The 115,343-nt window shown below is 42.1% G+C and carries 86 protein-coding genes (2 of these 86 running past the window's edge); 56 read left to right on the top strand and 30 right to left on the bottom strand.

Annotation, left to right across the window (positions count from 1 at the left end; all coding sequences use genetic code 11):
* The 3 genes in view from NEE14_RS10470 to dxs are tightly spaced (at most 36 nt apart) and all read right to left on the bottom strand, a layout consistent with a single transcriptional unit that may run on beyond the window.
* On the bottom strand, positions 1-16 hold the start of the coding sequence (locus NEE14_RS10470) for a TrkH family potassium uptake protein (RefSeq protein WP_251967904.1). It extends 1,439 nt beyond the left edge of the window; the window shows 16 of its 1,455 coding nt (coding positions 1-16); it begins with the start codon at positions 14-16; its stop codon lies beyond the left edge, outside the window.
* Between the two features lie 18 nt (positions 17-34).
* Complete coding sequence (trkA, locus tag NEE14_RS10465) at positions 35-1,372, bottom strand: Trk system potassium transporter TrkA (RefSeq protein WP_251967905.1); 1,338 nt, start codon at positions 1,370-1,372, stop codon at positions 35-37.
* Between the two features lie 36 nt (positions 1,373-1,408).
* The gene (gene dxs / locus NEE14_RS10460; RefSeq protein ID WP_251967906.1) at positions 1,409-3,319 is read right to left on the bottom strand and encodes a 1-deoxy-D-xylulose-5-phosphate synthase; all 1,911 of its coding nucleotides are present in this window, start codon (positions 3,317-3,319) and stop codon (positions 1,409-1,411) included.
* A 627-nt stretch (positions 3,320-3,946) separates the two neighbouring features.
* On the opposite strand from dxs, the gene NEE14_RS10455 reads away from it, so the two are divergent.
* The 3 genes from NEE14_RS10455 to NEE14_RS10445 are packed head-to-tail and all read left to right on the top strand — an operon-like array spanning position 3,947 to position 5,727.
* Entirely contained in the window at positions 3,947-4,675 is a 729-nt protein-coding gene (locus NEE14_RS10455) for a hypothetical protein (protein WP_251967907.1), read from the top strand.
* Positions 4,676-4,688: 13 nt separating this feature from the next.
* Complete coding sequence (locus NEE14_RS10450; RefSeq protein WP_243323796.1) at positions 4,689-5,048, top strand: hypothetical protein; 360 nt, start codon at positions 4,689-4,691, stop codon at positions 5,046-5,048.
* A 1-nt stretch (position 5,049) separates the two neighbouring features.
* A complete protein-coding gene (locus tag NEE14_RS10445; protein WP_251967908.1) occupies positions 5,050-5,727 on the top strand; it encodes a hypothetical protein in 678 nt (225 codons plus the stop codon).
* Between the two features lie 96 nt (positions 5,728-5,823).
* On the opposite strand, the gene NEE14_RS10440 is transcribed toward NEE14_RS10445, so the two are convergent.
* The 4 genes from NEE14_RS10440 to NEE14_RS10425 all read right to left on the bottom strand — a co-directional run bounded on the left by NEE14_RS10440 (position 5,824) and on the right by NEE14_RS10425 (position 10,648).
* A complete protein-coding gene (locus NEE14_RS10440; protein WP_251967909.1) occupies positions 5,824-6,759 on the bottom strand; it encodes a FecR family protein in 936 nt (311 codons plus the stop codon).
* On the bottom strand, positions 6,756-7,280 hold the full coding sequence (locus NEE14_RS10435) for a sigma-70 family RNA polymerase sigma factor (RefSeq protein ID WP_251967910.1): 525 nt from the start codon (positions 7,278-7,280) through the stop codon (positions 6,756-6,758). The genes NEE14_RS10440 and NEE14_RS10435 overlap by 4 nt, the downstream gene beginning before the upstream one ends.
* Before the next feature lie 112 nt (positions 7,281-7,392).
* Positions 7,393-9,978 carry an outer membrane beta-barrel protein gene (locus NEE14_RS10430; RefSeq protein ID WP_251967911.1) on the bottom strand — a complete coding sequence of 862 codons (2,586 nt, stop codon included), beginning with the start codon at positions 9,976-9,978 and terminating at the stop codon, positions 7,393-7,395.
* Positions 9,979-10,279: 301 nt separating this feature from the next.
* Complete coding sequence (locus NEE14_RS10425) at positions 10,280-10,648, bottom strand: YraN family protein (protein ID WP_251967912.1); 369 nt, start codon at positions 10,646-10,648, stop codon at positions 10,280-10,282.
* Between the two features lie 66 nt (positions 10,649-10,714).
* Between NEE14_RS10425 and NEE14_RS10420 the strand changes: the two genes are divergently transcribed.
* The gene (locus NEE14_RS10420) at positions 10,715-10,942 is read left to right on the top strand and encodes a hypothetical protein (protein ID WP_251967913.1); all 228 of its coding nucleotides are present in this window, start codon (positions 10,715-10,717) and stop codon (positions 10,940-10,942) included.
* Positions 10,939-11,385, top strand: a complete 447-nt coding sequence (locus NEE14_RS10415; protein WP_251967914.1) for a nucleoside deaminase — start codon at positions 10,939-10,941, stop codon at positions 11,383-11,385. Before NEE14_RS10420 ends, NEE14_RS10415 begins: the two co-directional genes overlap by 4 nt.
* Before the next feature lie 112 nt (positions 11,386-11,497).
* On the opposite strand, the gene NEE14_RS10410 is transcribed toward NEE14_RS10415, so the two are convergent.
* The 13 genes from NEE14_RS10410 to NEE14_RS10350 all read right to left on the bottom strand — a co-directional run bounded on the left by NEE14_RS10410 (position 11,498) and on the right by NEE14_RS10350 (position 26,181).
* Positions 11,498-12,664 (bottom strand): redoxin domain-containing protein, encoded by a 1,167-nt coding sequence (locus tag NEE14_RS10410; protein ID WP_251967915.1) that lies wholly within the window; start codon positions 12,662-12,664, stop codon positions 11,498-11,500.
* Positions 12,665-12,696: 32 nt separating this feature from the next.
* A complete protein-coding gene (locus NEE14_RS10405; RefSeq protein ID WP_251967916.1) occupies positions 12,697-13,008 on the bottom strand; it encodes a DUF4834 family protein in 312 nt (103 codons plus the stop codon).
* Positions 13,009-13,064: 56 nt separating this feature from the next.
* On the bottom strand, positions 13,065-13,769 hold the full coding sequence (gene pssA / locus NEE14_RS10400) for a CDP-diacylglycerol--serine O-phosphatidyltransferase (RefSeq protein ID WP_251967917.1): 705 nt from the start codon (positions 13,767-13,769) through the stop codon (positions 13,065-13,067).
* A 4-nt stretch (positions 13,770-13,773) separates the two neighbouring features.
* Entirely contained in the window at positions 13,774-14,445 is a 672-nt protein-coding gene (locus tag NEE14_RS10395; protein ID WP_251967918.1) for a phosphatidylserine decarboxylase family protein, read from the bottom strand.
* A 70-nt stretch (positions 14,446-14,515) separates the two neighbouring features.
* The gene (locus NEE14_RS10390; RefSeq protein WP_251967919.1) at positions 14,516-17,734 is read right to left on the bottom strand and encodes a UvrD-helicase domain-containing protein; all 3,219 of its coding nucleotides are present in this window, start codon (positions 17,732-17,734) and stop codon (positions 14,516-14,518) included.
* Between the two features lie 28 nt (positions 17,735-17,762).
* Positions 17,763-18,110 (bottom strand): translation initiation factor, encoded by a 348-nt coding sequence (locus NEE14_RS10385; RefSeq protein ID WP_251967920.1) that lies wholly within the window; start codon positions 18,108-18,110, stop codon positions 17,763-17,765.
* A 77-nt stretch (positions 18,111-18,187) separates the two neighbouring features.
* Entirely contained in the window at positions 18,188-18,670 is a 483-nt protein-coding gene (ispF, locus tag NEE14_RS10380) for a 2-C-methyl-D-erythritol 2,4-cyclodiphosphate synthase (RefSeq protein ID WP_251967921.1), read from the bottom strand.
* 9 nt (positions 18,671-18,679) lie between these two features.
* Positions 18,680-19,873, bottom strand: a complete 1,194-nt coding sequence (gene porV / locus NEE14_RS10375; RefSeq protein ID WP_251967922.1) for a type IX secretion system outer membrane channel protein PorV — start codon at positions 19,871-19,873, stop codon at positions 18,680-18,682.
* Positions 19,874-19,929: 56 nt separating this feature from the next.
* Positions 19,930-23,319: a type IX secretion system sortase PorU gene (gene porU, locus NEE14_RS10370; RefSeq protein WP_251967923.1), complete on the bottom strand. Its 3,390-nt coding sequence runs from the start codon at positions 23,317-23,319 to the stop codon at positions 19,930-19,932.
* Between the two features lie 88 nt (positions 23,320-23,407).
* Positions 23,408-24,022 (bottom strand): fumarylacetoacetate hydrolase family protein, encoded by a 615-nt coding sequence (locus NEE14_RS10365; protein ID WP_251967924.1) that lies wholly within the window; start codon positions 24,020-24,022, stop codon positions 23,408-23,410.
* A 1-nt stretch (position 24,023) separates the two neighbouring features.
* Entirely contained in the window at positions 24,024-24,674 is a 651-nt protein-coding gene (locus tag NEE14_RS10360) for a redox-sensing transcriptional repressor Rex (protein ID WP_251967935.1), read from the bottom strand.
* 194 nt (positions 24,675-24,868) lie between these two features.
* A complete protein-coding gene (gene udk / locus NEE14_RS10355) occupies positions 24,869-25,492 on the bottom strand; it encodes a uridine kinase (protein ID WP_251967925.1) in 624 nt (207 codons plus the stop codon).
* A gap of 377 nt (positions 25,493-25,869) precedes the next feature.
* On the bottom strand, positions 25,870-26,181 hold the full coding sequence (locus tag NEE14_RS10350) for a T9SS type A sorting domain-containing protein (protein WP_251967926.1): 312 nt from the start codon (positions 26,179-26,181) through the stop codon (positions 25,870-25,872).
* A gap of 121 nt (positions 26,182-26,302) precedes the next feature.
* On the opposite strand from NEE14_RS10350, the gene NEE14_RS10345 reads away from it, so the two are divergent.
* Together NEE14_RS10345 and NEE14_RS10340 are read left to right on the top strand one after the other, a co-directional pair.
* A complete protein-coding gene (locus tag NEE14_RS10345; RefSeq protein WP_251967927.1) occupies positions 26,303-27,289 on the top strand; it encodes a GSCFA domain-containing protein in 987 nt (328 codons plus the stop codon).
* A gap of 3 nt (positions 27,290-27,292) precedes the next feature.
* On the top strand, positions 27,293-29,764 hold the full coding sequence (locus NEE14_RS10340) for a bifunctional UDP-N-acetylmuramoyl-tripeptide:D-alanyl-D-alanine ligase/alanine racemase (RefSeq protein WP_251967928.1): 2,472 nt from the start codon (positions 27,293-27,295) through the stop codon (positions 29,762-29,764).
* A gap of 99 nt (positions 29,765-29,863) precedes the next feature.
* On the opposite strand, the gene NEE14_RS10335 is transcribed toward NEE14_RS10340, so the two are convergent.
* The 3 genes from NEE14_RS10335 to dgt form a co-directional block, all read right to left on the bottom strand.
* On the bottom strand, positions 29,864-30,595 hold the full coding sequence (locus tag NEE14_RS10335; protein ID WP_251967929.1) for a response regulator transcription factor: 732 nt from the start codon (positions 30,593-30,595) through the stop codon (positions 29,864-29,866).
* Positions 30,596-30,597: 2 nt separating this feature from the next.
* A complete protein-coding gene (locus NEE14_RS10330; RefSeq protein ID WP_251967930.1) occupies positions 30,598-32,103 on the bottom strand; it encodes a sensor histidine kinase in 1,506 nt (501 codons plus the stop codon).
* A gap of 247 nt (positions 32,104-32,350) precedes the next feature.
* Positions 32,351-33,676 carry a dGTP triphosphohydrolase gene (dgt, locus tag NEE14_RS10325; protein WP_251967931.1) on the bottom strand — a complete coding sequence of 442 codons (1,326 nt, stop codon included), beginning with the start codon at positions 33,674-33,676 and terminating at the stop codon, positions 32,351-32,353.
* 85 nt (positions 33,677-33,761) lie between these two features.
* Between dgt and NEE14_RS10320 the strand changes: the two genes are divergently transcribed.
* Positions 33,762-36,401, top strand: coding sequence for a glycoside hydrolase family 2 protein (locus NEE14_RS10320; RefSeq protein ID WP_251967932.1), 2,640 nt, complete (start codon positions 33,762-33,764; stop codon positions 36,399-36,401).
* A gap of 21 nt (positions 36,402-36,422) precedes the next feature.
* A complete protein-coding gene (locus NEE14_RS10315; protein ID WP_251967933.1) occupies positions 36,423-37,178 on the top strand; it encodes an exodeoxyribonuclease III in 756 nt (251 codons plus the stop codon).
* A gap of 503 nt (positions 37,179-37,681) precedes the next feature.
* On the opposite strand, the gene NEE14_RS10310 is transcribed toward NEE14_RS10315, so the two are convergent.
* Complete coding sequence (locus tag NEE14_RS10310) at positions 37,682-38,662, bottom strand: IS982-like element IS1187 family transposase (RefSeq protein ID WP_032536584.1); 981 nt, start codon at positions 38,660-38,662, stop codon at positions 37,682-37,684.
* 88 nt (positions 38,663-38,750) lie between these two features.
* Here NEE14_RS10310 and NEE14_RS10305 point away from each other — a divergent pair, with 88 nt between their 5' ends.
* From NEE14_RS10305 to NEE14_RS10220, 18 genes are all read left to right on the top strand, one after another.
* A complete protein-coding gene (locus NEE14_RS10305; RefSeq protein ID WP_317259013.1) occupies positions 38,751-39,557 on the top strand; it encodes a carboxypeptidase-like regulatory domain-containing protein in 807 nt (268 codons plus the stop codon).
* Between the two features lie 21 nt (positions 39,558-39,578).
* Positions 39,579-41,969, top strand: a complete 2,391-nt coding sequence (locus NEE14_RS10300; RefSeq protein WP_317259012.1) for a SusC/RagA family TonB-linked outer membrane protein — start codon at positions 39,579-39,581, stop codon at positions 41,967-41,969.
* A gap of 20 nt (positions 41,970-41,989) precedes the next feature.
* Positions 41,990-43,690 (top strand): RagB/SusD family nutrient uptake outer membrane protein, encoded by a 1,701-nt coding sequence (locus NEE14_RS10295; protein ID WP_251967613.1) that lies wholly within the window; start codon positions 41,990-41,992, stop codon positions 43,688-43,690.
* Positions 43,691-43,911: 221 nt separating this feature from the next.
* Entirely contained in the window at positions 43,912-44,664 is a 753-nt protein-coding gene (locus NEE14_RS10290; RefSeq protein WP_251967617.1) for a biotin--[acetyl-CoA-carboxylase] ligase, read from the top strand.
* A 230-nt stretch (positions 44,665-44,894) separates the two neighbouring features.
* Positions 44,895-45,812, top strand: coding sequence for a 16S rRNA (cytosine(1402)-N(4))-methyltransferase RsmH (gene rsmH, locus NEE14_RS10285; protein WP_251967612.1), 918 nt, complete (start codon positions 44,895-44,897; stop codon positions 45,810-45,812).
* 10 nt (positions 45,813-45,822) lie between these two features.
* Positions 45,823-46,185, top strand: coding sequence for an FtsL-like putative cell division protein (locus tag NEE14_RS10280; protein ID WP_251967611.1), 363 nt, complete (start codon positions 45,823-45,825; stop codon positions 46,183-46,185).
* 1 nt (position 46,186) lies between these two features.
* Positions 46,187-48,355, top strand: coding sequence for a penicillin-binding protein (locus NEE14_RS10275; RefSeq protein WP_251967610.1), 2,169 nt, complete (start codon positions 46,187-46,189; stop codon positions 48,353-48,355).
* A gap of 2 nt (positions 48,356-48,357) precedes the next feature.
* Entirely contained in the window at positions 48,358-49,818 is a 1,461-nt protein-coding gene (locus NEE14_RS10270; RefSeq protein ID WP_251967609.1) for a UDP-N-acetylmuramoyl-L-alanyl-D-glutamate--2,6-diaminopimelate ligase, read from the top strand.
* Between the two features lie 6 nt (positions 49,819-49,824).
* A complete protein-coding gene (gene mraY, locus NEE14_RS10265; protein ID WP_251967608.1) occupies positions 49,825-51,084 on the top strand; it encodes a phospho-N-acetylmuramoyl-pentapeptide-transferase in 1,260 nt (419 codons plus the stop codon).
* Between the two features lie 2 nt (positions 51,085-51,086).
* Positions 51,087-52,424, top strand: a complete 1,338-nt coding sequence (gene murD / locus NEE14_RS10260; RefSeq protein ID WP_251967607.1) for a UDP-N-acetylmuramoyl-L-alanine--D-glutamate ligase — start codon at positions 51,087-51,089, stop codon at positions 52,422-52,424.
* Between the two features lie 24 nt (positions 52,425-52,448).
* Positions 52,449-53,741: an FtsW/RodA/SpoVE family cell cycle protein gene (locus NEE14_RS10255; RefSeq protein WP_251967606.1), complete on the top strand. Its 1,293-nt coding sequence runs from the start codon at positions 52,449-52,451 to the stop codon at positions 53,739-53,741.
* Between the two features lie 19 nt (positions 53,742-53,760).
* On the top strand, positions 53,761-54,870 hold the full coding sequence (gene murG, locus NEE14_RS10250; RefSeq protein WP_251967605.1) for an undecaprenyldiphospho-muramoylpentapeptide beta-N-acetylglucosaminyltransferase: 1,110 nt from the start codon (positions 53,761-53,763) through the stop codon (positions 54,868-54,870).
* A gap of 30 nt (positions 54,871-54,900) precedes the next feature.
* Positions 54,901-56,283 carry a UDP-N-acetylmuramate--L-alanine ligase gene (gene murC / locus NEE14_RS10245; RefSeq protein WP_251967604.1) on the top strand — a complete coding sequence of 461 codons (1,383 nt, stop codon included), beginning with the start codon at positions 54,901-54,903 and terminating at the stop codon, positions 56,281-56,283.
* Positions 56,280-57,008, top strand: a complete 729-nt coding sequence (locus NEE14_RS10240; protein WP_251967603.1) for a cell division protein FtsQ/DivIB — start codon at positions 56,280-56,282, stop codon at positions 57,006-57,008. Before murC ends, NEE14_RS10240 begins: the two co-directional genes overlap by 4 nt.
* Positions 57,009-57,015: 7 nt before the next feature.
* Positions 57,016-58,458 carry a cell division protein FtsA gene (gene ftsA / locus NEE14_RS10235; protein WP_251967602.1) on the top strand — a complete coding sequence of 481 codons (1,443 nt, stop codon included), beginning with the start codon at positions 57,016-57,018 and terminating at the stop codon, positions 58,456-58,458.
* Between the two features lie 15 nt (positions 58,459-58,473).
* Entirely contained in the window at positions 58,474-59,829 is a 1,356-nt protein-coding gene (gene ftsZ, locus NEE14_RS10230; RefSeq protein ID WP_251967601.1) for a cell division protein FtsZ, read from the top strand.
* Positions 59,830-59,837: 8 nt separating this feature from the next.
* The gene (locus NEE14_RS10225; protein WP_251967600.1) at positions 59,838-60,287 is read left to right on the top strand and encodes a GatB/YqeY domain-containing protein; all 450 of its coding nucleotides are present in this window, start codon (positions 59,838-59,840) and stop codon (positions 60,285-60,287) included.
* A gap of 108 nt (positions 60,288-60,395) precedes the next feature.
* The gene (locus NEE14_RS10220; protein WP_251967599.1) at positions 60,396-61,799 is read left to right on the top strand and encodes a carbon starvation CstA family protein; all 1,404 of its coding nucleotides are present in this window, start codon (positions 60,396-60,398) and stop codon (positions 61,797-61,799) included.
* A gap of 110 nt (positions 61,800-61,909) precedes the next feature.
* Here NEE14_RS10220 and NEE14_RS10215 read toward each other — a convergent pair whose 3' ends face one another.
* The 4 genes from NEE14_RS10215 to NEE14_RS10200 all read right to left on the bottom strand — a co-directional run bounded on the left by NEE14_RS10215 (position 61,910) and on the right by NEE14_RS10200 (position 65,637).
* On the bottom strand, positions 61,910-62,797 hold the full coding sequence (locus tag NEE14_RS10215) for an endonuclease/exonuclease/phosphatase family protein (RefSeq protein WP_422394650.1): 888 nt from the start codon (positions 62,795-62,797) through the stop codon (positions 61,910-61,912).
* 284 nt (positions 62,798-63,081) lie between these two features.
* Complete coding sequence (locus tag NEE14_RS10210) at positions 63,082-63,690, bottom strand: L-threonylcarbamoyladenylate synthase (RefSeq protein WP_251967598.1); 609 nt, start codon at positions 63,688-63,690, stop codon at positions 63,082-63,084.
* Between the two features lie 76 nt (positions 63,691-63,766).
* A complete protein-coding gene (locus tag NEE14_RS10205; RefSeq protein WP_243326663.1) occupies positions 63,767-64,624 on the bottom strand; it encodes an enoyl-ACP reductase FabI in 858 nt (285 codons plus the stop codon).
* 80 nt (positions 64,625-64,704) lie between these two features.
* Positions 64,705-65,637, bottom strand: coding sequence for an AraC family transcriptional regulator (locus tag NEE14_RS10200; protein ID WP_251967597.1), 933 nt, complete (start codon positions 65,635-65,637; stop codon positions 64,705-64,707).
* A 207-nt stretch (positions 65,638-65,844) separates the two neighbouring features.
* Between NEE14_RS10200 and NEE14_RS10195 the strand changes: the two genes are divergently transcribed.
* The 21 genes from NEE14_RS10195 to NEE14_RS10095 all read left to right on the top strand — a co-directional run bounded on the left by NEE14_RS10195 (position 65,845) and on the right by NEE14_RS10095 (position 102,158).
* Positions 65,845-67,269, top strand: a complete 1,425-nt coding sequence (locus tag NEE14_RS10195) for an L-fucose/L-arabinose isomerase family protein (RefSeq protein WP_251967596.1) — start codon at positions 65,845-65,847, stop codon at positions 67,267-67,269.
* 19 nt (positions 67,270-67,288) lie between these two features.
* Positions 67,289-70,291 carry a glycosyl hydrolase gene (locus tag NEE14_RS10190; RefSeq protein ID WP_251967595.1) on the top strand — a complete coding sequence of 1,001 codons (3,003 nt, stop codon included), beginning with the start codon at positions 67,289-67,291 and terminating at the stop codon, positions 70,289-70,291.
* A gap of 409 nt (positions 70,292-70,700) precedes the next feature.
* Positions 70,701-73,442 carry a family 78 glycoside hydrolase catalytic domain gene (locus NEE14_RS10185; protein WP_338578720.1) on the top strand — a complete coding sequence of 914 codons (2,742 nt, stop codon included), beginning with the start codon at positions 70,701-70,703 and terminating at the stop codon, positions 73,440-73,442.
* 27 nt (positions 73,443-73,469) lie between these two features.
* Complete coding sequence (locus NEE14_RS10180; RefSeq protein WP_251967593.1) at positions 73,470-76,568, top strand: glycosyl hydrolase; 3,099 nt, start codon at positions 73,470-73,472, stop codon at positions 76,566-76,568.
* 53 nt (positions 76,569-76,621) lie between these two features.
* The gene (locus tag NEE14_RS10175) at positions 76,622-79,279 is read left to right on the top strand and encodes an alpha-L-rhamnosidase (RefSeq protein WP_251967592.1); all 2,658 of its coding nucleotides are present in this window, start codon (positions 76,622-76,624) and stop codon (positions 79,277-79,279) included.
* 2 nt (positions 79,280-79,281) lie between these two features.
* Positions 79,282-81,942, top strand: a complete 2,661-nt coding sequence (locus NEE14_RS10170) for a family 78 glycoside hydrolase catalytic domain (protein ID WP_251967591.1) — start codon at positions 79,282-79,284, stop codon at positions 81,940-81,942.
* A gap of 282 nt (positions 81,943-82,224) precedes the next feature.
* Entirely contained in the window at positions 82,225-82,935 is a 711-nt protein-coding gene (pyrH, locus tag NEE14_RS10165; protein ID WP_251967590.1) for a UMP kinase, read from the top strand.
* 25 nt (positions 82,936-82,960) lie between these two features.
* The gene (locus tag NEE14_RS10160) at positions 82,961-84,136 is read left to right on the top strand and encodes an MFS transporter (RefSeq protein WP_251967589.1); all 1,176 of its coding nucleotides are present in this window, start codon (positions 82,961-82,963) and stop codon (positions 84,134-84,136) included.
* 247 nt (positions 84,137-84,383) lie between these two features.
* On the top strand, positions 84,384-84,947 hold the full coding sequence (frr, locus tag NEE14_RS10155; protein WP_251967588.1) for a ribosome recycling factor: 564 nt from the start codon (positions 84,384-84,386) through the stop codon (positions 84,945-84,947).
* A complete protein-coding gene (gene rsgA / locus NEE14_RS10150; RefSeq protein ID WP_251967587.1) occupies positions 84,947-85,879 on the top strand; it encodes a ribosome small subunit-dependent GTPase A in 933 nt (310 codons plus the stop codon). The genes frr and rsgA overlap by 1 nt, the downstream gene beginning before the upstream one ends.
* A 130-nt stretch (positions 85,880-86,009) precedes the next feature.
* On the top strand, positions 86,010-87,044 hold the full coding sequence (locus NEE14_RS10145) for a family 43 glycosylhydrolase (protein ID WP_251967586.1): 1,035 nt from the start codon (positions 86,010-86,012) through the stop codon (positions 87,042-87,044).
* A 444-nt stretch (positions 87,045-87,488) separates the two neighbouring features.
* Positions 87,489-88,031, top strand: coding sequence for an RNA polymerase sigma-70 factor (locus NEE14_RS10140; protein ID WP_251967585.1), 543 nt, complete (start codon positions 87,489-87,491; stop codon positions 88,029-88,031).
* Positions 88,032-88,106: 75 nt separating this feature from the next.
* A complete protein-coding gene (locus tag NEE14_RS10135; protein ID WP_251967584.1) occupies positions 88,107-89,840 on the top strand; it encodes a DUF6057 family protein in 1,734 nt (577 codons plus the stop codon).
* Positions 89,841-89,851: 11 nt separating this feature from the next.
* Complete coding sequence (locus NEE14_RS10130) at positions 89,852-91,306, top strand: TolB family protein (protein ID WP_338578719.1); 1,455 nt, start codon at positions 89,852-89,854, stop codon at positions 91,304-91,306.
* Between the two features lie 13 nt (positions 91,307-91,319).
* The gene (locus tag NEE14_RS10125; RefSeq protein WP_251967582.1) at positions 91,320-91,754 is read left to right on the top strand and encodes a hypothetical protein; all 435 of its coding nucleotides are present in this window, start codon (positions 91,320-91,322) and stop codon (positions 91,752-91,754) included.
* Positions 91,755-92,318 carry a FecR domain-containing protein gene (locus tag NEE14_RS10120; protein ID WP_317259014.1) on the top strand — a complete coding sequence of 188 codons (564 nt, stop codon included), beginning with the start codon at positions 91,755-91,757 and terminating at the stop codon, positions 92,316-92,318.
* Positions 92,319-92,568: 250 nt separating this feature from the next.
* Positions 92,569-96,012, top strand: a complete 3,444-nt coding sequence (locus tag NEE14_RS10115) for a TonB-dependent receptor (RefSeq protein ID WP_251967580.1) — start codon at positions 92,569-92,571, stop codon at positions 96,010-96,012.
* Between the two features lie 5 nt (positions 96,013-96,017).
* Entirely contained in the window at positions 96,018-97,862 is a 1,845-nt protein-coding gene (locus NEE14_RS10110) for a RagB/SusD family nutrient uptake outer membrane protein (protein ID WP_251967579.1), read from the top strand.
* 21 nt (positions 97,863-97,883) lie between these two features.
* Entirely contained in the window at positions 97,884-98,558 is a 675-nt protein-coding gene (locus tag NEE14_RS10105) for a DUF3823 domain-containing protein (protein ID WP_251967578.1), read from the top strand.
* A 354-nt stretch (positions 98,559-98,912) separates the two neighbouring features.
* Complete coding sequence (locus tag NEE14_RS10100; protein ID WP_251967615.1) at positions 98,913-100,904, top strand: hypothetical protein; 1,992 nt, start codon at positions 98,913-98,915, stop codon at positions 100,902-100,904.
* 72 nt (positions 100,905-100,976) lie between these two features.
* Positions 100,977-102,158: a glycoside hydrolase family 130 protein gene (locus NEE14_RS10095; RefSeq protein WP_422394649.1), complete on the top strand. Its 1,182-nt coding sequence runs from the start codon at positions 100,977-100,979 to the stop codon at positions 102,156-102,158.
* Between the two features lie 362 nt (positions 102,159-102,520).
* Here NEE14_RS10095 and NEE14_RS10090 read toward each other — a convergent pair whose 3' ends face one another.
* Positions 102,521-103,306, bottom strand: coding sequence for a hypothetical protein (locus NEE14_RS10090; RefSeq protein ID WP_251967576.1), 786 nt, complete (start codon positions 103,304-103,306; stop codon positions 102,521-102,523).
* A 323-nt stretch (positions 103,307-103,629) separates the two neighbouring features.
* On the opposite strand from NEE14_RS10090, the gene NEE14_RS10085 reads away from it, so the two are divergent.
* From NEE14_RS10085 to NEE14_RS10050, 8 genes are all read left to right on the top strand, one after another.
* A complete protein-coding gene (locus tag NEE14_RS10085; RefSeq protein ID WP_251967575.1) occupies positions 103,630-105,615 on the top strand; it encodes a glycoside hydrolase family 97 protein in 1,986 nt (661 codons plus the stop codon).
* A 161-nt stretch (positions 105,616-105,776) separates the two neighbouring features.
* Positions 105,777-106,358, top strand: coding sequence for a helix-turn-helix domain-containing protein (locus NEE14_RS10080; RefSeq protein WP_251967574.1), 582 nt, complete (start codon positions 105,777-105,779; stop codon positions 106,356-106,358).
* 12 nt (positions 106,359-106,370) lie between these two features.
* The gene (locus tag NEE14_RS10075; protein WP_251967573.1) at positions 106,371-108,023 is read left to right on the top strand and encodes an AMP-binding protein; all 1,653 of its coding nucleotides are present in this window, start codon (positions 106,371-106,373) and stop codon (positions 108,021-108,023) included.
* A gap of 184 nt (positions 108,024-108,207) precedes the next feature.
* Positions 108,208-109,170: a glycosyltransferase gene (locus NEE14_RS10070; protein ID WP_251967572.1), complete on the top strand. Its 963-nt coding sequence runs from the start codon at positions 108,208-108,210 to the stop codon at positions 109,168-109,170.
* 55 nt (positions 109,171-109,225) lie between these two features.
* Positions 109,226-111,241, top strand: a complete 2,016-nt coding sequence (locus tag NEE14_RS10065) for a fructose-1,6-bisphosphatase (protein WP_251967571.1) — start codon at positions 109,226-109,228, stop codon at positions 111,239-111,241.
* 106 nt (positions 111,242-111,347) lie between these two features.
* A complete protein-coding gene (locus tag NEE14_RS10060; protein WP_251967570.1) occupies positions 111,348-111,917 on the top strand; it encodes a DUF4251 domain-containing protein in 570 nt (189 codons plus the stop codon).
* A 133-nt stretch (positions 111,918-112,050) separates the two neighbouring features.
* On the top strand, positions 112,051-112,434 hold the full coding sequence (locus NEE14_RS10055; protein WP_251967569.1) for a co-chaperone GroES: 384 nt from the start codon (positions 112,051-112,053) through the stop codon (positions 112,432-112,434).
* Between the two features lie 94 nt (positions 112,435-112,528).
* Positions 112,529-114,820 carry a bifunctional dihydroorotate dehydrogenase B NAD binding subunit/NADPH-dependent glutamate synthase gene (locus NEE14_RS10050; RefSeq protein WP_251967568.1) on the top strand — a complete coding sequence of 764 codons (2,292 nt, stop codon included), beginning with the start codon at positions 112,529-112,531 and terminating at the stop codon, positions 114,818-114,820.
* 135 nt (positions 114,821-114,955) lie between these two features.
* On the opposite strand, the gene NEE14_RS10045 is transcribed toward NEE14_RS10050, so the two are convergent.
* Positions 114,956-115,343, bottom strand: the 3' end of a protein-coding gene (locus tag NEE14_RS10045) for an AraC family transcriptional regulator (protein ID WP_251967567.1). The gene runs 527 nt beyond the window's last position; 388 of the gene's 915 nt are visible here — the last part of the coding sequence; its start codon lies off the right edge, out of view — the gene reads right to left on this strand; it ends in the stop codon at positions 114,956-114,958.

Raw genomic sequence — 115,343 nt, 5'->3', positions numbered from 1 at the left:
AACGTACATTCAACATAAGCGATGTCTTTTACGATCAGTTGAAGTAATCTTCCAGTTTGCGCATAGCTGTATCCAGACAGAAGACAACCACATGGTCGTAGGCTTGAATCTGGGTATCACCATCAATCATCATTGGTTTACCGTTTCGGATCAGTCCTCCTAACGTCATGTCACGAGGCAAACGTAAGTCGCGTACCGCTTTTTTCGTGATCTTGGAATCCGGCCGGGCAACCAGTTCGGCTACGTCGGCATTGGCAAAGGTCAGACATTTTACATTTGAAACGTCGGCATCCAGCAGAAATTGGTAAATATGACTGGCTGCGATCAGTTTCTTGTTGATGACCGAGCCAATATCCATGCTTTCTGCCAGAGGAATATAGTCGATATTCTCAATCTTGGCTACAGTCCGGTAAACACCGAACCGTTTGGCTGCCAGGCAGGCTAATATGTTCGTGCTTGAGTTTTCTGTCAGAGCGATGAAGGCTTGTGCGTCCTGAATGCCTTCGTGCATCAACAGATCCATATCGCGGCCGTCACCATTAATGATTAATACGTTGCCCGGCACCGCCTCAGCGATACGGTAACTCTTTTCCTTGTTCGTCTCAATTACTTTTACCCGGATATTATTCGGCAAGTACTGACAGGCACGTAAGGCGATACGGCTGCCACCCATGATGATCACCTTCTTGACTTCCGGATTCTTTTTCCCGGCCAGCAGGCGTACATCTTCTATATAGTTTCTGGTTGTTGTAAAGAAAAGGAGATCGCCCGATTCGATATGATCATTACCACGAGGAATGATAGTTTCATTCTTTCGCTTGATGGCTACGATGTGATAGAACTTCTGTTCCATCAGCAATTCCGAAAGCATTTTATTGACTATTTGAGCATTGTCACGGACTTTCACGCCAATTAGAATCAGGGCTCCGCCGAAAAGTTCCCAATATTGACGGGCCCACGGGCGCTTGACTGCCGTGACGATTTCGCGGGCAGCCAACATTTCCGGGTAGATCATCGAAGTAATTCCCAGCTTCTCAAAGAGCTCTTTGTTTTTGGGCTGTAAATACTCATAGTTGTTGATGCGGGCAAATGTCTTATGAGCTCCCAGGCTATGTGCCAGGATACAGGCGGCAATGTTGGTCGTTTCTTCCGGTGTGACACTCACAAACAAATCGGTCTTTCGGATACCTGCTTCCTCCAGATCTTTCAGGGAAGTAGGATTACCTACAACGGGAAGAATTTCCATTGTCGAACTCATCGTGCTGAGGCGTTCCTCTTTAGGATCCATCAGCACAATATCATGATTTTCCTGAGATAACATTTTCGCCAGGTGAGTTCCTACCTCACCGGCTCCTGCTATAACGATTTTCATACTTCATTTTGTTCTTAGTGTTCAAGGGTTGTTTTCTCATTGGTCGGATACGGTGCACATTTGCCGGATGACACCGGCAATGCTGTCTGCGTCCATGCCACATAGTTTATACAGTTCCGGTATGGAACCATGTTCAATAAAGCGATCCGGAACACCGATCCGTTTCACTTGGGGAGTATAGCCGTGATCTGCCATAAATTCCAGAACGGCACTGCCTAAACCTCCGGTGATGACTCCGTTCTCAATGGTAACCACGCGGCTGAACTTTTTCCCTACTTCATGCAGCAACTCTTCGTCGAGTGGCTTTAAATAAATCATATCATAATGAGCTACCGAAATACCTTCCTGTTCAACTTGGTTGATCGCCTTGATGGCTTCATTACCGATCGGGCCTATCGTCAGGACGGCAATGTCATGGCCATCGCGTAATTTCCTGCCTTTCCCGATGGGAAGGATTTGCATTTCATTCCGCCAGTCGCTTTTCTCTCCTTTACCACGTGGATAGCGGATTACAAACGGTCCGTCAGGAATCATATAGCCAGTATACATCAGGTTTCGTAAATCCCATTCATTCAGGGGTGACGAAATAACCAGATTTGGAATCGGACGCAAATAGGCCAGATCGAACACACCATGATGTGTTGCTCCGTCTTCTCCCACCAGTCCGGCACGGTCCAGGCAAAGAATCAGATGTAACTTCTGAAGAGCCACATCGTGAATGACCATGTCGTAAGCCCGCTGCATGAAAGAGGAATAGACGTTACAGAAAGGAATCATCCCTTCTTTTGCCAGTCCGGCGGAGAAAGTCACGGCATGTCCTTCGGCAATACCGACATCAAAGGCCCGGTCTGGAAATTCCTTCATCATATATGTCATGGAACAACCCGTTGGCATGGCCGGTGTGATGCCTACAATACGTTTGTCCTTTTCAGCCAGTTCTACCAGCGTGTGCCCGAAGACATCCTGATAGAGCTGAGGCTCATTCAGCTTGTGTACAATGATACGCTCTCCTGTTTCCTTGTTGAAACGGCCCGGAGCGTGCCATTCGGTAGCTGACTCCTCAGCCGGCTTGAAACCTTTTCCCTTCTTCGTCTTGATATGAAGGAGTTTCGGTCCCTGCATATCCTTGATGTCGTTCAGCAGTTTGACCAGATAACCTACGTCGTGTCCATCCACCGGACCGAAGTAGCGGATGCTGAAACCTTCGAACAGATTGTGCTGCTGGGTTAGCAGGGCTTTCAGACTATTATTGAAACGGAGAATATTATCCCGCCGGTCGTCGTCGATCAGTTTGATCTTCTTTAGGCCCCGATAAACATCATAACGCATCTTGTTGTATGCTTGGCTGGTGGTAATATCCACCAGATATTGGCTCAGTCCACCCACACTGTGGTCGATGGCCATATTATTATCGTTGAGGATAATCAAGAGGTTGTTGGGATTGACCGACGCATTATTCAATCCTTCGAAAGCAAGGCCGCCCGTCATGGCTCCATCGCCAATCACGGCAATCACATGCCGGTCTTCGTGTTTCAGGGCAGAAGCCACCGCCATACCCATGGCCGCCGAGATGGAATTGGATGCATGTCCGGCAATGAACGCGTCATATTCGCTTTCTGCCGGATTAGGAAATCCACTGATCCCACCGAATTTACGTAATGTATGAAATGCTTCCCGCCTTCCGGTCAGGATTTTATGTCCGTAAGCCTGATGACCTACGTCCCAGACAATCCGATCATACGGCGCATTAAATACGTAGTGCAAGGCGACAGTCAGTTCTACGGTTCCCAGGCTGGCTCCCAGATGTCCCGGGTTCTCCGACAAAACATCGATGATATATTGACGCAATTCAGCACAGACTTCCGGCAGCTGTTCTTCGGAAAGCTGGTGCAAATCGGCCGGATAATTGATCCGGTTCAAAAGATGTTCCCCCATATTGTCAGCCATATGTTTTTTATTTTTTGACAAAAATAGAGAATAAAGCGCAGATATCACAATATAGGAAAGATATTTCAACCGGAATTTACAGGTTTCTGCCTCCGGATATTTATCTTTTGCCAGCAGAGCAGGTCGTTTGGGCAGAGATTGAGAGGAACAGAATCAAGCTTTGCAGGCAGCAGATCAGGGTTTCTCTACCTGCAAAGTTTGCTGATGGAAGGTGATGCGTACCTTATCAGGTATTATAACTTGATAAATAAAAAGATGGAGTAAAACTAAGAAATCTGAATACGAAAAGATAATTGGCAGCGATATTTCGGTAAAATCAGTTAAAAAGATTACCTTTGTCACGTATTGAATGAATTAACGTAGAAGCGTTTCGATATTATCCCACTTTGGAATCTGGACAATTCTAATCAACAGGGATGATAGACAAGATAGTTTCTACGTCTGTGTTTGCATAGGTCTATCCTTAAAGGGTGGATTATATACTTACATTAGGCGTGGAGCTATTGTCTTATTATCTGTTGATAGGCTGTCCAGAGCCTCAAAGTGGTAATAAGCGATGGTCTCCGCGCTTTTCTTTTTTGTTTTAGAATCCGAACGATGGAGACACGGGCGGAATAATATTTGCATATGAGATCTTTATTTCTGTTTCTGTTTCTTGTGTATAGTACTTTTTCTAAGGCACAAGTTAATCGCTATGATACTCCGGCGCAGACCATTTATGGTAATATGTATGTTTCTCCAAATTATGATGCTCTATTGCAGTTGGGAGCTTTGGCTAAACAAAAGAAAATAAAAATACGAGAATTAATTCAAAAATCACTAAGTACATATAATTCTTATCCTCGTTATCCTAATAAAATAAAAGAGGGTTGGCATCAGGCTATATGGTTGTGTCAAAAAGAGGATTTATTAGTTGAGGTTAAGGCTTATGTAAATAACAATAATGAAATCGCAGCAGTAGATTTTGGAACTCAGTCTATTTCTGATATAGAGATAAAAATAGTGAATGGGAGGGCACAGACGGGAGATTATTATTTTTATTTTTTCGAGGATATATGGCAGTATAATAAAGATTATGAAACAAAACAAGCTCAGGAAGTTGAAAGACAAAGGGCTAATATAAACACTAATTTAAGTGCTATAGGTTTTGCTAAAATAAAATCAGATTATTTTAAAATGTTAGATATTTTAGTCTTGAGGTCAATGCCAAATCCTAATTCTTTTATCCTGTATAGACTCCAGAAATCAGATTTGACTGAACGAATCCAAGTTATTGAAGATGGGGAATTTTACGTGAAGGTAAATTTAAAAGGACATATCGGATACATATCTCGTACATTTTTAACAACAATCTAAATATAAAGTTCCTATGAAAATGAAACATTTTGCTTGTTTATTCTTACTGTTAAATTTTTTAGTTAGTGGAATTTTTGTGGCTAATGCCCAATCTGTAAATTCTTCTGTTCGGTATCAGAAAGGATATGTAAAGAAAGATGGAACCTATGTCCAAGGACATTATAAGACTAATTCCAATAAGACAAATCACGATAATTTCTCTACTAAACCGAATCGAAATCCATATACGAAGGAGAAAGGACTGAGAGCAAAGGATTATTCACGAGAGGCCTATAAATATGGAAAAGGAAAAACTATTCAAACAGGTCCGAAAGGAGGACAATATTATATAAATAATAAGGGGAGGAAAGTTTATGTGCCAAAAAGAAAGTAGTATGACGATAAAAGGACGACTATCTATATTATTAGTTTGTTTATTATCATGTTTGAACTTGTATTCGCAAAGTTCGGAGGATAGAGCTTATGGAGCTTATCAACAACTAGAAGATTTGACATATGATGCCATAGCTTCATTTTGTCAACATCCGAATGTTCATAAGAATACCTTGGTTGCATTTGAAACTTTAGAAAAAATAAGAAAACCTGTTAGTGACATATGTTCCATGTTTGCTCCTGATGACGCTATGGATTTATATACAAAGTATGAAAATCTTAATTTTCAAATAGATTGTTTTAGAGAATTATTAAAAGTAATCTGTGGTTATAATTCAGCAGGACTAAAAGATGATCAAATGTTTTTTGTGGTTGATTGTTTAAAAGGTATGGGCTGGACAGAGAAGGTGTTGGGCGTAGAGTGTGATAATGCCTATTTTGTAGAATATCAATATCAAGGGTTTAAAATGTTGTTCATAAAAAACACATTGCCGGCTAAGCAATATGATTATACTCCTGGACCCAGTAATTTGATAGAAGTTGATTTTACCTATGATCATTTAGGGTTAGGAGGTTCCTATAATGTTGGAGCTGGTAAATATAGAATGATTCAATATAAAGATGATGTAAAATCTGATTATTATAAAGTGATCAAGGCAACTTCTCGATTGGTGAATTGAAAATGTCTAAGTATTCAAATACCGCCTATAAATGAGAGTTTCATCACTATCGAAATTCCCATTTAGAGGTCTAAATTTGACTTTGCAGGCAGCAGATTAGGGTTTCTCTACCTGCAAAGTTTGATGATGGAAAGTGATGCGGGCTACACCCAGATCGTTCAGTGCGGTGACGACTTCGTTAAGAGAAGCCGTGCGAGGAAAACGGAAATGGATGCGACGCTCCAAGAAAGACTCTGATTGCGCTGTGATACTGACGTTGTACCACGTGCCGATATGTTTCATCACTTCTCCCAGTGGCATATTATCGTAATCGAAGAGGCCTTCGGTCCAACTGCCGGCTTGTTTCAGGTTTACGCTGGTGATATTCAAGTGGCGGTTGTCTTGCAATACTGCCTGTTGCCCCGGATGAATGTCGAGTTGTTCCTGCTGATGGCCGATTCGTACATGGCCTTCGTACAAGATGACCCGAGCACGACTGCCAGGATAGGCGTTCACATCGAAGACGGTTCCCAGTACTTCGGTACGCATTTCACCTGATATTACCCAGAAAGGATGATTGGCATCGTGTGCAACTTCAAAGCGAGCTTCGCCGGACAAGCGGACTTCGCGTGGAGCATCCAAGGCAAACGAACGAGGATATGCCAGACGAGAGTTGGCTCCCAAGACAATCCGTGTTCCGTCGGAAAGCCGGACTTCGGCTGTTTGTTCCGGTGGTGTGGAAAGAACGATGGAATCACCCGCTTCGACGGTTGTCGTTTCGGAAGGTACATCCAAGGCCGCATAGAGTTCGATGGGGCGCTCGTTCGTCCGTTCCCCAACGAAAGGAAGGCCTAAGACGAGGAGACAGACCACGGCTGCCGCCACGCTGGCCCATATATATCGGTTGTTCTGACGTTGCCGGTGTTGTTGCCGGAATTGCTGCCATACCTTTTCGGTTTCTTCGGCCGAAGGTTGCTCGCCTGCCGCCTCACCCAATACCTGAAGCAGACGCAGGTCTTCATCGCTATACATGTTCTTTTCTTCGTCGTTCATCGTTCATCTCCTTTCTTCCCCAAGGCTTCACGTAAGGCACGCAAGGCTTTGGAGATATGTTTCTTGACTGTATCCGGACTGATGCCCAGCCTTTCGGCGGCTGCCCGGTAAGTATTTTGCTCGAAATAGCAGAGGCGTACAATCGTCCGCGTGGGTTCACCTAAAGCTTCTACAACTGCTTCGGCTTGACGAAGCAGACGTTCGTGTTCCCAATACCGGGCTTGCAGATCGAATACCGTTGCTTCGCGGATGGCTTCCACATGATTGGTTACTACTTGCCTGTGCTTGAGCCGGTTAAGAGCCAGATGCCGGACCGTAGTAAAAAGCCATGAGGCACGTTGTGCTTCAGCCAATGTGTCCCACCGTTGCCAGGCTTGTTCCATGGCTTCGCCCACCACATCCCTTGCTTCTTCCGGATCGCCCAAAAGCTGCGTGGCATGCCGTACCAAAGGCGGGTATTGCTGACGGAACAAACCCTCGAAAGCGGTTGTCTTATCGTCGGTCTTCTTTTTCCAAATCATTCACATTCGTTTTCTGTCCGGCGGCAAAGGTAGCGTTTTTTAGTTGACGAGTTGACAAGGTAACGAGTTAACAAGGTTTTCTCAAGTAACCAAGTCCTTGTCAACTTGTAACCTATAATCGGCTCTTCTCGCTTTGTCCGGCTCCTGAACCTTTGTACTTGCTCTTAGTCGCATTGAATTTATAGCTGACACGTACTCCGATGCGTTGGCTGTCCATGTAACCGTCGGCATACGTGTTTGTTCGGTCTCCATAGATATGTTCGAAACGAGTACGTTTGGCCGTGCGGAACAGGTCATATCCTGCTAATGATATTTGTAAACTTTGGTCCGGCAGGAATGTTTTGGAGATGCGGAGATCCACTCTTCCTTGCCGGTTGAAGATGGCGTAACTCTGCCTAGCTTGTGTATTGATACTTCCAGTCAGGTTGATATACCAGCCTTGAGGCAGCAAGAAGTTATTGTCGAGTCGGAAACTAAACTGAGGCTCGTTCCAATACTGCTCGATTCCTAACGAACGTGCATCCGAGTGAAACCAGAAAACATCAGCACTGATGTTGGGTTGCCAACAACCGATTTTAGGACTGGCGTAGATTCCTCCACCATATGCATAGGTATGTGGAATACTTGCTTTTGTATGAAGAGAAACGCCCGGATGGGTTTCATCATGGTAAGGCTTGAGGTATGAGGTGTACATATCCAACGTATGATCATAAAATAGGGAGATATTGATCCATTTCCAGCCGCCATCTAAGGAAAGGTTCCGATGTATTTGCGGAACCAGATGCGGATTACCGTTGCTGTATTGATACTTGTTGATATAAGAAATGGCACTTGATAGCATAGTATAATCCGGATTGATTTTGTTTAGCTTGAAGCCTAAACCGGCATTCCAGTCGCCTTTTCGATAGGAAACAGAAATCACCGGCAAGACATGATGATAGTCCGGACTTTGTGAGGGCTGAAAGATACCTGCTTCGTAATAATGCGTCTTTTGGTATTCATACCGTAATCCGGCTTGCAGACTGAATGTTCCTAATTCCAAGGAATAATCAGCAAAGGCAGAAGCAATGGTTTGCTGGATATGGTCGTCGGCATCGGCCGAGAAGCCGTCTTGCTCAAAACGGTCGCGGCGGTCGGTCCAGGTTTCTTCTGTTCCAAAGGAGAGATTTCCTTTCCATACGGATGTGGTGGCGATCAGCTTGGCGGCAACCAGACGATTCTTGATCCGGTTGGTCGAAGTGGCATCTGTTTCACCATTGTTGAGGACAATCTGTTCGTTTCGGTTTCTCCCTTGGTAGAAATCGGCATTGAAGTCGATATCCCATTTCCCGAAAGTCCCGGTATAATAAGCATTGACCGCATGTTCCAATCCTTTCTTTCCGGTATTACGGGCATCCGATTCCAGTTGGTCAACCAATACGCCGTCCCGATACATATCGGTGGAACTGATAGAGGTGTTCTGATATTCGCCGATGTTCTGTTCCGGTGCATATCGTACTCCTAGAGACTGATTCTCGTTCAGTTCGTAATTCAATCCGATTTCCCCGTTGAAGTAGTTATTGCGTCCGGTCGTTTTTTGATCCGAATGGCTTTCCCAAAGAGAAGATGTCTGCATTTGGGTGATAGTTTGGTTGGTACTATACGAATTAGATTCCTGAAAATAAGTCTTGGCAAAGATGTCCAGTCCGCCGGTTCGGTAATTCAAAGTGATGCCTTCGTTTCCTTTTCCTGCATGGCCTTGGTTATAATCCGCATAAAAGCTACCGCTGAGTCCTTGTCCGCGCTGACGGATGGTGCGGATTCGGATAACCGCCTTGACATCTGACGCATACCGGGCGCCGGGAGTGGTAATGATTTCTGCCGAAAGGATTTCATTGGCTTGTAAACGTGAAAGCTCAGAGGTGTCACGCACCTTTCGTCCGTTGATATAAATCTCAGGCGTACCTCGTCCGATGACCGAATAATTCCCGTCTGATCCCGTCACGAAAGGCAGATGTGCGATCATATCTGCTGCTGAACCCATCAATGAAAGCGGTGTGCCGGTGATATGTGTCAGATAAGCTCCGTTCTTCCTTTCTACCAGTGGGCGGGTTGCCGTTACGGTGACTTCTTTCAGTTGGTTCTCTTGCGGCTGCATCTGCAGATAATTCTCTGCCAAGCAAGTAACCGTTTGGGACTGATAACCTACATACGTTACCCGCAATAAATAATGATCGGCGTACGGATCGGGTAGGAGAAATGTTCCGTCGTCTTCCGTAACGCAACCGTTTACAAAGGTAGAATCTCCGGCATGTAAGACCAGTACATTGGCATACGGAATAGGTTGCCCTTGTTCGTTGACAACCTTTCCCTGGATATATTCTACTTTCTTGTTTTTATCCATCCGTTGTACAACGAAATAATCCTGCCGTTCCAGGCAGATAAACGGCTTGTCTTTCAATACGAACCGGATAGCTTCCGCCAATGGCTGCTTTTGGATACGGACCGTTACCCGGTAAGCTTCTACTTCATCATTGACGAACAAGATATTCTTTCCTCCTTCACGTTCCAGCTGGCGTAAGGCTGTTGACAATGGAACTTCGTTCAGTTCCAGGTCAATCAGTCGTTTTTCCTGTGCCTGCAGGAACGGAATCCAGGATAAAAAGAGTGCGATGCAAAGGATACTCCGTACCCAGCTGTGTATTTCAAGTTGTTTCATTCTTTTTCGTGTTTGTTGTTCTACATAAGTTAGGTCGTGCATGCTTGACTTTTTATCTATATGACAACCGAAACAGGCAATCGGGTACGGTTCTATGAAATTATTTTTTATTTGCTGTCCGATATTTTGGGGGAGAAATATAAAAAATCCGTTAGAAAGTAGCTTTAGCACAGTTGTCGAAAAGCTTTTTCATATCTGTCAAAAAGCTTTACCACATATATGATAAAGCTTTACCACAGCTGTCAAACAATTAATTTACTACGGGATTTTAGGATAAACATGCCTTGTTCCCGAAATAAGTTCAGTGTATTGGGGCATAAAAGGCATCTTCGATATGCTCTTGGACCGAGTAGCGTCCGTTTTCTTTCTGCATTGTAATAATATCGAAGCGAACGGGAAGACGATAATTGAAATACCGGATATAAGCATCTGTAGCCGCAACGATGCGTCTGATTTTCTTGCGGTCGACAGCTTCTTCGGGAGGCAAAAGGCAACCGACGGAACGGGTCTTAACTTCTACTACAATTAATTCTCCGTCGTAAACAGCCACAAGGTCCAGTTCGTAGTGATGAAAATGCCAGTTGGTATGTAGAATCTGATATCCTAGCTTTTCCAGATAGGCACGAGCTTCCGATTCGCCTTCTTTTCCTGTATTATTTCTTTCTGCCATAATCGGTTTTTCGCAAATATACAGATTATTCTTTTGTATTTCCACGAAGCCTTGTACTTTTGCAGCATGAAACGGACAAAGAAATATTCAGTGGCACAGCCGAATCACCCCAGGATTCATAAGATTACGTTTATGCTCAATGATGATGAGTATAAAACCGTGCTGCGTTATCTTGATAAATACCAGATAGAAAATAAATCACGGTGGTATCGGGAGACAATTTTGTCTCATATTTTACGTACACTGGAAGAAGATTATCCGACATTGTTTAATGAAAATGAAATGAGAAGATGATCAATCCTTATGATGATACCTATTTTATGAAGCAGGCACTTCAGGAAGCGCAGGCAGCTGCCGAGGAAGGAGAGATTCCGGTAGGTGCCGTCATTACTTGCCAGGGAAAAATCATAGCTCGGGCACACAATCAGACAGAGCGCTTGAATGATGTTACGGCACATGCCGAAATGCTAGCCATTACAGCAGCCACCAATGTGTTGGGAGCAAAATATCTGACGGGTTGCACCTTATATGTGACTGTCGAACCTTGTATTATGTGTGCTGGAGCAATCGGCTGGTCGCAATTGTCGACGATAGTATATGGAGCATCGGATGAGAAACGCGGATATAGCCGGTTTGCACCGCAGGCTTTTCATCCAAAAGCTGTTGTCAAGAAAGGTATTCTGGAAGAAGAATGCGCGGAAGAAATGAGGCGTTTCTTCCAAGGGAAAAGGAAGTAAGTCTTTCTCCGAATAGCCGGCGTATTTTCAAGAGAAGCCGGCGTAAATTGACAAACATACGCCGGCTTCTCCTCGATTGCTTATTATCGTTTTCTAGAGTTCTTTTTTTATCCTATTTTTTCATTAAAGCATCCAGGTGCTTGTAAAACTCAGGATCTTCTCCTACAACCGTTTTTACGATATTGCCCTCTTTATCCAAAATGATCTTGGTTGGGAATCCTTCTATTCCGTAAAGCAAAGTTACATCCGGATTACCTTCGTTGCGGACATGAATCCACGGTAAGGCATGTTTCTCAACGGCTGCTTTCCATTTCTCTTCTGTATCATTGCAGTCAATTCCTACGATTTCCAGCTGACCCTTATATTTCTCATAAACTTGCTTCAGATCCGGAATACCTTTGATGCACCATCCGCACCAACTTCCCCAGAAGTCCAGGATGACATATTTGCCTTTCAGGGAAGAAAGAGTGAAGTCCTTTCCATGAATATCTTTCAGCGTGAATTCGGGAGCAGGAGCACCTTCTTTAATCTTTTCTTGTGCTTTCCGACGTTCTTCCTGTTTTTCGTACGCTTGTTTGATTGATTGATACATGGGTGCCATCACGCCGTTGCGTACTGGTTCGGCAATCAAGTCAAGTAATTCCTTTAATTCATCATCTTTCAGAGCTCCATGTGTCAGTAAATAAACAGACACATCCTGATCAGCATGATCTTTTATAAAACGGATATAAGTATCCTTGATATCTTTTTGTCCTTTTTCAATTTGGGCTGCAACCTTTTGAATTTCTTCTTGAGAAGCACCTTCCTGCGTTTTCTCGCGATATGCAGAATACAAGGAATCCATCTTTTGAACGATCGGTTCCATTTTAGTATTCAACTCATTCAAAGATTCATAGAAAGGTGCGCCGCCTAATTTATATTTATGCAATGAGCCTTCAATCGTTACAGATTTTCCCGGTAATAAAACGAGAGGAATTACTTCCATAGACACCGAAGGTCTGCTTCCATCCGGATTGGATTTAGAGGAAGGAAATTCTCCAATTTGAACATATCTTAAATCTGTACTATTTCCCAAGTTCAATGAAAACTTTCCGTTTACTAATGGAACGGTATCTGTGTATAATTTCGGACGTTCGGTACTTGCCAGATTCATAACGAACGAATGAACAATTAATGTGTCACTTCCAACTCCTGATAATGAACCGGAAATCTCACCCGGTTGATGAGATGAACAGGCTGCCAATAAGCAACAAGCTATGAAAGAAAACAACTTTTTCATGCTATTATGATTATGTATAGTTCTATTTATTGTTATTTGACTTCTTCATAATCCACATATTCTCCTTCATCCCGTCCGTAGACTTTCCGGTGTCTTCGATAACGAGGCGGATCATTGTCTACTTCTTCAGCATTTACGTATGAATCGGAAGACGATGTGTTTTGAGATCGAGAACTATACGTTTGGTTTTGAGATTGCGAGGTTGTTCTTCGTTGGTAAGTTTGTTGTCTTTGGTTTCCGCCATCTCCAAATAAGAATCTTTTCAGTCCGCGCAGTAAGGAAAAGCCCAATAAGAAAACGAGCAGAAAGAAAAGAAACACTATAAAAAATAAGAATTTAAACATAAACACTATATAGAATTAAGTACACAAACAGAAAACAAATACTCACGAACAGAGGTTTACTTATTCCTGTTAAAAAGAGACAAGATAAAATAAAGGACAATTGCTCCTGTCACTCCTAAGTATCCCCATAGCGTGATAAATAAAATAGCGGCCAGGAGCAGGATGTATCTGTATTCGTTCCCTTTCCAGGCAACAGACTTAACCTTCATGGAGAACATCGGAATTTCGGAAATTAGCAGATAAGAGGTTAAACAGGCCAGAATAATTCCTCCGTAGAGCAGCCAGGAAGCGTATGTTGGCAGCCAGGCTTGTACAGAATAGGCGAGTGAACCCCAGAATAGAGCATGCGCCGGAACGGGCAATCCGATGAAAGAAGAAGTCTGCCGGTCATCGATATTGAATTTCGCCAGCCGTAAGCCTGAGAATACAGGAATTACAAAGGCAAACAGCGGAAGTAATACGGCCCAATTCCCTTGTAATTGTAACTGCATTGCTGCTTGGGAAAAAAGAGCGTAGACAATCATTCCCGGAGCTACGCCAAAGCTTACCACATCCGAGAGAGAATCCAGTTCTTTACCCATCGGTGAATAGGCTTTCAGCAGACGGGCCGCAAAACCGTCCATAAAGTCGAATATAGCTGCCGATACAATCCATAAGAATGCCGTGTGCAGATCGGCATTGGCAGCAGCTACAACAGACATACACCCTGAAAATAAATTCAGGCAAGTAATCGTATTGGGAATGTGTTTGATTAGACTCATTTCTTTAGGTGTTTGATTTACCCAAACGCGCAATAGGCGTTTGGTTTCCCGTTACTTTCTGGTCCATTTCTACCAGGACTTCTGTTCCAACAGGCAAATATACGTCAACTCGTGAACCGAACTTGATAAAACCCATTTGTTCATCTACGTGACATTTGTCGCCTGGTTTGGCATATGTAACAATTCGACGGGCCAACGCTCCTGCAATTTGCCGTGCCATGACTTCTACTCCACTACGTGTTGTAATGACAACGGCAGACCGTTCATTTTCTGTACTGCTTTTAGGTAGATAAGCCGCCATGAAACGTCCGTTATTATGCGAAACATATTTAACCGTTCCGTTTACAGGGAACCAGTTGGCATGTACATTGAAGACAGACATGAAGACGGAAATCTGCAGGCATTTGCGATGCAGAACTTCATTCTCCATCACTTCTTCGATGGCGACGATTGTGCCGTCGGCCGGAGCAATTACCAGCCCTTCGGAGTCGTAGGGGAAACGCCGGAAAGGACTTCGGAAGAAATTTAATATCAGCAGAAAGAAAACAGTAGTTACGAAAGCAACGACATAGAAAAGACCGCCCTTGCCAACCGTATGGTACAAGGTAAGATTTACAATAAAGAATATTGTAAATAACGTAAGTAATAAACCGGTTCCTTCTCTGTGTACCTTCATTTTTCTAACTGAATCTATTTTTGTTATGGAATGCAAAAGTATTTATTTATTTGGAATATCCCAAATAAAATCACGCTTTCACCGGCTCAATGCGGGATAATGTGATGTACCATAAGTATCCGGAAACATTTTTATATCCCATTTGCCGGATCAGACGAATGTAATTACGCATTTGGGTTTGGTGATTCCGGCTGATTTTCCCTCCGAACTTGTAATCAAGGATGATAACTTCCTCCGGATAGATCATAACCCGGTCAGGACGTTTGGCTTCACCTTTTCCGAACAGAATGTCGACTTCATTTAATATTTTTGCTTGTCCGTCGTACCAGCGTTGCACTTCCGGTTGTTTAATATAGGCCTGCAGTTGTGCATTGAGCTGCTTTTCTTCTTCCCGGCTGATCACACCTTGTTCCTGATATCGGTGGACAGCGGCCGGAATATCGTCTGCTACGCGTACAATGCTCAGTACTTCGTGCATCAATGTGCCTTGTTTGCGTTGCGGGTTATCGAAGAAATAATTCTGTCCGCGCAGGCGCAGATGCAGGCGGTTGTCTGCTGAAATAGAATGCAGTTTCCTTAAAGGAAATTCCTGGATCTTCATATCTGCATTCTTTTGTTCAGGTTTCCACCAGGTCCCTTGTTCAAACAGGTTGTTTGCCCAGTCAAAAGATGCGGCAAGTGGAACAAGCGCTTCTCCTTCTGCTGTATCAGGAATGGACTGTTGTAAGCAGCTCCATAATAAATCGGCTATGCATCCTATCTTCTCCAGCGAACCGTCGTCTTTTACCTTCTTTGGGCGGGGCGAGAAGACAATCAGTTCTTCCTTTGAACGGGTGAATGCTACATACAAGGTATTCAGGTTATCAATGAAAGCATGCAATTTCTCCTGAAAGTAATCCCGGGCAAAGATTGTGGATCCAAGGGATGAGCTGTAGCGTACAGGAACAAGATGCAACTGGTTGAACGGTGCTTTCTCCGGATGACACCAGAGAACGACCGGCTTAGAAGGTTTATGATCAATCTCCCAATTGGCGAACGGAAGAATAACAGCCCGGAAACCCAATCCTTTGGATTTATGTACCGTCAGGATTCGGATGGCATTCTGTCCGTCGGGCGTAGCAATTGTTTTACGGATACCCGATTCGTCCCACCAGTTCAGAAAGTGTCCTAAGTCGGTGTTTTCCTTCTGTACATAGTCTGTTATCAGATCGAGGAAGGCAAGGACAAAAACCTGCTCTTTTTCGCTGATATAAGGACTGAACAACCGATATAACCCTTCCGCCATTTCGTATAAAGGCAAGGTGGAAAGACGTTTCATCTCCGCTTTCTCTGCAGGCGTAAAATCGGTGCGTTGCCAGTCTGACGTCAGAATCCGATAGGAGAACAGAAGCATTTGTGTCCAGGTCTGGTTTTCCGGACTTTTCAGGTGATGCAGAATCGTAATGAAGAAACGTACCGCTACTGAGCTATTCACATACAGCGCTTCGTCGGAAATGATATCATAGTTGAATCCGTCGTCAGGATGTTCTTCTTTGTATTGCAACAGATAATTGGCAACTTGTGCGCCTTCTCCGTTTGTACGTACCAGGATGGCAATGTCTTTCAAGGCATAACCATTGGTTTGCAGCTGCTGCAAGACGGCAGGCAACCGGTTGAGAGCGTTCTCTTTCCAGTCGGAATCTTCTTCTTCTGATACAAATTCAATACGGACATGTCCGTCTTTATCCTGGAAAGGAAGAGGAACCCGTTGAAAACTCCGTTGATATGCCGCCATAATGCGGGTCGAGAAAGCTGCTTGTGCTTCGGCATTCAATGACGATTGGCTCAAGTCTTCATTATAAACGGTCTGTAACAGGTAAGGAGCAGCCGTAAAGAGCGCATTGTTGAATTCGACGATATGGCGACAGCTGCGCCAATTGTCTTTCAACGTCTCTTCTTGTATTTCATCAGCAGAGAAATCACGGGCTACTTGTTCATCCAGCAGCTTCCAGTCGGAGTTACGGAAACGGTAAATACTCTGTTTAACGTCTCCGACAATCAGGTTCGGGCGGTTATGAGCTAAACTTTCTTCAATCAGCGGACGAAAATTTGCCCATTGCATACCGCTGGTATCCTGGAATTCATCAATCATGTAATGGTCGATGTGAGTTCCTGTCTTTTCATAGATGAAAGGTGCGTTGCTTCCTGCAATAACTCGGTTAAGAAGTTCTGTCGTGTCAGCGATCAGCATGACATTCTTCTCTTCCCGATATTCGGCAATCTTATTGGAAATATCAGTAAGAATGCCTAACGTATAATAATAGCGCGTGATTTCACGGGCTGTATTGTAGTCCGTCAGCTGTTCAAAACGGGTAATGGCTTTCTTGACATAGTCGTTTAACCCATTCTCAAAGGCTGCTCCAATGATGGCTTTCTGTCCTGCATCCATTTTCTTGGTAAAACAGGCTTCCAGGTTATCGGCGAATTTGCAGAATGTAGGCGTAGGCGGCTTTTTCTCGCCAGCTGCCCAACGGGAGAAATAAAGCATTTGTGAACGGTTTCCTCCACTGAAGTCGGTCGGTGAAAGACCGAACTGGCTCATGATCGCTAATCCTTTTTCTCCGATTTCCTGTATTTCCTTTTCTACTGAACGGATGATGCCATAAAGTGCATTCTTGTAGGTCTCAAGCGCATTCTTATCACTGATGTCGTGGGCGACTTCTTCACTGAAAGCTTTGTAACTTTCCTTAAATACTTCACGTCCCAGTGCAGTAATGTCTTTCCGTAAGTCCCATTCTCCGCCTTCTTCTATCTTTTCTTCCCCAAAACGGAGCAACCAGCCCAACAGTTCCTTGTTTTGAGGTTGGTCTAACTCGCTTAATAAGCGGTCGATGGCTTCAGTTAGTACTAATTCCTGATCCATTTCGATTCCATAACCGCCTTGCAGTCCGATCTCACGGGTAAAAGCCCGCATGGTCTGTTGGAAGAAACGGTCGATCGTACTGATATTAAATGCTGAATAATCATGCAGAATGGCGATCAGAATCTTCCGGGCTTGATGGCGGACTTCCTTTTCTGTCAGTGAGTAAGCAGAGACCAATAGAGGTATATAATCTGACTTTTCTCCAGAGGCCAGATGGTATAATTCTTCTACGATACGACTTTTCATTTCATCGGTGGCCTTATTCGTAAAAGTCACGGCCAAAATACGGCGGTACGCTCCCGGCTGGCTGAAGAGTAACAATAAATATTCGCCAGTCAGCTGATGAGTTTTTCCGGCTCCAGCAGATGCACGATAGATCGTCAGCATGGTAGAAATGTTTAGGGATGAAATATCTTCAGCGGATTACTTTTACTTGTGTATATCCTTCTTTCCGCAGGATTTCGTCTACTTTTCCCCGGAAATCTCCTTGGATGATAATTTCGCCGTCTTTGGCTGAACCGCCTACTCCGCATTTTACTTTAAGAAGTTTTCCTAAAGCTTCGAGATCGGAGGTCGTTCCGCAGAAGCCGGTGATGAGTGTTACTACTTTCCCGCCTCGGTTTCGTTTGTCGAGGCTTACGCGTAACTTCTGTTTTTCTTTAGGCAGAGTTTCTTCTTCCGGTTCCTCGTTTGTCTCATATTGAAAGTCCGGGTTCGTCGAATACATCACTCCCAGACGGCTTTTCCAATCGTTATTTTTCATGTTGAATTTCTTTTCTGGCGTAAAGCTACAAAAAGCCGGCCTATTTTAATGAAAAAACGGTATGTTTTTGGGAATAGTTACGCCAAACGCTGGATTAGGACGGTTGCATAAGCAGCCATGCCTTCTTGCCGCCCTGTGAAACCCAGTTTCTCTGTGGTTGTCGCCTTGATGGAAATATCGTCTTCATCCACTTCCAGTACAGAAGCCAAAACACGCTTCATCTCTGGAATATGCGGATTCAATTTCGGTCGTTCGGCTGCTACGGTCGCATCTATATTTCCTAATTCATAGCCTGCATTTCGAAGCAATGCCATTGTCTTGCGAAGAAGAATCTTACTGTCGATATTTTCGTATTCATGAGCTGTGTCAGGAAAGTGATAGCCGATATCACGCATATTGGCTGCACCAAGCAGGGCATCACAAATGGCATGAATTAATACATCTGCGTCGCTATGTCCCAATAAGCCTTCCGTATGTTCAATCTTGATGCCGCCCAACCATAAATCGCGTCCCGGCACCAGCTTATGTACGTCGTATCCAAATCCTACTCTGATCTTCATGTTTGTCTCTTATTTGAATAAGTTCTTGATTCCGTCCATATCGAATGACAGAGAGAAACGCAGGGTCTGATCCAACGGGTTGCTTGGCACGGTGCTGACCAGATAAGCTGCATCCAACTGGAATACACTCATACGGAAGCCGGCTCCGAATGAGAAATACTGTCGATTACCCATATTCTCATTCTCATAGTAATATCCGCCACGTACGAAGAACTGTTGATTATAACTGTATTCAATACCGATAGATGCCATGATTTCCTGTAATTCTCCTTTAAATCCTAACGGAGAATCACCAAATGATTTAAACATACCGGTGATAGACGACATGGAGTTGTATTCTTCTACCCGGTTGTTATAATCTTGTTCGTCTTCCTGTGTAGTACCTGTCCGCTGCGGTTCACTTGGAACCAGGTATTTACTCAAGTCTACATAAGCTCCGATCTGGTTATAATCGTCAATCGGGTATAATAGACCTGTACCGATCGATAATTTGGTTGGCAGGAACTGGTTGGTTCCGCCACCGTCATAGGATATTTTGGTACCGATGTTGGATACATTGAATCCGAAGCTCCACAACGCTTCTGCCTGGCCCATGATGACATAGCGTTCCAGATATCCGGCAATATCTGCTGAGAAGGCATTGCCCGGAACCATTTCCGCTGTCGGGTCAGCTCCTTGATCGGAACGGATATAGCGTAAGGCAACTGCCATAGAAAAGGCTTCCGATAACTTACGGCTATAGCTGACGTCTAAAGCCATTTCGTAAGGATTCAGAGTCATCAGTGTGGCACCACTGTTCTCGTCATTGTTTTGTACTTCACCAAAAGAGAAATAACGTAGAGAAGCTCCGATTGCCTGGCGGTCATCGCTACCTAATTTATAATAACCGGACAGATTTACTAAAGCCACGTCGTTGACCAACTTACGCAACCAAGGTGTATAGGAAAGTGAAACGCCGGCCTGGCTGTAGTTGAATACGTATTTGGCCGGATTCCAATATTGTGAATTCACATCGGGAAGCGTTGCCACACCATTGTCACCCATACCGCCACCACGTGCGTCTGGAGCAATAGACAAGGATGGAACAGCCGTATTGATTGGGGCAAATTGTGCCTTAACATTTTCCTGTGCGTACAGTTTGGTTGCCGAGATAAATAAAAGTGCGACAAGACTCCAAAGCTTCAAACTACGATTTTTTATCATCTTTATTTCAATATAATCTTATTACGAATCACTTATATAACTACTCTTTTCTCCTTTTATTGTGCAAGGATAATCATTTTATTCGCTCCCGTTGCCGTTTGGGAATTACCAGACCGCAAAGAAGCCCGGTAAATATATACGCCCGGACGCAGACGGGCATTGCCGTTGCCCATCATATTCCATTCCAATTGATAATCTTTAAAGGCTTCTGACGAACCTGTTTCTTCGTGGCTCCAGCGCAAACGGCCTGCCATGTCATATACTTCTATTTTGACTGTCAGCTGTGATTCCGGGAAATTGTGCTTCAGGTGGAAAGTCACCTGTTCACGTGCCGGAACCGGTGTCGCATAGACGGAAATCAGATTCGGCTTCATGTCTTTTACCACCTCAAAAGTGAATGTCTGTGTCGTTGAATTATTCAGAACATCCCATACTTTGAATTCGGCGGTATGCAGGCCAGCCTCCAGTTGCGGAATCGAGAAGATCACTTGCCCGGCACCGTCGTTGCCAACCAGCTGATAATAATCATTCAGGTTATAGCTCTTTGATGTCTGATTGTCGATAATCAGCATCATGTCGTGACCAATGCTGCTGCCTGTAATGTTGATACCGCTTTTGTCCCAAAGCGAAGCCACAAACAGCGGAGTGGAATTGACTTGTCCTCCGTCTACAAAGGTTGTATCGTTCAGATACAGATAACGGATCTCGGGACCTTCTGTATCGTCACCGCCCGTATCGGATGTGCCACCCACGCGGAAATCCATGAAAGAACCTTGTGCCTCGATAGAATCCTGGTTGTTCAGGGCATAGAAGTTCATTTTACCGAAGTCGTTAGAGTAGGCGATGTCTTTCGGAACCGTAAAGGTAAAAGAAAATTCCCCGTTACGAACCGTATCATTTCCTATATATAACGTATTGGGATAATCTTCATACTGGAATTTTGTTCCGGTACTGAAATTATCCAGCGTTGTGATTGTCGATTTGCTGTCGAAGATAGTTGATTGCAACGGCCCTGTAAACCCACTATCTTTGGTTCCGTCCGGTTTCCGCACTTCGCCTTTGATGGTAACTCGTTCCAATGCTTTGATTGTAATATCTTCGGACGAATCTAGCTGCTTTCCATTGATTTCTGTTACAGCAATACTATAATCGGGGAAAGTCAGCGTCAATGCAGGGTCTCCAATCAAGGTGAAGTTTAATTTGTTGGAATCAGTTTCCATACTTTGCTTGGCTTTCATCATCACTTCGCCCAACGTGTAACGCCGGTTGCCTTCTCGAGAGAACAGATTACGGATAATAGCCTGGTTAATGACCGCATTGTCTTGTGAAAAGACGGCACGCGTGGTGGTAAATAAGGCGATACCTCCACTTTTCTCGTTGAGGAATACGGATTCGCCTGCCGAAGTAGCCAGGGCATCAAAGCGGGTAAAGTCGCAAGTCGCTGTAATCCATAAAGGCAAATACGGATAAGTGGCCTGCTGAATATATGATTGCGTCATTACAGCTTCGTCACTCCAGCTCGTCGTATTGCCATGTCCTGTATAATTCAGTACCATCAGTCCGTTTTTCAGCTGCTTCTGTAAAGCCGTTTCTACATCCGGATAGGACGCATTTCCGCCTGTACGGTCTTTCGTATACGCGTCGAAGTAAAGCTTGTTGATGCGGAACTCCGGATGATTTTCTTCTACAATTTTTGCGAGTGCATCAGCCTGCTTCATATGTGCATTCTTGTCAGGATCGGCATTACTTCCGTCATCAGCTACAAATGTAATGTTGTTCTTCCAATTACCCGGAAGTGTATTATCCATGTAGGAAATGATTTTGTCGACCGCTGCTTTGGCTTCATCGTTCGTGCGGATAGGAAAGCGGCCGATTCCCACACAAAGTTTGGCCGAAGCTAATGAAGCGCCACTGCCGTCTTCTAGGAAACCAAAATAATCGTCGGTTGTATAAGAATAGATGTCAATTGAGTTCTGCGACTGGTAGGTGAGGAGCATATTGGCCAATAGCGAACTGTTCTGCTGCCATTCGCGAGTCAGTCCGCGATTATCATAACAGCCGTCGCCGAACAACAGCAGGTATTTCAGCTTCTCCGGGTTCCGGTCGTAAAACATTTTCATTAGGCGGCGGTAAGCTGTTGCATCTGGTGTTCCACTTGAAAACTCGTTGTAGATAGGTTCCGGGTTGATAACTTCAACCGTCAGCCCGTTGCGCTGGCGATGTGCTTCTGCCAATCGTTGAGCCTGTGCTGTAAAAGCCGGAGGAACGATGATCACCATGTTCGGAGTTTCCAGTCCGTGCAAGTTTTGTGTGGAAACTTCGCCTATGATTTCCGGTGTATCGGTCAGTTTATTCTTGTCGAATGCAATATATTCCTGTAATTGACTGGAAGCAGCCGCCGTGAAAGAAAGGTTTGTTCCTTCCAGCGTGGTCTGCATCCGTTTCGGATTCGTCACATCGGTTACGTTCAGTACGACAGTCGACTCGGAAGCATCAGCCAACTCAAAGCGGGACACATTGTTGATGGCGTCTACGCTGCGGAAGGCGGTCTCTGTTCCGTAAAGTTTCAAGGCACGTTTCATCTGGAAACGAATATAATCCAGATATACATTCTGGTCGCCCGTTTTTCCGTAGGTGACTTCCATCTTGACCGACTCGCTTTTCTCGCCTTTCCACGTCACATTCCCTGATGCCGCTACGGCTTTGGTGTAACTGGCATTCGAGGTAGGAGCGGAAATGGAAAGAGAAAGGACGGCATTGCCGACGGTAAGCGTTACAGGTGTCCGGCTGGTGGTACGGGCAATGAAACGCATCGTCACTTCGGCGTCGTCGGAGGTGATCCCGGGAACAGAGAAGGTGAAATTACGGGTTGTCGTCGAAATGAACGATTCCCCGAACAATTCGCGTCCGGATTCATTGACGGCCACTTCGTCTTTTTCCCATACCTGGTAATCATCGAAGGTGGAAATCTGTCTGACGGCTCCTTCTACCGAGGCTTGTTCCGGCATGTCATGTGTCTCTGTCGCGTCGGTTACAAAATAATACCCGGCGGTAGCGTAAGGATTGTTAGTATGAACGAACAGCTTTTTATTCTCTTGTGTATTTACCGTTTCATAATCCCATTTGACGGTTCCTCTTGCATAAAAATAAAGCGTTGAGCCGTCTCGCCATACCGGAACGGCAGGCAAGTCGTCGTGATAGGCCGAGTCTGAGAATTTCTCGTCGAGTATCCAGCCTCCATATCCGTAAATGGAAACTTTCGACGGATCAGAAAAGCCCATCTTGCTCAGGTCTGAGGCCGTCAGTTTGTACACTCCGTTCTTTGTCACTTTGATTTTTACCCAGTGACCTGAAGAAAGAACCGACTGTGATGTATAGTTCCCGACAGCCCAAGCCGACGAAAATGACAAAAGAACAGCTATAAAGAAAGACAAAAATCGTTTCATACTACATACTTCCAAAAAATTGACAATTGAAAATGACGAATAATCAGTTGTTAATTTTTACTTGTTAATGGTTGCTTGTATGAGCCTATCAACGTACATGGAAGTCCAGTAGTTTCCGTTCGCCTAAATATCCTTCCAGGTGATCGCCAATGCTGACCGGACCGACGCCGACGGGCGTTCCGGTATAAATCAGATCGCCGATTTTCAACGTAAAGAAACGGCTGACATAGGCAATGATCTTGTCTACTGGAAAGAGCATATCTGCTGTATTTCCCTGTTGTACCGTCTTTCCGTTAATGTCCAGATGAAACGATAGCTGATTAATGTTACCAGCTTCTTCCAGTGGAATGAAAGTGCCGATTGCCGCAGAGTTGTCGAATGCTTTGCTGATTTCCCACGGCAGACCTTGTTCGCGCAAGCGCCGTTGCAGGTCTCTGGCCGTAAAGTCGATGCCAACTGTTACTTCGCTGTAATAGCGGTGAGCAAAGCGTTCAGCAATATTCTTTCCCAACCGGTCAATCTTCACTACCAGCTCCGTCTCATAATGAATCTCCGACGAGAAATCCGGAATGAAAAAAGGCTTTCCGTCTTTCAATAACGAAGAATCAGACTTCATAAAGATGGTAGGCTCTGTTAATTCTAACGTATGATGCAGCTCTTTATTGTGGGCCGCATAGTTCATTCCAACGGCAATTATTTTCATTTTAGTGATTTATTGAGTTCAAACGATTAAACATCACGGCCAGATGGGCGTACATGGAGGTATTTTGTATGACGATATTTTCGGGTACTCGGATGCGGAACGGTGTAAAATTCCATAATCCCTTGATGCCTCCGGCTATGATCTGGTCGGCTACTTCCTGGGCTCTGTCGACGGGTACGGTAATTACTCCGATGGTAGCACCCAGCTGTTCACGCATTTCCGGAAACCGGTCAATATGATAAACCGGAATACCGTTGATCATTTGTCCTTCAAGTTCGGGGCGGACGTCAAAGCCGGCTACTATATCCAGACCGTATTGCTTTAGTCCGGTGTCATGAAGCAGGGCCGCTCCTAAGCTTCCCACGCCAAACAGGAAGGCTTTGTGCGATGAAGTGAAACCCAAAAAATCTTCCAGCTCTTCTACCAAGGCATCAATTTCGTAGCCGACGCGGGTTTTCCCCGTTACATTCACGAATGATAAATCTTTGGCAACCTGACTGGAATCTACATTGATTTCCTTTGAAATCTGGGTAGACGAGATGACAGTTTCTCCTTTTCCTCTCAACAGCTTCACAAAAGCCAGATACCAGGGTAACCGGCGTAATGTCGGTTCTGGTACCTTTGTTATTGTTCTTATCTCATCACGGGTCATTTGTTCAGTCTTATTCATTAACCTCGGCTTTGTGTCAAAACAGATATGGCTAAGAGACCTGGCAATACAGGGCATTCTCTGTTTTTGTGAAACTCTGTACGGATAAATATCTGTTCCCGACATTTCCAAACCGATTGCAAAAGTACGATTTTTCCTCGACTTAAGCAGAATCGTATGGTGAGTTTTTAGACGGATTACATATTCACCTCGTGATGCAGATGCTTCTCGATGTACATCTTCAGGATATGAATGGCAATTTCGTTGTTCCCGCCTTCTGGAATAATCAAATCGGCATATCGTTTGGTTGGCTCAATGAACTGCTGATGCATGGGTTTGAGTACTCGGGTATAACGCTCCATCACCGCTTCGGCTGTCCGTCCGCGTTCCACAACATCCCGCTGGATGACACGGATTAACCGTTCGTCGGGATCGGCATCCACGAAGATTTTCAAGTCCATCATGTTGCGTAAATCCGGATCGCATAAGGCCAGAATTCCTTCAATAATAATCACCGGACGCGGTTCTACATGAATCGTTTCTGCCAGTCGGGAACTTGTCTGGTAGTGATATACCGGTTGTTCGATGCTTTTCCCTTCCTTCAACATCTGAATGTGTTGTAGCAACAATGGCCAGTCGAAGGCATCCGGATGGTCGAAATTGATCTGTTGCCTCAATTCTGCCGGTACGTGGCTGCTGTCTTTATAATATGAATCCTGTGGAAGGAGCACTACTTCTCCGGGTTTCAGACTGTTTACTATTTTTCTTACCACGGTCGTTTTTCCGGATCCGGTTCCACCTGCTATGCCAATAATAATCATACTTTTGCTTATTTGAATCGTTTTGTTACAAAAGTACAAAATATTACGAGGTAATCTTCATAATCAGGCAAGAACTTCCGGCATAATTCGCAGCGGCATGGCTGGTTAGCTTTTTCTCCATATAAAGTCTTTACTACGTCAACCTCTTTTATCTATAAAGAGATTTTAAGTCAACTAAATCCGTTCAATGATACAACTAAGTCCGTTTGAAGGCATATTTTTATCGTTCCACGACTGTGGAACGATCGTATCACCTACGTGGAACGATCGTTTCACAAGGGTGGAATGATCGTCCCACCCAGGTGAAACGGTAAAAAATAAGGCAGTTTGACTAAAATAGCCAACTGCCTGGTATCTTTTATTTCTGCGAAAACAGTTTAACGGATAACTACCTTGCGGACGGTTTCTCCGATACGGATAATGTAATACCCCTTGGGAATATTAACGGGATATTCTCCGTCGGAAGAAGTGATTTTGATCTCTTTGACTTTAATGCCTACAACACTATAAATTTCCAATACACTACCGGTCGGCGCGTTTTTTACCCGAATGCAACTGTCGTAAGCGGAGATCTCAATCGACTTTGGCTCGGTCTGATGAATGGCAGGGACAAAAGGAATTGCCTTCTCCGCATACGCCGATGGAAGAATAGCTGTTGCCCATAAGATAATTCCATAAATGATTTTCATACCTCTCTGCCTTAAATTCGTACAAATGTACGAAGTTTTACATAACTATCATAAGATTAATGAAGCATTTTTCCAAGAGTCGGCCGAAATCATGTATCTTTGAATCGTCATTTTTTACGTTATGGAATTCTATACACAACTGACATACCCGAAGCCGCTTTTTCAGTTTTCTTACCAGGATCCGGTCTTGCTGCTTGGTTCCTGTTTTGTGGAAAACATCGGGACTCGCATGACAGACCTGAAGTTTCAGACCGATGTCAATCCTTTCGGTACACTTTACAATCCGGCTTCCATCAGTCATGCTATCCGGCGGTTGATTGAGCCGGAGCCTTATCGGGAAAAGGATTTGTTTTCTGCCAATGGGCTGTTTCATAGTTTCGATCATCACAGCCGTTTTTCGGCACTCTCTGTTGAAACTTGCCTGGATCAGATTAATACCCGGCTGGATGCTTCGGCCTGTTTCTTCCGCCGTTGCCACCGACTGATTATTACCTGGGGCACATCGTGGGTTTACCGGCTAAAAGAAACCGGAGCGATTGTCGGGAATTGCCACAAACTGCCCGAGCGAAGCTTTGTTCGTCAGCGTCTGTCGGTTCCTGATATTGTAGATGACTGGAAAGCCTTGCTGGGTGAACTGCTACACATCAATCCAGAACTGAAGGTCCTCTTCACCGTCAGTCCGATTCGCCACTGGAAAGACGGTGCTCATGGCAATCAGCTCAGTAAAGCGACTTTGTTGTTGGCGATTGATGAGCTGAATCAGTTGTTTCCTGAAGAAACCGCCTATTTCCCTTCTTACGAGATTATGATGGACGAGTTGCGGGATTACCGTTTCTATGCCGACGATATGCTGCATCCGTCGGCCCAGGCGATTGAATATATCTGGGAACAATTTGTCGCTCACTTAGTTGATGCGGAAAGTCAGGCTGTATTAAAATCGTGTCAGGAAATACAGAAAGCCATTGCTCATAAACCTTTCAATCCGGAGAGCGAAGCATACCGGCAATTTATTCTTCAAACTTTGTTAAAGATTGACCGACTTAACGAGAAAATGACTTTCTTTGACTATACAAAAGAGCGAAATATTTTAAAGTCTAAATTGAAATAGGAGATGGAATACGCAATACAAGACGTAGCCCAGATTATCGGGGCTAAAACCAATACGTTACATGATTGCACAATTAGTATATTATTAACAGACAGCCGGCGCTTGTCGTTTCCTGAGTCAAGTCTGTTTTTTGCGTTAGAAACGAAGACAAACGACGGACACCGCTATATTCAGGATTTGTATAAGCTGCGAGTGCGAAATTTTGTTGTCAGCAAGATGTTGCCGGAATTTGCGCAAATGGAAGAAGCCAACTTCCTGCTGGTAAAAGATGTGCTGGCTGCCTTACAGAAACTGGTAGCTTATCACCGGAAACGTTTCCAGATCCCGGTCATCGGTATCACGGGAAGCAACGGAAAAACCGTTGTGAAGGAATTCCTCTATCAATTACTGCACAATGAATTTGATATCGTCCGTTCTCCGCGAAGCTACAATTCACAGATCGGCGTACCTCTTTCGGTCTGGGAAATGAATGAAAAGAATACGTTAGGTATCTTCGAAGCAGGTATTTCGCAGCCCGACGAAATGGAGAAGTTGCAGCCGATTATCGCGCCGACCATTGGTGTATTGACCAGTATTGGCGAAGCTCATCAGGAAAACTTTATCTCAATCAACCAAAAGTGCCTGGAGAAGCTGATGCTTTTCAATGATAGCGAAGCCATCATCTATGATGGTGACAACCCGTTGATATCAACATTAATTGAATCGGCCTGCCTCTCACATAAGGCTATTGCTTGGAGCCGGACCGATCGCGAAGCACCCTTGTTTATCGAGTCGATCGAGAAGAAACAGGATGAAACTGTCATTCATTGTACGCTGTTGGGCTTCGACCGGACCTATACGATTCCGTTTGTCGATGATGCTTCTATCGAGAATGTCATTCACTGCCTGGCCGTCATGTTGTACTTAAAGCCTACAAGCGTAAACGACACTGAAAAGTTTGCACATCTCGAACCGGTTGAAATGCGTCTGGATGTAAAAGAAGGCATTCAAGGATGTCTGCTGATCAACGATACCTATAATTCAGATATTAATTCACTGGATATCGCCCTCGATTTCCTGCAAAGCCGGAAAGTAGCCAAGAATCTGAAATCAACCTTGATTCTTTCTGATATTCTGCAGTCAGGGACGTTGCCCAAGTCATTATATAAGAAAGTAGCAGATCTGGTAGAACGGAAGAAAGTCAACCGCTTGATCGGCATCGGAAAAGACCTGAAAGAGTTTGCTTCGGTGTTTGGTGAGCAGCTGGAGAAATCATTCTATCAGACAACCGACGAGTTTATTGCTTCACCCGAAATCAAGAAGTTTAACAACGAAGTTATCTTGTTGAAAGGTTCACGTCATTTCCACTTCGAACGGATCTCAGAACTACTGGAAAAGAAAGTACATGAAACGATCTTGGAAGTCAATCTGTCGGCCATTGTTCACAACTTCAACTTCTACCGGTCGAAACTGAAACCGGAGACGAAGATGGTCTGCATGGTAAAAGCCTTCGGATATGGCAGCGGTTCATTTGAATTAGCTAAGACGTTGCAGGAACACCGGTGTGATTATTTGGCAGTAGCTGTGGCCGACGAAGGAGCCGCCTTGCGGAAAGAAGGTATTACCATTCCAATCATCGTTATGAATCCGGAATTCAGCAGTTTCAATACCATGTTTGAATATAATCTGGAGCCCGAAGTATACAGTTTCCGTCTGCTGGATGCTATGATCAAGGAAACAGAACGTCGCGGTATTATTGCTTATCCGATACATATTAAGATCGACACTGGTATGCACCGTTTAGGATTTCAGCCTTATGAAGTTCCTCAGCTAATCGAACATCTGAAAACGCAAAGTGGTGTCAAAGTACGTTCGGTTTTCTCACATCTGGCAGGAAGTGATTCCTTCGTATTCGACGACTTTACGCAGCAGCAACTGGAAAAGTTTAAGGAAGCAGCCACTTCTCTGGAAAACGGCTTAGGACATCCGGTTATCAAACATATTCTGAATACGGCCGGAATCGAACGGTTCCCGCAATGGCAGATGGATATGGTACGATTAGGTATCGGACTATATGGCGTAAGTGCATCTGGTATTAACGGATTAAGAACCATCAGTAAGCTGAAAACGACTATTCTGCAGATTCAACATGTACCAGCAGGCGATTCAATCGGATACAGTCGCCGAAGTTATGTAGAACGAGACTCGCGAATTGCCATCATACCAATCGGATACGCCGACGGATTAGACCGGCATTTCAGTAATGGGCACGGAGAAGTAGTAATTCGGGGCAAGCGTTGTCCGATCATTGGTAATATCTGTATGGATGCTTGTATGGTAGATGTTACTGATACCGACGCGCAGGAAGGCGATAGTGTGATAGTCTTCGGAGAAGAATTGCCTGTATCCGAACTCTCAGACCGGTTGAAGACAATTCCTTATGAAATCCTTACATCTGTTTCACCTCGTGTAAAACGGGTTTATTATTGGGAGTAAAAAAAGATGAGGAGCAAATAAAAACACGAATTGCACCAATTGACAGGAAGTTAATCTTCCTGTTAAATTGGTGAAACCCGTGTCCTCTTGTAAAAAAGTTTATAAAACCTGTGTACTTTCTTCGCGGAACATATCATCGGCAGTCGGAGTAATCAGCTTATATCCTTTACCGTGAATATTAATGATTTCGATACCCGGATCATCTTTCAATAACTTACGCAGCTTTGTAATATATACATCCATGCTTCGTGCATTGAAATAATTATCGTCAACCCAGATTGTCTTCAAAGCATAGTTACGTTCCAAAATTTCATTGGCATGAGCACACAGCAAGCTTAACAACTCGCATTCCTTAGTCGTCAGCTTCGTTACTTTTTCACCAATGGTCAATGTCTGTTTTTGCGTATCAAACAAGAAGTTTCCTAACTTATAGAAAGGAATATCTTTCATCTTCTTACCTTTAACACGGCGCAAGATAGCTTCAATACGCAGTAATAATTCTTCCATGCTGAAAGGTTTTGTCAGATAATCATCAGCACCGATCTTGAAACCTTCCAGAATATCCTCCTTCAGCGTTTTGGCAGTAAGGAAGATGATAGGAATATCCGGATTAACCGAGCGAATTTCCTGAGCCAGCGTAAAACCATCTTTCTTAGGCATCATCACATCCAACACACAAAGATCGTATTTCGCCTTTGTAAACCCTTTGTATCCTGCTTCTCCATCACAGAAAAGGTCTGTAACATACCCTTTTGCCTGCAGATATTCTCTCAGAAGCATTCCCAAGTTTTCATCGTCTTCACAAAAGAAGATTTTCATTTTTTCTTCCATAACTAACTTTTTATAAGAGGTAAAGTAATAATAAATTTTGTCCCTATATTGTTATTGCCTTGTTCTGCCCGGATAGAGCCTTTGTGATCCTCAATAATTTTCCTCACATAAGCCAGTCCTAAGCCAAAGCCTTTTACATCATGTTTGTTGCCTGTCGGTACTCGGAAGAAACGGTCGAATACTTTCTTCAAGTATTCTTTCTTGATTCCGATACCGTTATCTTCTACCGAGATATGCAGTTTACCGTTTTCATTCCAGGTTCGAACTACCAAGGCAAGCGGAACGTCCTGGCGACGGTACTTAACTGCATTATCCATCAAATTAAACAACACATTCGTAATATGCATTTCATCCACATAGATTGTCGAATCCAACGCTTCTAGATCCAGATCCAGTGTCCCGCCATACTTTTCTACTTTCAGGGCAAAGGTATTGGCTACTGATACGATCAGATCATTGGCATCCAGCTCCTTTAACTTTAAGGTTGCTTTCTGACGTTCAAACAACGACATCTGCAATACCTTTTCAACCAAGAATCCCAAGCGTTTGGTTTCATCGTTAATCACACCAGAAATATGCTTGAATACTTCCGGACTCTTCGTGATATCTGAATCCTTCAACATCTGAGCCGCCAGCGAAATGGTAGAAACCGGTGTCTTCAGCTCATGTGTCATATTGTTGATGAAATCATTCTTCATTTCCGACAGACGCTTCTGGCGGAATACAATGTAAATGGTAAAGATGAATGTAATCAACAGAATCATCGAGAAAATAACCGACGGTACAATAAACGTAATTGAGTTGGAGATGTAATCTCCTTTTGTCGGAAAATAAACCTTCAGATAATTCTGCTTGGATGGAGGATCATTGGGGAACAACACTTGCGTAATAATATCAGAAGCGAGCGGCTCGCCATCAATCTTTCCACTCCGATACACTTCGTTTCCATCTTTGTTTATGACTGAAAAAACAAAGGGAAGGTTTAATCCACTGTTGATAAATTCATTCTTTAAATAACTGTTCAGCTTCTTGAAATCAACTCGTTCCTGAATCGGTCTCAGATTTGCTGTATATAAGATGTTGTAAATCACTTCATCGATCAATCCTCCTTGATACTGATAACGCTGCTTCAGCGTTTTCTGTAAATCGCGTGATGTATTGACGATCGAATTAGTCTGTTGATTACTCAACGAAGAACGGGGTTGAAACTTCTGACTGCTGAAACTTTGTAATTCAATCTGCTGTACGCCTCCGTCTGAGTCAGTAATAATGACATTCTGATATAAGAAACTGTTCTGATCGCGGTTAATGTCGTCTTCCAAATAACGACGCGTCTCATCTAATTCCAGATTCTTTGAGACTTGATGCAAGCATTGCTTGACTGTTTCGTCAAACTGCTCGCTCCGTGTTTTCAGGATGATATCAACATAGCTAATTTGCAAATACAACAATCCTGCAAAAGCAAACGCCATCACGACTGCAAGTAACCAAATTGTTGATTTCTTCATCTTATTTTTCCTTTCTAATATCTAACGACAAATAACGCGTCTTTTGGATAAATATTTACACAAAAAAAGTAAAAACAGAGCGCTTAAAATGTTAATAATACTTTGTCTATTCTCATTTTGCTAATTATATCTTTAAAATCCATGCAAACCGTATATTTTCGTTATCAAACCTTCATCCATTCTATATAACAGTTTATTCCTTCCTTCTGTTCTGAAAATCAGCAAGAATCTGTCTCTTTAGTCATTTTTATACGGCAGGCAGGCTCATTCCCGTTATTTTCCGGTATAAATCAAGGGCATATACATCTGTCATGCCGGAAATATAATCTAATACGCACTGTATTTTTCCATAAGTTCCCGGAGCCTTTACATCATACTGTTCAGGAACTCGCTGTAACAGTAACTTGCTATAGGCATGATTCGGATTCATTACGGCTTCTGTAAAGCTATCGATCAGATGGCTGAATATATGATAACCGGCCAGTTCCACATCCAATACTTCCTTTGAACTGTATATTTTCTTGTAGGCTGTAGCGGAACAGGCTTCATAGGCCAGCTTTGCCTTTCCTGATATATGCTCAATCAGGGAATTAGGAAATGTCCCGTTCAGGAAATCATCTTCATGTTCCAAAAAGATCCGGCTGCATTCGTCGACTAACAGACCGATGATGCATGAGCGCAAATAAGCTATCTGTTCATTCGTATCATCTACCATTTTCATGATTCGCTGGATATGTTCCAGGCGTTCTCCTTCAAAGAAGTTTAGCAGGAGCTGAATCGCTTCGTCGGCCGTCAGTATATGTAATTTGCAGGCGTCTTCTATATCCATGATCTGATAACAGATGTCATCGGCCGCTTCAACGAGATAGACTAACGGATAACGGGCAAACTTCCTCGGATTCTCCGGATCAGGTTCAATACCCAGTTCCGTCGCAATGCGCCGGTAAGATGCTTCTTCCGACTGGAAAAAGCCGAACTTTCCTTTTCTGCCGGCTTCGGTTGAAGCATAAGGATATTTGACAATAGAGGCCAGTGTACTGTATGTCATGGCAAAACCGCCTTTACGCCTCCCAATAAACTGATGCGTCAGTAGACGGATCGCATTGGCGTTGCCTTCAAAATGCAGGAAATCTTCCCATCGTCCTCCTTCTTCGCGTACTTTCTCTTCCCATTTCATTCCGTTCCCTTCGAGAAAATAAGCTGTAATAGCCCGTTCTCCGGAATGACCGAAAGGTGGATTTCCCATGTCATGCGCCAGGCAGGCTGCCGAAACGATAGAACCGATCTCCGGAAAATTCACACTTCCTCCCGGATATTTCTGTATCAATGCCTTTGCGATATTATTACCCAACGAACGGCCAACACACGAGACCTCCAAACTATGAGTCAGTCGGTTGTGCACAAAGATACTTCCCGGCAAAGGGAATACCTGCGTTTTATTCTGCAAACGGCGGAAAGGTGAAGAGAAAATCAGCCGGTCATAATCTCGCTGAAAATCGGTTCGCTCATGTTTTCGCTCATGGTATTCTTCCAGTCCAAAGCGTTTTCCGGAAAGTAGTTGTGTCCAGTTCATACCTTCATAGTTATAATTGAGTTCAAATATACGGAATTTTGGCAAGAATGTCTATCTTTACTCCAGAATATAAATGAATATCCAGATGAAAACACGAAAGTATGTATGTTGGCTGCTGGCTTTACTTTATTGTCTGCCGGCTTTTTCCCAAACTCCGATAGCGGTGCAACGGCCTGATGCCGGAAGTAAAATTTGTTTGCACGAAGGCTGGTATGCGCGGAATGTCCGTGAAATAGGAGAAGACGGAAATCGCCTTACTGCCAAACCTTTTGAATCAACCGGGTGGATGAAAGCCAAGGTTCCCGGAACAGTTTTAACCACTTTACTCGAGAACAAGATCTATCCGGCTCCCGAATTCGGACTGAATAATCAGTTGATTCCAGATATTTACCAGGTCGGACGGGACTTTTATACCTATTGGTTTGTATGCCCGTTTACCATGGATACTTTACAGCCCGGGCAACACGCGTGGCTGAATTTCCGTGGCATTAATTATAAAGCTGAAATTTACCTGAACGGCAAGCGGGTAAATGCCACTACGCACGAAGGTATGTTCCTGCGGAAGTCGTATGACATTACTCCTTACCTGAAAGGGACGGAATCTAATGTCCTGGCTGTTTTGGTCTTTCCTCCCGATCATGTCGGCAACCCGAATGGAGGACAAGGTGGAGACGGACAGATTGCCCGCAATTGTACCATGCAATATACGCCGGGCTGGGATTGGATTCAGCCGGTACGCGACCGCAATACGGGTATTTGGGATGAAGTTTCCATTGCTGTTACCAAAGATGTCCGGGTGCAGCATCCGTATGTGGTAACAAAAGTGCCCGGTGTCCGGGTTCCAAGTGCAAGCAAACAAGAACCTGCTTATCTGGAAACCTCTGTCGAATTGGAGAATGTATCTGATCAGGTCCAAAAAGGAACGGCGGTTGCTGCTTATAATGGAAAGGAGCTTCGGGTTCCGGTCTCTTTGGAACCGGGCGAAAAGAAGCTTGTTTCTTTCCCCAAAGAAACGATCCGTAATCCTAAGCTATGGTGGCCGAATGGTATCGGACAGCAGCCTTTGGAAAAGATTCATTTCTCCTTTATTGAACAGGCTTCGCAACAAGTCAGCGACCAGCAGTCGGTTCGTTTCGGTATCCGGGAAATCCAGACCCGAAAGAATGAACAGAATGGCGGACGTGAATTTTACGTCAACGGACAACGGATTTATATCACGGGCGGAAATTATATTGATTCCGACTGGTTGCTCCGGCTTTCTCCCGAGCGATACGACCATGAAGTCCGCTTCCATGCTGAAATGAACTTACGTATGATCCGTGTCTGGGGCGGTGCCTTGCTCGAACGCCCAGAGTTCTACCAGGCATGTGATAAATATGGTATCTTAGTCTTCCAGGATTTATGGGGAAGCGGCGACTGTAACGGCGCCTGGGAAGACTTGACAAAGCTCGATTCCCGCGAACGTCGCTGGGAATATCCAGATAATCATGCCTTATTCTTGCAAATGGCAGAAGACCAGATTAAGATGATCCGTAATCATCCGAGTCTTTGCCTTTGGTGCGGTGCCAACGAATGGCCTTTGGCAAAAGATATCGACGAAACTTTGAAGAACGATATGTTACCCCGGCTCGATCCTAACCGTTATTTTACCAGTTGCTCTACCGATTCCGTATTTACCCGTAATTATTTAGGGGATAATGGCGACGGTCCTTACGGTATTCAGGAACCGGAATGGTTCTTTACCTTCCATTCGCATCCGTTTAATCCCGAAGCCGGTTCTGTCGGTTCGCCGGAAGTAGAAAGCTTCCGGGCATTCATGCCGGAAGATGCTTTGAAAGCCTTTCCCAGAAAGAGTCGGACTCGTAATCCCAACTGGATTTATCATAAAGACTTAGGTTATGGAGATCATCTCGAACGATACGGAGAATTACAGACGATTGAAGACTATTGCCGATATTCCCAGTTGGTCAACTATGACCAGTACCGCAGTTTCATGGAAGGTTGGGCTTCGCATATGTGGGATTGGTACACGGGAATCCTGATCTGGAAGACACAGAACCCGTGGACAGCCTTACGCGGACAAATGTACGACTGGTATCTTGATGTAAATGCTTCGTTGTACGGCACGAAGAAAGGATGCGAACCGCTTCATCCTTTCTATAATTTGGTGACTAAGCAGGTGCAACTGTTAAATACTACGGTAGAAGCCGTAAGCAATCTGACTGTAAAGGCTGAAATCTTCAACCGCGAAGGAAAAAGACTATGGGAACAGTCTGCTCAGGCAAATGCCGAAGCGAGTCAGGTAAAAGATATCTTTGCCGTTCCGGTTCCATCAGAAGTAAGCGGTGTTTATTTCCTGAAACTTTCTTTATGGAACGGACTGGAAACAGAACTGACCCGCAACATTTACTGGCTGACAACCACGCCAAAAGATTACCGGACGCTGCACGAACTGCCGAAGTCATCACCTGATATAAAGACAACTTTCACGAAAGACGGCAACATGTATACAGGGAAAACTGTTTTTACAGGAGATGCTCATATCAGTTTCTTCAATCGGATCAAAGTATTCGATAAACAAACGGGTAAACGCATCCTTCCGGTACACTACTCGGATAATTACATTACTTTGATGCCGGGCGACCAGCAGACGGTAACATTCAGCTTTCAGTCTGAATTGCCCGAAAGTAAGATCGAGGTCGTTGTGGAAGGATTTAATAAGTAATCATCAATTAAATAAGAATATATGAAATTTATCTCTTGGAACGTCAATGGAATCCGGGCGTGTTGCGACAAAGGTTTCCGCGATGCCTTCAAATCGCTGGATGCAGATTTCTTTTGCCTGCAGGAAACCAAGATGCAGGAAGGCCAGCTGGACTTATCGTTCGACGGCTATCAGTCGTTTTGGAATTATGCCCAGAAGAAAGGGTATTCCGGAACCGCTATCTTTACCCGCCATCAGCCGCTTCAGGTAACGTATGGACTGGGCTTGGAAGAGCACGATCAGGAAGGTCGTGTCATCACGTTGGAAATGGAGAACTTTTATTTAATAACCGTCTATACGCCTAATTCGCAAGATGGATTAAAGCGATTGGATTATCGGATGACATGGGAAGACGAGTTTCGGGCTTATCTGAAAAGACTGGATGCCCACAAGCCGGTGATCGTCTGCGGTGATTTGAATGTAGCCCACCGGGAAATCGATTTGAAGAACCCGAAGACGAACCGCATGAATGCCGGCTTTACCGATCAGGAAAGGGAAAAGTTCCAGACATTGCTGGATGCCGGTTTTATTGATACGTTCCGTTATTTCTATCCCGACCGCGAAGGTATTTACTCTTGGTGGTCTTACCGGTTCAAAGCCCGTGAGAAGAATGCGGGCTGGCGTATTGATTATTTCTTAGTGTCCGAGCGATTAAAACCACAACTGACCGGCGCTGAAATCCATACTGAAATCTTCGGTTCCGATCATTGCCCGGTAGAAGTTACTTTAGCTTTGTAAATACGGCTATATATAAAAGGAAAGATTCGTCTTTCCTTTTATTTTTTTATCGTTTCACCTAGGTGGAACGATCATTCCACCCTTGTGAGACGATCGTTCCACATAGGTGATACGATCGTTCCACAGCTGTGGAACGATAAAAATGTGCCTTCGTTCAGATATAGAAATAAGGAATTTAATTTATATAAATATTAGCTTTGATATATTACGTGTTATTAAAACAATTATAAATCAGATTGTCTGATGAAGGCAAATTGGAAATATATCTTTTCACAGAAGAGGATATTTTTTATCTTAATCTTCCTATAATTATATGTATAATAGAGTATTACAGAACTTTAACCGCTTCTTTTGAATGATTTTTTAATATTGGCAGGAATATTTTATTTTAAAAAATATTCGCATTGTTATTGTTTTTAATTCAAAAATATATATGTTTGCAAAAAGCATACTCTGTTTTTATCGTTGGGAGTGGATATATAGTAAGATACCTGTTGGCGGAATTAATTTAGTGCATACTTAATTCTGCCAATGGGCTTGTCGTTAATGAAGTTTACGTATTGCAGAATGGTAAGTGCACTAATTTTGCCAATGATTCTGGCAAACAAACCATTCGTTATTTTCGCGTAGTTCCTGATGACCAAGAACTGGTCTGTAAGTTGTGAGAATATTGTCTCAATCCTCTTTCTTGCCTTTGCAAACGGAATGAATGTCGGTTTCCAATCCTTTTGGTTGAGCCGATACGGACACTCCAGTCTTATGTGTGCGGTTTCGAACAAGTCAAGCTGTACGTCAGCTCCAATATACCCTTTGTCACCATAGATGCTACAGTCGTGATAAGTATGTTTTACATCCTTCATATAATGGAGGTCAGCCACACTTGCCTTTGACAGATCATAGGAATGGATAACTCCACTTAACCCACAGAGAGCGTGTAACTTATAACCAAAATAATACGTGTTCTGCGAAGCACAGAAGCCGAAGTCGGGAGCTTGCGAGAAATTGCCGGCACGCCCCATCTTGCAACGTTTTCCTCTTGCAACCCTACAGACCTCTATCGGCTTGGAGTCAACAAAGAATTGTTCCTCTCCGCCATCCATTTCCATGGCAATCCGCTTGCGCAGTTCCTCACACAGGCCTGACGTTTTCTTCCTGCGGTCATTGAACTGTCTCCTTGATATGAGATTGGGAATGCTGTCCTTGTATTCTTGCAATTTATAGTCGAACAACCACTTCTCACTATCAATGCTCTCGGTCTCTGCCGTCAGGGATAGCGCCACCACTTCCAAATCCGAAAACTTGGGAACAGGACCACGACGTGGAACATTACCCGAATCATTGACGAGATTTTCAGAGAATTGCTTGCATATCTCAAGTATTTTGACGAATTTTGCATAAAGGTTGTACATACGATGGTTTGAACTTAATGTTTTAATCACCACTAAGTTACTAAAAATCAGCGACATGTACAACTTTTTACTCATATTTATCAACTTAAATTAATTCCGCCAACGGGTTAAGATATAAAAATAACAAGAGTATAAGTGTTAACTAATTAGAGAGAGAATGGATATGAAAGAAAGGTTACTCATGCCATTGACATGCATTGTCTTGAGTATAGGATCTGCATGGGCACAAAACCAGTCTGTTTCGGGTATTGTTATCTCCGAAGAATCAGGTGAACCAATTATTGGAGCCTCAGTATTGGTAAAAGGTACTACACAAGGTACGGTGACGGACATGGACGGTAAGTTTACCATATCAAACTTACCAAATTCAGCTAAAGTATTGCAAGTCTCTTATGTCGGAATGGAGGGGCAAGAGGTTTCCATCAAGAATGGAATCATAAAAATTGTCCTGAAATCAGACACCGAGTTGCTGGATGAAGTGATGGTTGTCGCTTTCGGAACGCAGAAGAAGTCGGCTTTTACCGGTTCTGCATCGGTGGTGAATGCCGAAGCTCTGTCGAAGCATGTGGCAACCAATGTGGCAAACGCTTTAGTCGGATCGACACCCGGTCTGCAACTTCGCGGAGGTTCTGGTGCTCCCGGAGCTAGTCAGGGAAATATTAAGATTCGAGGTATTGCTTCTTTGTATGCGAATACGGATCCGCTGATTATTGTTGACGGAGCACCTTACAGTGCTTCATTAAGCAACATCCCGCAAGAAGATATTGAGTCGGTTACCGTATTGAAAGATGCGGCTTCGGCGGCTTTGTATGGAGCCCGTGGAGCTGCCGGTGTCATACTGGTAACGACAAAGAGTGGAGCCAATAAGAAAGCTCAGGTAAATGTGGATGTAAAATGGGGAGCCAACAGCCGTGCCATTCAGGATTATGAGACGATTGATGATCCGGGCAAGTATTATGAAACGGTATAATCTCAGTACAACCGCTATTATATGGCTCAGGGACAGGATGCGGCAACGGCCAACGTCAATGCCAATACCTTGATGCTGAATCATCTGGGTTATAATATCTATACTGTTCCAAACGGACAGCAACTGATTGGAACCGACGGTCGTTTAAATCCGAATGCTACCTTAGGCCGTGCCTACGAAGCCAACGGGGAAACCTATTATATGATTAATGACAACTGGCGGGATGCGGCTTATCGAACAGCTCTTCGGCAGGAATATACCGTGAGTATAAACGGAGCGAATGATAAAGGCTCGTTTTATGCGAGTGCCGGATATCTGAACGAGGATGGTATCATTGAATTCTCAGGCTTCAAGCGCTTTTCGGCCCGTTTCAAAGCCGATTATCAAGCCAAGAAATGGCTGAAGATCGGAGCTAATGTAGGATATGTCAATTCGACTACTGAATCGAACCCGAATCTGAATACGTCGTTCAACAGTACCAACCTGATGTATTATACTTCCCGTATTGCTCCTATCTATCCGATCTATGTTCGAGTGTTGGATCAGAAAGGGAATCCGGTAATCCGTACCGATGAACATGGAAATCCGCAATATGATTATGGCGTAGCAACAACCAACTATCCGGGAGCGCAGCGGGCCTTTTCGCCTACAGGTAATCCCTTGGGAGCGAACCGCTATAACGAAACGGTTTCGAAAGGAAACAAACTGAATGGCACATTTACGCTGGATGTGAACCTGACCGATTTCCTGAAAGCGAATGCAACGAGTACAATCGATTGGGGAAATACGGGTGAATCCTGGCTTCAGACGTCGCTTTATGGTCCGAAAGTCTCTGTGAATGGGCAGATTGATAAGGCACAGACCAATACCATCCGTCAGAATCATGTGCAGACATTGACTTATTTTGATGAGTTTGGTAAACATCATGTTAATGTCATGATCGGTCATGAGTATTATGATACGAAAACGACATATCTGTATGCCTATGCGCAAGGTTTGTTCTCTCCGGAAATACCGGAAATCAATGGTGCAGCAAAACCGGTCAGTTCCAATTCATATACGACGGAATACAATGTAGAAGGCTATTTTGCGAATGCCCAATATAGTTATGATGATAAGTATTTTGCTTCGGCATCTTATCGTCGGGACGCATCTTCCCGTTTTGCGAAACAGAATCGTTGGGGTAATTTCTGGTCAGTGGGCGGAGCCTGGCTGATCAATAAAGAAGATTTCTTCCGGGCCGATTGGGTCAATCAGTTGAAAGTAAAGTTGTCGGTTGGTCAGCAGGGTAATGACAATATTCAAGACTTTGCTTATACAGATATGTATACGCTGGCACCGTCTTCTGGATCTTCTATGTCTGCTTCCTTTTGGCGGATTGGTAATCCGGATATCACGTGGGAAACAACTACCAATACCAATGTGGGTGTGGAGTTCGACTTGTTTAACAGTCGCTTGACCGGTACTCTCGATTATTATTATAAGAAAACAACCGACTTGCTGTTCTGGCTTTCTGTTCCTGAATCAGCCGGTTCACGAGGCTATTATGGGAATATCGGAGACATTCGGAACTCGGGTGTTGAATTGAGTTTGCAAGGAAATCTGATCCGCACGAAGAATGTGGATTGGAGTATTCAGGTGAACCTGGCACATAATAAAGATAAGATTCTGAAATTGCCGAAATCCAAAACAACAGAGCTTGGTGGATTTATCGATGGTGGTATTTGGTATAAAGAAGGCGGATCGATCTACAATGCATTCCGGGCTGAATATGCCGGTGTGAATGAGAAGGGAGAAGCCCTTTATTATGTGGATAGCAAATTGGGTGAAGGAGTGACGAATCGTCCGGGAAAGAACCGGGATGCGACGACTACAAATTTCAATAAAGCTACAAAATATGAGCAGGGAAGTTTGCTCCCCGATTTATATGGAGGTTTCGGAACGTCTCTTTCTTTGTATGGATTTGATGTCTCATTGACATTCGATTATCAGTTGGGAGGAAAGATCTATGATAATCAATATGCAGGCCTGATGTCGAATATCTCGGATGCCGGTGGAGCCGGTAGTGCCATTCATGTGGATGCCTTGAAAGCCTGGACAGAAGCAAAACCGAATAATGCCATTCCTCGAATGCAGTTTGGCGATCAGTATACGGCAGCAGCTTCTACCCGTTGGCTGACAAGTGCCAGTTATCTGAACTTCCAGTCGTTTACGGTTGGATATACGTTGCCTAAGAATTGGTTGTCAGCATTAGGAATCAGTAGATTGCGCGTTTATGCTTCGGGCGAAAACCTTTGTTTCTGGTCTGCTCGCCGGGGTTTAGATCCTCGTTATTCTTATTCAGAAAATGCCTCTGTGGATGTATATTCACCAGTCCGGACAGTCATGGGCGGACTTCAATTGTCATTCTAAATCCAAAAGTTAAAATGAATATGAAAAGTAAAGTAAAAATATTGACATGGGCTGCTGCCGGTTTAGTCCTGTTGAGTGGCTGTATCAAGGAAATAGATCCTCAAACTTCGAATGTGACTATCGATCAGGCGAACAATGCTCCCGGTGCTTTTGTGAATTTTGTGTCGGCAATTACAAATTCGCTGGCAGGATCATTTACATACAGTAAAAGCAAACAGCATCCTTATGACTTCGGGTATCCGTCATTTTTCCTGATGCGGGATGTGATGGGACAGGATATTGCTTTGGAAGACAAGGGAAACGAATGGTATACAACTTGGTATGCTTGTGGCGTAGGCCTTGGTCCACAGTATGCTGTTTCGCAATATCCCTGGACTTATTATTATGGCTGGATCAAGAGTTGTAATATTGTGATCTCCATGGCCGGTGAAAATCCGGACGGTGAACGGATGGTCGGTTCGGGTATAGCGTATGCGATGCGTGCTATGTTTTATATGGATATCGCTCGGATGTTTGCACAGAAGTCTTATGCAATGGATAAAATGGCGGAAACGGTTCCTCTGGTATTGGAAACAACCGGCTTGGAAGCCTTAGCCAAGAATCCGCGGGCAACCAATGAAGTGATGTGGGCACAAATACTGTCGGATTTGGATAAGGCGGAAGAAAGATTGCAGGATTATCGGCGTTCGGATGTTTATACACCTGATTTGTCGGTTGTTTATGGCCTGAAAGCCCGGGCATATCTGACGATGGAAGACTGGGCGAAGGCTGAAGAGTATGCTAAGTTGGCGCAGGCTGGTTATTCTGTAATGGATGAGAGACAGTTCACCGACCGGAGTACAGGCTTCAATACGCCTAATGGATCATGGATGTTTGGTTTAATCTATAAAGATACTGATGAGAATGTGCTGGCAAATGATGGTGACAGCAGCTGGGGCTCGCAGATGATTCTGGAGATTTCAAGTACGGGCTGCGGTTATGCTGCCAACTATGGAACTCCCAAACGGATTGACAAACATTTGTATGAGACGATCCCTGCTACAGATTTCCGGAAGAACAGTTTTGTCGATTTTGCGATTGATGGTTATAAGGACAATGACCAGGAGAAGGCGATAGAAGCTTTGTCGGCTTATTCTGATGAACCCAAAGGATTATTGACAACAGCAAGTTCTACTGGCTCAAAAGCGGTGGGCGGACTGTGTGTCAAGTTCCGTCCGAAAGGCGGTGTTCATGATAATCAGTATCAGGCTTATGTGGTAGCTGTACCGATGATGCGGGTGGAAGAAATGAAGTTGATAGAAGCAGAAGCGGCCGGTATGCAGAACGAAGGTCGGGGTATTGCCTTATTAACGGACTTTGCCAAGACGCGTGATCCTCAGTTTGTTTACGGGCAGCATAAAGATGAAACTTATGGAAGCAGCTACGCGACTTCATTCCAGAATGAAGTATGGTGGCAGCGCCGTGTGGAACTGTGGGGCGAAGGCTTTGCGACCTTTGATATTAAGCGGTTGGATAAAGCGGTTATCCGCAGTTATCCGGGAACTAATCATCCATTAGGTATGCGTTGGAATAAGGATTTATATACGACCAATACGGGAAATATTCATCCTGACTGGATGGATCTTTGTATCATCCAGACTGAAACGAACTATAATACAGCCTGTACAAACAATCCTACTCCGGTTCGTCCGCAGGGCGATTCGCCGGAATATAAATGGTAAATGTATTTTATGAATTAACCTTTTCATTCATAAATACACGAGACAACCATAAAAAAGAGTGGTTGAATAAAAAAGATGGGAGGAGCATGCTTGTGAAAGTGTGCTCCTTTGCCATTTGGAGCAGGAAGAACTTATGCGCTTTATTAATAAAGTCTGATTGCATACAAACATTTCATTTTTTGCGTAAGTTTGCAGGAAAAGAAACAATCCTCATGAATCAGATGAATGAAGAAAATTTGCCTAAATTGATCCATATCTCAGAAACAAGTTCGACGAATACATACATGCATGACTTATTGGCCCGGGAAGAAGTGCCCGAAGGCTCTTGTGTGTGGGCTGACTTCCAAACAGCCGGTCGGGGACAGATCGGGAATGTGTGGGAATCAGAAGCCGGAAAGAACCTGACGTTTAGTATCGTATTGTATCCAACCTTTTTACCCGCGAACCGTCAGTTTTTGATCTCGGAACTTTCAGCTTATAGTGTGAAAGAATTATTGGACAGGTATACTTCGGATATTACGGTCAAATGGCCAAATGATGTATATTGGAAAGACCGGAAAATATGCGGGATGCTGATCGAAAATGATCTGGCAGGGCAGAATCTGTACGCTTCTGTATCAGGTATTGGTATTAATCTCAACCAGCCGGAATTTCGGGGTGATGCGCCGAATCCGGTATCGTTATATCAGATTCTGGGCCATGAAGTAGACCGGGAAAAGCTGATGAAGGAATTTCTGGACATCTTTTATGCCAATTATTTGTTAATACTGGAAGGACGAGAAGAAGAGTTGCAGGACAAATATCTGAAGTCTCTGTATCGTAAAGACGGATTCTTTGTATATGAAGACGCTAATGGTCGTTTTGAGGCGGCGTTTGACGGAATAGAGCCAACCGGGCATCTGCTGTTGAGACTGAAAGACGGTAGCCGTCGCCGGTATGAGTTTAAGGAAGTGAAATTTATTCTTTCTGCTTGAATATTTCGAGTGGAAATAAAACGCTTTCTAAGAAAAACTACTACAGAGACACTGATGGAATCGTTATATACGAACAGGCCGTGATGACCTGTTGATAACTTTTTTGTTCTTTATTTGGAAGGTAAATAAGTAAATATGTAATTTTACAATCTGAAATCGGCAGATGTTTACAAATCAAACAGGTACGCCGATTTCGAGAAGTAAAGTTTTAACATAGAAAAGGAACCGAAATGGAGGAGCAGAAGATGGTTTATCATGTGCCGGTGCTGTTGCAGGAAAGTCTGGAAGGCATGGCTATTCGTCCGGATGGCGTCTATGTAGACGTTACCTTTGGAGGCGGAGGACACTCTCGTGAAATTCTGCGCCGCCTGGGAGATAACGGACGTCTGTATGGCTTTGATCAGGATGCAGATGCCGAGAAGAACATCCCGGATGATCCGCATTTTACGTTTGTACGAAGTAATTTCCGGTATCTGTATAACTTTATGCGTTATCATCAGGAGATAGGTAAGGTTGATGCCTTGTTGGCAGACCTGGGCGTTTCTTCTCATCATTTTGATGATAAAGAACGTGGCTTTTCATTCCGTTTCGATGGCTTACTGGATATGCGCATGAATACACGCGCCGGGAAAACTGCGGCAGATGTATTGAATACTTATACAGAAGAAGCTTTGGCTGATGTGTTCTATTTGTATGGGGAGGTAAAAGTGGCCCGGAAATTAGCGTCGATGGTTGTCAGTGCCCGTGATGCCAAGCCTTTTGCTACGATAGAAGATCTGCTTGAGGTTGTCAAGCCTTTTATTAGCCGTGATAAGGAAAAGAAATTCCTTGCTCAGGTATTTCAGGCTTTGCGTATAGAAGTAAATGATGAAATGCGTGCTTTGCGTGAAATGCTGATGGCTACACTGAAAGTATTGAAACCTGGTGGGCGGTTGGTTGTGATTACCTATCATTCTTTGGAAGATCGTCTGGTTAAGAACTTCCTGAAGAGTGGTAACTTTGAGGGTAAAGCTGAACAAGACTTCTTTGGAAATGTGCAGTCTCCTTTCCGCCTGGTGAATAATAAAGTAATTGTTCCATCGTCGGATGAGATAGAACGGAATCCACGATCAAGGAGTGCCAAACTGCGTATCGCAGAGCGAAAATAAAAATGAGATTATGAGTATGGAAGCAGACAATAAAACTACGAATAACCAGGAGAAGAAGAAAAAACATTTTTCTTTTCTTTATGTATTGGGTGGAGGTTTTCTGAAGGAAGATTTCTTCACTCGGCATACACGTATGATTGTGTTGGTAGTAATTCTGATATTTTTCTTTATCGGTAACCGATATACTTGTTTGCAGAAGTTAAGAGAAATAGACCGTTTACAGCAAGAGTTGAGGGATGTCCGGTTTGAAGCGCTTTCCATCTCGTCTGAACTGACCGGTAACAGCCGTCAGTCACAGATAGAAATGCTGATAGAAGAACAGGGTATAGATTTGGAAGGAGCCACAACTCCTCCGTATGAATTGAAGAAATAACATGGCTGATGATACTAACATAGAAGATAAAAAGGTCAAGGACGGCAGCATCTTCTTTTCTTATTTGGTGGTGGTGTTTTTCTTGGCTGTTTTAGCTGTCTTTATCGTAGCAAAGGCTTTAAATACAGCCTTTGTGGAAAAAGACCGTTGGCTTGCTTTAGCGAAAACACAGATTATGCCCGACAGGACTGTTTTACCGAGTCGTGGTAATATCTATTCGTATGATGGGAAGCTGATGGCTACAAGTGTGCCTCGTTATTATACATATCTGGATTTTAAAGCTGATGGCTTTTTGCTGGATACCTTTTTATATTCTAAGCGGAATGGTTTGGATTCGCTGTCAATTTATTTGTCTCGTAAGTTTAAAGACCGTAGTCCTGCTGGTTATAAAAGTCATTTGTTACGGGGTTTGAAGTCGAAGAGTCGCCAATATCCGGTGCACGTAGGGAAAGTTTCTTATTCTGACTTGAAGGAAATGAAGAAGTTCTCGTTCTTACGTTTGAATCGCTTTAAGAGTGGTTTCTATACAAAGGAGATGGTTGACAGGCAACGACCATTCGGAACCTTGGCAGCCCGTACTATTGGTGATGTTTACGGAGAGATAGATACCTCTGGAGTTACGAAAGGAAAGAACGGACTGGAGTTGCAATATGATTCATTATTGCGGGGAAAGCCTGGCGTTAGCTCGGTTCGTCGTATAGGTGGCCGTTGGACAAACGTGATTGAACAGGATCCGGAAGAGGGAATGGATATTCGTTCAACCATTGATATAGATATCCAAGATATCACGGAGAAATCTTTACTTGATATGCTGAAGAAGATTGATGCGGCTTCAGGAACAGCGGTCGTTATGGAAGTAAAGACCGGAGAGATAAAGGCCATTACCAATATGGGACGTATCCGGGAAGGCGTGTATGGAGAAACGGTGAATCATGCAGTAGCTGATGAAACGGAACCAGGTTCGACATTCAAGGTTGCGTCTATCATGGTCGCTTTGGAAGACGGCGTTTGTCAACCGGGTGATACCGTTGATACGGGAAATGGTATATATATGTATAAAGGATCCCGTATGACGGATCATAATGCGAATAAAGGTGGATATCATAAGATCTCGGTTGAACAGGCTATCTGGTACTCATCGAATATCGGTGTGGCCAAGACAATTCTGAAGGGATATGAAAACAATCCGACAAAATTCGTAGAAGGCTTGTATCGTATTGGTATGAATGCTGATTTGCAAATTGATATACCTGGAGCAGGACGGGCGAAGATTCGCCGGCCGGATGATAAGAATCATTATTGGTCAAAGACAACTTTGCCTTGGATGTCATTTGGGTATGAGACGCAAATTCCTCCGATTTCGACTTTGGCATTTTACAATGCAATTGCCAATAATGGAACGATGATGCGACCTTATTTCGTCAAGGAAATTATGCATCGGGGAAAAACTGTGCAGAAATTCTCACCGCGTGTTATAATCCCTTCAATTTGTTCAGAGAATACGTTGCATATTATTCAGAAAATGTTGGTAGGGGTAGTTGAGCAGGGTACAGGAAAAGCCGTGCATTCGGATATTATTCAGATAGCGGGAAAGACAGGAACGGCTCAGATTGCTTCGGGCGGCGTATACCGACAGGCCGGACATCAGGTCGCTTTTGCCGGCTATTTTCCTGCTGAAGATCCGATGTATAGCTGTATAGTCGTGATTCGTCAACCAAGAATCGGGTATCCTTCCGGTGGAACCATGTCTGGTGGTGTTGTAAAGGCTATTGCCGAGAAGATTTATTCGAGCCATATCTCTATTTCAATTGATGAGATGAAACCCGATTCAACAGCTGTCTTTTTGCCAATAGTTAAGGGTGGAGAAAAACGGGCTGTTGAGAATGTGCTGGATGAATTGGATATAGCTTTCGTAAGTGACAGTGCAGAAACTGACTGGGTGAAGGCAACAAGAGACAAAGAACGGAACCGGATTGTATTGGAAGACGTTACGATTCGGAACGGTTTGGTTCCGGCCGTTTATGGTATGGATGCGAAAGATGCTGTCTTTTTATTGGAATCCGCAGGTTTACGGGTTACAGTATCAGGTGCCGGTCGTGTGACAGCTCAGAGTATTCCTCCGGGACGTCGTGTTTCAAAAGGACAAACTATATTATTAACATTGAAGTGACTATGGAATTACAAAAACTGATTCAAGTATTGGATGCTCCTGTAGTAACAGGAAATCCGCAAGCGGAAATTACAGGAATTCAGTCCGATTCCCGTCGGATAGAACCGGGCTTCCTATTTGTCGCTGTTCGGGGAACGGCAGTGGATGGTCATACCTATATTGCCGGAGCGTTGGAGAAAGGGGCTGTTGCTGTTGTCTGTGAAGAAATACCGCAAGGCTTGAATGATAAATGTATATTCGTGGTGGTAAAAGATTCTGCCGAAGCGCTTGGTAAGTTACTTTCTGCCTGGTATGGTAATCCGTCAGACAAATTGGTTCTGGTGGGTGTTACTGGCACGAATGGAAAAACGACCATCGCTACCTTATTATATCAGATGTTTCGGAAATTGGGACATAAGGCCGGTTTAATTTCTACAGTTTGTAATTATGTAGATGGCGAAGCAATCCCGACCGAACATACAACTCCCGATCCGATAACGCTTCATGCGTTAATAGCACGGATGGTTGAAGCCGGTTGTGAGTATGCTTTTATGGAAGTTAGTTCCCACTCGATAGATCAGAAGCGTATCAGCGGTCTTTCTTTTAATGGTGGTATTTTTACGAATCTGACGCGTGATCATTTAGATTATCATAAGACCGTAGAGAATTATTTGAAGGCGAAGAAAAAATTCTTTGATGATCTGCCAGCAACGGCTTTTGCCTTGACCAATCTGGATGATAAGTCGGGAATGGTGATGTTGCAGAATACTGCAGCTAAAAAACTGACTTATTCGTTGCGTACATTGGCTGATTTTAAGGGAAAAATATTGGAGTCTCATTTTGATGGAACTGAATTGCTGATTAATAATCGAGAAGTCTCAGTACATTTTGTAGGGCGTTTTAATGCTTATAACCTGCTAGCTGTTTATGGTGCCGCAATCACATTGGGAAAAACTCCGGAAGAGGTTTTGGTGGTGTTGAGTACTTTGCATTCTGTCTCTGGTAGATTTGAGACCATCCGTTCGCCTAAAGGATACACGGCGATTGTCGATTATGCTCATACACCGGATGCTTTGACAAATGTATTGAATGGTATTCATGAAGTGCTGGATGGTAATGGAAGAGTAATTACCGTAGTCGGATGTGGAGGAAATCGGGATAAGGGAAAACGTCCGATGATGGCAAGAGAAGCCGTTCGTTTGAGTGATCAGGTTATCCTTACTTCCGACAATCCTCGTTTTGAAGAACCAGATGCAATCATACAAGACATGGTGGCAGGATTAACTTCGGCTGATATGGAGAAGACTCTGTGTATCACGGATCGTGAACAGGCAATTAAAGCGGCAGTGAAACTGGCTCAGAAAGGTGATGTAATCTTGATAGCTGGTAAAGGTCACGAAGATTATCAGGAAGTGAAAGGTGTGAAGCATCATTTTGATGATCGGGAAATAGTAAGAAACTTGTTTGCTAATCAACAAGCATAAAAGGACATGTTGTATTATTTGTTTAATTATTTGGATCAGTTGGATTTTCCGGGAGCGGGCATGTTTAAGTATGTGTCGTTTCGTTCCGGATTGGCGTTGATATTGTCTTTGTTTATATCAACGGCTATAGGTCGGAAAATTATTGATCGGTTGCAATATTTACAGATCGGAGAGACGATCCGAAACTTAGGACTTGAAGGAGAGTATAGTAAGAAAGGTACGCCTACTATGGGAGGAATTATCATTATTATTGCAATATTGATTCCTACCTTATTATGTGCCCGGTTAAGTAATATTTATGTATTACTCATGCTGGTTACTACTCTTTGGTTAGGAGCATTAGGTTTTGCCGACGACTATATTAAGGTATTTCGGAAGAATAAAGAAGGAATGCATGGACGGTTCAAAATCGTTGGGCAGGTTGGTTTGGGATTGATAGTTGGTCTGGTATTGTTCTTGAGTCCGGATGTGGTCATCAAAGAAAATATGGAAGTCCGTCATGATAATGTGATTGAAACAGTAAAATTTCATACATTAGAAAAGAAATCTACCAAGACGACCATTCCGTTTGTTAAGAACAATAATTTCGATTATGCGATGTTGGTCGATTGGGCCGGTAAATATAAACAGGAAGCTGCTTGGATTGTGTTTGTCGCTATGGTAATCTTTGTAGTGACGGCTGTTTCTAATGGTGCTAATTTGACAGACGGATTAGACGGATTGGCGGCGGGTACATCTGCTATTATAGGAGTAGCCTTAGGTATTTTGGCTTATATGTCGTCGCATTTCCAGTTTGCCTCATTCCTGAATATCATGTTTATTCCTGGGGCAGAAGAACTGACTGTATTTGCTTCCGCCTTTATTGGGGCGACCATTGGGTTCTTGTGGTATAATGCATATCCTGCTCAGGTATTTATGGGTGATACGGGAAGTTTGACATTGGGTGGTATTATAGCGGTGTTTGCTATTATTATCCGGAAAGAATTGTTAATCCCCATTTTATGTGGAATCTTTTTGGTGGAAAGTTTGTCTGTCATCATGCAGACTTTCTATTTTAAATATACGAAGAAAAAGTATGGAGAAGGACGACGAATCTTTAAGATGGCGCCTTTACACCATCATTTTCAGAAAGCAGGTAATGCTGGTATTCAGGCATTAATACAAAAGCCTTTGAATAAAGTGCCGGAGTCGAAGATTGTAGTTCGCTTTTGGTTAATCGGCATTATTTTGGCCGTTATTACGATTGTTACGTTAAAGATGAGATAAAGATGAGTAAGAGAATTGTTGTATTGGGAGCTGGAGAAAGTGGCGCAGGTGCTGCTGTCTTGGCAAAAAAGGAAGGTTTTGACGTTTTTGTATCAGATCTTTCTGGTATCAAGCCCAAATATAAGGAGCTGCTGGATGCCCATGCCATTTGCTGGGAAGAAGGACATCATACGGAGTCTGACATCTTGAATGCCGATGAAGTGATCAAGAGCCCGGGAATCCCGGATAAGGCTCCTATTATTCAGAAACTGAAGGCGCAGGAAACACCGATTATTTCGGAAATTGAATTTGCAGGTCGTTATACAGATGCGAAGATGATATGTATTACTGGCAGTAATGGAAAAACAACGACAACGTTGTTGACTCATCATTTATTGACAGAAGCCGGTGTGGATGCCGGCCTGGCTGGGAATGTAGGCAACAGCCTGGCTCTGCAGGTCGCAGAAAATCCTCATCCAGTATATGTGATAGAGTTAAGCAGTTTCCAGTTGGATAATATGTATAATTTTAAGGCCGATATTGCTATTCTGCTAAATATAACTCCTGATCATTTGGATCGTTATAACTATGAAATGCAGAATTATGTTAATGCAAAGTTCCGTATAATACAGAATCAGACGGAAAAAGATGCTTTCATCTTTTGGAATGACGACCCGATTATTGCTAGAGAAATCAAGAAGCATAATCCGAAAGCTACTCTTTACCCTTTTGCTGAAACGCATGAAGAAGGCACAAAGGGGTATGTGGAAAACAACCAAATTATTGTAGAATCAGAAAACGGAACTTTTACAATGGAACAAGATTTATTAGCGTTGACAGGTAAGCATAATTTGTATAATTCATTAGCTGCAACTATCGCTGCGAAGATCATGGATATTCATGATGATAAGATCCGTGCTTCTTTGAAGAACTTTGCAGGTGTTGAACATCGTTTAGAAAAAGTTGCCCGTGTGCGTGGTGTGGATTATATCAATGATTCAAAAGCGACAAACGTCAATTCTTGTTGGTATGCCTTGCAGTCGATGAAGACTCCGGTCGTTCTGATCTTAGGTGGTACTGATAAAGGGAACGACTATACGGAAATAGAAGCTTTGGTAAAAGAAAAAGTGCGGGCTTTAATTTTCTTGGGGGTTGATAACCGGAAGTTGCACACATTCTTTGATGGTAAGATTAATCAGATAGAAGATGCTGGTTCAATGGAAGAAGCCGTGAATAAAGCTTATCGTTTGGCTCAGAAAGGTGATACGGTACTACTCTCTCCATGTTGTGCAAGCTTCGATTTGTTTACTTGTTATGAAGATCGGGGGGATCAGTTTAAGGCCTGTGTTCGTAATTTATAAGATTTGATTTGAAAGGAGCTGATTATGGATTTGGCGAGTAGATTATTTAAAGGAGACCGTGTCATTTGGGTGATATTCATGTTCCTGTGTTTGATCTCGGTGATAGAGGTGTTTAGTGCAACCAGTACGATTGCCTATAGAAATGCGAACTATTGGATGCCGATTATTCGCCATGCTTCTTTTCTGCTGATGGGTTTTGCCGGAGTATTGATATTACACAATCTTCCTTATAAAGTCTTTATCGGTTTTGGCCTTTTCCTTCCAATTGCCATTTTTTTATTGGCTATAACTCCCTTTGTCGGTGTTGAAATTAATGGAGAGCCTCGGTGGTTGGAAATTTTAGGAATACGGTTTCAACCTTCTGAGGTGGCTAAATTGTCTGCTGTCTGTTATATGGCTTTAGTATTAAGTAAGCGAGATAAGCTGACAGATGCTCAGATGTTTAAATATATCCTGATCGGAATAGGTTTGGCTTGTGGATTCATTTTCTTCAATAATGGATCAACAGCAATACTTCTTTTTACGATTATGGTGATGATGATGTTTATCGGGCAAATTAAGGTTCTACGGATATTTAAATTGCTGGGTGTTTGTGTGGCAGCTTTGGTCCTGTTGTTGACAGTCTTATTTGTGACTCCAGATTCGATTATGAATTACATGCCGAATCGTTTTCATACGTGGAAAGCACGTATTGAACGGTTTTCTTCTTCTGATGATCGTTTGGATACGAAAGAAGGTAAGGTATTGACTTTGGACGATGAGCATTATCAGGAGGATCATGCAAAAATAGCTATTGCCCAAGGAGGTTTATTAGGGAAAAAGCCTGGACACGGGCAGCAGCGTGACTTTTTGCCACAGGCGTATTCTGACTTTATTTATGCTATTATCATTGAAGAGATGGGCCTAGTTGGGGGCTTTTTCGTTTTGTTTCTTTACTTGGCCTTATTGATCCGTGTAGCGATGATAGCCCGAAGATGTCATACTTTGTTCCCTAAATTCCTGGTGCTGGGCTGTGGCCTGCTTATTGTTACTCAAGCATTAGTGAATATGGCGGTGGCAGTTGGAGTCTTTCCGGTGACAGGTCAACCTTTACCATTAATTAGTCGAGGAGGAACTTCTACGGTTATCAGCTGTGTCTATATTGGTATTATATTAAGTGTTAGCCGTTTTGGCGCAAACATCGGTAATGAGGAGGATCAACTTCCGGAGGAAAAACAGGAAACTTCTGAAACGACATTGCCTGGAGTTTCGAAGGAAGAAATAGATAATTGGGTTCCGGATGTCGACTCGGGGAAAAAAGAACAGCTTTCAGAATGAACGCAACAAAAATATAATCATGAAACAATATAAAGTAATCATCAGTGGTGGTGGTACGGGAGGTCATATCTTTCCTGCTATATCTATTGCTAACACGTTAAAGAAAAGAATTCCGGGCGTACAGATCCTTTTTGTGGGAGCAGAAGATCGGATGGAGATGGATAAAGTTCCTGCAGCCGGATACGAGATTGTTGGCTTACCTGTAAAAGGATTTGATCGATCTCATTTGCTAAACAACATAAAAGTAGTTCGTTGCCTGTTGAGAAGTTTATCCTTGGCAAAGAATACAATTCGGGATTTTCAACCGGACATTGCTGTTGGGGTTGGCGGATATGCCAGTGGACCTACGCTTTGGATGGCTTCATCTTTAGGTATTCCAACATTGATTCAGGAACAGAATTCTTATGCTGGAGTTACCAATAAATTATTAGCGAAGAAAGCGGACCGAATTTGTGTTGCTTATGAAGGCATGGATAAATTTTTTCCAGCTGAAAAGATTGTTGTGACCGGAAATCCTGTTCGTCAGGATTTGGAGGAAGCTCGGGGAAAAAGAGAAGAAGCTTTGAATTTCTTTGGCCTTTCGCCGGAGAAGAAGACGGTTTTAGTTGTAGGTGGAAGTTTGGGCGCTCGTACTATTAATCAGAGCATCCAAGGTGATTTGGATAAATTCTTTGCATCTGATGTACAGCTGATATGGCAGACTGGGCGTTACTATCATGAAGAAGCAATTAGACATTTGAAGGCTTATAGGGGAATACCGGTTTGGTGCTCCGATTTTATTTCACGTATGGATTTTGCTTATGCTGCGGCAGATTTGGTTATATCAAGAGCTGGGGCCAGTTCTATTTCAGAATTATGTATATTGAAGAAACCGGTTGTATTGGTTCCTTCTCCTAACGTAGCGGAAGATCATCAGACAAAGAATGCTCTGGCTTTAGTTAATAATCGGGCGGCCGTGATGGTTACAGACAAAGATGCTCCGCAAAAATTAGTGGATACGGCCTTATCGTTGATCCATGACGACGATAGACTATCTTCTTTATCACAGCAGATTGGGAAAATGGCCCATTTTCATAGCGCAGAACAAATTGTCGATGAAATTATGAAAATAATAGAAAGAAAATCGTAATTTTGAATCGTTAGTATAGAGGATTGAATTATGGAGATGCAAAAGATTACATCTGTTTATTTCGTAGGTGTTGGAGGAATCGGAATGAGTGCTTTGGCCCGTTATTTTGAGGCGAAAGGCAAACATGTTGCGGGTTATGACAAGACTCCTTCTGATTTAACTGCAGCATTGATTAATGAGGGTATTCGTATACATTATATGGGTGATGTAGCGTTGATTCCTGCGGACTGTAAACAGGTTGATTCTACATTGGTAGTTTATACCCCGGCAATTCCTGAAACACATGCAGAATTGAACTATTTCAGAGAAAATGGTTTTACCTTGATGAAGCGAGCTCAAGTTTTAGGTGAAATTACGAGATCAGAAAGAGGTTTGTGTGTAGCGGGTACGCATGGTAAGACAACCACTTCGTCCATGTTGGCTCATTTACTGAAACAGTCGCATGTGGATTGTAATGCTTTTCTTGGGGGGATTCTGAAGAATTATAACAGCAATTTAATGCTTTCGGATAAAAGTGATTTGGCGGTGATTGAGGCGGATGAATTTGATCGTTCATTTCATTGGTTAAATCCTTACATGGCAGTAATTACAGCCGTTGATCCTGATCATTTGGATATTTATGGAACACCGGAAGCCTATCGGGAAAGCTTTGAACATTTTACCTCTTTGATTCGTCCAGACGGCTGTTTAGTTATGAAAAAAGGTTTACAGCTTCAGCCACGTTTGCCCAAAGGCGCTAAGCTTTATACATATTCAGCTACAGAAGAGGCTGATTTCTTTGCCCGGAATATTCGTATAGGTAATGGTGATATTGTATTTGACTTTGTGACTCCTACGGGCTGTATTGAAGATGTAAAATTAGGAGTTCCGGTTAAGGTTAATATAGAAAACGGAGTTGCAGCAATGGCTCTTGCCCAATTAAATGGTGTCACTGATGAAGAAATCAAAAGAGGAATGGCTTCTTTTGCTGGTCCGGTCAGACGTTTTGACTTTCATTTGAAGAGGAATGATATCGTTTTATTGGATGATTATGCACACCATCCGGCTGAACTGAAAGCAAGTATCCAGTCGGTGAAAGAGCTGTATCCGGATAAAAAGATAACCGGTATATTTCAGCCACATTTATATACGCGTACGAGGGACTTCGCTGCTGATTTTGCTGCCAGTCTTTCTTTATTAGATGAGTTGATATTATTGGATATTTATCCGGCTCGAGAAGAACCTATTCCTGGAGTAACGTCACAGCTTATCTTTGATCAGGTAACTCTGAAGAAGAAGCGAATGATTAAGAAAGAAGAACTGTTGGATTTGGTGAAAAAAGAAGCAGCAGATTTTCAAGTTGTACTTATGCTCGGAGCCGGAAATATAGATCGGTTGGTTGAGCCTGTAAAACAAATATTGGAGAAACGGTGATTCGAGTTTTATCTATCATATTAGCCGCATTGTTGTCCTGCTATGTGCTGGTCGTAGCCTTCATTTTTCGGGATTTTAAAGAAGATGGATTGTGTGAAGGTCTGGAGATCGTTCTGCGGGATAGTTTGGAAAAGCATTTTGTGACAGAAGGTGATTTGGTTTATTTGCTAAAACAGGCAAAATTATATCCGGTAAAGACTCCTATGAGCGAAATTAATACCGAGAAAATTGAAGAAAAGTTGTTGAGTAATAATATGATCTCAAAAGTTGAGGCCTATAAGACACCTTCTCGGATAATTAAGTTGGAGATTGAACAGAAAATGCCTATCTTGCGGATTAATAGTCCGGCTGGCAACTATTATGTAGATAATTTGGGCAGTGTAATGCCTCTGAGCCGGCATTATGTAGCCCATGTTCTGGTAGCAAGCGGACAAATAGATGAGAAACTTGCTTTGGGAGATTTATATAAGTTCGCTCTCTTTTTACAGGAAGATGATTTCTGGAATGACTGGATAGGGCAAATTTATGTAGATGCTGATAATAATGTAGAGTTGATTCCACGTGTAGGTAATCACAAAGTTATTTTGGGATCATTTGATGATTATCTGACAAAGTTGGAAAATTTGCGGCTCTTTTATGAACAGGCTATTCCAAAAGTTGGTTGGGATAAATATAGTGAGATAAACTTGAAGTATAAAAACCAGATTGTTTGTATTAAAAGATAATAGATATATGACATACACAGACTTTATAGCGGTAATAGACTTAGGCACATCCCATCTGGTTGGAATGGTGGGAACGAAGAACGAAAATGGCGTTCTTTCAATTATAGCCTATGATGTAGAAAAATCAGAATCCTGCATTCGCAGAGGATGTGTATATAACGTTGAGGAAACAGCCAATAAAATAAAACGTCTGATCTTGAAGTTGGAGAATAAATTAGGCGGTAGTAAGATTGGCAAAATATATATCGGCGTTGGATCCAAATCTATTCGGACGATTGATCATACAGTATCGAAAGTGTTAGGTGCTGAAGGCGAAGTTACTTCGGCTGTATTGAGACAGTTGGAAGATGAATGCAGGGCTTATCAACCTTCTTTGCTGGATGTGTTGGAAGTGACATCTCCGGTTTATTTATTGGATGGAAAAGAGGAAAGCGAACCGTTAGGAATTTCCTGTTCCCGGATTGAAGCACGATACAAATTAATCGTAGCGCAACCAACGATCCGCCGTTCTATCATGACGAACATTGCAGATCGGATTAAATTGCCCATTGCCGGAATTATTGTTGCTCCGTTGGCTTTGGCTGATTTGATTTTAACTCCAGCTGATAAACAAGGTGCCATCCTGATTGATTTTGGGGCAGGTGTTACTTCTGTGACCATATTCAAGAATGGACGTCTGGTGGCTTTGACTGTAGTCCCGTTGGGCGCAGGTTTGATCACGCGTGATATCATGTCTTTACGGGTTTCTGAAATGGAAGCCGAACGATTGAAACGAACTTATGGCAGTGCGCTTCCGTTAGACAGGGGTAAGGAACAGCAGAAGATAGAGATCAATAAAATGGACGATTACCGGTCTCAGGAAATGTCGTTGGCCGACTTGAATGAAATTATAGAAGCCCGTTCTCGTGAAATTGTTAAGAACGCATATGCTCGTGTGGAAGATGCTGGTGTTGCTAAAGAGCCAGGTTTTTCTGTTACTATTGCAGGTTGTGGTTCTGCTTTAAGTAATTTGCGGGAAGCTGTCAGTGAATGTTTTGATATGGAAGTGCATTATCCATTAATCCGTAAAGGAACGATAGATAGCAGTGTTGAAATGATTGCCAATAATCCGGAATTTACGACAGCTGTTGCTCTGTTGCTGCATGGAAAGGAAAATTGCGCACTACGCCAGGAACCTAAAGCCGAACCTAAAGTAACGCATGTACAGCCAAAAGTACAGGAGGAAGAACCGGTTGCTCCGAAGAACGACCCAGTTAATTCTGTAAGGTTTGGTAATGAAACTTCATATCGTCAGGATAATCAAACTCAATCTCAGAAACAGACTTCTCAGTCTAATCCGAATCAGGGACAAACTGTAAATCCTCCTCAGAAGGAGAAGATCAGCTGGTGGGAAAAATTGAAGAAGAAAGCCGATTCAACAGCGGGCGATTTATTTAATGGTGAAATCTAATAACACAAGAACATAATGGACGACAATTTGATAAACTTAAATATTCCGACAAATCCGGATGCTATTATTAAGGTAATCGGTGTTGGCGGTGGTGGTGGTAATGCTGTCACCAATATGTACAAGGAAGGCATACATAATGTTTCATTTGCTTTATGTAATACAGATCAGCAGGCATTAAATGGCTCAGATGTTCCGGTGAAGTTATTGTTGGGACGAACAACTACCTGTGGATTAGGTTCTGGTGATCAGCCGGAACGTGGCCGTGCAGCTGCGGAAGAAAGCGAGGAAGAGATCCGTCAGATGTTGAGCGATGGTACAAGAATGGCTTTTATTACAGCTGGTATGGGTGGTGGAACTGGTACGGGAGCTGCTCCTGTAGTTGCCAGAGTTTCAAAAGAAATGGGAATCTTGACGGTTGGTATCGTGACAATTCCATTTGAGTTTGAAGGTCAGTTTAAGATTGTTCAAGCTTTGTTGGGTGTAGAAGAGATCTCAAAGAATGTGGATGCACTGCTGGTTATCAATAATGAACGGGTTCGTGAGATTTATTCCGATATTGGCATGAGTGCTTCTAAGGCTTATGCGAAAGCTGATGAAACTTTGACTATTGCTGCAAAGAGCATTGCTGAAATCATTACGATCAGAGGTGTTCAGAACTTGGACTTTGCCGATGTGAAGACAACCATGAAAGATGGTGGCGTTGCCCTGATGAGTAATGGCTATGGTGAAGGAGAAGGCCGTTTGCAGCAGGCCATTGATCAGGCTTTGAGCTCTCCGCTTTTGAATAATAATGATGTTTATAATGCACAGCGTATATTGTTCAATATTTATTCAAGTCACGATAATGAATTCCGTATTGATGAAATGGGCGAGGTTCATAAATTTATGGCTCGTTTCCGTACGAAGTTCCGTGTAAAATGGGGATTTGCCTTTGATGATACATTGGGCGATAAGATTAAAATTACAATTCTGGCAACAGGGTTTGGTCTGGATGATATTCCGGAAATGGCACAACAACACCGGGCTGCTCAGGAATTGCGTACGGAAGAAGAACAACGGATGGAAGCCGAACGTCGTGCCCGTGAAGAGTCTGAACGGAATTTGATGAAGAAATATGGCTATTCGGTAAATCGTCTGCGTTCGCAGGTTGAAGTGGTAACACTGACTGCCGATGAGCTGGATGATGATACCTTGATAGTCATGCTGGAAGATTCTCCAACATATAATCGGGATATACGGAAAATCAACCAGCTGCGTCGTGGTGGTGGATTTGATGCTCCGGAAGTAAATACGACATTCTCATCTGCCAATACCAATACAGCGTATAAGAAGTCGGATAATAATACCAATTCAGTGATTAGTTTTAGATAAATATAGATATGGATTTGTTTGAAAGAGTCAGCGAAGACATTAAAAACGCAATGAAGGCAAAAGATAAAGTTGCCCTTGAGACTTTGAGAAATGTAAAGAAAGTATTCTTGGAAGCTAAAACAGCTCCGGGAGCGAATGATACATTAGCGGATGCAGATGCTTTGAAGCTGTTGCAGAAATTAGTGAAACAAGGAAAGGATTCGGCAGCGATTTATGTACAACAAGGCCGACAGGATTTGGCCGATGCCGAATTAGCTCAGGTTGCTGTTCTTGAAAAGTACTTACCGAAGCAAATGTCTGCGGAAGAATTGGAAACCGAACTAAAGAAGATTATTACAGAAGTGGGCGCTACTACCGCTAAAGATATGGGTAAAGTAATGGGCGTTGCTTCAAAAGTATTGGCAGGAAAAGCCGAAGGCCGTGCTATTTCTGAAGCCGTAAAGCGTTTATTGGCTTAATAGAGGAAATTAAATAGGGGAGAAAGTGGTGGAAGTGTATGCAGTGTGCATTTTCATCACTTTTTCTAATTGAGCAAGCTTAACTTTAATTTATAAACACTATATGAAATGATTTCTTTTACTTGTTGTTTTATTGCCCTTATTGTCGGTTATTTTGTTTATGGAAAATTTATTGAGAAAATCGCTGGTATAGATCCGAAACGTCTAACTCCTGCTTATGCCAAGCAAGACGGTGTAGATTATCTGCCTCTTCCGACCTGGAAGATTTTCATGATTCAGTTTCTGAATATTGCCGGGTTAGGCCCGATTTTCGGTGCTATTCTGGGAGCTAAATTTGGTTCGGCTTCGTTTCTTTGGATTGTTTTAGGAAGTATTTTTGCTGGAGCCACGCATGATTTCCTGGCCGGTTTCTTATCTTTACGTAAAGATGGGGCCAGTCTTCCTGAAATCGTAGGTATGTATTTGGGTGATCGTTTCAAGCAGTTCATGCGTGCGTTTACGATCGTTTTGATGGTTCTGGTCGGTGTTGTCTTTGTAGCTGGTCCTGCCGGCCTATTAGCCAGTCTTACACCTGAATCTCTTGATACCATGTTTTGGATTATTGTGATCTTTCTGTATTATGTGCTGGCTACTCTGTTGCCAATCGATAAGATTATCGGAAAGGTTTATCCGTTGTTTGCCATCGCCCTTCTGTTTATGGCAGTTGGAATCTTTGTGATGCTGTATGTTCATCATCCGGATTTGCCTGAGTTTACAGATGGCTTTGCCAATACTCATCCGCAAGGATTACCTATTTTCCCAATTATGTTCGTAAGTATAGCATGTGGAGCCATTTCCGGTTTTCATGCGACTCAAAGTCCATTGATGGCCCGTTGCCTGAAGAGTGAGAAACATGCTTATCCTGTCTTTTATGGAGCCATGATTACAGAAGGAATTGTAGCCTTGATCTGGGCGGCAGCTGCCACTTACTTTTTCCATGAAAATGGAATGGGAGAAAACAATGCGGCTGTTATTGTTGATTCAATTACGAAAAACTGGTTGGGAGCAGTTGGTGGTATCTTAGCTGTTTTAGGTGTGATTGCAGCTCCGATTACTTCGGGTGATACGGCTTTCCGGTCGGCTCGCCTGATTGTCGCTGATTTCTTGAAAATGGAGCAGAAGAGCATGGCTAAGCGTTTGCTGATCTCTGTTCCTCTTTTCTTAATCTCCATCGCCATTCTGGTTTATTCTTTGAAAGATCAGGCGGGTTTTGATATGATCTGGCGTTATTTCGCCTGGACAAACCAGACATTGGCTGTTTTCACCCTGTGGGCTTTGTCGGTTTATCTGCGTCAGGAAGGTAAGTTATATATCGTAACCCTGATTCCGGCCCTGTTCATGACAATGGTTTGTTCTACTTATATCTTTGTCGCTCCTGAAGGTTTTGGTCTTCCTTACACATTATCGATTGTGATTGCTTCGGTCATCACCTTGGCTGTATGGGCCTTGTTTATATATAAAGGAAGGAAATAATTCTCTTTCATCGTTTGGAGAATTGAACGATAAAAGATGCACCCGTAAATCTGTCTTTCGGATAAAGGAAACGGATTTACGGGTGCATTTTTATGTAGGAAAGAATTGACTTAGAATTCCAAGAGAGCCATGTGTGGGTTATGATCACTCAAGTAACCTGTTTTTGTCTCCGGATTCTGACATATTTCTGTATTTAATACCTTGATTTGGGGAGTAACAAAAATAAAGTCGATCTTTTCTCGCTTGTCCATTGGATAGCGGCCGAAGTCATGGAACGTATAGTTCGGTCCTGTTTTCTGATCTGTCATCTTATAAGCGTCTTTCAGGACAAATTCGTTGGTTGTAATTGTCTGATAGGCTTCCGACTGGTCGTTTACATTGAAGTCGCCTGTCACAACAGCTGGTTGGTCTCCTACAATCTCCTTGATCTTTTTGATGATCAGCAGGGCGCTTTCGCGGCGGGCTTCAACTCCGACATGATCAAAATGGGTATTCACACCCATGAAAATCTTACCTGTCGCCTTATCCTTAAACTTGGCCCAAGTGGCAATGCGGGTGCAGGCGCCGTCCCAACCGATGAAGCCGGCACTATCCGGATATTGCGACAACCAGAATGTATTACTTTCAAGTACTTCATATTTATCTGACCGATAAAACAAAGGCGAATACTCTCCTTTTTCTTTCCCGTCTTCACGTCCAACACCGATAGCGGCGTAATTCGGTAAACCTGCTTTCAGATCTTCCAACTGATTGTGCAGAACTTCCTGCATACCGATGATATCCAACTTCTTGGCGAGGATATATTTGCAAACAGTATCTTTCCGATACTGCCAGTTGTTGAGGCTGTCGCCCGGATTATCTAATCGTATGTTGAATGTAGCCCATTCGATTTGCAATGATGAGGCCGGTTGAGCCGTTTCGGCCGGTTGCTGTGTCTTTTTTCCGCTACAGGCCATCAGCATGATGGCACACAAGGCAGCACTTACGAATTTCTTCATGATTTATTTCTTTGTTAGTAATTTTAGAGTAAAGGTAGAGAATAATTGTGATAAGTGAACAATATCGAAGGAAATCCTTGATGAGTTTATTCTTAATCGCTAAAATTATAGGTATTTCTGCTTGTATTTTTACCGTTTCACGAATGTGGAACGATCGTTCCACCCTTGTGATACAATCGTTCCACCTGGGTGAAGAGATCGTTCCACCCGGGTGAAACGATAAAAAATAGTGCCATTTAACGAATTTGGTTGACTTGGAAAGTTCTTATCGCCAATGGCGACTTTTATTTTAATACACCTTTTCCCTGGCGGACAATCTCGAAATCGTCGGTTGTACAATCTACTACGGTTGAAGGTTCTAAACCACCGTAACCGCCGTCAATAATCAGGTCTACCCGTCCTTCATATTTTTCTGCAATCAGTTCCGGGTCGGTAGAGTATTCAAGAATTTCATCATCGTCGTCATGTACTGACATGGTAAGTAACGGATTGCCCAATTCTTGAACGATAGTCCGGACGATGTTATTGTCGGGTACACGAATGCCGACTTCTTTCCGGTTCTTGTAAATCTTGGGTAATTCGTTGCTGGTAGGCAGGATGAAGGTAAAAGGTCCGGGCAAATTTTTTTTCATCAACTTGAAGGCCGCATTGCTTACTTTGGCATATTCACTCAAGTTGGACAGGTCATAACAAATAATCGAAAGGTTACTCTTTAGAGGATTAACTCCTTTGATCTGGCAGATTCTTTCAACAGCACGTACATTCAAGGCATCACATCCGATGGCATATACCGTATCTGTCGGGTAAATAATCAGACCACCGTCTTGCAGTGTTTTGATTACCTTAGCTATCTCCCTCGGATTGGGATTTTCTTCATAGATTTTCAGTAACATATTCCCTCCCTTATTATTAAAAAGAAAAGTTGACAACAGCTTTTGTGATAAAGCCGGTCAACTTTTCTGTATGGATTTATCCGTAGATAATATGTCCGTTTTCGTCGGTATATTCTTCGAAACCTTTACTGTATTGGTTCATGGCACGAAGACTCATACCCATACTTGAGAAACCTCCGTCGTGATATAAGTTCTGCATCGTTACCTTGCGAGTAAAGTCAGAGAACATCATAACGCAGTAATTGGCACATTCTTCCGCATCGGCATTTCCCAGCGGACTCATCTTGTTGGCGAAGTCCATCAGGTGTTCCATTCCTTTCACACCATTACCGGCTGTTGTCGGAGTCGGAGACTGAGAAATAGTATTGATACGTACATTCTTTTCGCGGCCATAGATATAACCGAAGCTGCGGGCAATTGATTCCAACAAACTCTTGGCATCAGCCATATCGTTATAACCGAAGAAAGTACGTTGTGCAGCTACATAAGTCAGAGCTACCACTGAACCATACTCAGCAATGGCATCCTGCTTTTTGGCAACCTGCAACATTTTATGGAAAGATATAGCTGAAATATCCAAAGTCTTTTCCAGCATGTTATAATCTAAATCATCATATGTACGTTTTTTACGAACATTCGGACTCATTCCGATGGAATGCAGAACGAAATCAACCGGTCCGCCTAAGATCTCAACTGATTTGGAGAAGACATTCTGCAAGTCTTCTACGCTGGTAGCATCAGCCGGAATTACCTGAGCATTCAATTTCTTGGCCAATTCGTCTACTTGTCCCATACGAACAGCAATCGGAGTATTGCTTAAAGTGATGGTCGCTCCTTCTTCCACAGCTTTTTCTGCGACCTTCCAGGCAATAGACATATCATTCAGTGCACCAAAGATGATACCTTTTTTGCCTTTTAATAAATCATGACTCATATATATAACCTTAAAAATTTGGCACAAAGATAGTGGAAATGTGCAATATGACAAAGAGTTTGTCTTCTGTATGAGGATTTTTAATCTTCGTCAAGGCCTTTGGCAGGGTTTTTCTCCGGATTGTTGTCTACATAATATTTCTTTTTAAATGTACTGGGAGACATTCCTTCTTTCTTGGTGAAAAACGAAGAGAATTGTGATACGGTTTCAAAGTTCAGCGCAAAGGCAATGTCGGAAATACTCAATTGTGTTGTGCAGAGCATTTCCTTGGCCTTTAAATACCGTAAGTTCAGATGATACTGTGTGGGTGAAATACCTGTATAGGCTTTAAAACGGCTTCGCAGCCATGAGTAACTTACATTCAGCTGCTTCGCAATGCTTTCTGCGGATATCGGCTGACTGATATTTCTTTTCATGATGGTTTTGGCTTCATTGATTTTACGGACTGTCGTCGATTCTTTAAAGGCCGAGTTCTTTACCTTGAAATAAATTTCTCCCATTAAGTATAAGACAATGCTGGAAATGAGCTGCTGGTATCCGGCATCTTCTTTGGAAGCATAGGCATCCATATCTTCATATAAGCCGATGATCGTAGAGCTGATTCCTATCTCGAAGACCGGTTTTTCTTTCAGGAAGAATTTGTTGGCAATCCAGTTCTCAATCATATTACCTCTGAAGCCTACCCAATGTTCGTACCATCCGTTTTCTTCCGGATAATACGTGTGCCATTCATCCGGGAAGATTAATAACATGGTTCCGGCTTTTATCTTTTGCTTTTTACAGGAAGCCGATTCAAAGAACCCGGAGCCTTCCGAAATATATACTAACTGATATTCCGAAAGCGTACGGCCATTCTGAGGATTGAATACGTAGCCTTGCGGATGTTGTTTGGCTGATGGATACGTACTGTGGGCCGGAATGCGTTGATAGCCTACGGTGGTTACTGTCAATCCCCATTTTTCATCTAAGGGACTACTACCTAAATATTGAATATGGTTATGAGTTGTTCCCATTTGCTGTTCAGATGAAATAATTCTTTTACTTGATTTCTCAAAGTTAGTGTTTCTGGAATGACTATCGTATGCGCTTGGGGTTAAAAAAGAAATTCCATCAGAAAATATGTCATTTTTGATATATTCGAGATCAATAAATACAAATAAAGTTGCCTTGAAAAAGGCATATTTGCATATAGACTACAGATAATATAAAAACGAGATAATATGGAAGAAAGAACGGTGTATGCAGGATTAGTTGGAGTGGGGTTGAATACGTACTGGCCTCAGTTTGCAGGATTGTATGATCGGTTATGCGGTTATCGGATGCAAATTGCAAAGCGGCTGACTCATGAGCATGTTTGTATTGTGGATGGCGGAATGGTAGATGAACCCGAAAAAGCAATAACAGTTGCAGATGAGCTGGGGCGTCAGTCTATTGATATATTATTGGTGTATATTTCAACCTACGCTCTTTCTTCTACAGTTTTACCATTAGTGCAGCGATTGAAGGTTCCTGTACTATTATTGAATATACAGCCAACACCTTGTATTGATTATGCGTATCTGAACAGTTTGGGAGATAGAGGTCTGATGACCGGTGAATGGCTGGCCAACTGTCAGGCGTGTTCGGTTCCTGAGTTCTCGAATGTATTCAACCGTTCCGGTATCCGTTATGAAATCATTACTGGGTATCTGGATGAGGCATACGTTTGGGCGGAATTGGAAGAATGGTTAGAGGCGGCTGTGACCAAGAAAGGAATGCAGAATAACCGGATGGGCGTTTTAGGTCATTACTATGGTGGTATGCTGGATGTCTATTCTGATTTGACTTTGCAGTCTTCTACCTTTGGAACCCATGTTGAATTGTTGGAAATGTGTGAGTTGAAAGCCTATCGGGATGCCGCTTCTTCGGAAGCAATAGAGCAGAAATTAGCCGAGTTCCGGGAGCGTTTCGAAGTGGTTAATGAGTGTGAGGAGAGTGAATTACTCCGGGCAGCCAAGACGTCTGTGGCCTTGGATAAGCTGGTAGAAGCGCATCACTTAGGTTCGATGGCTTATTATTATGAAGGGTATGCCGGCAATGATTATGAGAATATCGTTACTTCGGTGATAGCCGGTAATACGTTATTGACAGGAAAAGGAATTCCAATTGCCGGAGAATGTGAGATTAAGAATGTACAAGCCATGAAGATCCTGTCTCTATTGAATGCCGGAGGCTCGTTCTCTGAGTTATATGCTTTGGATTTTAAGGATGATGTTGTTTTGTTGGGACACGACGGACCGGCTCATTTCACCATGGCAGAAGGACGGGTTAAGCTGGTTCCTCTTCCTGTTTATCATGGAAAGCCGGGAAAAGGATTGTCTATCCAGATGACGGTTCGTCATGGTGATGTTACTTTATTGTCGGTTTGTGAGGGGAAAGACGGGCTGTTCCTGTTGGTGGCAGAAGGAGAATCTGTTCCTGGTCCTGTGTTGCAGATCGGAAATACCAACAGCCGTTATCGTTTTGCCTGTGGTGTTCGCTCGTTTATAAATAATTGGAGTAAAGCCGGTCCTTCACACCATTACGCGATCGGAATCGGACATGTGGCTGGAAAGATCAGAAAACTGGCAAGTCTGCTGGATATTCCTTGTGTGGAAGTAAAATAATATAATAAAATCTATGCGTATGAAGTTATTGAAATATACCCTGCTTGCTACCAGTCTGTTCCTGTCTGGTATGAATCATTGGGCAAGTGCTGAGGAACTGAAAGATATGAAACGCTTGTTTGTTACACCTCCTGAATCAGCACGGCCTGGCGTTTATTGGTACTTCATGGATGGAAATCTCTCCAAAGAAGGGATGACCAAAGATCTGGAGTCCATGAAACGGGCAGGAATCGGATCTGTCGTTTTCCTGGAGGTCAATGTTGGCATACCTCGTGGGCATGTAGATTTCTTAAGTGCCGAATGGAAAGACTGTTTTAAGCATGCCGTTAGGGAATGTGAGCGCCTGGGTATTACGATGATTTTAGGAATTGGTCCGGGTTGGACTGGCAGTGGAGGTCCGTGGGTGAAAGGCGAAGAATCAATGCGACATCTGGTTTCCTCCATTACGCGTGTAACCGGAGGCAGTAAGCAGACGATTCCTTTGGAGAAACCTTCACCGAAGCCTCCTTATTTCGGAGAGGGAGCATTTACCCCGGAATTAAAGGAAAAATGGCTGGATTATTATGAAGATGTGGCTGTTCTGGCTTTCCCGGCAACGAACGGAAAGGTCTCCATAAAGGACATTGAAGAAAAGGCCCTGTATTATCGGGCGCCATACAGCTCTGTTCCAGGAGTGAAACAATTTATTCCGCGGGAGGAACAGGAGAAGCCGCTGGAACCGGGAGATGCGATTGCTGTTGACGAGGTTAAAGACCTGACTTCTTTATTAAAGGATGGATCTGTTACGTGGGATGTTCCTTCTGGTGAATGGATGATTATGCGTTTTGGCATACGTAATAATGGAGCTGTTACTCGTCCGGCACCTCTTCCTGGTGTTGGCTTTGAATGTGATAAGACGGATACAACGGCTCTGATGGCACATTTGCGTACATTTACAGGATCGTTGTTTGACTTGTTGGGCGAAAGAGATACCACGTTGGCCGGAGGTCTTAAGATCCTGCACATGGATAGCTGGGAAATGGGGGCTCAGAACTGGAGTCCGCGGTTAAGAGAAGAATTTAAGAAACGTAGGGGATATGATCCGCAACCTTATTTCCCGGTTTATGCGGGACTGGTAGTAGGGGATAAAAATATCAGTGAGCGTTTCTTGTGGGATTTGCGTCAGACAATGCAAGAATTAATGCTGGAGAATCATTCTTTGTTTGTCAAGGCTTATGCTCATCAGCATGGTATGCAGCTCTCCATAGAACCGTATGACATGAATCCGATGCAGGATTTGGAGTTGGGCGCTTCTGCTGATATCCCGATGTGTGAGTTCTGGAGTCCGGGTGGTTATAATACTTCGTTTAGTGCCATTGAAGGCAGTTCTCTGGCCAATATCAAAGGGCAGCGGGTGGTTCCTTCGGAGGCTTTTACGGCAGCGGGCGATGGTTGGCGTCAGCATCCGGCTTCTATGAAGAACCAAACCGATTGGGCTTTTGCGGCTGGTATTAACCGGCTGACTTATCATACGTTTCAACATCAGGCCTTGCCGGATAGTTTGCGTCCGGGAATGACCATGGGACCGTATGGAGTCCATTGGAACCGTAATCAGACATGGTGGCCGTACGTGGATGCATATCATACTTATGTGGCGCGTTGTCAGTATCTGCTGCAGAAAGGTCAGACGGTAGCTGATATTCTTTATCTGGCTCCTGAAGAGGCTCCTTTTGTTTTCCGTGCGCCGAAATCCGCTTTGACGGGAGATTATATGGTGGATAAACGGGAATATAATTTTGATGCCTGTCCGCCAAGCCTGCTCTATACTGCTTTTGTGGAAGACGGGAAAATAAAGTTCCCTTCGGGTATGGAGTATCGCCTGCTGGTATTGCCTGCCTTTAAGACGATGACGTTGGATTTGCTGAAGAAGATAGAATCGCTGGTGAATGATGGAGCTGTTGTGATTGGTTTGCCTCCTGTGCAGACTCCGGGGTTAACCGATTATCCAAATTCTGATCAGAAATTGCAGCAGGTAGTAGTAAAGCTTTGGGGTGGAAACCAGCTGCCGGAAGGATTGATGTTCCATACTTATGGCAAAGGCCGTATTGCCTGGGGAACAGATATCCAAAACCATTTGGACAATTTGTATCCTGATTTTGATTTGACGTCAAAGGTGTTGCGCGAAATGCACGTACCGGTTGACTTTCTGTCTGATCAGGGAACGGTTCGGTATATTCATAAACAGGTGGATGATGTGGATTATTTCTTTGTCTCTAACCGGATGGATAAGGATATGTCGGTAAATGCTCATTTCCGTGCTTCTGGTAAGCAACCTTATTTATGGAATCCTGTAACCGGAAAGACTTCCCTGATTCCGGTTTCAACGGATAACGGAAAACAGACTTCACTCGAATTGGCGTTCGCTCCTTATCAGAGCTATTTCGTATTCTTTTCCGGAGATCGGCAGCCTGCTTCGACTGCTTCAACAAATATCAAAGGAAAGAGAATATTGATGTCATTACAGGGACCTTGGAATGTCGCATTTGATCCGAAGTGGGGCGGACTGGCACAGGTGGAATTCCCAACATTGCAGGATTGGTCAAAACATACAGAACCAGGAATTAAGTATTATTCGGGAACAGCTGTCTATACAAAGCAGTTTGATTACAAAGAGACCTTGTCGGGCTCCTTGTTCCTGGATTTGGGTCTTGTAAAAAATATAGCCAAAGTCTGGTTAAATGGTCAGGATTTAGGTACGATCTGGACTTCACCGTGGCAAGTTGATATATCAGGCGCCTTGAAGAATGGAAAGAATGAGCTGAAAATAGAGGTGACCAATTTATGGGGCAATCGGTTAATCGGAGATGAACAGAAGAAAAATGACGATATTGTCAATGGTCAATGGCCGGAATGGCTGTTGAAAGGAGAGAAACGACCCAGTGACCGTTATACGTTTACCACATATCCGCATTACACGAAGGATACACCTTTGCTAGAATCCGGTTTATTAGGCCCGGTACATATCATTCAAGTATTGGAGTGAAACGATCCGAACATTATCCAAAAACACGCCGGCTTTTTATAAAAAGGTAGGCAGCTCTGAAGGAAAAACTGGCGTGTTTTCAAAGAAAACTAACGAGGATCAAAAACGATTCTCGTTAGTATCATTTCTGATTCTCGTTTGCTTTGAATTCTGTTTTCAGTAGTGGATTGCCGAGTAGAAGATTTCTTTGGAAAAAGATCTTTCACCATCTTTCTATCTGGTTGATAATCTACATAATGCAGTGATTCAAAAATTTCTGAAGAAAAATATCAATTTTGACAACTATCAGGTCATTTTTATAATCAATATGGTGTGATTGTTGGATACATTTGTAAAAGTGTATAACCTTAAAGTCTTTTTTATGAGATGTCGTTTTTTCTATAAATGTTTAGCATTCATACTTTTTCCGATGGCTATGTATGGGAAAGCAGATTTTTCAGTCTTTAATCTTACCTGTGAGCAAGCTGAGAATCCCTTGGGAATAGAAACACAACAGCCTCGGTTCAGCTGGCAGATTCGTTCTTCGGAACGGAATTTTGTACAGTCGTCGTATGAAGTTTTGGTAGCTGATTCGCCTGAAATGTTGGAAGATAATAAAGGGAATGTGTGGAGTAGTGGGAAGACGGATTCGCAAGAATCAATTCTGATACCTTTTTCGGGGACAACCTTGAAAGCCGGAACAACGTATTATTGGAAAGTACGTATTTGGGATCAGGAGGGAAATGTATCGGCTTGGAGTCCGGTAAATGAGTTCTGTATGGGACTTCTCACTGAAAAGGATTGGAATAAAGCCAGTTGGATCTCGTTGGAAAAAGATAAAAAGGACGAGATTATTACAACAGGTGTGCATGGATTGGGCGAAGTGGATCGTAGGTTCCGACCTGATCAAAAGATAGGTATGTATGCTTTGCCTCAGTTCCGTAAAGAATTTGATGTGAAGAAACCTTTGAAACGGGCTATCGCGTATGTCTCCGGTCTTGGGCATTTTGATATGTTCCTGAATGGAGAGAAAGTAGGAAACCACTTCTTGGATCCGGGTTGGACGAAGTATGACCGATGTGCTTTGTATGTTCCTTTTGATATTACCCGACAGCTTCATTCAGGAAAGAATGCCGTAGGAGTGATGTTGGGAAACGGTTTCTTCAATGTCCCGCGTGAACGTTATTTTAAGCTGATAACATCGTATGGTGCACCTCGTTTGCTGATGAATATCCGTCTGGAATATGTGGATGGAAGTATAGAAAACATTGTGACGGACAAATCATGGAAAGCAACTGAGAGCCCGATTACATATAGCAGTATTTATGGAGGAGAAGATTATGATGCCAATCGGGAACAACCCGGATGGACAAAACCCGGATTTAATGATCAGAATTGGAAAGAGGCATTGAATACGGGCTGGAATACCCGGCTTCTGGCACAAACTTCAGCTCCTTTGACGGTAAGAGACAGTATTCCTACAGTTCGTCTTTTCAAGAATCAGAAAGGGAAATGGGTATATGACTTAGGGCAAAACTTTTCCGGCGTGATTCATCTGTCCATGCAGTCGAATGGAAAACAACAGGTGAAGTTTTATCCGGCCGAGCTGTTGAATCCAGACAGTACCGTTAATCAGAGTGCATCAGGAGCTCCTTTCTGGTTTGCTTATACGACGAAAGGGAATGAAAAGGTTTGTTGGCAACCTCAGTTTACGTATTATGGCTTCCGGTATGTGGAAATTGAAGGAGCTGTTCCTGCCGGACAGGATAATCCGGAATCTTTGCCAGTCATTTTGGATTTAAAAGGATTACATACCTGTAACTCGGCACCGGAGGTAGGAACATTCCATTGTTCTAAACCTTTGTTTAATCAGACATATGAGTTAATCGATTGGGCTATTCGAAGCAATATGGCCAGTGTCTTGACCGATTGTCCGCATCGGGAAAAGTTAGGTTGGTTGGAACAGGCCCATTTGATGCAATATTCTGTACAGTATCGATATAATCTGGCTCGAATGTATGAGAAGATGATGAATGATATGTGTTCTACACAGGCCAAGAATGGTATGGTCCCAACAATTGCGCCTGAGTTAGTAGAATTTGAAGGCGGTTTTAAGGATACACCGGAATGGGGCAGTTCGTTTATCATCTGTCCGTGGTATATTTACCAATGGTATGGAGACTGCCGGTTGATAGCGGAATATTATCCGGATATGCAACGCTACATTGACTACCTGTCTTCGCAGGCAAAAGATCATATTGTGGCCTATGGCTTGGGTGACTGGTTTGATATTGGTCCTAATGCCCCGGGCGTTTCTCAGTTGACATCCAATGGTGTTACTGCTACGGCCATTTATTATTATGATGTTTGTCTGATGCAAAAAATGGCAGATCTGTTAGGAAAGAAAGCTGATGTTGAGAAGTATAAGAATCTGGCAGCAGAGATTAAGGCGGCATTCAATAAGACATTCTGGAATCCGGAAACAAAACAATATGACCGGAACAGTCAGGCTGCCAATGCCGTTGCTTTGTATATGGGATTGACGACTCCTGAAAATCATCAGCAGGTATATGAGAATCTGGTAAAAGATATACGTTCAAGAAACAATGCCTTGACAGCAGGTGATGTTGGTTATCGTTATGTCTTGCGTGCCTTGGAAGCAGGAGGCGCATCCAATCTCATTTATGATATGAACAGTAAATACGATACTCCGGGATATGGCTGGCAATTAGCTCATGGAGCAACGGCATTAACTGAATCTTGGCAAGCCTATGGTTTTGTCTCCAACAATCACTTTATGTTAGGACATCTGATGGAATGGCTTTTCAGTGGTTTGGGAGGTATCCGCCAGGATGAGGCGTCCGTTGCATTTAAACATATTGTTATTAAGCCATCTCCGGTAGGTGATGTTCGAAGTGCCCGCACGTCCTATGAATCTCCTTACGGAACAATTGTCTCAGATTGGAAAGATACAGGTGAAAAATTCATCATCCGGGTTGAGATCCCTGCCAATAGTTCTGCATCTGTCTATTTGCCAACAACACAGGTTGATCAAATTACCGAAAGTGGAATAGCCATAAAAGATCTTTCCTCTGCTACTATTCGTCAGGAAAATGGTTATACAGTCGTTACCGTTGGTTCCGGAATTTATGAGTTTGAGGTGAGGAAATAGGTCGGATTTTTATAAAGAATAAGTGGCATGAGAAAGTTGTTATCTATTATAATTACGAGTTTTTTAGCTTTGCTTTTCTTGAATAATTGTCAGAAGAATCCTTCTGAATCAAAGGACTCATTAAAAGATCTGGAAGCTGGCTTTGCTAATCCTTCGTCTGAATATCGGACAGCACCATTGGCTGTGTGGAATAGTAAAGTGACAAATGCTGAAGTTGAAAGGACTATTCGGGAATTGAAGGATGCCGGTTTTGGTGGTCTTTTTGTTCATCCTCGTCCCGGTTTGATTACGGAATATATGTCTGATGAATGGTATTCGTTGTATAAGCATGCCATTGATTATGCCAAGGAAAAGGATATGAAAGTGTGGATCTATGATGAGAATTCATATCCGAGTGGTTTTGCCGGAGGACATGTCCCGGAAGAAATGCCGGAATCTTATAATCAGGGACAAGGCTTGGCTCTGGAAAAAGTAAATGTTTTACCTGAGAACACAGCGGATTATTTTATTTGTCTGAAAAAAGAAGGAGAAAGCTGGATAGATATCACGGATAAAGTTGCTTCTTATAAAAATACAGAGGGTAAATATTACTTATACAAGAAAACTTATTATGGTCGATCGGACTGGTATGGAGGTTATTCGTATGTGGATGTTATGGTGAAAGGTGTGACTGAAAAGTTCTTGGAAGTAACCATGAAAGGGTATGAAAAGATTGCTAAAGAAGATTTTGGTAAAACACTTCCCGGCATTTTTTCGGATGAACCGAATATCCAAACATCAGGAGGTTTGCGATGGACTCCTGATCTGTTTTCCACTTTTGAACAAAAGTGGGGATATGATTTAAAACCTTTATTGCCTTTGTTGGAAGAGGAAGTCGGGAACTGGAAAGAAGTCCGTCATAATTATATGGAAACATTGTTGCAATTGTTTATCGACCGTTGGTCAAAACCGTTTCATCAGTATTGTGAGCAGCATAATCTGAAATGGACGGGGCATTATTGGGAACATGGTTGGCCGTATATGAACGATGGACCGGATAATATGGCAATGTATGCCTGGCATCAGGTTCCGGCAATTGATATGCTATTTAATCAATTTGACGAAAAAAGTCCGGTTGCCCAGTTTGGAAATGTAAGAGCTGTAAAAGAATTAAGAAGTGTTGCCAATCAAATGGGATATACACGTACCTTAAGTGAGACTTATGGCGGTGGTGGTTGGGATGAAACATTCAAGGATTTTAAGCGTTTGGGCGATTGGGAATATGTATTAGGTGTGAATTTCATGAATCAACACTTGGCACACATGACGCTGACTGGAGCCAGAAAATATGATTATCCACCCGTCTTTACATATCATTCTCCCTGGTGGTCGTCTTATAAAGAATTAAATGATTATTATGGCCGTCTTTCATTGGCATTGAGTAAAGGGAAACAGAATAATCATATATTAGTTATAGAGCCGAATTCTACTTTGTGGAGTTATTATTCACATACAAAGAGTAGTCCGAAGTTAATGGAAATTGGTCAGGCTTTTCAGTCTTTTGTAACAAATTTAGAAAAGAATCAGGTTGAATATGATTTGGGCTCTGAGAATATTATCAAAGATCATGGAACTGTAGAGGATGGAAAGTTTGTTATTGGTCAGGCTGCTTATTCAATAGTAGTTTTATCACCGATGATGGAAACTTTGAATAAACCGACGTTTGATTTGTTGCAGAAGTTTGTGGAAAAAGGCGGCAAATTAATCTGTTTTTCTGCTCCCAACCGGTTGGATGGTGCTGAAGATTCCAAATTATCGGAATTACTATCGGCTCAGTCAGTAATTTCTGTTCCCGTGTTAACCAAAGAGGTTATACAGGAGTATTTTGAGAATAAAGATTGCTTGTTCGCTTTTTCGGGAGGTAATTTTTATCATCAAAGACGAGAATTCGCAGACGGCGAATTATTGTTCTTGGTGAATTCATCCATGGATGAGATTTCTAAAGGAACAATTTCCATGAAAGGTAAATCTGTTCTTAGATTGGATGCCATGCAGGGGAAAATATATGAATATCCGGTAGAACAGAAAGAAGAAGGTCTGTCTGTGCATTTTGAATTAGAGCCTGCCGGTAGTTTGTTACTTTATTGTAGCCATAAAACCTTGAATGACTATGAAAAAGAGCCGGAGCTGGCTGGTAATACCAAATTGATTCCGATAAGTGATCTGCAGGTAAAACGATTGCGGGAAAATGCTTTGACAGTAGATTTCTGTGATGTAACAATCAAAGGAAAGACGATTAAGAATGTTTACTTTGCTCAAGCAGCCGATGCCGCTTTTCGGGAATACGGTTTTGTCAATGGAAATCCATGGAACACATCTGTTCAATACAAGCGGAATATATTAGATCGGGATACTTTTACTACGGGAGGATTTTCAACTTCCTATTATTTCACAGTAAAGGATAAGTTTGATTATTCAACGATGAAATTGGTTGCCGAACGTCCGGAGATATTTAAGGTGAAAATAAATGGAGAAACATTATCTGCTACTCCGGGAGCTTGGTGGTTGGATCGTTCATTTGGCGTTTATGCTATAGGAGATAAGGTAAAACAGGGTATCAATACAATTGAGATGAGTGTAAGTCCGATGAGTATTTATGCCGAGATAGAACCTGTATATGTGATAGGCGATTTTTCTGTCGTACCGGAAAAGAAAGGGTGGAGTATAGCTGCGCCTGTTGAGAAACTGACACTGGGAAGTTGGAAAGAGCAGAAGCAACCTTTCTATTCATGGGAAGTTTCTTATACAAAAGAGTATGAGATAGATGATATAAACAGGTCTTATGCCGTACAGTTAAATGCTTGGAAGGGAACAGTGGCAGAGGTGTATGTAAATGAAGTCAAGGCTGGAATCATAGCCTTTGATCCCTATCGCTTGGATATTACTTCCTTATTGAAGCAGGGAAAGAATACTATTGAAGTACGAGTCATCGGAAGTCATAAGAACTTATTAGGCCCGCATTACAATAATCCTGCACCTGGACTTGCTTCTCCATGGCATTGGAAAAATATCAAGCAGCAGATACCTGGAAAGGAATATCAAATGTGCGACTATGGTCTGATGGAAGATTTTGATGTGGTTGAATAATTGGTTATATTCAGATTAAATTGGGTACAGACTTAATTAGATAGAAATAGGATATGAAAAGAGTATATTTATTATTGGTTATACTGAGTAACTTTATGTACGGTAATACATTGTTGGCTCAAAAGGAAACCGGAAAATGTAGGCCTGTTGATTTGAGGTGTGAGCATCTGACTCGTCCTTTAGGAATTGATCGGGCTGAACCTCGTTTTTCATGGCATTTGGAGGATGAAAGAAACGGAGCCAAACAATTGGCATATCGAATTACGTTGGGAACGGATTCTGCTGCATTAGTTAGAAACAAAGGTGTTATCTGGCAAGAGAAGAAGAATAGTGGGCAAATGCTTACTACTTATAAAGGGAAAGCTTTAAAACCTTTTACTCGTTATTATTGGAGTGTTACGGTGTGGGATCAGGATCAGCAGGCATCAGAACAGACTATCTCTTCTTTTGAAACGGGATTTATGAATACGGCACAATGGAAAGGTAGTTTTGTTTCGGATGGAAAAGATATAGAATCGCGCGAAACTCCTTATTTCCGGAAGGAGTTTGTCTTGAAAAAGAAAGTAAAATCAGCTCGAGCTTATATTGTTGCAGCAGGACTGTATGAATTATCATTGAATGGTTCTAAAGTAGGAGATCATTTTCTGGATCCTGCTTTTACGGATTATGGTAAAAGATTGTTGTATGTTGCTTATGATGTTACACGATTGCTTCATGAAGGAGAAAATGCAATTGGTGTAATTTTAGGAAATGGATGGTATAATCATCAGCCTGTGGCGGAATGGAATTTCCATCAAGCTCCTTGGCGTAACAGACCTTCTTTCTGTTTGAATATTCATGTTCAATATACGGATGGAACAAAGGATGTAATTACTTCTGATCGAAGTTTCAAGGTGGCGGCCGGCCCTATTACCTTTAATGCTATTTATGTTGCCGAAAATTATGATTTTAGAAAGGACTTGCCTGGTTGGAATACATGGGCATTTGATGACTCTTCCTGGACTCCAGCTGTAGAAGTTTCCTGTCCATGCTCTAATATCGTTTCCCAGACAATGTATCCAATCCGAAAGACGGAATTTAGAAAACCTGTGTCTCTTAAGAAATTGAGTGATACACTTTATTTATATGACTTTGGACAAAATTGGTCTGGAATAACTGGGTTCCGTGTGCAAGGACAGTCGGGCACAAAAGTAAAACTGCATCATGGGGAACAACTGGATTCCCGAAGAAAACGTATATTTGATGATAATAATACGCAGTTCTACCAGAATGTCAAGGAGCCTTTGAAATATGGCGTTCATCCTGTGGATGAAATATTTGCGACAGATGTTCTTTGGTTAGACGGCAAGGTAGATACATTCGCTCCGCGTTTTAATTATAAGGGATTTCAATATGTTGAGGTATCATCGGATAAACCATTAGAATTAACGAAAGATAATATAACCTCCTATTTTGTTCATACAGATGTTCCGGTCAGCGGTTCTTTTGAATGCTCGGATTCTCTGGTTAACCGTTTGTGGAGAGCAACCAACTATTCCTATTTGTCGAATTTGGTCGGTTATCCGACTGATTGTCCACATCGGGAGAAAAACGGTTGGACAGGAGATGCTCATTTGGCGATTGAAACAGGTTTGTACGGCTTTGATGGAATAACCTTTTATGAGAAGTGGATGGCCGATCATCGGGACAATATGTATGATAACGGACGGTTGAGATGTATTATTCCTTCCGGAGGTTGGGGCGGCGATATTGCGGATTGGACTTGTTCGGTAACAATTATTCCTTGGACGTTGTATGAGTTTTATGGGGATATGACTTGTTTGAAGGATAATTATTCGACGATGAAGAAACATACGGATTACTGGTTGGAAAAGTTCCCGGATGGTTTGATTACCGATGCTTGTTTAGGCGACTGGATACCTTATAAGTCGGTAGCAAATAGAGAATTGACAGCGTCTATCTATCATTATAAAAATGTTGATATTGTGAGTCGGACTGCTCAATTACTTGGGTTTAAGTCAGATTATGAACATTATAAATCGGAAGCTGAAAGAATAAAGGATACTATAAATCAGAAATTCTTGAATAGAGAAACGGGGATTTATGCTAATGGTTATCAGACAGAATTGAGTATGCCTTTGTATTGGGGAATTGTTCCGGAGGATTGTATTCAGAAAGTAGCAGAACAATTGGCAAAGAGAGTTCATGAAGATCGGGATCATTTGGATGTCGGAATTATGGGATGTAAGACAATTTTGAATGCGTTGACGGAAACTGGTAATGTTGAGCAAGCTTACCGGATGGTAACACAACAGGATTATCCTTCTTGGGGAAACTGGTTGCGGCAAGGTGGAACTACCTTATTTGAGAATTGGGATTATAATGGTTTGGCTGCCGGTTATTCGCAGAATCATATTATGTATGGAGAAATAGGAGCTTGGTTCTATAAGGCATTGGCCGGTATCAATGTTGATCCAGCTCAGCCAGGATTCAAGAATATACTATTGAAACCTCATTTTGTGGAAGATCTTGATTATGTAAAAGCTTCTTATAAATCGCCCTTTGGCTTGATTGTTTCGGAGTGGACAAGAAATCAGGGCAAGGTTGAATATAAGGTGATTATTCCTCCTGGAGCAACTGCTACCTTATATTTGGACGGTAAAGGTGAAGCGAAACAATTATCTTCAGGAACTTATAAATTTAATATCTAATAATGAAGACTTCGATTATTTATTGGGTAAGTGCATTCCTTTTAACTGTGTTGGGAGCCTGTTCTTCCCGTCCGTCTTTGGTTGTAAAGGAATTGCAATGTGAGAAGCTGGTTAATCCATTGGCAATTGATCAGACGAAACCGTATTTGAGCTGGCAGCTTGAAACAAACGAAAATGCTGTTCATCAGTCGGCTTATCAGATTTTGGCAGCAACTGATGAAGATTTACTGACAGAGGAGAAGGCTGATTTGTGGAATTCCGGTAAAGTTGAAAGCCCGGAATCAGCCTGGGTTTTATATCAAGGTGATGAGTTATCATCAAAGAGTTTTGTCTATTGGAAAGTGCGTGTTTGGGATGGCGATGGTAAGGCTTCGGACTGGAGTGAGACAGCTTGCTTTGGCATTGGATTATTGAATCCATCAGACTGGAAAGCAGCTTATATTGGTAGTGATACGCTTTCAGGGAAACCGCAGTCGCCTTTGCTCTGGAAACATTTTCAGTGGGATCAAAAGGGGACAAAGGCTTTCTTGCATGTTAATTCATTAGGCTATCACGAAGTTTATCTGAATGGGAAGAAGGTTGGAGACGCTGTTTTGGCCCCGGCTGTTTCTCAATTTGATAAACGGTCTTTGATCGTTACGTATGATGTAACTGATTTATTAGAGAAAGGAGAGAATGATTTAGTTCTTTGGTTAGGGAAAGGCTGGTATCAGGATGGACTTCCGGGCGTAGTGGAAGGTGGTCCGTTTGTCCGGGCTCAGTTGGAAGAGTTCGAGGATGGTGTATGGAAAACAAGCTTGGTAACTGATTCGACTTGGCAAACGCGTGAGAGTGGTTATGTCTCGACGGGTACATGGCGGCCTTGGCAGTTCGGTGGAGAAGAGATACATGCTGATTGTGTATTACCTGACTTAGGAGCGGAGACGTTGAATGCTGCCAGTTGGAATACTGCTGTGTTGGCAGCTATTCCTGAGCATCAGGTTTCTCCTCAGATGGCTGAACTGAATGGCATACGAGAACATTTACATCCGCTCACCTGTAAAGCATCCGGTGATTCAGCCTGGATTTATGATTTGGGGACAAATCTGACAGGCTGGACGAAAATACAGTTTCCTCCATTAGAGAAAGGACAGAAGATACGGATCAGTTATTGTGACTTCCTGGATGATAAAGGAGAATTCCGGGATCATTTGTACGAAGATTATTATATCGCTTCTGGCGCTGATTCGGCTGAAGTCTTTTCCAATAAATTCAATTATCATGCCTATCGTTATCTGAAACTGACGAATGTGAAAGAAGCGCCGGCTTTGTCGGCAATTACGGCTTCATTAGTACATACCAATTATAGTGGGGAATCATTCTTCGCTTGTTCGGATAAGGATTTGAATGCTATTCATGATATGATTCACTATACGTTGCGCTGCCTGACATTGGGTGGATATATGGTAGATTGTCCGCAAATTGAACGATTGGGTTATGGAGGTGATGGTAATGCTTCAACTCCTACGGTGCAGACCATGTTTAACCTCAGTCCTTTGTATATGAACTGGATGCAGGCATGGGCTGATTGTATGCGTGAAGACGGAAGTATGCCTCATACAGCTCCGAATCCGTATGCCGCAGGCGGTGGTCCGTTCTGGTGTGGTTTTATTATTACGGCTTCTTGGCAGACCTATCTGAATTATGGAGATCGGAGATTATTAGACCGTTATTATCCGTATATGCAGCAATGGTTGGAATATGTGGCTCACTATACTGTTGATGGTTTGTTGAAGAAGTGGCCGGATACTTCCTATCGAAACTGGTATTTGGGTGATTGGGCAACGCCGATTGGTATTGATCAGACAAATCCGTTGTCTGTTGATTTAGTGGATAACTGTTATATTGCGGTTTGTTACCAGGCCATGAGTAAAATTGCTTCTTTGCTGAATAAAGCGGATGATAGTCGTGGTTATAAAGCAAAGTATGATGCGCTGACGAAACGGATACAGGAGACTTTCTATGATGCAAAAGGAAACACTTATGCCAGCGGGACACAAATTGATTTGGTGTATCCGATGTTGGCTGGAGTCACACCGGACAACCTGAAGGAGACAGTCCTGAAGACTTTGTATGAAGTGACGGCGAACCGTTTCCAAGGACATTTGGCAACAGGTTTGGTCGGCATTCCGGTATTAACCGAATGGGCCGTTAAGAATGGTCAGGCTGAATGGATGTATCAGATGCTGAAGAAACGGGATTATCCGGGCTATTTGTATATGTTGGATAACGGGGCAACTACTACTTGGGAGCATTGGAATGGAGAACGCAGCCACATTCATAATTGTTACAATGGAATTGGAGCGTGGTTCTATCAGGCATTAGCCGGAATAATGCCGGATGAAAGCCAGCCAGGCTACAAGCATATTTGGATTAAACCTCAGGTGGTGAATGATATTTCGTGGGTTCAGGCATCCAAAGATACGCCTTATGGCTTGTTGAAGGTCAGATGGGAAAAGGAAGATGCTTCTTTTGTCCTGGACGTTCAGATACCGGTTGGTTCTTCCGCTTCCGTTTCTCTGCCATTTCCGGTTGAAAATGTTCGTGTAAATGGTCAGCCATCGGAGAGCAAAGAGACTTTGGACTTAGAGTCGGGTAGTTATCGGATAGAATGTTCCCTTTAGTTGAGGGAGAAACGTAGGCTTGCGTCGGGTATTAGCGTAGCGTTGCGCTAACACTCGACGCAATGTTGTGTTAAGACCCGACGCAACCTTACGTTGACACCCGACGCAGTATTGCGTTCCTGTTTCACGAGGAATAGCGTCTTCTGCTTGCACCTGATTGGGCAAGAGAAAGGCCGGCTCTGAAAGTAATGAGTTCATTTGTGGGTGAATCCTATGGAAAAGTCGTCAGAACTGAATAAATATTCGTACATTTGTCGGAAACCAATAAAATCAAATGTGTTTATGGCTAAGTATAAACGGATTCTTTTGAAGTTGAGCGGTGAATCGCTCATGGGTAGCAAACAATATGGTATTGATGAAGTACGCTTAAACGAATATGCTGAACAGATCAAGGAAATAGCTGAAATGGGTGTTCAGATTGGTATCGTTATAGGTGGAGGAAATATTTTCCGTGGTTTAAGTGGCGCATCCAAAGGATTCGACCGGGTGAAAGGTGATCAGATGGGTATGCTGGCTACGGTTATCAATAGTTTGGCCTTGAGCTCAGCGTTGACGGCTTTAGGCGTGAAGGCAAAGGTGCTGACTGCTATCCGTATGGAACCGATCGGTGAATTCTACAACAAGTGGCGGGCTATCGAACTGTTGGAACAGGGCTATGTAGTCATCATGTCGGGCGGAACCGGTAATCCATTCTTTACGACTGATACAGGTTCTTCGCTGCGCGGTATAGAGGTTGAAGCAGATGTGATGTTGAAGGGAACACGTGTAGATGGTATTTATACGGCAGATCCCGAGAAAGATCCGACTGCTGTGAAGTTTTCTGATATTACCTATGATGAAATCTATACACGTGGCTTGAAAGTGATGGATCTGACCGCAACGACCATGTGTAAAGAAAATAACTTGCCGATTATTGTCTTTAATATGGACAAGAACGGAAATCTGAAGAAAGTGATGGATGGCGAAGACATCGGTACGTATGTGCATAATTAACGATACTTTTTCAGACTGATTTCTTATGAGAAGGAAGAAGACAAGTTCATCATTGATCCTGATCCCGGTCATGCTTTCTTTCTTTGTGATGGGGTTTGTGGATTTGGTGGGAGTCGCAGCCAATCATATGCAAGCAGACTTTGCCTTGTCGGACACAATGGCCAATTTGTGTCCGGCAATGGTCTTTTTGTGGTTCTTGCTGTTTTCCATACCTGCCGGAATCTTGATGAATTACATTGGCAGACGCAAGACGGTATTATTGAGTCTGTTTATAACAACCGTGTCCTTGCTGATACCTTTGTTGCATTATGAATTTGTCATGATGCTGATTTCTTTCTCCCTGTTAGGTATAGGAAATGTCTTGTTGCAGGTTTCGTTGAATCCGCTGGTATCGAATGTTGTATCCGAGCGGCATTTGGCAAGTTCTCTTTCTTTTGGACAGTTCATCAAGGGCATAGCTTCTTTCTTGGCCCCGTTTATTGCCAGTTGGGCGGCACTCACGATGGATGAGTGGCGTGAATTATATCCCATCTTTTTATTAATCACATTGGTTTCTATCATTGGCTTGGGCTTTACCTCTATTGAAGAGTTGGATGATTATTCCGAGAGTGACTCCTTGAAAAGTTATGGCAGATTACTTGGAAATCCATTGATCCGCTTGATTTGGATAGGCATTATATGTCATGTCGGAATAGATGTGGGAATTAACCTGACGGCTCCTAAGATTTTTGTAGAGCGGCTGGGCTTTTCGGTTGCCGATGCCAGTATGGCCGGCAGTGTGTATTTCCTTTCCCGGACGATTGGCTGCTTGATTGGGGCAGTGGTGTTGCAATACATAGCGTCCGAACGCTTTTTCCGCTGGAGTGTCTTCGGTCTGTTGCTGGCTCTGATAGGCTTGTCTTTTGCTTCTACGCTTGAGCAGTTGTATGCTGTGTTGTTGATTTTAGGAATCGGCAATGCCAATATCTTTTCTATTTTAATTTCGAAAGCGTTAAATACTTTTCCTGATAACAAAAATGAAGTGTCGGGTCTGATGATTACGGGCTTGTGTGGCGGCGCTTTGTTTGTTGTGCCTATGGGCATCGTGTCTGACTGGATTGAATCGCAGGCCGGCGCCTTGATCATTCTCGGACTGGGAGCCGTATATTTGACCTATTTATCTGTCTACTTCAGAAAGCATCCGCATTCATTGGATGACTGATGTTCGCGACCTGGCATGTTCGCGGTTGGGAAAAGTGGTTGAGTTGCATTTACTTTGTCAATAAAGCAGGTCTCAAAAATAGAGTCACCGCTTGCAAAGTTTAAATTCTTTTCATTACCTTTGTTTATAATTAAAAATTCGTAAGGAAACAGGTTTTCAGCTACCAGAAAAATCTGGATATTTACGGAGAGTGATGCAAGCAATAAAAATAATCTTGATTATAAAAACGAATAAATTTGGTACAGATATGGTTGATACAAAGAAGTTTGTGAAAGAAGCAGAAGAAAAGATGGAATCTGCTATCCTTTATTTGGATGAACAGTTGGCACGTATTCGTGCAGGTAAAGCCAATCCGAAAATTCTGGATGGAATACGAGTTCCTTATTATGGCAGCATGGCTCCGTTGAGCAATGTGGCTTCCATCAATACCCCAGATGCAAAGACGATCGTAATTACTCCGTGGGAAAAGAACCTGATCAAGGAAATTGAAAAGGCGATCTTGAACTCTGAAGTAGGTATTACACCTGAGAACAATGGTGAAATCATCCGTTTGGGAATTCCTCCGTTGACTGAAGAGCGCCGCCGTCAATTGGCTAAGCAATCTAAGCAGGAGGCAGAAACGGCGAAGATCAGTGTTCGTAACGCCCGTCGTGATGCTATCGAAGCGTTGAAGAAGAGTATTAAGTCAGACGGTGTTCCGGAAGATGTAGAAAAAGATGCTGAAGCAGAAGTTCAGAAGGTTCATGATAAATTTATCAAGAAGGTGGATGAACTGTATGCTGCCAAAGAAAAAGAAATAATGACGGTTTAATGAAAGGTCTGGTAATTAAAAATACGGGTAGTTGGTATACCGTTTTTACGGAAGACGGAAGATGCGTTGAAAGCAAGATCAAAGGTAATTTCCGTTTGAAAGGTATTCGGACGACCAATCCGGTGGCTGTTGGCGACCGGGTTGAAATAGAAGAAAACCGCGAAGGAACGGCTTTTATCTGTCAGATTGAGGAACGGAAGAATTATATCATTCGCCGGGCGTCAAATTTGTCTAAGCAGGCGCATATTATTGCCGCTAATGTAGATCAGGCGATGCTGATTGTGACAGTCAATTACCCGATTACCACAACTGTTTTTATTGACCGTTTTCTGGCAACGGCCGAAGCTTATCGGGTTCCTGTTAAGCTGGTCTTCAATAAGATTGACCGGTATAAGGCGGAAGATAAGGAATATATGCAGGGCTTAATTCATTTGTATACGTCTATCGGTTATCCGTGTACGACATTGTGCGCCAAGACCGAAGAAGGATTGGATGGCTTAAGAGCTGATTTGAAAGATAAGATAACAGTCTTATCGGGGCATTCGGGTGTGGGAAAATCGACGATTATCAATAAACTGATTCCGGGTGTGAGTCTGCGTACCGGTGATATTTCTGAGTATCATAACAAAGGAATGCATACAACGACTTTTTCGGAGATGGTGGCTTTGCCCGAAGGCGGCTATCTGATCGATACGCCGGGTATCAAGGGCTTTGGAACGATTGATATGGAAGACGCGGAGATTTCTCATTATTTCCCTGAAATATTCAAAGTTTCTGCCGGGTGCAAGTTTGGAAACTGCACGCATCGGCATGAACCGGGCTGTGCCGTGTTGCGGGCTGTAGAGGAACATTATATCAGCGAATCCCGCTACAAGAGTTATTTAAGTATATTGGAAGATAAAGAAGAGAGTAAATATAGGGAAGAATATTGAATTGTGTTCTTTCTTTCGCTTATAAAACTCCCGAGTTTCGTTTTCAAAAGCCGTGGGCTTTCAAATCGGAATTCGGGAGTTTTAGAAATAACCCTGTTCAATTAATTAGGATCTTTAATAAACAATGAAAATGAAACATTTTACTTTATTGCGTATTTGTTTGTGCATCGGATTGTCTTTTCTCATGGGGTGGCCGGTTCATGCACAGGATGTGATTCATAAAGCTCCGGCGCCGTTGTACCGGGATCCGGTAACCGATGGCGCGGCTGATCCGGTAGTTGTCTGGAATAAGGAAGCCAAAAGCTGGTGGATGTTATATACACAGCGCCGTGCAAACCTGGATGCGCCGGACGTGGCCTATTGCTATGGTACGAAAATCGGTGTGGCTGAATCGACAGACCACGGACAAACCTGGGTGTACAGGGGAGCATTAGACTTGGAATTCGAAGACGGTCATAATACATTCTGGGCTCCTGAAGTGGTTTATCGGGATGGCGAATACCACATGTTTGTGGCTTACATTCGTGGGGTTCGTAGTCATTGGGGCGGCGATAAACAGATTGTGCATTACACCAGTCGTAATTTATGGAACTGGAAGTGTGAAGGCCCGTTGAAGCTTTCGTCTAATTCCGTGATCGATGCTACGGTTTATCAGAAGCCGGATGGCCGTTGGCGTATGTGGTATAAAGATGAGGCGGCTGGTTCTCATACCTTGATGGCAGAAAGCAAGAGCCTGCATGACTGGTCGGCCTCGAAGGTTGTCATTGACGGAGATGCACACGAAGGTCCGAATGTCTTTCGGTTCCGCGGATATTTCTGGATGCTGACCGATGAATGGAAAGGACTTCGTATCTACCGTTCCAAGGACTTGGATAAATGGGAAAAACAAGGGCTGATTTTAGGGGAAGCCAGTTCGCGGCCGGAAGATAGACCCAGCGGTGCTCATGCCGATGTCGTTGTAACGAACCATCGGGCTTATATCTTCTATTTCACACATCCGGGACGCAAAAGTCACAACGAAGCTCCGTTGGGCGAAAACGGGGTTGTTCCCTACGACTTGCGCCGTTCGTCTATCCAAGTAGCCCAATTAGTTTTCAAAGACGGCACACTGACCTGCGATCATGATGCCGATTTTGAATTCTATTTGCCGGACGAAACAGAATAAATTATTGATAAACAAGTGAAAGTCATGATTTATCCCTTCCAAAACACAGAAGGAAATAAAGCATGACTTTTTTGTTTTTACTGTTTTACCCCTATCTTTTCTTCATTTATTCTTGATAAACTAATTAATTTACCAATGTGAATTAATCAATTCATAATAGTGATTTAATTAATTTATATAGGTGAATTATTTAATTCACATTTGTGACTTAAATAATTTATAAGATACTTCCTAAGAATTCTATACTATTTAATGAAGAGTTTGGGGGATTATTCGGATTGAAAATTGTAGCAGAAAATAAATTTCTATTGTATATGAAGTATATTGTTTGGCGAAAAGCCATGTAACATATATCTTATATTACATTGTGGGGCTTTAATGTAATAGAAAATTATTTATTTTTGTCGGACTTTTAGATTTGAACACAAATAAAGTAGGCGATTGATGAGAAAAGAAGATGAAGACATAATTTTAGAATTATTGAAAGGTAGTGATCAGAAAGCTTTCAAGCGCCTGTTTTATTACTATGCTGAGCCTCTAAGATCTTTTATAAGTTATTTTATACATGATCCAGAGTCTTCTGAAGAATTGGTGTTAGATATTTTTATGTCTTTGTGGGAGAACAGATTCTCTTTAAAAATTCACACAAGTTTAAAAGCTTATTTGTTTCAATCTGCCCGGAATAAGGTTATCTCGTATTTTCGGACTAAGAAAGAACAATGTTATTTGTTGGAAATGCCGGATTTTGATCTTGGACAAGAGAATGAGACTTCTTTTTTAGAAATAAAAGAATTATCAGTTTTGATAGAAGAAGCCGTCTCATTATTACCTGACCGGTGTAGGCAAATATTTCTAAAAAGTAGGATTGAATTGTTAAGTAATAAAGAGCTGGCCGAACAAATGCATATTTCTGAAAAAACAGTGGAAAATCAGATAACTATTGCATTAAAGAAAATCAGGAAATTTCTGAATGAAAAATATTCATAAGAGAAATAAGATGCTTAGGGGGTAATTTTACAAATGGCGTCTATTAATTATAGATATATAAAAAGAAAGATAGATATGCAACGGAATAGTCTTATATATTGGGGCTTGGTGTTTATTGGAATAGGATTATTTTTGCAATGTCAGTATTCATACTTTTTTTTCTATCAAGAGCAATTGCAGTTGTTTCAGTTGACCAGGCAATATGTATGGGATACGGTGCTGGTTCCAGGAGGGTTAGTGGATTATCTGGCCGGTTTTTTTCGGCAGTTTTATATTGTCCCGTTTTTTGGCGCTCTATTTACTTCTTTGCTTTTAGTGTCAATTGGATATATAGGGAAAAAAGTTTTATGTGAATTGTCTGGAAAGAATCTTTTGTGGGTAGATTCCCTTGCTTTAATCCCGATTATTGGCTTAGTCTTTTTACATACCAATTTATATTACCATCTGTCAGGTTCCATTGCTTGTCTGATGTGTTTTAGTGGCTGGTTGATCTATTTGAAGAATATCCATCGATCTAACCGATGGCTGTTGGGGATCTTTCTTTTATCTTTAGTGTATTTATTGGCTGGTCCGGTTTATTCTTTATTTATAGCAGGACTGGTTGTCTGTGAGTGGAAATTACATAGAACGCATGTGATAGGAACTATTGCTTCTTTTCTGATTGCTGGTGGTGTATGGATCATTCTTCCTTTGGGAATGAATTGGGCTGTAGATGGTCGGCAAATAATTAAACCTGATTTCTATTGTGAGTTTTTACCGGAAGCACAGAAGGTGTACTACGTTTGGGGCAGCTGCCTTCTTTCAATATTATTGGGATGTTGGTTGTCAGAAAAGAGAATACCTCAATTGTGGAGTATGATGTTTTCATTGTTTCTGCTGCTGGGAGGCTTGTACGGTGTTTATCACACGCAGGACAGAATGCAATTATATAGTTATGAACGCGATTGGTATTTAAGAAATCAACAGTGGAATAAGATAATTGCAACATTTAATGAGGAAAGAGCGTCTGATCTGACTATGAATGTATTGAATTTGGCTTTGGCATGTCAAGGCGAGCTTGGAAATAAAATGTTTTCATTTCCACAGAATGGAAGTAAATCTTTGTTGTCAGAATGGGACAATTCATTGATGTCGGCAATGATTTATTCTGATATTTGTTATCAAGTAGGAGATATAGCGTCCTCACAAAAATTTGCATTTGAGGGATATGTTACGAGCACGAAGGGAAATGTCCGTTTGATGCAAAGGCTGATTGAAACCAATATTATAGAGGGTAATTATCGGGTGGCAGAAAAGTATATAGCTTTACTGGAGAATACTTTTTTTTATAAAAGCTGGGCTGAAAAACAGAGACAATTTTTAGGGGATTCGTTAATTGCTGCCAATGAAGAATATGTAGCAAAAAGATTGTCATTACGAGGGCACGGTTCGTATGCAGTGTCTTCCAATTTTATGTATACCTTGAAGTTGTTGGTTACGAATAATCCTCAGAATAGAATGGCGTTTGAATATTGGGTTGGTTTTATTTTGCTAAATAAGGATTTATCTGCATTTAAGAAGTTGTATGATGCGTATTATCATACAGATATATGGCCCGAGTTATCGTTAAATGAACAACAGGCTGTAATCGCATTAGAACAAGATACCCCTGGAAATTGGGCTAAAATGGGAGTGAGTTTGGCGACTGAGCAGGCGTATGGTTCTTTTTCTCAAGATTTGGCTGACAAACGTGGGTATATAAACTTTGTTGAAGAGATGAAGAGAGCGCATGGTAAAACTTATTGGTTTTATTTGTTATTTAAGAAGTAAGGAGGTGAGAAATGAAATACATTTTCTTAGTGTTTTTCTCGGTAGTAATAATCTCTTCTTGTAAGAATGATTATACAGTAGATCAGCATTTGAAAGAAGAAGTTGTGATCGTTCCTGATTATAAAAATATTACTGTCCCTTATAATATTGCTCCATTAAATTTCTCAGTGAAAGGAGAAAAACTGTCATTTGTTAAATATGAGGTGGATGATCATTCTTTAGTGGTTAAAGCTTCGAATAATCAGACTTCTGTTCCTATAAAAGAATGGCATGACTTTTTGCAGCAGGCAAAAGGTAAGTCTGTAAACGTAACAGTTGTTGTGGACCGAAAAGGCAATCAGGTGGCTTTTGCCCCTTTTTCAATTGAAGTATCAACGGATATGATAGATGAATATATCGCTTATCGTTTAATTGAGCCGGGATATGAGATCTGGAATCAGATGGGTATTTATCAACGGAATCTGACGAATTTTGATCAAAGTGTTATTATAGAAAATACTTCGACTGGGAATAATTGCATGAATTGTCATTCGTTCTGTAATTGGAATCCCCGGCATTATATGTTCCATATGCGTTCTACGTATGGGGGAACTGTTATTGTTGATGAAGATCATATTGATTTTATTGATACAAAAGTCAAAGAGACCATATCTCCTCTGGTCTATCCTTATTGGCATCCTTCCGGAAATTATATAGCTTTTTCAACAAATAAAACCTCTCAGGGTTTTCATCCGACACAAAGAGTTGAGGTTTTTGATAAGGCCTCGGATGTCATTGTGTATAATGTAAAAGAACACTTGATTATATCTTCTCCACGGATAGCCCAGGATGGTGCTTATGAAACATTTCCGGCTTTTTCTCCAGATGGAAAGTTTTTGTATTTTTGTTCTGCAAAAGCTAAAAGTGTCCCAGATTCTATTCAGAATTTAAAATATAATCTGTGTCGTATTCCTTTTGACGAAGGTTCAGGTCATATTGGCAAGACTATTGATACTTTATTTTTTGCGGATAAGGAAAATAAGAGTTTTTCTTTTCCACGGATTTCTCCAGACGGCCGCTATTTGCTGGGAACGGTTTCTGCATATGGAACTTTCCCCATTTGGCATAAGGATGCCGATTTATATGTTATAGATTTACATTCAGGAGAAGGTCGATATGCAGAGAATGTAAATAGTTTTGATACTGAAAGCTATCATTCGTGGTCTTCGTCGGGACGTTGGGTCATTTTTAGTAGCAGACGTATGGATGGATTGTATACCCGGCCTTATATAGCCCATTTTTCTGCTGATGGAAGATTTGGAAAACCATTCTTGCTCCCGCAAAAAGATGTCTGTTATTATCAGACGTTATTAAAGTCATATAATATTCCGGAGTTTATTACAGGCAAGGTGGATAATAATTCGTTGTCAATATACCGACGTGTTCAGCAGAAAGAAAATAAATCAAGATTTCAAATTGTAGATTAATAGCGCATTATATATGAATAATGAAAAAAATTCGGATAGAGATATTCCTTGGAGACTTTTGTTGAGAGACTTTAAAGGGAATTTAAGTGAGGAGGAGAAAATAAAATTATCTATGTGGATGAACAGTTCTACCTCTTCGAAAGAAATGTATGCTGCATTAAAAAAACTATGGATTGTATTATTGGGGAATCAGCTTGAAAATAAGAAAGAACAGGATATTGACTCTTTATGGAATAAGATGGAGCAACGTCTGCATCAGCAGAAGACACGTTCCGTTTGGTTTGTATGGAGGCGCTTTGCTTGGGTAGCTGTTGCGGTTTTATTTGTGGCAGGGCTTTATTATTATTTAAATAGGTATAAGGCAAATGAAAGAGAATTTGTACCAACGGTTTATACCGCTCTTACAGGAAAATCAAAGATACTTCTGCCTGACAGTTCAATTATATAGATAAAAAAAGGTTCAACTATTACTTGTTTTATAGAAAATAATGCAGTAAACCGGAAAGTACATTTGGAAGGAGAGGCCTTCTTTGATGTTTATAAGGATGCTAAGAGACCATTTATTGTAGAAACTAAAGATATAGAAGTGCGGGTTTTTGGTACTGCTTTTACGGTAAAAGAAGACTTGACTGGAGAAACAAAAGTTTCATTGTTGAGAGGTTCTGTTGCTGTAGAAAAAGATCATTTATTAAAGAAAATTAAGCCGGGAGAAATGGCTGTTTATTCACCTCGAAGAAAAAATATTGAAACTAAAAAAATAGATGCCTGTTTTGAGTCAGTTTGGGCAAAAGATACATTAAGTATAGAGAAAAAAACTTTAGTGGAAGTCATGAAATATTTAGAAAAGTGGTATGATATAAGAATAATTGTTGGGCAAAATATATCAGAAGATCATGCTTTTACTTTTACCTTGACAGACGAGCCTATAGAAGAGGTAATGCGCTTAATTTCCCGTATTTCTCCTGTGCAGTATCATTTTAATGAGGACAGTATTTTGGTAATCAATGAATGATAGAATACAAGACTTATTTAGTTAAAAATAGAATTTATATGGGGGATAAATAGATTTTGTGCGACTCTATTTTTGTATTAGCGATAAATGTTATGAAAAGAAACATTTGATTAGAATAATATTTGGAACTAATATTAAAATTTTGTTTAATCTTTAAATTTATGGCCTATGGGAAAAGTTTAATAACATGAAAAACATAGTTTGATATGTGGTATAGTGGTAATTATTTATTAATCTTAATGTGAAAGTTATGAAAAAGCATTTGCTTGGTTTTGTCAAGGGGAAAATATGGAGAATCCCTTTGTCATTAAGTTTAGTTTTATTAGCTCCAAATGTACAAAGTTCTGAGATACAGATGGAAACAATGAATACGATATCTGTTCAGTTTTCGAATGTGTCTTTGAGCGAGGCAATGAACAAAATAGAGAAGGCCAGTGGTTATTCATTTTTTTATGATGCAAATAAGGTGGACTTATCTGTTCGTGTTAGTTTGAATGCATCGAATGAATCATTGCGAGAAGTTTTAAATACAATTTTTGATTCGACGGGATTGACTTATGAAATCTCTCAGAACCAAATTTTATTGTATCCTCGGAATAGTAGGAATAATTCAAACTCGATTGCCGATAATTTCGAAACTCAACAATCGAAGAAAGTTATTAAAGGAAAAATCCTGGATGCATCTGGTCAACCGATAATTGGGGCCAATATTGTTGAAAAAGGTACAACAAATGGAACGATCTCAGATATGGATGGCCTTTTTACATTAGATGTATCAGACCAGGCTGTTTTAGAGGTCTCTTATATAGGATTTGTAAGTCAGTCTGTTAGAGTGACTGGAAACGGGGATTTGACAATTACCTTAAGAGAAGATTCGGAAACTTTGGATGAAGTTGTAGTAACAGGTTTCGGTTTAGCCCAGAAAAAGGCAACTTTGACAGGTGCTATTTCATCTGTTGGTGCAAAAGATTTGGTAAAGGTAACGGCTGCAAATGCTTCTACAGCGCTAGCTGGAAAGATTGCAGGTGTTAACTTTCGGCAGACGGATGGTCGTCCGGGAGCAACAACCAAAGTGCAGATTCGTAATATGGGTACTCCGTTGTATGTGATAGATGGAGTTGTAAAAGATGAAGGTCAGTTTAATAATATCGACTTCCATGATATAGAATCTATCTCTATTTTGAAAGATGCTTCTGCTTCTATTTATGGTGTGCGTGCAGCCAATGGTGTTGTTGTTGTAACGACGAAGAAAGGTTCACGAAATACAAAAAATACAGTAGGTATTAATATGTATTATGGTTGGCAGAATCCATCTAAATTTGCTAAACCTGCAGATGTCTCGACTTATTTAAGTCATTATATAGCTTCTGAAACAGTTCAAAATGTAGCTTCACGTACTTATTCGCAAGAAGATTATGCAAAATGGATGCAAGGAACTGAAAAAGGATATGTGCCATTCGATTGGTATGACTACATATGGAATACTTCTCCACAATATTATGCTAGTGCTAATGTTTCTGGTGGTTCCGATAAGATTAATTATTATTTCTCTTTAGGGCACATGAATCAAGATGCCATGATCGTTAATTATGGTGGTTTCCATCGTACAAATGTTCAAATGAATATTGAATCGCAAATTAATGATAAATTAAAGATAGGTGCATCTATGAATGGACGTATCGAAACGACTGTCAATCCAGGAGTTCCAGAAGAGGATGATTATTGGATGCCTGTATTTGGTACTTATCGTAATTTGCCTACAAAACGACCATTTGCAAATGATAATCCTGATTATCCGACGCAGACCTCTACAAACCCTGCAACTAATTTTGGTTGGTTGAATTATGAGAAGTCAGGTAAATATCAGAAGGACTGGAGAGTTATTCAGCTAAACTTAAATGCTGAATATAAGATATTTGATGGTTTAACAGCGAAGGCTTTGTTTGGTTATTATTATGCGAATCAGATTGTGAATAATCAGGAATATACCTATAAACTTTATGGGTATGATGAGGCAACTGATACATATCCTGTAATATTTGAAAATAATAATCCTTGGCGTGAGAGAACGATGGGACATAACGAAGAGTTAACTGCAAATATTCAGTTGAATTATGTTAAATCGTTTGGTGAACATAATGTGAATGCTGTTGTAGGTTTTGAATCTTCTAAGTTAAATACTCCTAATGTATGGGTACACAGTGTGCCTACTGCTAATTCATTGCATCTGATAGATTACGAGACGATGGATACTTATAATGATGAAGGTAACGAAACAGAGGCAAGAATGGGTTGGTTGGGTCGCTTTAATTACGATTTTGCCAATAAGTATTTATTAGAGTTTTCAGCGCGCTATGATGGCTCTTGGAAATTCCCGCCAGAACATCGTTGGGGCTTCTTCCCCTCGGCATCTGTAGGATGGCGTATCTCTGAAGAATCTTTTTGGAAAGAATGGAAAGTGTCTGATATCTTTAATGATTTGAAGATTCGTGCTTCTTATGGTTTAGTTGGTGATGATGATTTGGGTAGTGCTTATGCTGCATTTGACTATTTGTCTGGATACACATATAAGAATGGTGGTTCGGTAATAGATGGTGAGTATGTGATAGGCTCAAAGCCAAGAGGACTGCCTGTAACTACTTTGTCTTGGATTAAAGCTAAGATTTTGGATATTGGTTTAGACGTTTCATTTTTGGATAATCGTTTAAGTGGATCTTTTGACTATTTCCGTCGTTTACGTACCGGTTTGCCAGCTTCACGTTATGATTTATTGTTACCTTCAGAAGTCGGATTTACATTACCACAAGAAAACTTAGAATCTGATGTTCATACAGGTGTTGATATGAGCTTGCGTTGGAATGATTCTGTGGATGATTTCTATTATTCTATAGGAGGTAATATGACTTTATCCCGTAAATATGTATGGGATCGATATAAACAGCGTTATAGTAACTCTTGGGATGAATATCGAAATGGTACGGTTCATCGTTATGATCAAATCTTTTGGGGCTATGAATCAGATGGGCAATTTACAAGTTGGGAAGAAATTGCTTCTTGGCCGATTGATAATGATGACCATGGTAATACGACGTTACGTCCAGGAGATATAAAGTATGTGGACCAAAATGGAGATGGTGTAATCAATGACATGGATAAACGTCCGATTGGATATAATACGAGTGGTGATTTTAACCCAATTTTGAGTTATGGTATTAACTTTAGTGCCTCGTGGAAGGGCTTTGATATTGCATTGGACTTTACAGGTTCTGCGTTATCATCTTATGCACCAAATTATGAAAATAAATTGCCGTTCCATGATGGTGGTAATATGCCACAATATATGTTGGAGGATACTTGGACTTTGGCTGATATTTGGGATGCAAATAGTGAATTAATCTCTGGAAAATATCCAATGCCATTAATTGGTAATAGTTCTCATAGTAATTATTGGGATAGTGATTTCTGGATTCAGAGAGTTCGCTACATTAAACTGAAGAATTTTGAGATCGGTTATACTTTACCGCAGTTATGGTTAGAAAAGGCATGGATGCAAGATTGTCGTATTTATCTGTCTGCACAGAACCTGTTTACAATTTCAAATATTCCTGGTACAGATCCGGAGGTTATTAAGGATTCAGGTTTGGTGACGCCTACTACGCGTACTATTAATATAGGTTTAAATGTTAAATTCTAAGGATTATGAAATTGAAATATATATTAACTATCGCAGCGGTTACATCACTGACATTATCGTTGAATAGTTGCAAGGATTTTTTGGAACAAGAACCAGATGATGTTTTGACAAATGAACAGATTTTCAACGATGCAGTTATGATTAAATCTGTTTTGGCAAATTATTACGGTCGAATGGAAGGAAAGCAGTGGGGGCAAAGAACGAAAGATGGTGATGGATCATATTCTATGACGATCTTGGATGAGGCTGCGCGTTGTGATGGCGGTCCAGATACTCGTACTGAGTTCGAGGAAGATCGTTGGAGAACTTATGATTATGAGTTTATTCGTGATTTAAATCAATTTTTGGCCGGAATACGTACAACAACAGCTTTGGAAGAAAGTGAGCAGAAGCGGTTAGAGGGTGAAACTCGTTTCCTTCGGGCATGGGTTTATTTCTGCATGGGACGTGGTCTTGGTGGTATGCCTATTGTTGGAGATGAAGTGTTTACATATCCAGGTATGGAAATTGAAAACATGCAAATCCCACGTTCAACAGAAGCTGAACTGTATGATTATATTATTTCTGAGTGTTCTGAGATCGCTGATATGTTACCAGTTGAACCGACAACTAATGCTGCGAGAGCAACAAAATGGGCTGCTTTAATGTTAAAGGCTCGAGCTGCTTTATATGCAGGATCGTTGGCAAACTATAATAATAAAATGCCATCTCCTATAAAAACAGCTGGGGGGGAAGTTGGAATTCCTGCTGATCGTGCACAAGGATATTATCAGACGGCCTTGGAAGCTTCTACTGCAGTTATTAATAGTGGAGTATATACATTGATGACAGATGCGAATGATCCAGGATTAGCATTTTATAATGCTATTAATGTGAAAACTGGTAATACAGAAGTAATATGGTCTTGTGATTATAAATATCCAGGCAAAACGGTTGAATTTACGAAGTTTAATATTCCAGCTTCTCATGCAGAAGATATCGATCGTTGCTATGGTGGACCCATTTTAAATTTGGTAGAAGCTTTTGAATACATTGATAATCGGAATGGTGCAATTAAGATACAAGAAGCGAATGGTGATTATGTATTTTATGATGAACCGGAAGATGCTTTTGCTAATAAAGATGGCCGTTTATGGGGTACTGTAATTTATCCTGGAGCTAATTTTAAGGGAACTGAGGTTGTATTACAGGCTGGACAGTTGATAAAGCAAAATGGTAAATGGACAACTTTAGTATCTACTCAAGATTCTAAAGATGCTAATGGCTTAACTATTACATCTGTGAATGGTCCAATTGCCAATAATAATCAGTATGTTAATAAGACAGGATTCTTTTATCGTAAGTTTATAGATGAAACCTCTTTAGCTTCTACTCGAGGACGTAATTCTGAGTTGTGGTGGCCATATTTCCGTATTGCTGAAGCTTATATGATTGCCTGTGAAGCTTCATTTGAGTTAGGTAATAATGCGGATGCAGTGAAATATATTAATGTGATTCGTGATCGTGCAGGTATTCAGCCATTGGAAAGCGTTACATTAGATGATATTGTTCGAGAAAATCGAGTTGAGTTCGCTTTTGAAGATCATCGTTATTGGGATATGAAACGTTGGCGTTTGGCAGACAAGGTTTGGAATGGTGTTACAAATGATCCAAATGCTCAGCAATGGGCTTTATATCCTTACCGAGTAAATGCTCCTGGAGATCCGGCAGATGGTAAATGGGTATTTATTAAGCAACAGGTAAATACAGAACCATATCCTCGATATTTCCAAATGAAAAATTATTATAATTTTGTAGATTTGAATTGGGTGAATAACAATCCAAAGTTTGTAAAGAATCCGTATCAATAATATAATTAAAATAAGAATATTATGAAAATAATAACAAACATATTTTCAACTGTATTATGCATGCTATTGGCCACGGGTTGTGGTTTGGATAATTATGATGAACCTCAATCGACCTTAGAGGGACGGGTAGTCTATAATAATCAATCAATAGGTGTCAGAGGAACGGCAGATGCTGTGCAGGTTCAATTATATCAGGATGGATATGAAAAGCATGACCCTATTCCTGTCTATTTGACTCAGGATGGTTCTTTCAAGGCTATTTTATTTAATGGGCAATATAAATTAATTACTCGTTCTGGAAATGGACCTTGGCTGAATAGTACTGATACAATAGTAGTGAATGTAAATGGCTATACAACTTGTGAACTGCCTGTAACACCATATTATACATTGGCTGAAGAAAATTTTTCTCTGAATGGAAATATTGTAAATGGTTCAACATTGGTAACTAAAGTCGTAGAAACTTCGTCAATAAGCAGCGCACTTTTACTTGTAAGTGAGACTGCCTTTGTGGATGAAGGTACATATTTAGCTCGTCAGGAATTAACGGATGTTTCGGAAGGTACTTTATCTATGTCTTTAGATTTATCTGGTAATGATGATGCGGCTTCTGCAGTTGCTTTATACGCACGAATTGGTGTAAAGCCAGCAGAATCTGATCAGTATGTTTATACTCCAGTTGTGCAGATAAAATAATTAATAGATTCTTTTTGCTACGGAAGATTTTGTATGATCTTCCGTAGCTTATAAAAACACAAATATTCAGGTTATAAACCTAAAGAACATTATATTAAGACACACGAGAGTGTTTGCAGATTTACAATTTATCATCGATTAAGCACAATATTAGTTTTTGAACTATTTTTCGTAAATCATAGTTTTTCTATAAATCTTGATTGTTTTTATTTATTGATTTAAATAATATCTCCTTAGCTTCACAATGTAAGGACGAATGGTTTCTTCAGGCCTTAAAATAATCCCGTTAATAGAATTCTACTTTAGGAAATAGTGTCTATTTTTGTGAGAAAGAAATACATTGATTTGATATCCATGAAAAAAGTAGCCTTGTTTATATGTTTTGTAATTGTTTGTTCTGTTTGCTCATATGCTCAGCAGCGATGGCATTTGAATCAGAATGGAGGAATCACGTGGAAAATAAAATCGGGAGATAAAGCTCATAGTGATCATATTGAGATGAGTGGCCTAAAAGTCTCAACGGTGGTTCGTTATGGTGTTGATGATGATGGAAGATTCCTTTTGAACAGAGGTATGGTTTGGCCAATGCTTAGAACGATCCCGAATGATACTCATGCAAGTCTGATGCGAAAGTTGAGCTGGAATCCGTTGGAGAATGTGTTGATTAATAATGCTCAGATCAAGGAACAGGTACGTAGTATCTCTTTGGATGGAACGATGGAAGTGGAAAGTGATTTACCTACTCGACAGGGAGTCGTTGGTTTGACGCGCATTTTATTCCCTTCTACAACCCAACCGATGTTTTGTGAGAAATATGTATTGGAGAATAAGGGTAATAAAGTTGTTACTGTCGAGATTAATCAGGTTAAGAATGTAATTACGACTGCTGCTGAGAAAGGCGTAAATGGCAGTTATCGGATTATTCAGGCATTGAATGGAGCAACATATACTTCATTGCAACCCGGGCAGTCCATTTCTTTTTATGCTTATACGGCAGGCTATAAACAGGGAGAATCGGAAGAGACTCCAGATATAGAGCGTGAATTAAGCAAACGCCAGGCTTTCATTCAGGAGTTGTGGGGAAAGTTGGTGTTGAATACTCCAGATCCGGTGATCAATACGATGTTTGCCTTTGCTAAAATCAGAGGAGCAGAAAGTATCTATGATACCGCTTGCGGATTGTTACATGGTCCGGGTGGAGAATCTTATTATGCAGCGATTTGGGCAAATGATCAGGCTGAATATATCAATCCTTTCTTCCCGTTTTTGGGATATGATAAAGGAAATCAATCGGCATTGAATGCTTATTTGCAGTTTGCCCGTTTTATGAATGATGCGTATAAACCTCTGCCTAGTTCGATTATTGCTGAAGGAACGGATGTCTGGGGAGGAGCCGGCGATCGCGGTGATGCTGCCATGATTGCTTATGGAGCTTCGCGATATGCTTTGGAGAGAGGCAGTAAAGAGGAAGCCGAGCAGTTGTGGCCGCTTATTGAGTGGTGTTTGGAATATTGTCATCGGAAGGTGAATGCTGACGGAGTAGTAGCATCTGATTCAGATGAATTGGAAGGGCGTTTCCCGGCTGGTGATGCGAACCTGTGTACATCTTCTTTGTATTATGATGCCCTGAATTCGGCTGTGTATTTGGGGAAAGAATTGAAAAAAGAGAGTAAATTGTTGAAACGGTATGCCAGTGAGGCTAAATCTTTAAGAGCAAATATTGAAAAGTTTTTTGGAGCGGAAGTGGAAGGTTTCCAAACGTATCAATATTATAAAGGAAATGATGTGCTGCGTTCGTGGATTTGCATCCCTTTGACGGTGAATATCTTTGACCGGAAAGATGAAACTGTACGGGCGTTGTTCTCTCCTCGGTTATGGACCGAGAACGGACTTCTGACACAAGCTGGTAGTGAAACGTTTTGGGATCGCTCTACTTTATATGCGCTTCGTGGTGTGTATGCGTGTGGAGAAACAGAAAAGGCAACGGAATATCTGAAGTTTTACTCCGGTCAGCGGTTGTTGGGCGAACATGTTCCTTATGCCATTGAAGCATGGCCGGAAGGTAATCAGCGACATTTGTCGGCTGAAAGTGGACTATATTGCCGGATTATTACAGAAGGTTTGTTTGGTATTCGTCCGACTGGGTTTAAATCGTTTGTCTTGACTCCTCGTTTGCCGGCAGAATGGAATCAGATGAGTCTGAATAGGATTCAGGCATTTGGTAGTGTATTTGACGTTGAGATAAAACGAACGGAGAAAGGACTCTTCGTGGTCGTAGAAACAGATGATAAGATCTGTTGTAAGAAAAACATAAAAGACGGTATGAGTCTTCATATCAAGTTGTAGATTCTTTGTATTCTTTATTAGGGGAAATATTGTCTGGAAATATTGTAGGCAGGTGATTATAAAATGAAAGATATGAAACAATTACATGTAATGGCTTTGGTTTGTTTGGCTGCAGCTTTTTTCTCCTGCTCAGGGAAAAAGTCAGAGGCAAACCAGACGGCAGAGCAATCTGCTAAAACGAATGTCCTTCCGGAATGGGCATTGGGTGGTTTTGTGAGACCGGAAGGCGTGAATCCGATTATTCAGCCTCGGCCAGAGAGTAAATTCAACTGTCCGATGCGGAAAGAACTTGTCGGTTGGGAAGAAAGTGATACCTTTAATCCGGCAGCTACCTTAAAGGGTGATACGATCTGTGTGTTGTATCGGGCAGAAGATAATTCCGCTAAAGGTATTGGTATGCGTACTTCCAGAATTGGTTTGGCTGAGAGTACGGATGGTATTACGATGGTCCGGCATGATAAACCGGTGATGTATCCGGCAGAAGATAATACCAAAGAATTTGAATGGCCGGGCGGTTGTGAAGATCCGCGTGTAGCCATGACGGAAGATGGGCTCTATGTCATGTTATACACCGCTTGGAATCGGGAAGTTCCCCGTTTGTCGGTTGCAACTTCCAGAGATCTGCTTACGTGGGAAAAGCATGGGCCTGCTTTTGCCAAAGCTTATAACGGTCGTTTCAAAGATATGGCTTGCAAGTCCGGTTCGATTGTAACAAAGCTGGTGGATGGCAAGCAGACGATCGCGAAGGTAAATGGGAAATATCTGATGTACTGGGGAGAACACATGGTGGCTGCTGCTACATCCGATGACTTGATCAATTGGGAGCCGGTGTTGGATGATCAAAACGAGCTGCTCGGACTTATTTATCCTCGGGAGAAATACTTTGACAGCGCTTTGACCGAATGTGGTCCTCCGGCAGTAATTACGGAAGATGGTATTCTTTTATTATATAATGGAAAGAACGAAACCAACGAGAAACGAGATCCCCGCTTCAATGCCGGTACATACAGCGCCGGTCAGGTCTTGTTCGATCTTCAGCATCCTTATCAGGCGATCGGGCGATTGGATGTTCCGTTCTTCCGACCTATGGCCGACTTTGAAAAGAGTGGTCAGTATGTGGATGGAACAGTCTTTATCGAAGGCCTGGTATTCTTTAAAGGAAAATGGTATTTGTATTATGGTTGTGCCGATTCAATGGTAGGCGTGGCTGTTTATGATCCACAGAACAAAGCCGATGGGGATATATTGCCTTGATTAAAGGAAATGGCCTGTGGAATTAGGATTTGTCTTTATTGGAGAGGAAAATCAGGCAAGATGCTCTAGGAGAAAACAAAGAGAAACTCTTGCAAATCTAGTATAAAACTCTTGAAAAAACAATTATATATTATTTAATTCACCAATGTGATGTAATCAATTCATATTGGTGAATTAATTGAATTATATTCGTGAATTGATTAATTCACATATGTGAATCAAATAGAAATTAAGGACGAAAGAGATAAATTCCTTGAATAATAGAGTGAATGATAAATTTATTCCTTTAAAAAGGCTGTTATAAGATAAGAGGATGTCGTAATATGCGATTCATCCTCTTTGATTTGTAGATTGTAATATATTCATGGATGAGGAATAATAGGCCCTTGGTTATAACGATCTTTGTGGATCAAATTCTGGATTCCATTGCGTAGAGCTGGACCGAAATCCATCTGAATTTTTATCTTCCCCATTTTGAAGCTGGGCATAATAATTGGATCTGTAATCCATTGTCTACTGAATGGATCATACTTGCGTTGAACGCCTAAGCCCAATCCCATCTTTTCATTCTTGATAGTCAGGTAAGCCCCGTAAGTCGATGTGTTGATGTAAGGATAAGCCGCCATGGATAGATAAAACGGATTCGTCACATATCTACCAAAAGCAGTAACCGAGAGAATTGGATTAAACCGATAAGATAATAATGCGCTAATTCCAATTTGTGTTTCTGGATTATCTGGCATCCAATATTTATAGGCTGCAATACCTGTTTCCACATCGAGTAATCCATAATGTTGGATTAGATTTAGATTTACACTCCTTTGGTCGAATAATCCCCATAAGGATTTTTGGGTATGACTTCCATATAATGAACCATGATCCCATTGCAGCAGATATGCGCCAGCACCTATCTCCATTACATAAGGATTTTCTGCATGTAAATTCAAATCTTTTGACGTAGGAAAATAAACAGACGGATCGAGCATGAATGGGGATAAGGATATCTTTTCTGGTGACTTCAAATGTAATTCATTCTCTTGTCTCACCGGATTCTGAAAGTCAATGGAATTTTCCTGAGAATATACTTGCTGCGTATATCCAATAATGAAGAAGATCAGTTCAAACAGATAAATATTCGTTTTTCTCATTCAATATGTCCTCCTAAAAGAAAATTTCCGTCCTTTTGACTTTCGGATCGTAAAAACCGAGAATGGGATTTTTTAGTTATGCCGGTTGCTCGTATTTCCGACGTTTTGCACGTTTTACGATCTGTTTTAGGAGCAAATATACGAGGAATGATAATAGGTTTGGCCTTTTGGGAGGATTTACTTGATATGCTATTAAACAGATGTTTTATGATCTGTCATTAAAAACTAGAGAAATGGTATGAATTAAAAGAAATCTGTTCGCTTTTATTAGGTAAAACTGTATTTTTGCAACCTATAATATTTGATAAAAACAGAATAGAATTATGGTACATAGAAGCTTGTTAACCCTGATTTCCTTGTTGGTTTTATCCCTTGGAAATGTATTGAGTGCTAAGGAGTATTTAGTCTCATCGCCTGATAAAGCGATTCAGATGAAGCTCGTAGTGGAAGAGAATATTTCGTATGATGTCATGTATCATGGGAAAACATTGATGAAACAGAATCAGATTGCGTTGGAACTGAGTAACGAAGTTTTGGGGCAATCGCCTGTAGTAAAGAAAGTAAAACAGAAGGCTTTTCAAGAGCATATAGACTGTTTTAATTATCGGTGTCCGTCGTTCGATGTGTCTTATAATGAAATGTATGTGACCTTTAAAGGTGATTATGCCCTGGCATTTCGGGTGTATAATGATGGTGTAGCTTATCGGTGGGAAACAAAGAAAAAGGAAGATTTCATTGTCCGCAATGAACAGGCTGACTTCAACTGGGCAGAAGATGACGTTGTTTATCTTCCTTTTACGACATCCGATAAAGATCCGTATGCCATGGCTTTTCAGAATATTTATGCAGTAAGCAAGATCAGTGAGGCGGGTAACAGTAAAATCGCCTTCTTGCCGGTGACTGCTGATTGTGGTGATGGTATTAAGGTGACGATTTTAGAGTCGGATTTGGAGAATTATCCGGGCATGTTTGTCGTAGCTGATCCGAAAGCCCAGGCTTTAAAAGCCGACTTTGCTGAATATCCGGAAGAGTTTGGCGTACATGCTTCACGAGCCATGAAGTATGTAACGAAACGAACCGATTATATCGCCCGTTGCCAGGGTACGCGTTCTTTCCCTTGGCGAATCATGGCGATTACGGGCGATGATACGCAGATGCCGGTGAATAATCTGGTTTATGCGTTGGCTTCTCCGAATCGGATCGGCGATTATTCGTGGGTAAAATCAGGAAAAGTCGCCTGGGACTGGTGGAACGACTGGGGAATCTGGAATGTCGACTTTAAGGCCGGCATTAATATAGATACCTATAAGTACTACATCGACTTTGCCGCAGAAAACAAGATTGGCTATATTGTGCTGGATGAAGGTTGGTATAATCCGAAGAGTGGTGATATGCTGACAGTCATTCCAGAATTGAATCTGGAAGAATTGATTGCTTATGGAAAAAGTAAAGGGGTTGATCTGATTCTTTGGACGGTATTCAATGTATTGGACGATCAGCTGGAAGAAGCCTGCAAGAAATATTCTGCAATGGGTATCCGTGGGTTTAAAGTAGATTTTCTGGACCGGGATGACCAGACTGGCGTTGAAATGGTTTATCGGATTGCCGAGACGGCGGCTAAATATCATCTGACACTGGATCTGCACGGCATTTATAAGCCGACCGGTTTGAACCGGACTTTCCCAAATATTATCAACTTCGAATCGTTGTTTGGCATGGAAGAGATGAAGTGGAGCACGATAGAGAAGGATATGATGGAATATGATGTTACCATGCCGTTTATCCGAATGATGTGTGGACCGGTTGATTATACACCTGGAGCCATGCGAAATGCAACGAAAAAGGATTTCCAGCCGATTTATTATAATCCGATGAGTCAGGGAACTCGTTGTCATCAGCTAGCTGCCTATATCATACATGATTCACCATTGACGATGCTGGCTGATAATCCGACGATTTACAGACAAGAACAGCCTTGTGTTGATTTTATCTGCTCGATTCCTAATACGGGAATTGATGAAACTCGTATCCTTCAGGGGAAAATGGGTGAATATATTGTAACGGCCCGTCGGGTAGGAAATAATTGGTATGTAGGTGGCATGACTGATTGGAATGCTCGGACAATCAATTTGGATTTGTCCTTCCTAGGCGAAGGCTCTTTTCTGTCTACACAATTTTCGGATGGTATAAATGCCGGGAAACAAGCTGCTGATTATAAAAAGACGGAACAAGTGGTAGATCATTCCCGCTCGTTGCAGATACAACTGGCTCCTGGAGGAGGATTTGCCATTTCTTTTATTCGAAAGTAAAATTATAAATAGGTTAAAAGCAGTCAATATTCATTGGCTGCTTTATTTTTATTCTTTTATCAAATGAAATAATAATGATTTAAAAGATAAATTCGCCAATTAATTTGAAATATTAAATAATTAGTTTATTTTTGTCTTGCCTAAATAATAATAGTACAGATATGAAAGACAACAAGATTATCGGATCAAAGATCCAACATATACGAGAAACAAAACAGCTTTCGATTGAGGATGTAGCTGAAAGATCAGGTTTGAGTGTGGAGCAGATTCAACGCATTGAAGATAATGTGGATTTTCCGTCATTAGCACCACTAATTAAAATTGCCCGTGTTTTAGGGGTTCGTTTAGGAACATTCTTGGATGACCAGTCTCAATTGGGACCGGTTGTCTGTCGGAAAGGCGATATCGTTGGAGATGGAATTGGGTTTACCAATAACAATACGGAAGGCCGCAAGCACATGGCTTATCATTCTTTGTCGCAGGACAAATCGGGTCGCCACATGGAACCGTTTATGATTGATGTGGCTCCGTCGGCAGAAGGTGAAAGTTTCGTTCCTTCTTCACACGAAGGAGAAGAATTTATCTATGTCTTGGAAGGTAAGCTGGAAATTGTATATGGAAAGAATGCGTATCAGTTGGAAGCTGGTGACAGTATTTATTATGATTCGATTGTTGCCCATCATGTACATGCAGCAAAAGGTTCTTCTGCCCGGATTCTGGGCGTAGTATATACCCCGTATTAATAGAATCAGGTTATGTTAGCTTTACAGAATAAGACGTTAGGGCAGTGGCTGGAGCATTGGGCTGCTGTTTCGCCAGATAAAGAATATATTGTTTATTCGGACCGTGACCTCCGGTTTACTTGGAAAGAATTCAATGAACGGGTTGACCGGATGGCAAAAGGTATGCTGTCTATTGGAGTAGAACATGGAACTCATGTCGGAATCTGGGCGACGAATGTGCCAGACTGGTTGACATTCCTGTATGCAGCTGCCAAGATCGGTGCAGTTGCCGTGACGGTTAATACGAACTACAAACAGAGCGAATTGGAATTCCTGGTTGAGAATGCAGATATTCATACCTTGTGTATTACCGATGGTGTTTTCGATGGCAGTTATATAGATATGGTATATACAATGCTTCCGGAATTAAGGGAATCACAGCGTGGTTATCTCAAGAGCAAGCGCTTCCCGAAACTGAAGAATGTGGTATATATCGGTCAGGAGAAATTCCGCGGTATGTATAATACACCGGAATTATTGTTATTGGGAGAGAACATCAGCGATGAAATCTTAGACGAGGCAAAAGCTAAAGTAGATTGCCAGGATGTGGTGAATATGCAATATACTTCGGGAACGACTGGTTTCCCGAAAGGAGTGATGCTGACGCATTATAATATTGCAAATAATGGATTCCTGACAGGAGAACACATGAAGTTTACTTCCGACGATAAGCTATGTTGCTGTGTGCCGCTCTTCCATTGCTTTGGTGTGGTGCTGGCGTCGATGAATGTGTTGACTCACGGTTGCACACAAGTTATGGTGGAAAAGTTTGATCCGCTGGTGGTATTAGCTTCCATTCATAAAGAACGCTGTACGGCAGTTTACGGCGTACCTACGATGTTTATTGCCGAGTTGAATCATCCGATGTTCAGTATGTTTGATCTGACTTCTTTACGTACAGGCATTATGGCCGGTTCGTTATGTCCGATCGAACTGATGAAGCAGGTGGAAGAAAAGATGTTTATGCGGGTAACGAGTGTGTATGGATTAACAGAGACTTCTCCCGGGATGACACACTCCAGAATAGATGATCCTGCAGAAGTGAGGTATACAACAGTAGGCCATGATTATGAGTTTACCGAAGTTCGGGTAATTGATCCGGAAACGGGTGAAGAATGTCCGGTAGGCGTGCAGGGTGAAATGTGCAACCGCGGTTATAATACGATGAAAGGATATTATAACAATCCGGAAGCAACTGCCGAAGTCATAGATAAAAACGGTTTTCTGCACAGCGGTGACTTAGGAGTAAAAGATGAAAACGGTAATTACCGTATTACCGGTCGTATTAAAGATATGATCATTCGAGGAGGTGAGAATATCTATCCTCGGGAACTGGAAGAATTCCTGTATCATCTTGAAGGAGTAAAAGATGTACAGGTGGCAGCCATTCCTTCGAAGAAGTATGGGGAAGAAGTGGGAGCCTTTATCATCTTGCACGAAGGTGTAACCATGACAGAGGATGTGGTGAAAGACTTCTGCCGTGGAAAGATTGCCCGTCATAAGATTCCCAAATATGTGTTCTTTGTAGATACTTTCCCGATGACAGGTAGTGGAAAGATCCAGAAGTTCAAGTTGAAAGATTTGGGATTGAAGTTATTGGCAGAAAAGGGAATTATTCCCGTATAATATTAGATTAGAATAAGGATTGGATGAGTCCGAAGAATAGAGATTGTTATCTGATATTCTTCGGACAATTCATATATTTATCAACCACGGTCAGGAATTGATGAAAGCGCGCATTTCCTTTACCTTTCAAAGCTCAGTTTTGATTATAAATATGTAAATTTGTAACATTAAAAACTGAACAGATATGCGTTACTATTCCATTATAATCCCTGTGTATAATCGTCCGGATGAAGTAGATGATTTATTGTATAGTTTAACCTTACAAACATACACGAACTTTGAGATTTTAGTAATTGAGGATGGTTCAACCGTACCTTGTCAGTCTGTGGTAGAACGGTATGAGAAAAAGTTGAAGATACGTTATTTTACCATTCCCAATGGCGGACCGAGCGTGGCTCGTAATTATGGTGCGCGTATCAGTGAAGGAGAATACCTTTTGATTCTTGATTCAGATTGTATCGTTCCGGAGACTTATTTGGAAGCAATCGAGCAGTCATTGAATGAGACGCCAGCTGATGCGTTTGGCGGACCGGATTGTGCGCATCCGTCCTTTAATGCGATGCAGAAAGCTATCAGCTATGCGATGACTTCTTTCTTCACCACGGGTGGAATTCGCGGTGGAAAGAAAAAACTGGATCAGTTTTATCCTCGAAGCTTCAATATGGGAATCCGGCGGGATGTATTTATAAAGCTGGATGGATTTGATACCTCGATGCGCTATGGCGAGGATATTGATTTTAGTACCCGGATTATTCAGGCCGGTTATGTTACCCGGTTATTCCCGAATGCATACGTATACCACAAACGGCGTACACGCCTGAAGCAGTTTTTCCGTCAGGTAGAACATTCAGGAGAAGCCCGGATTGTTTTGTCACAGAAATATCCTTCCACATTAAAGCTTGTTCATTGCTTGCCCGCCGTTTTTGTCGTAGGTGTAATCGGGCTTTGCTTGTTGGGTATTTTCTTTCCATGGCTCTATTCGCTGTTGCTGCTTTATGTTCTACTCCTGTTTGTGGACGCGACTTGCGCGTATCGAGGAAATATTGGAATCGGTGTCTTGGCCGTGGCCGCTTCTTTTACCCAATTGTTTGGTTATGGAACGGGTTTCATCCGGGCCTGGTGGAGATGGAAAATGAAGAAAAAATAGAATGCAGAATAAATAAACTGAAGAACTTTCAATCACAAAAACTTACAAACTCAAAATGACAAAAGATATTACAACAGATAAAGTAACAGATGATTTGCGCTATTTGCAGTTGTTGTCACGCAGTTTCCCCACGATTGCTGACGCAAGTACGGAAATCATCAATTTGGAAGCTATCTTGAATTTGCCGAAAGGTACAGAGCATTTCCTTTCGGATCTTCATGGTGAATATCAGGCTTTCAATCATGTCTTGAGAAATGCTTCTGGCTCTATCAAGCGGAAAGTAGACGAAATATTCAACAACACAATGCGTGAAGGCGAGAAGAAAGATTTGTGTACGCTGATTTATTATCCGGAAGGAAAATTAGTGCGGGTTAAATCGGTTGAGAAAGATCTGGATGATTGGTATATGATTACTTTGAATCAGCTGGTGAAAGTCTGTCGTAATGTCTCTTCCAAATACACACGGTCGAAGGTTCGGAAGGCTCTGCCTCGTGAGTTTTCCTATATTATTCAGGAATTATTGCATGAATCATTGCAGGAACCGAATAAATCAGCTTATGTTGATCAGATCATTCATACGATTATCTCTACCGGGCGGGCTGATGACTTTATTATCGCCATGTGTAATTTGATACAAAGGCTGACCATCGATTCTTTACATATTATCGGTGATATTTATGACCGTGGTCCCGGTGCTCATATCATTATGGATACATTGTGTGATTATCATAACTGTGATATCCAGTGGGGAAATCATGATATGCTTTGGATGGGCGCAGCTGCCGGTAATTTAGGAAGTATGGCCAATGTAATCCGGATGTGTTTGCGTTATGGAAATCTGGCGACGTTGGAAGATGGTTATGGTATTAATCTGCTGCCTTTGGCAACATTTGCCATGGAGACGTACGCAGATGATCCGTGCGAACTTTTTATTCCCCGTACTACGGCTGGAGATACGATTTACGATGCGAAGACAGTTCGTCTGATCGCTCAGATGCACAAGGCCATTTCGATAGTCCAATATAAGCTGGAAGGAGATATTATCCGCCGTCGTCCGGAATTTGAAATGGACGATCGTCTGTTGTTGCATCGGATCAATCTGGAAAAAGGAACAATCCGTCTGAACGGACAGGATTATGAATTGAAGGATAAAAACTGGCCGACTTTAGATCCGAAAGATCCTTATCGTCTGTCGATTGATGAGGAAGATATGATACGCCGTATCCAGCGGTCGTTCGAAGGAAGTGAGAAACTGCGTAAACATATGCTTTGTCTGTTCCGTCATGGCAGTATGTATAAGGTTTGCAATTCGAATTTGCTGTTTCATGCTTCAGTACCGATGAATAGTGATGGAACATTGAAAGAGGTGAAAATCGATGGAGAATGTTTCAAGGGAAAGGCATTATTAGACAAAGTGGACCAGCTGGTCAGAACGGCTTATTTTGATCCGGAAGATTCGCCTCAGAAGCAGTTTGCCATGGATTACATCTGGTATTTGTGGTGCGGAAAGGATTCTCCGCTGTTTGATAAGAGCCGTATGGCAACCTTTGAACGCTGTTTTCTGGCAGACAAGGAATTGCAGAAGGAAGAAAAGGGTGCTTATTATTCGTTGCGTGAAGAAGAAGCTATCTGCGACAGGTTGTTGGATGAGTTTGGTGTAACAGGTGAGCATCGGCATATTGTAAATGGTCATGTGCCTGTCCGTTCCATTAAAGGAGAAAATCCGATTAAGGCCAATGGCAAGTTAATAGTCATTGATGGAGGATTTTCTAAAGCCTATCATTCAGAAACCGGAATAGCCGGCTATACACTGGTGTATCATTCTCGGGGATTCCAGTTGGTTCAGCACGAGCCATTCCAGTCAACAGCAAAGGCAATTGAAGAAGGACTGGATATTCGGTCTACAACAATCGTGGTTGAACTGAGTGCTCATCGTCAGATGGTAAAAGATACGGATAAAGGCGTTGAATTGAAACAGCAGATTCATGATTTGGAGAATCTTTTGTATGCATACAGAAACGGACTGCTGCAAGAACGGGAACGAGAGTTGAGGTATTATTATAGATACTGATGTAACGTAGAAGACGGTTTAGGTATAATTAACAGAGTGCCTGCAACATTTTAGAGCGAAAAGTTGTCTTATAAGTACAATGTAATTAACTAAACAAGAAAAGAATATGAAAAGATTAATAATGATGTTGGTCGCATTCCTGTTGGTAGGAACAGGGGCGATGATGGCTCAGGAAGATACGAAAGCAGCCAGAAAAGCAGCCAAAGAGGCTGAAAAGGCAGAACGGGAAGCTCAGGAAATGTTGGCTTTTGAAGCTGCCAAGAAAGCGTTGTTTGCTAAAGATTTCGTGTTGGAAGCTGAACGGGTCGAATTCAAGCGGGGTAATTTTAAATATGTAACGCCGAGCACAAACTTCGTTTCTCTGGTAGACGGAAAAGCTACGGTACAGCTGGCGTTTGATGGTGCTGTTTTTTCCGGTCCGAATGGAATAGGAGGTATCACGGTAGAAGGAACGCCTTCGAATGTAGAAGTAGAGACAGACAAGAAAGGCAATGTCAATTTTAAGATGATGGTACAGGGCATTGGTATATCTGCTTCTATTACAGTCCGGATGATTAAAGGATCGGCTAAGTGTACGGCTACTGTTTCTCCGAATTTTAGCAGCAACCGGGTTTCATTTACCGGAACAGTTTACCCGAGCGAATCGTCTTCCGTATTTAAAGGTCGGACGTTGTAAAATATAAGATAGTTTGAGCGGAATTCGAAACTAACGAATTCTATGAAAGAAAGTCACGAGATTTAAAATCGATTCTCGTGACTTTTTTTGTAAACTTTTGTAGCTTTGTGAATCGAAAAAATGATCTTGAATTATGCAGTTATCTTTAGAACAGAAAGACATGAATAAATTCCTGATGATAGGAGACAAAGTACTTATTAAACCGAAAAACCCGGAAAGTCAGACGAAGACGGGACTTTATTTGCCTCCATCGGTACAGGAAAAGGAGAAAATACAGGCTGGATACATTCTTAAAGTAGGTCCGGGTTATCCGCTTCCGGCACAAAATGAAGAAAGAGAAGTCTGGGAAAAGAAGGAAGAAGAAGTCCGTTATTTGCCATTGCAGGCACAAGAGGGCGATTTGGCTATTTATCTTCAGAACGCGGCCTATGAAATCAGTTTTAATGATGAAAAATACCTGATCGTACCTCATTCTGCTATATTAATGCTGGTTCGGGATGAAGGATTGTTTGAATAATCAGAATTATTCTTGACATAAGTCATTTTACTTAATAAAATAGCGTATATTTGTTTTCAATAAATCAATACAACCATTCGAAAAATGCGATTATATGAATAAAATAGTTGGTAAAGAGTTTTTCTCAGAAAAAGTAGTGAAGCTTGAAGTAGAAGCTCCTTTAATTGCCCGTTCTCGGAAAGCCGGGCATTTCGTGATTGTACGTGTGGGAGAAAAAGGTGAACGTATGCCTTTGACCATCGCTGAAGCCGATGTAAAAAAAGGTACAATTACGCTGGTCGTCCAGGAAGTCGGTCTCTCTTCTACCAAGCTTTGCCAGCTGGAAGTTGGTGATTATATAACCGATGTGGTTGGTCCGTTGGGGCAGGCAACCCATATTGAAAAGTTTGGTACAGTGGTTTGTGCTGGCGGTGGTGTAGGCGTTGCGCCGATGTTGCCTATCGTGCAGGCTTTGAAGGCTGCGGGAAACCGGGTTATTACGGTTTTGGCCGGACGAACCAAAGAGCTGATTATTCTGGAGAAAGAAATGCGGGCCAGTTCGGATGAGGTCATCATCATGACGGATGATGGTTCATATGGTCAGAAAGGATTGGTAACAGAAGGTGTAGAAGCTGTTATCAAACGGGAGAAAGTAGATAAGTGCTTCGCTATCGGTCCGGCTATTATGATGAAATTTGTCTGTTTGCTGACAAAGAAATATAATATCCCAACAGATGTCTCCTTAAATACCATCATGGTAGATGGTACAGGTATGTGTGGTGCCTGTCGTATTACTGTGGGTGGAAAGACGAAATTCGTTTGTGTGGATGGTCCGGAATTTGATGGTCATCAGGTCGATTTCGACGAAATGCTCAAGCGAATGGGCGCATTCAAGGATATCGAACAGAAAGAGATTCATAAACTGGATCATCTGGAAGAAGCACATGCCGCAGCCTTGAATGATCGTACAGCGCCATGGCGGGAAGAATTACGTAAGGCGATGAAACCGAAAGAACGGACGGCTATTCCGCGTGTCAAGATGAATGAACTAGATCCGGAATATCGTTCTCATACACGTTTGGAAGAAGTAAATCAGGGATTAACAGCCGAACAGGCTCGTACGGAAGCCAGCCGTTGTTTGGATTGCGCCAATCCGACTTGTATGACCGGTTGTCCAGTAGGTATCAATATTCCTTCTTTCATCAAGAATATTGAGCGGGGCGAATTCCTTGAGGCCGCCAAAGTATTAAAGGAAACCAGTGCTCTGCCTGCTGTATGTGGTCGGGTTTGCCCCCAGGAAAAGCAGTGTGAGTCAAAGTGTATTCATCTGAAGATGGGGCATGAAGCCGTAGCCATTGGTTATCTGGAGCGTTTTGCTGCCGATTATGAACGGGAAAGCGGTCTGATCTCTTTACCGGAAGTAGCACAGCCGAATGGCATCAAAGTCGCTGTTATCGGTTCAGGTCCTGCCGGTCTTTCATTCGCCGGCGATATGGCTAAATTCGGTTACGCCGTGACTGTCTTTGAAGCCTTGCACGAGATTGGCGGTGTGTTGAAGTATGGCATTCCTGAATTCCGTTTACCTAATAAGATTGTAGATGTAGAAATTGAAAACCTTTCGAAGTTGGGTGTTACTTTTGTAAAGGACTGCATTGTCGGCAAGACAATCAGTGTGGACGATCTGAAAGCGGATGGTTTCCAGGGAATCTTTGTGGCATCTGGTGCCGGTCTGCCTAACTTCATGAATATTCCGGGTGAGAACTCCATCAATATCATGTCGTCTAACGAATATCTGACTCGTGTTAACCTGATGGATGCGGCGAATCCCGAATCGGATACGCCAGTCGCCTTTGGTAAACGTGTAGCAGTGATTGGCGGCGGTAATACGGCTATGGATTCAGTCCGTACGGCAAAGCGTCTGGGAGCAGAGAAGGCGATGATCATTTATCGTCGTTCGGAACAGGAAATGCCAGCTCGTTTGGAAGAAGTAAAGCATGCGAAGGAAGAAGGTGTTGAATTCTTGACCTTGCATAATCCGATTGAATATTTGGCCGATGAAAAGGGACGTGTCAAGCAAGTTGTACTTCAGAAGATGGAATTAGGAGAGCCTGACGCTTCAGGTCGTCGGAGTCCGGTGCCGATCCCAGGTGCAACCGAGACTTTGGATATAGATCTGGCGATTGTCAGTGTGGGTGTTTCTCCGAATCCGATAGTTCCGCATTCTATTCCGGGATTGGAATTGGGGCGGAAAGGAACGATCGCCGTCAATGAAAATATGGAATCATCTATTCCGATGATTTATGCCGGTGGTGATATCGTTCGTGGTGGTGCCACCGTAATCTTGGCCATGGGCGACGGACGTCGGGCTGCTGCAGCTATGCATCGGCAGTTAACCCAGAGTAAATGATGACGGGGAATTGATCCATCCCGGTTAAAAGGATAAAAGGAAAGTCCGGTTACAGGAAGAGTTGCCTGTATGACCGGACTTTTTATTTTGCGTTTCCGTTCCGATATTCCTATATGCTTTCCAAACGGATACTTTTTATGATATATCTTTTTTCGAACGGTATTTTGAAGGTGTCATGCCTAAATGCTTTTTCGTGAATTTGGTAAAGAATGACAAATTGGGAAATTCAAATTCCAAGGCTATTTCTTTAATGCTTTTGCTGGAATACTTTAGTTCATATTTGATACATTCTATAGCGTGTTCATTGATGATGGCAAGAGCATTTTTCCCTCTGATCTGCTTGATGATACGAGATAAATATTTAGAAGAGTAACACAATTTGTTGGCGTAATAAGTCACAGAACGGTGTTTCCCACTATCGGCCATAAGTTCTTCCATGAATCGCTTGAATACAAAATCGGCTTGTTTGAGTTGAGTCGAATTGTTGGTTAAACTCTGATCGGGCAGTTTTATATTTTGATTG

It is taken from the genome of Parabacteroides sp. AD58, from assembly GCF_023744375.2.
Classification (GTDB): domain Bacteria; phylum Bacteroidota; class Bacteroidia; order Bacteroidales; family Tannerellaceae; genus Parabacteroides; species Parabacteroides absconsus.
This window is presented reverse-complemented; position numbering and strand designations above follow the sequence as displayed.

What these genes read in the sequence shown, in the direction of transcription:
- dgt (WP_251967931.1), bottom strand. Translation starts at nt 33,676, where the DNA reads ATGAACTGGACACAACTACTTTCCGGAAAACGCTTTGGACTGGAAGAA.
- NEE14_RS10095 (WP_422394649.1), top strand. Translation starts at nt 100,977, where the DNA reads ATGAAACAATTACATGTAATGGCTTTGGTTTGTTTGGCTGCAGCTTTT.
- NEE14_RS10220 (WP_251967599.1), top strand. Translation starts at nt 60,396, where the DNA reads ATGATTTCTTTTACTTGTTGTTTTATTGCCCTTATTGTCGGTTATTTT.
- NEE14_RS10100 (WP_251967615.1), top strand. Translation starts at nt 98,913, where the DNA reads ATGAAAAAAGTAGCCTTGTTTATATGTTTTGTAATTGTTTGTTCTGTT.
- NEE14_RS10320 (WP_251967932.1), top strand. Translation starts at nt 33,762, where the DNA reads ATGAAAACACGAAAGTATGTATGTTGGCTGCTGGCTTTACTTTATTGT.
- NEE14_RS10180 (WP_251967593.1), top strand. Translation starts at nt 73,470, where the DNA reads ATGAGAAAGTTGTTATCTATTATAATTACGAGTTTTTTAGCTTTGCTT.
- murC (WP_251967604.1), top strand. Translation starts at nt 54,901, where the DNA reads ATGGAGATGCAAAAGATTACATCTGTTTATTTCGTAGGTGTTGGAGGA.
- NEE14_RS10050 (WP_251967568.1), top strand. Translation starts at nt 112,529, where the DNA reads ATGAATAAAATAGTTGGTAAAGAGTTTTTCTCAGAAAAAGTAGTGAAG.
- NEE14_RS10440 (WP_251967909.1), bottom strand. Translation starts at nt 6,759, where the DNA reads ATGAACGACGAAGAAAAGAACATGTATAGCGATGAAGACCTGCGTCTG.
- dxs (WP_251967906.1), bottom strand. Translation starts at nt 3,319, where the DNA reads ATGGCTGACAATATGGGGGAACATCTTTTGAACCGGATCAATTATCCG.
- NEE14_RS10310 (WP_032536584.1), bottom strand. Translation starts at nt 38,662, where the DNA reads ATGAGTAAAAAGTTGTACATGTCGCTGATTTTTAGTAACTTAGTGGTG.
- NEE14_RS10365 (WP_251967924.1), bottom strand. Translation starts at nt 24,022, where the DNA reads ATGAAAATAATTGCCGTTGGAATGAACTATGCGGCCCACAATAAAGAG.
- NEE14_RS10330 (WP_251967930.1), bottom strand. Translation starts at nt 32,103, where the DNA reads ATGAAGAAATCAACAATTTGGTTACTTGCAGTCGTGATGGCGTTTGCT.
- NEE14_RS10225 (WP_251967600.1), top strand. Translation starts at nt 59,838, where the DNA reads ATGGATTTGTTTGAAAGAGTCAGCGAAGACATTAAAAACGCAATGAAG.
- murG (WP_251967605.1), top strand. Translation starts at nt 53,761, where the DNA reads ATGAAACAATATAAAGTAATCATCAGTGGTGGTGGTACGGGAGGTCAT.
- NEE14_RS10170 (WP_251967591.1), top strand. Translation starts at nt 79,282, where the DNA reads ATGAAGACTTCGATTATTTATTGGGTAAGTGCATTCCTTTTAACTGTG.
- NEE14_RS10435 (WP_251967910.1), bottom strand. Translation starts at nt 7,280, where the DNA reads ATGATTTGGAAAAAGAAGACCGACGATAAGACAACCGCTTTCGAGGGT.
- NEE14_RS10140 (WP_251967585.1), top strand. Translation starts at nt 87,489, where the DNA reads ATGAGAAAAGAAGATGAAGACATAATTTTAGAATTATTGAAAGGTAGT.
- trkA (WP_251967905.1), bottom strand. Translation starts at nt 1,372, where the DNA reads ATGAAAATCGTTATAGCAGGAGCCGGTGAGGTAGGAACTCACCTGGCG.
- NEE14_RS10445 (WP_251967908.1), top strand. Translation starts at nt 5,050, where the DNA reads ATGACGATAAAAGGACGACTATCTATATTATTAGTTTGTTTATTATCA.
- rsmH (WP_251967612.1), top strand. Translation starts at nt 44,895, where the DNA reads ATGGAGGAGCAGAAGATGGTTTATCATGTGCCGGTGCTGTTGCAGGAA.
- NEE14_RS10270 (WP_251967609.1), top strand. Translation starts at nt 48,358, where the DNA reads ATGGAATTACAAAAACTGATTCAAGTATTGGATGCTCCTGTAGTAACA.
- NEE14_RS10275 (WP_251967610.1), top strand. Translation starts at nt 46,187, where the DNA reads ATGGCTGATGATACTAACATAGAAGATAAAAAGGTCAAGGACGGCAGC.
- porV (WP_251967922.1), bottom strand. Translation starts at nt 19,873, where the DNA reads ATGATAAAAAATCGTAGTTTGAAGCTTTGGAGTCTTGTCGCACTTTTA.
- murD (WP_251967607.1), top strand. Translation starts at nt 51,087, where the DNA reads ATGAGTAAGAGAATTGTTGTATTGGGAGCTGGAGAAAGTGGCGCAGGT.
- NEE14_RS10455 (WP_251967907.1), top strand. Translation starts at nt 3,947, where the DNA reads ATGAGATCTTTATTTCTGTTTCTGTTTCTTGTGTATAGTACTTTTTCT.
- NEE14_RS10420 (WP_251967913.1), top strand. Translation starts at nt 10,715, where the DNA reads ATGAAACGGACAAAGAAATATTCAGTGGCACAGCCGAATCACCCCAGG.
- NEE14_RS10070 (WP_251967572.1), top strand. Translation starts at nt 108,208, where the DNA reads ATGCGTTACTATTCCATTATAATCCCTGTGTATAATCGTCCGGATGAA.
- frr (WP_251967588.1), top strand. Translation starts at nt 84,384, where the DNA reads ATGGTTGATACAAAGAAGTTTGTGAAAGAAGCAGAAGAAAAGATGGAA.
- NEE14_RS10300 (WP_317259012.1), top strand. Translation starts at nt 39,579, where the DNA reads ATGGCTCAGGGACAGGATGCGGCAACGGCCAACGTCAATGCCAATACC.
- NEE14_RS10405 (WP_251967916.1), bottom strand. Translation starts at nt 13,008, where the DNA reads ATGTTTAAATTCTTATTTTTTATAGTGTTTCTTTTCTTTCTGCTCGTT.
- NEE14_RS10450 (WP_243323796.1), top strand. Translation starts at nt 4,689, where the DNA reads ATGAAAATGAAACATTTTGCTTGTTTATTCTTACTGTTAAATTTTTTA.
- NEE14_RS10090 (WP_251967576.1), bottom strand. Translation starts at nt 103,306, where the DNA reads ATGAGAAAAACGAATATTTATCTGTTTGAACTGATCTTCTTCATTATT.
- NEE14_RS10125 (WP_251967582.1), top strand. Translation starts at nt 91,320, where the DNA reads ATGAATAATGAAAAAAATTCGGATAGAGATATTCCTTGGAGACTTTTG.
- NEE14_RS10110 (WP_251967579.1), top strand. Translation starts at nt 96,018, where the DNA reads ATGAAATTGAAATATATATTAACTATCGCAGCGGTTACATCACTGACA.
- NEE14_RS10205 (WP_243326663.1), bottom strand. Translation starts at nt 64,624, where the DNA reads ATGAGTCATGATTTATTAAAAGGCAAAAAAGGTATCATCTTTGGTGCA.
- pssA (WP_251967917.1), bottom strand. Translation starts at nt 13,769, where the DNA reads ATGAGTCTAATCAAACACATTCCCAATACGATTACTTGCCTGAATTTA.
- NEE14_RS10055 (WP_251967569.1), top strand. Translation starts at nt 112,051, where the DNA reads ATGCAGTTATCTTTAGAACAGAAAGACATGAATAAATTCCTGATGATA.
- NEE14_RS10195 (WP_251967596.1), top strand. Translation starts at nt 65,845, where the DNA reads ATGGAAGAAAGAACGGTGTATGCAGGATTAGTTGGAGTGGGGTTGAAT.
- NEE14_RS10175 (WP_251967592.1), top strand. Translation starts at nt 76,622, where the DNA reads ATGAAAAGAGTATATTTATTATTGGTTATACTGAGTAACTTTATGTAC.
- udk (WP_251967925.1), bottom strand. Translation starts at nt 25,492, where the DNA reads ATGATTATTATTGGCATAGCAGGTGGAACCGGATCCGGAAAAACGACC.
- NEE14_RS10430 (WP_251967911.1), bottom strand. Translation starts at nt 9,978, where the DNA reads ATGAAACAACTTGAAATACACAGCTGGGTACGGAGTATCCTTTGCATC.
- NEE14_RS10210 (WP_251967598.1), bottom strand. Translation starts at nt 63,690, where the DNA reads ATGTTACTGAAAATCTATGAAGAAAATCCCAATCCGAGGGAGATAGCT.
- NEE14_RS10290 (WP_251967617.1), top strand. Translation starts at nt 43,912, where the DNA reads ATGAATGAAGAAAATTTGCCTAAATTGATCCATATCTCAGAAACAAGT.
- NEE14_RS10385 (WP_251967920.1), bottom strand. Translation starts at nt 18,110, where the DNA reads ATGAAAAATAACGATTGGAAAAGCCGTCTGGGAGTGATGTATTCGACG.
- NEE14_RS10060 (WP_251967570.1), top strand. Translation starts at nt 111,348, where the DNA reads ATGAAAAGATTAATAATGATGTTGGTCGCATTCCTGTTGGTAGGAACA.
- ftsA (WP_251967602.1), top strand. Translation starts at nt 57,016, where the DNA reads ATGACATACACAGACTTTATAGCGGTAATAGACTTAGGCACATCCCAT.
- NEE14_RS10360 (WP_251967935.1), bottom strand. Translation starts at nt 24,674, where the DNA reads ATGACCCGTGATGAGATAAGAACAATAACAAAGGTACCAGAACCGACA.
- NEE14_RS10350 (WP_251967926.1), bottom strand. Translation starts at nt 26,181, where the DNA reads ATGAAAATCATTTATGGAATTATCTTATGGGCAACAGCTATTCTTCCA.
- NEE14_RS10145 (WP_251967586.1), top strand. Translation starts at nt 86,010, where the DNA reads ATGAAACATTTTACTTTATTGCGTATTTGTTTGTGCATCGGATTGTCT.
- NEE14_RS10130 (WP_338578719.1), top strand. Translation starts at nt 89,852, where the DNA reads ATGAAATACATTTTCTTAGTGTTTTTCTCGGTAGTAATAATCTCTTCT.
- NEE14_RS10135 (WP_251967584.1), top strand. Translation starts at nt 88,107, where the DNA reads ATGCAACGGAATAGTCTTATATATTGGGGCTTGGTGTTTATTGGAATA.
- NEE14_RS10305 (WP_317259013.1), top strand. Translation starts at nt 38,751, where the DNA reads ATGAAAGAAAGGTTACTCATGCCATTGACATGCATTGTCTTGAGTATA.
- NEE14_RS10410 (WP_251967915.1), bottom strand. Translation starts at nt 12,664, where the DNA reads ATGAAAAAGTTGTTTTCTTTCATAGCTTGTTGCTTATTGGCAGCCTGT.
- NEE14_RS10065 (WP_251967571.1), top strand. Translation starts at nt 109,226, where the DNA reads ATGACAAAAGATATTACAACAGATAAAGTAACAGATGATTTGCGCTAT.
- NEE14_RS10190 (WP_251967595.1), top strand. Translation starts at nt 67,289, where the DNA reads ATGAAGTTATTGAAATATACCCTGCTTGCTACCAGTCTGTTCCTGTCT.
- rsgA (WP_251967587.1), top strand. Translation starts at nt 84,947, where the DNA reads ATGAAAGGTCTGGTAATTAAAAATACGGGTAGTTGGTATACCGTTTTT.
- NEE14_RS10340 (WP_251967928.1), top strand. Translation starts at nt 27,293, where the DNA reads ATGGAATACGCAATACAAGACGTAGCCCAGATTATCGGGGCTAAAACC.
- NEE14_RS10280 (WP_251967611.1), top strand. Translation starts at nt 45,823, where the DNA reads ATGAGTATGGAAGCAGACAATAAAACTACGAATAACCAGGAGAAGAAG.
- NEE14_RS10390 (WP_251967919.1), bottom strand. Translation starts at nt 17,734, where the DNA reads ATGCTGACGATCTATCGTGCATCTGCTGGAGCCGGAAAAACTCATCAG.
- NEE14_RS10075 (WP_251967573.1), top strand. Translation starts at nt 106,371, where the DNA reads ATGTTAGCTTTACAGAATAAGACGTTAGGGCAGTGGCTGGAGCATTGG.
- NEE14_RS10200 (WP_251967597.1), bottom strand. Translation starts at nt 65,637, where the DNA reads ATGGGAACAACTCATAACCATATTCAATATTTAGGTAGTAGTCCCTTA.
- NEE14_RS10425 (WP_251967912.1), bottom strand. Translation starts at nt 10,648, where the DNA reads ATGGCAGAAAGAAATAATACAGGAAAAGAAGGCGAATCGGAAGCTCGT.
- pyrH (WP_251967590.1), top strand. Translation starts at nt 82,225, where the DNA reads ATGGCTAAGTATAAACGGATTCTTTTGAAGTTGAGCGGTGAATCGCTC.
- mraY (WP_251967608.1), top strand. Translation starts at nt 49,825, where the DNA reads ATGTTGTATTATTTGTTTAATTATTTGGATCAGTTGGATTTTCCGGGA.
- NEE14_RS10115 (WP_251967580.1), top strand. Translation starts at nt 92,569, where the DNA reads ATGAAAAAGCATTTGCTTGGTTTTGTCAAGGGGAAAATATGGAGAATC.
- NEE14_RS10315 (WP_251967933.1), top strand. Translation starts at nt 36,423, where the DNA reads ATGAAATTTATCTCTTGGAACGTCAATGGAATCCGGGCGTGTTGCGAC.
- NEE14_RS10255 (WP_251967606.1), top strand. Translation starts at nt 52,449, where the DNA reads ATGGATTTGGCGAGTAGATTATTTAAAGGAGACCGTGTCATTTGGGTG.
- ispF (WP_251967921.1), bottom strand. Translation starts at nt 18,670, where the DNA reads ATGAAGATCAGAGTAGGATTTGGATACGACGTACATAAGCTGGTGCCG.
- NEE14_RS10160 (WP_251967589.1), top strand. Translation starts at nt 82,961, where the DNA reads ATGAGAAGGAAGAAGACAAGTTCATCATTGATCCTGATCCCGGTCATG.
- NEE14_RS10080 (WP_251967574.1), top strand. Translation starts at nt 105,777, where the DNA reads ATGAAAGACAACAAGATTATCGGATCAAAGATCCAACATATACGAGAA.
- NEE14_RS10395 (WP_251967918.1), bottom strand. Translation starts at nt 14,445, where the DNA reads ATGAAGGTACACAGAGAAGGAACCGGTTTATTACTTACGTTATTTACA.
- porU (WP_251967923.1), bottom strand. Translation starts at nt 23,319, where the DNA reads ATGAAACGATTTTTGTCTTTCTTTATAGCTGTTCTTTTGTCATTTTCG.
- NEE14_RS10345 (WP_251967927.1), top strand. Translation starts at nt 26,303, where the DNA reads ATGGAATTCTATACACAACTGACATACCCGAAGCCGCTTTTTCAGTTT.
- NEE14_RS10215 (WP_422394650.1), bottom strand. Translation starts at nt 62,797, where the DNA reads ATGAAGAAATTCGTAAGTGCTGCCTTGTGTGCCATCATGCTGATGGCC.
- ftsZ (WP_251967601.1), top strand. Translation starts at nt 58,474, where the DNA reads ATGGACGACAATTTGATAAACTTAAATATTCCGACAAATCCGGATGCT.
- NEE14_RS10415 (WP_251967914.1), top strand. Translation starts at nt 10,939, where the DNA reads ATGATCAATCCTTATGATGATACCTATTTTATGAAGCAGGCACTTCAG.
- NEE14_RS10185 (WP_338578720.1), top strand. Translation starts at nt 70,701, where the DNA reads ATGGCTATGTATGGGAAAGCAGATTTTTCAGTCTTTAATCTTACCTGT.
- NEE14_RS10335 (WP_251967929.1), bottom strand. Translation starts at nt 30,595, where the DNA reads ATGGAAGAAAAAATGAAAATCTTCTTTTGTGAAGACGATGAAAACTTG.
- NEE14_RS10085 (WP_251967575.1), top strand. Translation starts at nt 103,630, where the DNA reads ATGGTACATAGAAGCTTGTTAACCCTGATTTCCTTGTTGGTTTTATCC.
- NEE14_RS10105 (WP_251967578.1), top strand. Translation starts at nt 97,884, where the DNA reads ATGAAAATAATAACAAACATATTTTCAACTGTATTATGCATGCTATTG.
- NEE14_RS10295 (WP_251967613.1), top strand. Translation starts at nt 41,990, where the DNA reads ATGAAAAGTAAAGTAAAAATATTGACATGGGCTGCTGCCGGTTTAGTC.